This window comes from Streptomyces sp. NPDC029014 (assembly GCF_055564695.1).
On the sequence record NZ_JBVHVT010000012.1, the window covers coordinates 1 to 110494 of the forward strand.

General features: G+C 74.3%; 100 protein-coding genes, 2 tRNA genes, 1 pseudogene and 1 riboswitch. Of the genes and pseudogenes, 35 read left to right on the forward strand and 68 right to left on the reverse strand.

Annotated elements, in window-relative coordinates:
• Positions 1-158: 158 nt before the first annotated feature.
• The gene (locus tag ACZ4VL_RS08810) at positions 159-3776 is read right to left on the reverse strand and encodes a S8 family serine peptidase (RefSeq protein ID WP_468197450.1); all 3618 of its coding nucleotides are present in this window, start codon (positions 3774-3776) and stop codon (positions 159-161) included.
• Between the two features lie 212 nt (positions 3777-3988).
• On the opposite strand from ACZ4VL_RS08810, the gene ACZ4VL_RS08815 reads away from it, so the two are divergent.
• The 3 genes from ACZ4VL_RS08815 to ACZ4VL_RS08825 all read left to right on the forward strand — a co-directional run bounded on the left by ACZ4VL_RS08815 (position 3989) and on the right by ACZ4VL_RS08825 (position 8060).
• Entirely contained in the window at positions 3989-5572 is a 1584-nt protein-coding gene (locus ACZ4VL_RS08815) for an MFS transporter (protein ID WP_468197451.1), read from the forward strand.
• 108 nt (positions 5573-5680) lie between these two features.
• Positions 5681-6307: a DUF6629 family protein gene (locus ACZ4VL_RS08820; protein WP_468197452.1), complete on the forward strand. Its 627-nt coding sequence runs from the start codon at positions 5681-5683 to the stop codon at positions 6305-6307.
• A 91-nt stretch (positions 6308-6398) separates the two neighbouring features.
• Positions 6399-8060, forward strand: a complete 1662-nt coding sequence (locus ACZ4VL_RS08825) for a GMC oxidoreductase (protein WP_468197455.1) — start codon at positions 6399-6401, stop codon at positions 8058-8060.
• Positions 8061-8137: 77 nt separating this feature from the next.
• Here ACZ4VL_RS08825 and ACZ4VL_RS08830 read toward each other — a convergent pair whose 3' ends face one another.
• The 5 genes from ACZ4VL_RS08830 to ACZ4VL_RS08850 form a co-directional block, all read right to left on the reverse strand.
• Positions 8138-8617 carry a carboxymuconolactone decarboxylase family protein gene (locus tag ACZ4VL_RS08830; RefSeq protein ID WP_468197706.1) on the reverse strand — a complete coding sequence of 160 codons (480 nt, stop codon included), beginning with the start codon at positions 8615-8617 and terminating at the stop codon, positions 8138-8140.
• 5 nt (positions 8618-8622) lie between these two features.
• Positions 8623-9705, reverse strand: a complete 1083-nt coding sequence (locus ACZ4VL_RS08835) for an NAD(P)H-dependent amine dehydrogenase family protein (RefSeq protein WP_468197457.1) — start codon at positions 9703-9705, stop codon at positions 8623-8625.
• A gap of 70 nt (positions 9706-9775) precedes the next feature.
• On the reverse strand, positions 9776-9898 hold the full coding sequence (locus ACZ4VL_RS08840) for a DUF6126 family protein (RefSeq protein ID WP_468197460.1): 123 nt from the start codon (positions 9896-9898) through the stop codon (positions 9776-9778).
• 17 nt (positions 9899-9915) lie between these two features.
• Complete coding sequence (locus ACZ4VL_RS08845; protein WP_468197463.1) at positions 9916-10626, reverse strand: helix-turn-helix domain-containing protein; 711 nt, start codon at positions 10624-10626, stop codon at positions 9916-9918.
• 75 nt (positions 10627-10701) lie between these two features.
• The gene (locus tag ACZ4VL_RS08850; RefSeq protein ID WP_468197464.1) at positions 10702-12240 is read right to left on the reverse strand and encodes an ATP-dependent DNA ligase; all 1539 of its coding nucleotides are present in this window, start codon (positions 12238-12240) and stop codon (positions 10702-10704) included.
• 394 nt (positions 12241-12634) lie between these two features.
• On the opposite strand from ACZ4VL_RS08850, the gene ACZ4VL_RS08855 reads away from it, so the two are divergent.
• The gene (locus ACZ4VL_RS08855; protein ID WP_468197466.1) at positions 12635-15415 is read left to right on the forward strand and encodes an alpha/beta fold hydrolase; all 2781 of its coding nucleotides are present in this window, start codon (positions 12635-12637) and stop codon (positions 15413-15415) included.
• Positions 15412-16314 (forward strand): ABC transporter permease, encoded by a 903-nt coding sequence (locus ACZ4VL_RS08860; RefSeq protein WP_468197468.1) that lies wholly within the window; start codon positions 15412-15414, stop codon positions 16312-16314. The genes ACZ4VL_RS08855 and ACZ4VL_RS08860 overlap by 4 nt, the downstream gene beginning before the upstream one ends.
• A gap of 64 nt (positions 16315-16378) precedes the next feature.
• Here ACZ4VL_RS08860 and ACZ4VL_RS08865 read toward each other — a convergent pair whose 3' ends face one another.
• Positions 16379-17335 carry an aldo/keto reductase gene (locus ACZ4VL_RS08865; RefSeq protein ID WP_468197471.1) on the reverse strand — a complete coding sequence of 319 codons (957 nt, stop codon included), beginning with the start codon at positions 17333-17335 and terminating at the stop codon, positions 16379-16381.
• Positions 17336-17527: 192 nt separating this feature from the next.
• Here ACZ4VL_RS08865 and ACZ4VL_RS08870 point away from each other — a divergent pair, with 192 nt between their 5' ends.
• Both ACZ4VL_RS08870 and ACZ4VL_RS08875 read left to right on the forward strand, forming a co-directional pair.
• On the forward strand, positions 17528-19153 hold the full coding sequence (locus ACZ4VL_RS08870) for a N,N-dimethylformamidase beta subunit family domain-containing protein (protein WP_468197473.1): 1626 nt from the start codon (positions 17528-17530) through the stop codon (positions 19151-19153).
• A 138-nt stretch (positions 19154-19291) separates the two neighbouring features.
• A complete protein-coding gene (locus tag ACZ4VL_RS08875; RefSeq protein WP_468197475.1) occupies positions 19292-19690 on the forward strand; it encodes a VOC family protein in 399 nt (132 codons plus the stop codon).
• 83 nt (positions 19691-19773) lie between these two features.
• On the opposite strand, the gene ACZ4VL_RS08880 is transcribed toward ACZ4VL_RS08875, so the two are convergent.
• The 6 genes from ACZ4VL_RS08880 to ACZ4VL_RS08905 form a co-directional block, all read right to left on the reverse strand.
• The gene (locus ACZ4VL_RS08880) at positions 19774-20586 is read right to left on the reverse strand and encodes an ABC transporter ATP-binding protein (protein WP_468197477.1); all 813 of its coding nucleotides are present in this window, start codon (positions 20584-20586) and stop codon (positions 19774-19776) included.
• Positions 20583-21671 carry a FecCD family ABC transporter permease gene (locus ACZ4VL_RS08885; protein WP_468197480.1) on the reverse strand — a complete coding sequence of 363 codons (1089 nt, stop codon included), beginning with the start codon at positions 21669-21671 and terminating at the stop codon, positions 20583-20585. The genes ACZ4VL_RS08880 and ACZ4VL_RS08885 overlap by 4 nt, the downstream gene beginning before the upstream one ends.
• Positions 21668-22660, reverse strand: a complete 993-nt coding sequence (locus tag ACZ4VL_RS08890) for an ABC transporter substrate-binding protein (RefSeq protein ID WP_468197482.1) — start codon at positions 22658-22660, stop codon at positions 21668-21670. Before ACZ4VL_RS08890 ends, ACZ4VL_RS08885 begins: the two co-directional genes overlap by 4 nt.
• Before the next feature lie 36 nt (positions 22661-22696).
• A riboswitch (cobalamin riboswitch) is annotated at positions 22697-22833 on the reverse strand.
• A gap of 83 nt (positions 22834-22916) precedes the next feature.
• Positions 22917-22993, reverse strand: a tRNA-Trp gene (locus tag ACZ4VL_RS08895).
• A 46-nt stretch (positions 22994-23039) separates the two neighbouring features.
• Positions 23040-24029 carry a PfkB family carbohydrate kinase gene (locus ACZ4VL_RS08900; RefSeq protein ID WP_468197484.1) on the reverse strand — a complete coding sequence of 330 codons (990 nt, stop codon included), beginning with the start codon at positions 24027-24029 and terminating at the stop codon, positions 23040-23042.
• Positions 24030-24129: 100 nt separating this feature from the next.
• Positions 24130-24792, reverse strand: coding sequence for a bifunctional 4-hydroxy-2-oxoglutarate aldolase/2-dehydro-3-deoxy-phosphogluconate aldolase (locus ACZ4VL_RS08905; RefSeq protein ID WP_468197486.1), 663 nt, complete (start codon positions 24790-24792; stop codon positions 24130-24132).
• Positions 24793-25033: 241 nt separating this feature from the next.
• Between ACZ4VL_RS08905 and ACZ4VL_RS08910 the strand changes: the two genes are divergently transcribed.
• Positions 25034-26884 (forward strand): sigma-70 family RNA polymerase sigma factor, encoded by a 1851-nt coding sequence (locus tag ACZ4VL_RS08910; RefSeq protein ID WP_468197489.1) that lies wholly within the window; start codon positions 25034-25036, stop codon positions 26882-26884.
• Positions 26885-27008: 124 nt separating this feature from the next.
• Positions 27009-29516, forward strand: coding sequence for a helicase associated domain-containing protein (locus ACZ4VL_RS08915; RefSeq protein ID WP_468197491.1), 2508 nt, complete (start codon positions 27009-27011; stop codon positions 29514-29516).
• A 44-nt stretch (positions 29517-29560) separates the two neighbouring features.
• On the opposite strand, the gene ACZ4VL_RS08920 is transcribed toward ACZ4VL_RS08915, so the two are convergent.
• Complete coding sequence (locus ACZ4VL_RS08920) at positions 29561-30145, reverse strand: TetR/AcrR family transcriptional regulator (RefSeq protein WP_468197494.1); 585 nt, start codon at positions 30143-30145, stop codon at positions 29561-29563.
• A 70-nt stretch (positions 30146-30215) separates the two neighbouring features.
• On the opposite strand from ACZ4VL_RS08920, the gene ACZ4VL_RS08925 reads away from it, so the two are divergent.
• Positions 30216-30755: a DUF3995 domain-containing protein gene (locus ACZ4VL_RS08925; RefSeq protein WP_468197497.1), complete on the forward strand. Its 540-nt coding sequence runs from the start codon at positions 30216-30218 to the stop codon at positions 30753-30755.
• Positions 30756-30778: 23 nt separating this feature from the next.
• Here ACZ4VL_RS08925 and ACZ4VL_RS08930 read toward each other — a convergent pair whose 3' ends face one another.
• The gene (locus tag ACZ4VL_RS08930) at positions 30779-32173 is read right to left on the reverse strand and encodes a glutamate decarboxylase (protein WP_468197499.1); all 1395 of its coding nucleotides are present in this window, start codon (positions 32171-32173) and stop codon (positions 30779-30781) included.
• Positions 32174-32430: 257 nt separating this feature from the next.
• Between ACZ4VL_RS08930 and melC1 the strand changes: the two genes are divergently transcribed.
• Together melC1 and melC2 are read left to right on the forward strand one after the other, a co-directional pair.
• Positions 32431-32838 (forward strand): apotyrosinase chaperone MelC1, encoded by a 408-nt coding sequence (melC1, locus tag ACZ4VL_RS08935; RefSeq protein WP_468197502.1) that lies wholly within the window; start codon positions 32431-32433, stop codon positions 32836-32838.
• On the forward strand, positions 32835-33686 hold the full coding sequence (gene melC2 / locus ACZ4VL_RS08940; protein WP_468197504.1) for a tyrosinase MelC2: 852 nt from the start codon (positions 32835-32837) through the stop codon (positions 33684-33686). Before melC1 ends, melC2 begins: the two co-directional genes overlap by 4 nt.
• Here the strand turns inward: melC2 and ACZ4VL_RS08945 are convergent.
• Positions 33638-34363 (reverse strand): response regulator, encoded by a 726-nt coding sequence (locus ACZ4VL_RS08945; protein ID WP_468197506.1) that lies wholly within the window; start codon positions 34361-34363, stop codon positions 33638-33640. The two genes, melC2 and ACZ4VL_RS08945, sit on opposite strands and share 49 nt — an antisense overlap.
• On the reverse strand, positions 34360-35979 hold the full coding sequence (locus ACZ4VL_RS08950) for a sensor histidine kinase (protein WP_468197509.1): 1620 nt from the start codon (positions 35977-35979) through the stop codon (positions 34360-34362). Before ACZ4VL_RS08950 ends, ACZ4VL_RS08945 begins: the two co-directional genes overlap by 4 nt.
• 68 nt (positions 35980-36047) lie before the next feature.
• On the opposite strand from ACZ4VL_RS08950, the gene ACZ4VL_RS08955 reads away from it, so the two are divergent.
• A complete protein-coding gene (locus ACZ4VL_RS08955; protein ID WP_468197511.1) occupies positions 36048-37442 on the forward strand; it encodes a cation:dicarboxylate symporter family transporter in 1395 nt (464 codons plus the stop codon).
• A gap of 228 nt (positions 37443-37670) precedes the next feature.
• Positions 37671-39467 (forward strand): S8 family peptidase, encoded by a 1797-nt coding sequence (locus ACZ4VL_RS08960; protein ID WP_468197514.1) that lies wholly within the window; start codon positions 37671-37673, stop codon positions 39465-39467.
• Positions 39468-39589: 122 nt separating this feature from the next.
• Here the strand turns inward: ACZ4VL_RS08960 and ACZ4VL_RS08965 are convergent, their stop codons facing one another.
• Both ACZ4VL_RS08965 and ACZ4VL_RS08970 read right to left on the reverse strand, forming a co-directional pair.
• Positions 39590-40282 (reverse strand): (2Fe-2S)-binding protein, encoded by a 693-nt coding sequence (locus tag ACZ4VL_RS08965; RefSeq protein ID WP_468197515.1) that lies wholly within the window; start codon positions 40280-40282, stop codon positions 39590-39592.
• Positions 40283-40295: 13 nt separating this feature from the next.
• Positions 40296-41591, reverse strand: coding sequence for an MFS transporter (locus ACZ4VL_RS08970; protein WP_468197516.1), 1296 nt, complete (start codon positions 41589-41591; stop codon positions 40296-40298).
• Between the two features lie 441 nt (positions 41592-42032).
• On the opposite strand from ACZ4VL_RS08970, the gene ACZ4VL_RS08975 reads away from it, so the two are divergent.
• The gene (locus ACZ4VL_RS08975; protein ID WP_361085594.1) at positions 42033-42719 is read left to right on the forward strand and encodes a GNAT family N-acetyltransferase; all 687 of its coding nucleotides are present in this window, start codon (positions 42033-42035) and stop codon (positions 42717-42719) included.
• Between the two features lie 342 nt (positions 42720-43061).
• Positions 43062-44285: an alpha/beta hydrolase gene (locus ACZ4VL_RS08980; RefSeq protein ID WP_468197518.1), complete on the forward strand. Its 1224-nt coding sequence runs from the start codon at positions 43062-43064 to the stop codon at positions 44283-44285.
• On the opposite strand, the gene ACZ4VL_RS08985 is transcribed toward ACZ4VL_RS08980, so the two are convergent.
• Complete coding sequence (locus ACZ4VL_RS08985; RefSeq protein WP_468197520.1) at positions 44263-45741, reverse strand: carboxylesterase/lipase family protein; 1479 nt, start codon at positions 45739-45741, stop codon at positions 44263-44265. The two genes, ACZ4VL_RS08980 and ACZ4VL_RS08985, sit on opposite strands and share 23 nt — an antisense overlap.
• Before the next feature lie 139 nt (positions 45742-45880).
• Between ACZ4VL_RS08985 and ACZ4VL_RS08990 the strand changes: the two genes are divergently transcribed.
• A complete protein-coding gene (locus ACZ4VL_RS08990) occupies positions 45881-46273 on the forward strand; it encodes a hypothetical protein (RefSeq protein WP_468197523.1) in 393 nt (130 codons plus the stop codon).
• A gap of 79 nt (positions 46274-46352) precedes the next feature.
• Positions 46353-46634 (forward strand): chaplin, encoded by a 282-nt coding sequence (locus tag ACZ4VL_RS08995; protein ID WP_468197525.1) that lies wholly within the window; start codon positions 46353-46355, stop codon positions 46632-46634.
• Between the two features lie 132 nt (positions 46635-46766).
• On the opposite strand, the gene ACZ4VL_RS09000 is transcribed toward ACZ4VL_RS08995, so the two are convergent.
• From ACZ4VL_RS09000 to ACZ4VL_RS09040, 9 genes are all read right to left on the reverse strand, one after another.
• Entirely contained in the window at positions 46767-47630 is an 864-nt protein-coding gene (locus ACZ4VL_RS09000) for a tyrosinase family protein (RefSeq protein ID WP_468197527.1), read from the reverse strand.
• A gap of 25 nt (positions 47631-47655) precedes the next feature.
• Positions 47656-48027 carry a tyrosinase family oxidase copper chaperone gene (locus tag ACZ4VL_RS09005; RefSeq protein WP_468197530.1) on the reverse strand — a complete coding sequence of 124 codons (372 nt, stop codon included), beginning with the start codon at positions 48025-48027 and terminating at the stop codon, positions 47656-47658.
• Between the two features lie 91 nt (positions 48028-48118).
• Positions 48119-49249 (reverse strand): acyl-CoA dehydrogenase family protein, encoded by a 1131-nt coding sequence (locus ACZ4VL_RS09010; RefSeq protein ID WP_468197531.1) that lies wholly within the window; start codon positions 49247-49249, stop codon positions 48119-48121.
• The gene (locus ACZ4VL_RS09015) at positions 49246-50433 is read right to left on the reverse strand and encodes an acyl-CoA dehydrogenase family protein (protein ID WP_468197533.1); all 1188 of its coding nucleotides are present in this window, start codon (positions 50431-50433) and stop codon (positions 49246-49248) included. The genes ACZ4VL_RS09010 and ACZ4VL_RS09015 overlap by 4 nt, the downstream gene beginning before the upstream one ends.
• Entirely contained in the window at positions 50430-51407 is a 978-nt protein-coding gene (locus tag ACZ4VL_RS09020) for an NADPH:quinone oxidoreductase family protein (RefSeq protein WP_468197535.1), read from the reverse strand. The genes ACZ4VL_RS09015 and ACZ4VL_RS09020 overlap by 4 nt, the downstream gene beginning before the upstream one ends.
• A 106-nt stretch (positions 51408-51513) precedes the next feature.
• Entirely contained in the window at positions 51514-52275 is a 762-nt protein-coding gene (locus tag ACZ4VL_RS09025; RefSeq protein WP_468197537.1) for a PIG-L deacetylase family protein, read from the reverse strand.
• Between the two features lie 49 nt (positions 52276-52324).
• Positions 52325-53641, reverse strand: a complete 1317-nt coding sequence (locus ACZ4VL_RS09030; protein ID WP_468197540.1) for an alpha/beta fold hydrolase — start codon at positions 53639-53641, stop codon at positions 52325-52327.
• 194 nt (positions 53642-53835) lie between these two features.
• Positions 53836-54921: an S-(hydroxymethyl)mycothiol dehydrogenase gene (locus ACZ4VL_RS09035; protein ID WP_468197542.1), complete on the reverse strand. Its 1086-nt coding sequence runs from the start codon at positions 54919-54921 to the stop codon at positions 53836-53838.
• A gap of 32 nt (positions 54922-54953) precedes the next feature.
• Positions 54954-55994 carry a LysR substrate-binding domain-containing protein gene (locus ACZ4VL_RS09040; RefSeq protein ID WP_468197545.1) on the reverse strand — a complete coding sequence of 347 codons (1041 nt, stop codon included), beginning with the start codon at positions 55992-55994 and terminating at the stop codon, positions 54954-54956.
• Positions 55995-56065: 71 nt separating this feature from the next.
• Here ACZ4VL_RS09040 and ACZ4VL_RS09045 point away from each other — a divergent pair, with 71 nt between their 5' ends.
• A complete protein-coding gene (locus ACZ4VL_RS09045) occupies positions 56066-56986 on the forward strand; it encodes a dihydrodipicolinate synthase family protein (protein ID WP_468197548.1) in 921 nt (306 codons plus the stop codon).
• Positions 56987-57416: 430 nt separating this feature from the next.
• Positions 57417-58175 (forward strand): transglycosylase SLT domain-containing protein, encoded by a 759-nt coding sequence (locus ACZ4VL_RS09050; RefSeq protein ID WP_468197550.1) that lies wholly within the window; start codon positions 57417-57419, stop codon positions 58173-58175.
• Here the strand turns inward: ACZ4VL_RS09050 and ACZ4VL_RS09055 are convergent.
• From ACZ4VL_RS09055 to ACZ4VL_RS09090, 8 genes are all read right to left on the reverse strand, one after another.
• Positions 58159-59097, reverse strand: a complete 939-nt coding sequence (locus tag ACZ4VL_RS09055; RefSeq protein ID WP_468197552.1) for a squalene/phytoene synthase family protein — start codon at positions 59095-59097, stop codon at positions 58159-58161. The genes ACZ4VL_RS09050 and ACZ4VL_RS09055 overlap by 17 nt on opposite strands.
• 67 nt (positions 59098-59164) lie before the next feature.
• On the reverse strand, positions 59165-60904 hold the full coding sequence (locus ACZ4VL_RS09060; RefSeq protein WP_468197554.1) for a serine/threonine-protein kinase: 1740 nt from the start codon (positions 60902-60904) through the stop codon (positions 59165-59167).
• A gap of 27 nt (positions 60905-60931) precedes the next feature.
• Positions 60932-62602, reverse strand: coding sequence for a peptide-N4-asparagine amidase (locus ACZ4VL_RS09065; RefSeq protein ID WP_468197557.1), 1671 nt, complete (start codon positions 62600-62602; stop codon positions 60932-60934).
• A gap of 132 nt (positions 62603-62734) precedes the next feature.
• The gene (locus ACZ4VL_RS09070; RefSeq protein WP_468197559.1) at positions 62735-63043 is read right to left on the reverse strand and encodes a hypothetical protein; all 309 of its coding nucleotides are present in this window, start codon (positions 63041-63043) and stop codon (positions 62735-62737) included.
• A gap of 74 nt (positions 63044-63117) precedes the next feature.
• Complete coding sequence (locus ACZ4VL_RS09075) at positions 63118-63384, reverse strand: GlsB/YeaQ/YmgE family stress response membrane protein (RefSeq protein ID WP_385804441.1); 267 nt, start codon at positions 63382-63384, stop codon at positions 63118-63120.
• A gap of 71 nt (positions 63385-63455) precedes the next feature.
• Positions 63456-63848 (reverse strand): hypothetical protein, encoded by a 393-nt coding sequence (locus ACZ4VL_RS09080; protein WP_468197563.1) that lies wholly within the window; start codon positions 63846-63848, stop codon positions 63456-63458.
• 4 nt (positions 63849-63852) lie between these two features.
• Positions 63853-64728, reverse strand: coding sequence for a hypothetical protein (locus ACZ4VL_RS09085; protein WP_468197565.1), 876 nt, complete (start codon positions 64726-64728; stop codon positions 63853-63855).
• On the reverse strand, positions 64725-65597 hold the full coding sequence (locus tag ACZ4VL_RS09090; RefSeq protein WP_468197568.1) for a phosphatase PAP2 family protein: 873 nt from the start codon (positions 65595-65597) through the stop codon (positions 64725-64727). Before ACZ4VL_RS09090 ends, ACZ4VL_RS09085 begins: the two co-directional genes overlap by 4 nt.
• Positions 65598-65810: 213 nt before the next feature.
• Here ACZ4VL_RS09090 and ACZ4VL_RS09095 point away from each other — a divergent pair, with 213 nt between their 5' ends.
• The gene (locus ACZ4VL_RS09095) at positions 65811-66473 is read left to right on the forward strand and encodes a TetR/AcrR family transcriptional regulator (RefSeq protein ID WP_468197571.1); all 663 of its coding nucleotides are present in this window, start codon (positions 65811-65813) and stop codon (positions 66471-66473) included.
• 190 nt (positions 66474-66663) lie between these two features.
• Here the strand turns inward: ACZ4VL_RS09095 and ACZ4VL_RS09100 are convergent, their stop codons facing one another.
• The 6 genes from ACZ4VL_RS09100 to ACZ4VL_RS09125 form a co-directional block, all read right to left on the reverse strand.
• Positions 66664-67206: a TerD family protein gene (locus tag ACZ4VL_RS09100; RefSeq protein ID WP_468197573.1), complete on the reverse strand. Its 543-nt coding sequence runs from the start codon at positions 67204-67206 to the stop codon at positions 66664-66666.
• Between the two features lie 142 nt (positions 67207-67348).
• Positions 67349-68545: a vWA domain-containing protein gene (locus tag ACZ4VL_RS09105; protein WP_468197576.1), complete on the reverse strand. Its 1197-nt coding sequence runs from the start codon at positions 68543-68545 to the stop codon at positions 67349-67351.
• 5 nt (positions 68546-68550) lie between these two features.
• On the reverse strand, positions 68551-69741 hold the full coding sequence (locus ACZ4VL_RS09110; protein WP_468197578.1) for an AAA family ATPase: 1191 nt from the start codon (positions 69739-69741) through the stop codon (positions 68551-68553).
• Positions 69738-71573, reverse strand: coding sequence for an ankyrin repeat domain-containing protein (locus ACZ4VL_RS09115; protein ID WP_468197579.1), 1836 nt, complete (start codon positions 71571-71573; stop codon positions 69738-69740). The genes ACZ4VL_RS09110 and ACZ4VL_RS09115 overlap by 4 nt, the downstream gene beginning before the upstream one ends.
• Positions 71570-72709, reverse strand: coding sequence for a leucine-rich repeat domain-containing protein (locus ACZ4VL_RS09120; RefSeq protein ID WP_468197582.1), 1140 nt, complete (start codon positions 72707-72709; stop codon positions 71570-71572). Before ACZ4VL_RS09120 ends, ACZ4VL_RS09115 begins: the two co-directional genes overlap by 4 nt.
• Positions 72710-72768: 59 nt before the next feature.
• A tRNA-Arg gene (locus ACZ4VL_RS09125) sits at positions 72769-72841 on the reverse strand.
• A 440-nt stretch (positions 72842-73281) separates the two neighbouring features.
• Here ACZ4VL_RS09125 and ACZ4VL_RS09130 point away from each other — a divergent pair.
• Positions 73282-74097: a glutamate ABC transporter substrate-binding protein gene (locus tag ACZ4VL_RS09130; protein ID WP_468197584.1), complete on the forward strand. Its 816-nt coding sequence runs from the start codon at positions 73282-73284 to the stop codon at positions 74095-74097.
• Here ACZ4VL_RS09130 and ACZ4VL_RS09135 read toward each other — a convergent pair.
• Both ACZ4VL_RS09135 and ACZ4VL_RS09140 read right to left on the reverse strand, forming a co-directional pair.
• Positions 74081-75043: an SMP-30/gluconolactonase/LRE family protein gene (locus ACZ4VL_RS09135; protein ID WP_468197587.1), complete on the reverse strand. Its 963-nt coding sequence runs from the start codon at positions 75041-75043 to the stop codon at positions 74081-74083. The two genes, ACZ4VL_RS09130 and ACZ4VL_RS09135, sit on opposite strands and share 17 nt — an antisense overlap.
• Before the next feature lie 149 nt (positions 75044-75192).
• The gene (locus ACZ4VL_RS09140; protein WP_468197589.1) at positions 75193-75759 is read right to left on the reverse strand and encodes a DJ-1/PfpI family protein; all 567 of its coding nucleotides are present in this window, start codon (positions 75757-75759) and stop codon (positions 75193-75195) included.
• A 265-nt stretch (positions 75760-76024) separates the two neighbouring features.
• Here ACZ4VL_RS09140 and ACZ4VL_RS09145 point away from each other — a divergent pair, with 265 nt between their 5' ends.
• Together ACZ4VL_RS09145 and ACZ4VL_RS09150 are read left to right on the forward strand one after the other, a co-directional pair.
• Positions 76025-76861 (forward strand): endonuclease I family protein, encoded by an 837-nt coding sequence (locus ACZ4VL_RS09145; RefSeq protein ID WP_468197591.1) that lies wholly within the window; start codon positions 76025-76027, stop codon positions 76859-76861.
• Between the two features lie 86 nt (positions 76862-76947).
• Positions 76948-77256: a DUF3040 domain-containing protein gene (locus tag ACZ4VL_RS09150; protein ID WP_468197593.1), complete on the forward strand. Its 309-nt coding sequence runs from the start codon at positions 76948-76950 to the stop codon at positions 77254-77256.
• Between the two features lie 99 nt (positions 77257-77355).
• On the opposite strand, the pseudogene ACZ4VL_RS09155 reads toward ACZ4VL_RS09150, so the two are convergent.
• Positions 77356-77616: pseudogene (locus ACZ4VL_RS09155) on the reverse strand (cytochrome P450); the annotation flags it as partial.
• A gap of 561 nt (positions 77617-78177) precedes the next feature.
• On the opposite strand from ACZ4VL_RS09155, the gene ACZ4VL_RS09160 reads away from it, so the two are divergent.
• Both ACZ4VL_RS09160 and ACZ4VL_RS09165 read left to right on the forward strand, forming a co-directional pair.
• Positions 78178-78909, forward strand: a complete 732-nt coding sequence (locus ACZ4VL_RS09160) for an FUSC family protein (RefSeq protein ID WP_468197595.1) — start codon at positions 78178-78180, stop codon at positions 78907-78909.
• On the forward strand, positions 78906-79307 hold the full coding sequence (locus tag ACZ4VL_RS09165; RefSeq protein ID WP_468197598.1) for a hypothetical protein: 402 nt from the start codon (positions 78906-78908) through the stop codon (positions 79305-79307). The genes ACZ4VL_RS09160 and ACZ4VL_RS09165 overlap by 4 nt, the downstream gene beginning before the upstream one ends.
• Here the strand turns inward: ACZ4VL_RS09165 and ACZ4VL_RS09170 are convergent.
• The 3 genes from ACZ4VL_RS09170 to ACZ4VL_RS09180 form a co-directional block, all read right to left on the reverse strand.
• Complete coding sequence (locus ACZ4VL_RS09170) at positions 79267-80898, reverse strand: beta-N-acetylhexosaminidase (RefSeq protein ID WP_468197601.1); 1632 nt, start codon at positions 80896-80898, stop codon at positions 79267-79269. The two genes, ACZ4VL_RS09165 and ACZ4VL_RS09170, sit on opposite strands and share 41 nt — an antisense overlap.
• Positions 80899-80974: 76 nt before the next feature.
• Entirely contained in the window at positions 80975-81457 is a 483-nt protein-coding gene (locus tag ACZ4VL_RS09175; protein ID WP_468197603.1) for a GlcG/HbpS family heme-binding protein, read from the reverse strand.
• Positions 81458-81606: 149 nt separating this feature from the next.
• On the reverse strand, positions 81607-82839 hold the full coding sequence (locus ACZ4VL_RS09180) for an MFS transporter (RefSeq protein WP_468197605.1): 1233 nt from the start codon (positions 82837-82839) through the stop codon (positions 81607-81609).
• A gap of 232 nt (positions 82840-83071) precedes the next feature.
• Here ACZ4VL_RS09180 and ACZ4VL_RS09185 point away from each other — a divergent pair, with 232 nt between their 5' ends.
• Together ACZ4VL_RS09185 and ACZ4VL_RS09190 are read left to right on the forward strand one after the other, a co-directional pair.
• Positions 83072-83551 carry a MarR family winged helix-turn-helix transcriptional regulator gene (locus tag ACZ4VL_RS09185; RefSeq protein WP_468197607.1) on the forward strand — a complete coding sequence of 160 codons (480 nt, stop codon included), beginning with the start codon at positions 83072-83074 and terminating at the stop codon, positions 83549-83551.
• A 7-nt stretch (positions 83552-83558) separates the two neighbouring features.
• Positions 83559-84263 carry a ribonuclease H family protein gene (locus ACZ4VL_RS09190; protein ID WP_468197609.1) on the forward strand — a complete coding sequence of 235 codons (705 nt, stop codon included), beginning with the start codon at positions 83559-83561 and terminating at the stop codon, positions 84261-84263.
• Here the strand turns inward: ACZ4VL_RS09190 and ACZ4VL_RS09195 are convergent.
• The 6 genes from ACZ4VL_RS09195 to ACZ4VL_RS09220 form a co-directional block, all read right to left on the reverse strand.
• On the reverse strand, positions 84260-84841 hold the full coding sequence (locus tag ACZ4VL_RS09195) for a hypothetical protein (RefSeq protein ID WP_468197611.1): 582 nt from the start codon (positions 84839-84841) through the stop codon (positions 84260-84262). The two genes, ACZ4VL_RS09190 and ACZ4VL_RS09195, sit on opposite strands and share 4 nt — an antisense overlap.
• Positions 84838-85578 carry an RNA polymerase sigma factor gene (locus tag ACZ4VL_RS09200; RefSeq protein WP_468197614.1) on the reverse strand — a complete coding sequence of 247 codons (741 nt, stop codon included), beginning with the start codon at positions 85576-85578 and terminating at the stop codon, positions 84838-84840. Before ACZ4VL_RS09200 ends, ACZ4VL_RS09195 begins: the two co-directional genes overlap by 4 nt.
• An 8-nt stretch (positions 85579-85586) precedes the next feature.
• On the reverse strand, positions 85587-86057 hold the full coding sequence (locus tag ACZ4VL_RS09205) for an LAETG motif-containing sortase-dependent surface protein (RefSeq protein WP_468197616.1): 471 nt from the start codon (positions 86055-86057) through the stop codon (positions 85587-85589).
• 185 nt (positions 86058-86242) lie between these two features.
• Positions 86243-87829: a glycosyltransferase family 2 protein gene (locus ACZ4VL_RS09210; protein ID WP_468197618.1), complete on the reverse strand. Its 1587-nt coding sequence runs from the start codon at positions 87827-87829 to the stop codon at positions 86243-86245.
• Between the two features lie 69 nt (positions 87830-87898).
• Complete coding sequence (locus ACZ4VL_RS09215; protein WP_468197620.1) at positions 87899-88273, reverse strand: YbjQ family protein; 375 nt, start codon at positions 88271-88273, stop codon at positions 87899-87901.
• Positions 88213-88911: a response regulator gene (locus tag ACZ4VL_RS09220; protein ID WP_468197623.1), complete on the reverse strand. Its 699-nt coding sequence runs from the start codon at positions 88909-88911 to the stop codon at positions 88213-88215. The genes ACZ4VL_RS09215 and ACZ4VL_RS09220 overlap by 61 nt, the downstream gene beginning before the upstream one ends.
• A gap of 505 nt (positions 88912-89416) precedes the next feature.
• Between ACZ4VL_RS09220 and ACZ4VL_RS09225 the strand changes: the two genes are divergently transcribed.
• Positions 89417-90175 carry an SH3 domain-containing protein gene (locus ACZ4VL_RS09225; protein ID WP_468197625.1) on the forward strand — a complete coding sequence of 253 codons (759 nt, stop codon included), beginning with the start codon at positions 89417-89419 and terminating at the stop codon, positions 90173-90175.
• A 14-nt stretch (positions 90176-90189) separates the two neighbouring features.
• On the opposite strand, the gene ACZ4VL_RS09230 is transcribed toward ACZ4VL_RS09225, so the two are convergent.
• From ACZ4VL_RS09230 to ACZ4VL_RS09245, 4 genes are all read right to left on the reverse strand, one after another.
• On the reverse strand, positions 90190-90549 hold the full coding sequence (locus ACZ4VL_RS09230) for an NYN domain-containing protein (RefSeq protein ID WP_468197626.1): 360 nt from the start codon (positions 90547-90549) through the stop codon (positions 90190-90192).
• Between the two features lie 29 nt (positions 90550-90578).
• Entirely contained in the window at positions 90579-91520 is a 942-nt protein-coding gene (locus tag ACZ4VL_RS09235; RefSeq protein WP_468197629.1) for a phosphatase domain-containing protein, read from the reverse strand.
• A gap of 3 nt (positions 91521-91523) precedes the next feature.
• Positions 91524-92738, reverse strand: a complete 1215-nt coding sequence (locus ACZ4VL_RS09240) for an RNA ligase (RefSeq protein WP_468197631.1) — start codon at positions 92736-92738, stop codon at positions 91524-91526.
• A gap of 107 nt (positions 92739-92845) precedes the next feature.
• Positions 92846-93280, reverse strand: coding sequence for a VOC family protein (locus ACZ4VL_RS09245; RefSeq protein WP_468197633.1), 435 nt, complete (start codon positions 93278-93280; stop codon positions 92846-92848).
• Here ACZ4VL_RS09245 and ACZ4VL_RS09250 point away from each other — a divergent pair.
• Positions 93279-94028 (forward strand): YoaK family protein, encoded by a 750-nt coding sequence (locus ACZ4VL_RS09250; protein ID WP_468197635.1) that lies wholly within the window; start codon positions 93279-93281, stop codon positions 94026-94028. The genes ACZ4VL_RS09245 and ACZ4VL_RS09250 overlap by 2 nt on opposite strands.
• 8 nt (positions 94029-94036) lie before the next feature.
• Here the strand turns inward: ACZ4VL_RS09250 and ACZ4VL_RS09255 are convergent, their stop codons facing one another.
• Both ACZ4VL_RS09255 and ACZ4VL_RS09260 read right to left on the reverse strand, forming a co-directional pair.
• Positions 94037-94984 (reverse strand): SLAC1 family transporter, encoded by a 948-nt coding sequence (locus ACZ4VL_RS09255; protein ID WP_468197637.1) that lies wholly within the window; start codon positions 94982-94984, stop codon positions 94037-94039.
• Between the two features lie 14 nt (positions 94985-94998).
• Positions 94999-95745, reverse strand: coding sequence for a VOC family protein (locus ACZ4VL_RS09260; protein ID WP_404239228.1), 747 nt, complete (start codon positions 95743-95745; stop codon positions 94999-95001).
• A 311-nt stretch (positions 95746-96056) separates the two neighbouring features.
• Between ACZ4VL_RS09260 and qcrB the strand changes: the two genes are divergently transcribed.
• Positions 96057-97733: a cytochrome bc1 complex cytochrome b subunit gene (qcrB, locus tag ACZ4VL_RS09265; RefSeq protein ID WP_468197639.1), complete on the forward strand. Its 1677-nt coding sequence runs from the start codon at positions 96057-96059 to the stop codon at positions 97731-97733.
• 40 nt (positions 97734-97773) lie between these two features.
• Here the strand turns inward: qcrB and ctaF are convergent, their stop codons facing one another.
• From ctaF to ACZ4VL_RS09285, 4 genes are all read right to left on the reverse strand, one after another.
• Positions 97774-98163 (reverse strand): aa3-type cytochrome oxidase subunit IV, encoded by a 390-nt coding sequence (ctaF, locus tag ACZ4VL_RS09270; protein WP_468197642.1) that lies wholly within the window; start codon positions 98161-98163, stop codon positions 97774-97776.
• Positions 98153-99850: an aa3-type cytochrome oxidase subunit I gene (ctaD, locus tag ACZ4VL_RS09275; RefSeq protein ID WP_468197644.1), complete on the reverse strand. Its 1698-nt coding sequence runs from the start codon at positions 99848-99850 to the stop codon at positions 98153-98155. Before ctaD ends, ctaF begins: the two co-directional genes overlap by 11 nt.
• A gap of 140 nt (positions 99851-99990) precedes the next feature.
• A complete protein-coding gene (locus tag ACZ4VL_RS09280) occupies positions 99991-101088 on the reverse strand; it encodes a carboxylate-amine ligase (RefSeq protein ID WP_468197646.1) in 1098 nt (365 codons plus the stop codon).
• Positions 101066-101704, reverse strand: coding sequence for a type 1 glutamine amidotransferase domain-containing protein (locus ACZ4VL_RS09285; protein WP_468197649.1), 639 nt, complete (start codon positions 101702-101704; stop codon positions 101066-101068). Before ACZ4VL_RS09285 ends, ACZ4VL_RS09280 begins: the two co-directional genes overlap by 23 nt.
• A gap of 247 nt (positions 101705-101951) precedes the next feature.
• On the opposite strand from ACZ4VL_RS09285, the gene ACZ4VL_RS09290 reads away from it, so the two are divergent.
• Positions 101952-103187, forward strand: a complete 1236-nt coding sequence (locus ACZ4VL_RS09290) for an AI-2E family transporter (protein ID WP_468197651.1) — start codon at positions 101952-101954, stop codon at positions 103185-103187.
• A 122-nt stretch (positions 103188-103309) separates the two neighbouring features.
• Entirely contained in the window at positions 103310-104131 is an 822-nt protein-coding gene (locus tag ACZ4VL_RS09295) for a SigB/SigF/SigG family RNA polymerase sigma factor (protein ID WP_468197654.1), read from the forward strand.
• A 74-nt stretch (positions 104132-104205) separates the two neighbouring features.
• Here ACZ4VL_RS09295 and ACZ4VL_RS09300 read toward each other — a convergent pair whose 3' ends face one another.
• Positions 104206-104748: an ATP-binding protein gene (locus ACZ4VL_RS09300; protein ID WP_468197656.1), complete on the reverse strand. Its 543-nt coding sequence runs from the start codon at positions 104746-104748 to the stop codon at positions 104206-104208.
• An 88-nt stretch (positions 104749-104836) separates the two neighbouring features.
• Entirely contained in the window at positions 104837-106264 is a 1428-nt protein-coding gene (locus ACZ4VL_RS09305) for an MFS transporter (protein WP_468197658.1), read from the reverse strand.
• Positions 106265-106443: 179 nt separating this feature from the next.
• Here ACZ4VL_RS09305 and ACZ4VL_RS09310 point away from each other — a divergent pair, with 179 nt between their 5' ends.
• Positions 106444-106845 (forward strand): DnaJ family domain-containing protein, encoded by a 402-nt coding sequence (locus ACZ4VL_RS09310; protein ID WP_468197661.1) that lies wholly within the window; start codon positions 106444-106446, stop codon positions 106843-106845.
• Positions 106846-106977: 132 nt separating this feature from the next.
• Entirely contained in the window at positions 106978-109638 is a 2661-nt protein-coding gene (locus ACZ4VL_RS09315; protein ID WP_468197663.1) for a SpoIIE family protein phosphatase, read from the forward strand.
• Between the two features lie 60 nt (positions 109639-109698).
• Here ACZ4VL_RS09315 and ACZ4VL_RS09320 read toward each other — a convergent pair whose 3' ends face one another.
• Complete coding sequence (locus ACZ4VL_RS09320; RefSeq protein WP_468197664.1) at positions 109699-110391, reverse strand: TetR/AcrR family transcriptional regulator; 693 nt, start codon at positions 110389-110391, stop codon at positions 109699-109701.
• Positions 110392-110494: the final 103 nt, after the last annotated feature.

Genomic DNA, 110494 nt, shown 5'->3' on the forward strand with positions numbered 1-110494 from the left:
GAGGGGTGTGTGTGTACCCACAGGGGATACCTGTGGTCACCCCCTCCCTGCGACAGGATAGGGGGCCCCCCCAAGACCACCCGATTCCCCGGCGGGGGGGGGGGGGGGGGCCCCCCCCCCCCCCCCCGCCCCCGGTCGGCCGGCGGAGTCGGGCTCCCCTACCTGGCCGGCGGGTTGCCCGGCCGGCTGACCGGCTGGTTCCGGTCGGGCCGGTCCGTCACCCGCAGCGTGTTCAGCAGCGGCTTGCCGAATCCGGTGTGCGTGACGAAGCGGAGGTCGAGGACCCCGTCCGTGACCGTGACCGTGTAGGTGCGGGTCAGGGCCGTGTAGCTGCCCGCCTCCAGGGCGACGTCCAGGGACGGCAGGACCTGCGTGCCCTCGGCGAGGACGTCGAAGACCCGCTTGTTCGGCTTGGTGGACGACAGCTCCGCGAAGCCGAGTTCCACCGTGTACGTGCCGTTCGGGACGTTGTCGAAGCGGTACTCGTACATGCCCTCGCGGGCGCTGCGGAAGAGCTGCTGCTCGTCCGTCCCGGCGATGCCGCGGCCGGTGGACCGCACCGAGCTGCTGCCCTGGTAGCCGTACGAGCCGGGGCTGTACTTGCGGTCCGGGGCCCAGCTGTCGCCCAGGGTGTCCGTCACCGCGCGGTCGGAGCCGGCGTCCAGGGCGACCTGGTAGCGCGGCACGACCACCTTGACCGGGACGGTGAGCACCGGGGTGCGGCCGCTCACCGAGCCGATCCGCAGGTCGGCGGTGAGGACCGAGCCGGCGGCCAGGCCGGTGGTGTCGACGGCCAGGGTGACGGTGGCCTTGCCCCCGACCGGCAGGTTCGCCGTGTCGGCGGTGGCCGTCAGCCAGGGCGCGTCCTCGGCCACGGTGACGGCGGTGTCGATGCCGCCGGTGTTGGTGAGGCCGAGGGTGCGGGTGCGCTTGCGGTCGGCGGTGAGGACGACCTCCACCGACGGCTGGGAGGCGGTGACCCGGCCCGTGGCCAGGGACGGGCTGAGCGGGGTGACGTCGCCCGGCTGGACGTTCAGCGCCTCGGTGAGGCCCCGGTACGACTCGGCGAGGACCGTGACGGTGCTCCGGCCGGCCCGGGCCTGGAGGGCGTAGCTGCCGTCGGCCGCGGTGGTCGCCGCGACGGCGTCGCTGCCGGTGCCGACGGTGACGGTCGCGCCCGCGACACCGCCGCCGTCGTTGCCGTCGAGCACGCGGCCCGCGACGACACCGGTCTTGGTGGTGCGGAAGGAGACGGTCATGCCGTCACTGATGACGGGGGTGTTGAAGGAGTACTTGAAGGCGTCCGTGCCGGTCGCGTTCTCCACGCCGACGGTGGCGGTGGAGCCGCCCTTGATGCCGGAGCCGCCGGTCCCCTTGTAGGTGTAGGTGACGCTGCCGTCCTCGCCGACCGCCGCCGCGAACGAGAACTTGTCGGCCTGCGCGGACCAGTGGGCCACGTCCCGCCACTCGATCACGTACTGCCGGTGCGGGGCGGTGCCGGTGACGGCGGTGAAGACGCCCGAGCCGCTGCCGGCCGGGCCGACGACGAGGTCGTCCCAGAAGGGGTAGAGCGCGGCGTTGGGCGTGGCCGTGCTCGGGAGGTCGCCGTTGATGTCGCCGGTGTGGGCGCCGCCGAAGCTGACCGTGCCGTTGGTGCCGATCCACGCCTGCCCGTACGTCTTGCCGTACAGCGGGAGCGGGAACGGCAGGTCGACGCGCTCGGTGGTGTTGTCTCCGGTCAGCGCGAGCTGCCGGGTGCCGGCCTGGTAGGGGCGGCCGCCCGGGATGGAGCAGGCGTAGCCGTAGCCGTCGGTGCGCTCGGGGAGGGCGACGGCGACGGTGGTGTCGCCCGCGACGACCGCCTGCGCGCTGCCGCCGGTGACGCAGCGGGAGGCGTGGGCGGCTCGGATCTCGTAGGTGCCGTGCGGCAGGGTGACCTCGAAGCGGCCCTGGTCGTCGGCGGTCGCGGTGACGGGGGTGTCGGCGACCGTGACGACGGCGCCCGCGGCGGGCCCGGTCGGCGCCGTGACGGTGCCGGTGACCTTGCCGGAGGGGGCCTGCGTGAGGGCGAAGTCGCCGGTGGCGGTGGTGTTCTCGGTGACCGTCGCGGTGGCGGTCTCCTGGCCGTAGCCGAACTTGGCCGCCGTCAGGGTGTACGAGCCCACCGACAGGGAGCGGAAGGAGTAGCTGCCGTCGGCGCCGGTGGTCGCCGTACGGGCGATCGGGCCGGTGGCGGTGACCTTGACGCCGGCGAGCGCGGTGCCGCCGGAGCGGACGGTGCCGCTCAGCGCGCCGGTCGCCCCGCGCGGGGCGTTGGTGACCGCGGCGAGCGCGTCCAGCTTGCCCTCGCCGAAGACGTTGTTGTTGGCGGCGGTGCCACCGCACTGGCCGTTGTCGGTGTCCTGGGCGGAGGCGCCGAGGAGCGCCTCGGTCTGCGCGATGTCGCCCTGCAGGGCGGGGGCGGCGGACCAGAGCAGGGCGACGGTGGCCGCGGTGTGCGGGGAGGCCATCGAGGTGCCGGAGAAGGCCTCGTAGCCGCCGCCGGGGACCGAGGAGCGCACGTTCACGCCGGGCGCGGCGATGTTCGGCTTGACGATGCCGCCGGGGCCCGCTCCGCGCGAGGAGAACGCGGCGATGGTGCCGTTGATGTCGAAGGCGCCGGAGCTGTAGGAGCTGGCGTAGTCGCCGGGGGAGCCGCTCGTGGAGCAGTTGGGGCCGGCGTTGCCGTTGGAGAAGGCGGGGAAGATGCCGGCGGCCCGCCAGGCGTCGACGATCTGGCGGTACCAGTCGTCGTGCGCGGCGCTGCCCCAGGAGTTGTTGACGACGTGCGGGGCGAGGTCGGGGCGCGGGTTCTGCCCGTTCAGGTCGGTCGGGGCGACGATCCACTGGCCGGCGGCGAGGAGGGAGGCCTCGGAGCAGGAGTTGGTCTCGCAGCCCTTCGCGGCGATCCAGCGGGCGCCGGGCGCCACGCCGATCCGGTTGGTGCCGTCGTCGCCGACCATGGTGCCCATGGTGTGGGTGCCGTGGTCGTTGTTGTCACAGGGGGCTGCGGTGGGGCAGACGCCGGCGGGGTCGAACCAGTTGTAGTTGTGGTCGTAGGTCCCGTCGGCGTTCCGGCCGCGGTACTGGGCGGCCACGGCCGGGTGGGTGTGGTCGACGCCGCTGTCGATGTTGGCGACGACGATGCCCTCGCCGCGCACGCCGAACTGGTCCCACACCTGCGGGGCCTTGATCCGGTCGATGTTCCACTCGACGGCGTCGGCCGCCGTCTTCTCCCGCTTGCCGTCGGCGGGGACGGGCAGGGTGACCTTGTCGTCGGCGTCGATGCGGGAGACCTCGGAGCGCTGGGCGAGGGTTGCGGCGAGCTTCTGGGTGCCGACGACGCGGACCGCGTTGACGATCCAGTACGAGGTGTAGTCGGCCTGGGCGCCGTCCAGGGCCTTGATCAGCCCGGCCTGGGAGCGCGCGGCGTGCTCGCGCTTGGTCTTGAGGACCGACTCCGCCTTGGCCGCCCGGGTGGTCTGGCGCTGCGCGGCGCTCAGGTCGGCGGCGCTGTCGAGGTACACCCAGAAGGCGGCTTTGCCCGAGTCGTCGAGCTGGGCGCGGAGCTTGGGCTCGATCTTGCGCTCGGCCGCGCTCGGGGTGGGGCCGGGCTCGGGTGCGGCGGCTGCGGCGCCCGCGCCGAGGGGCAGCAGCAGGACTGCGGTGAGGGCGGCGAGCGCCGCGCGTAAGGGGTGCCGGGATCGACGGGATCGTCGTGTGTCGCGTTGGGCCACGTGTGTCTCCTCGTACGCCGTGTGCAGGTCGTGCGGATAGGACGTGCGTGACGTGCGCGGCAATGGTGAAGGACCAGTCATGCTCACTACAAGACCGCCTAACGAGCCGCAGCCCCCGGCCGGGCCGCCCGGATCGGGCGCGCGTCCGGGGGCGGGGATCGGGGTAGGGCCTCCGGGTGGCCCTCCCGCGGTGGGAGAGCGAGGCTGAGGGCATGACCGGTCCAGCAGCTCGTGAGCCGGCGCCGGACGGCGGGCGGAAGGAGCCCGCCGGCCGCCCCGACGCGGCCCCCGGTACCGGGCCGGGGAGGGCGCCCGAAGGCGCGGGCGGGCCCGCAGTGGCGCTCGACACCGCTCGGGGCCGGTGGATCGTGCTGGTCACGGTGCTCGGCTCGACGATGGCCATGCTCGACTCCACCGTCGTGAACGTCGCCCTGCCCAGCATCGGCCGGGACTTCGGCGCCGACCTGGCCGTCCTCCAGTGGATCGTGAACGCGTACCTGCTGACCCTGGCCGGGCTGATCCTGGTCGGCGGGGCCCTCGGCGACCGCTTCGGGCGGCGCCGGATCTTCGTGGTCGGCGTGGCGTGGTTCGCCACCGCGTCCCTGCTGTGCGGTATCGCCCCCGACGAAGGGGTCCTGATCGCGGCGCGCGCCCTGCAGGGGGTGGGCGGTGCCCTGCTGACCCCGGGATCCCTGGCCCTGATCCAGGGTTCGATCGCGAGCGCGGACCGTGCCCGGGCCGTCGGCCTGTGGTCGGGCTTCGGCGGCGTGGGCGCGGCCGTGGGCCCGTTCCTGGGCGGCTGGCTGGTCGACGGGCCCGGCTGGCGCTGGGTCTTCCTGCTGAACGTGCCCCTGGCCGCGGTGTGCGTACCGGTGGCCCTGCGGCACGTTCCCGAATCACGGGACCCGACGACGCGCGGACGGTTCGACGTGCTCGGCGCGGTACTGGGCGCGGCGGGCCTCGGCCTGGTGACGTACGCGCTGATCGAGGCGCGCTCCGGGTCGCCCGCGGTGATCGCGTCGGCGGTCGTCGGGGTGCTGCTGGCGGTCGCGTTCGTGTACGTGGAGCGGCGGCGGGCCGAGCCGATGATGCCGCCGGACATCTTCGCGTCCCGGCAGTTCACCGCGGTCAACCTGGTCACGCTGTGCGTGTACGCGGCCTTCGGCGGCTTCTTCTTCCTGATCGTGCTCCAGCTCCAGGTGGTCTCCGGCTACTCGGCGCTGGCTGCCGGCGCCGCGCTGCTGCCGACGACCGCGCTGATGCTGCTGCTGTCGTCCCGGGCGGGGGCGCTCGGTGAGCGGATCGGGCCGCGGATCCCGCTGACGGTGGGGCCGCTGCTGTGCGCGGCCGGCATGCTGCTGATGCTGCGGGTGGGGCCGGGGGCCTCCTACGTGCAGGACGTGCTGCCCGGGATGGTCGTGCTGGGCATGGGCATGGTGACGCTGGTGGCGCCGCTGACCGCGACCGTGCTGGCTTCGGTGGACCCGGGCCGGGCGGGCCTCGCCAGCGGCATCAACAACGCCGCGGCGCGGGTGGCCGGCCTGCTGGCCGTGGCGGCGCTCCCGCTGCTGGCCGGCATGGGGCCGGACGCGTACCTCTCCGCGGCCCTCTTCGACAGCGCGTTCGGTCGGGCCATGGTGTGGTGCGCCGGGGCACTGGCCGTCGGCGCGGCCCTGGCCTGGGCGACCGTACGCACGCCCCGGCCGGGGGCGTGCCACCCGCAGTGCCACACCCACTGCGCCCTGACCTCTCCCCCGCTGGAGACGCCGGAGCAGCCCCACCGCTCACCTGACTGAAGTCCCAGCCAGCAACCCCGCGCCCTGACCGGAACTGCGGTCAGGACGCCGCTCGCCCCCGGAGACGGAGCGCATGACCCAGCCGGAGCAGCAACCGGAGCACAGGCTTTGTGCTGGGGCGCCACCGCCGACCTGACGGCCGGTACGGCCGTCGCCGCCGTCGGCGTCGTGTGCCTGGCACGCGTCCGCCGGGCCCGCGACCTGCCCGTCGCCGCGCTGCCGCTGCTGCTCGGCGCCCACCAGCTGGTCGAGGCCGTCGTCTGGCGCGCGGGCGGCGGGTCCGGGCCGGCCACCACCGCCTGGACGGTGATCGCGATGCCCCTGCTCGCGGTGTGGGTGCCGTTCGGCGTCCTGCTCTCGGCCACGCCTGCGGCCCCCCGCCGCCTGTTCTGGCCGGCGGCGGCCGGGCTCGCCACCGCCGCAGTGCTCTCGTACGGCGTCACGAGCCACCCGCCGACGGCCGCGGTCCACGGTCGCGCCCTTGCGTACGGCGTGAATGTTCCGTGGACACCGCTCGTCCTCGCCGGCTACCTCTTCGCCACGCTCGGTGCCCTCCTGCTCGCCGCGGACCGCCGGCTGCGGCTCCTCGGCCGGGTGCTGGCGGCCGGAGCCCTGGCCTGCTCAGCGCTGTGGAGGCTGGAATTCGCCTCCACCTGGTGCGCCTTCGCCGCGATCGCCTCCCTGCTCGTCCTGGGGTGGGTGCGGCGCCGGGAGCCGCCGCCACGGACGGCGTGAGCGGCCGAAAGTTTCCCCTTCACGGGTAGTGACTTCACAACCCCGCGGCAGTAGAACTCGTTCCCATTCCTTCGAGAGTGAGGAACATCACATGAGTGACAGAACCCTGGCCGGAAACGATCCCAAAGGATTCTCGCGGCGCGGATTCATCGCAGGAACAGGTTCCATTCTTGGGGCCGTCGCCCTCGCCGGGCACACCCAGCCCGCCCAGGCCCGCACCCGGTCCGCCGCCCCGGCCGCGGCCGCCGCCGGGCCCATCGAGTCCGGGGCCCGCGTACCGGTCCTGGTCGTCGGCACGGGGTACGGGGGCTCCGTCGCCGCCCTGCGCCTCGCCGAGGCGGGCGTCGACGTCCACATGGTCGAGATGGGCATGGCCTGGGACACGCCCGGGCCCGACGGGAAGGTGTTCTGCAACACCACCAGCCCCGACCACCGCGCCTACTGGCTGCGGACACGGACGAAGCAGCCCCTGAGCAACTTCCTCGGATTCCCCCTCGACAAGGACGTCCCCCGCTACACCGGGATCCTGGACGCCGAGGAGATGGGCGGCATCACCGTCTACCAGGGCCGCGGGGTCGGCGGCGGCTCACTGGTCAACGGGGGCATGGCCGTCACCCCGAGACGGGCGCACTTCCCCGCCATCCTGCCGTCCGTCGACGCCGACGAGATGTACGCCTCCTACTACCCGCGCGCCAACGCCGGGCTCGGTGTCGGCCTGGTCGACCCGGCCTGGTTCGACACGGTGGACTGCTACCAGTTCGCCCGCGTCGGCCGCAAGCACGCCCAGCGCTCCGGGTTCCCCTTCGTCTTCGTCCCGGACGTCTACGACTGGGACTACATGAAGCAGGAGGCCGCCGGGACGGTCCCGAAGTCGGCGGTGGCCGGCGAGATCCTCTACGGCAACAACCACGGCAAGAAGTCCCTCCAGCAGACCTACCTGGCCCGAGCCCGGGCCACCGGCCGGGTCGCCATCTCCGCCCTCCACAAGGTCGTCTCGGTCGCCCCGGCGCCCGGCGGCGGCTACACCGTCACCATCGAGCAGATCGACACCACGGGCACCACCACCGCCACCAAGACCGTGACGGCGGACCGGGTCTTCTTCGCGGCCGGCAGCGTCGGCACCAGCAAACTGCTCGTCCGGATGAAGGCCACCGGCGCCCTCCCCGGCCTGAACGGCGAGATCGGCAAGGGCTGGGGTGACAACGGCAACGTCATGTGCGGGCGCGCCAACCACCTCTGGGACCCCACCGGCAAGGTCCAGGCCTCCATCCCCTGCGGCGGCATCGACAACTGGGACGCCGGCGGCGCCTTCGCGGAGATCGCACCGCTGCCGACCGGCATCGAGACGTACGCCTCCTTCTACCTGTCGATCACCCGCAACCCGCACCGCGCCGAGTTCACGTACGACGCGGCCTCGGGCCGGGTCGGACTGAACTGGCAGACCGCCTGGAAGCAGCCGTCCATCGACATGGCCCGCACCATCTTCGACCGGATCAACGCTCGGGAGGGGACGATCTACCGCAGCGACCTGTTCGGCCTGAACAAGGTCTGGGGCGACCACCTCACCTACCACCCGCTCGGCGGCGCCGTCCTGGACAAGGCCACCGACAACCACGGCCGCCTGCACGGCCACCCGGGCCTGTACGTGATCGACGGCGCGCTGATCCCCGGCAACACCAGCGTGAACCCGTTCGTCACCATCACGGCCCTCGCCGAACGCAACATCGAGAAGATCATCGCCACCGACCTGTAGCGCAGCCCGACTGCGCGGACAAGACCGGGGCCGCCCGATGCGCCGGCCGGCCCCGGAGCCTGGGGGGCCCCCGCCCCTCAGTGGCCCGGCAGGACGCACACGCTGTCGAGGCCGAGGACGTGGTTGAGCCGGCCGAAGGCCAGCCAGGACCCGATGCTCATGGTCAGCTCCACGATCTCCAGCTGGCTGTAGTGCGCGGTCATCCGCTCCCAGAACGCCTCGTCGAGGTGGTGGTGGTCCAGGGTGTACCGCTCGGCGTACTCCGCCGCGAGCCGGGTCCGCCCGTCGAAGCGGTCCGTGGTGCGCCACTCGGTGACCGCGTCGGCGAACTCCTCCTCGACCTTCTCCCCGTCGCGCTCGGTGCGCCAGTCCAGGCAGAAGCCGCACCCGTTGATCTGTGCGACGCGCAGCCGTGCGGCCTCGAACTCGCGCAGCCCCAGGGTGGTGTGGGCGTACACCGACAGCGAGAAGTTCGCGGCGGCCGGCCCGATCCCGGGGACCATGTCGCCCCACACGTACTCGATCGGGTGCTGCCCTTCGGGGACGTCGATCCTCATGGCGGTCATGGCCGTTTCCTTCCGAGTCTGCCGACGGCGGGGCGCAGCGGGATGTCCAGGGCGTCGTAGAGGCCCGGTTCGGCGTCCACCAGCCAGTCGATGGCGCCGACCAGGCGGCCGACGGCGGTCGCGTTGCCGCCGGCCGAGCGGTTCTCGCCCTCGTCGGTGGCCTCGACGGTGACCTCGATGCGGGGGCGGCCCTCGATCACCACGCGGTGGGCGCCGTCGCCGCCGTCGGGCGGCACCGGCCAGTCGGGGGCGCAGGAGGGGTGGATGCGGGTGACGTGTTCGATGACGAGGCGGGGTTCGCCGTCGACGATGCCCTGCACCTCGAAGCGGATCGCGCCCTGGGTGCCGGCCTCGAAGACGCCCATGGTCCGGGTGGTGACGGTGGCTTCGAGGGGGCGGCGGTCCACCGTCTCGCGGATCTCGTCGAGTTCGACGCCGAGGGCGCGGGCCATCATGCGGATCTGGCCGCCCCACACCATGGTCGGGACGGACGGCAGGAGCATCATCGGCTGGTGGTCCATGGGCCGGCCCATGCCGACGAGGTCGCGTACGGAGTCGGGCTGGTCGTAGGTGGAGTAGTCGAAGACCTCCTGGCAGCGGATGCCGTCGATGGCGGTTCCCAGGCCGCTGACCAGGAGCGGGAGCACGTCGTTGCCCCAGCCGGGGTCGACGCCGGAGGCGAACAGCGAGCCGCCGCCCGCCGCGATGGCGGCCGCCACCGGGTCACGGAACTCCGGCGGGGCGCTGCGGTGGTCGTAGAGCGGGTAGAGGGCGGGGCTGACGACGACCGCCCCGGCCCGGATCGCCCGGGTGATGTCGGCGAGGGCGCCGTCGGGGCGGACGTCGCCGGTGGCCGCGTAGACGACGGCCCGGGGCCGGGTCGCGAGCACGGCCTCGGCGTCGTCGGTGGCGATCACCCCGGTGTCGTGGTCTAGGCCGGCGAGCCGGCCCGCGTCGCGGCCGACCTTGTCGGGATGGTGGACGATGACGGCGGCCAGTTGCAGCGCCGGATGGGCTTCCACGGCACGGATGGCCAGACGGCCGACGTTGCCGGTGCCCCAGACAACCGTGGGAATCATGCGCGGAGGGTAGCGGCAGGATCCCGAGGTTCCCAGAGCCGCGCGGGGAAATCTCCGCGGGCCGCCGCTCCTACTGGTTCTGGCCGCCGAGGAGGAAGAGGAGGTAGACGAAGAAGGCGAAGAGGTGGCCGACGAACAGGTAGGCGACCAGCCGGATCAGCAGTCCGCGCGGGAACTTCATCTGCATGTTCATGGGGTGCTCCTCGGATTTCAGGGGTGGGTGGTCGGGCGGCCGCCGCTGCCGGCGCCCGGGCCGGCGCCGCGGACGGTGCTGCTGCCTCCGAGGCACAGGCCGGCGAGGCTGCTCTGCAACAGCGTGTGGACGAACAGCAGGTCGGCTCCGGAGCCGGTGGCCGCGGCGATCCGGTGCGGGGTGAGCGAGTCGAAGTGGGCGCTGTCGCCGGCTTCCAGCAGGTACTCGGTCTCGCCCAGGTGGAGCCGCAGCCGTCCCTTGAGGACGTACAGCCACTCCTCGCCGGGATGGACGCGGACCAGCTCGCCCGGGCTGCGCTCGCCGTACGGGACGTGCACGCGCAGCGCCTGCATGCCGCGGCCCGAGCCGCCGGCCTGCCAGTACGTCCAGCCGTCGGCCTCGCGGGCCCCCGGACCGCCCGCGCGTACGATGGGATCGGCCGCGGCGGGGGTCTCGCCGAGCAGCTCGGAGACCGTCGTACCGTAGGTGCGGGCGAGCCCGAGCAGCAGCGGCAACGAGGGCTGGCGCCGCCCGGTCTCCAGGCGGGAGAGGTGGGCGGGCGAGAGCCGGGCCCGCGCGGCGGCGGCCTCCAGCGTCAGTCCGGCGCGCCGGCGCAGCTCGCGCAGCTGCGGGGCCACGGCGGGCAGCTCGTCGGCTTCGGTGCCGGGGTCGGTGTCGGTGTCGGCGGAACCGTCGGGACCGGCCGGACCGGGAGGACCAGGTGTCATGCCTCGATTGAGCCAGAACCTTGCCTGAGTGGCAATCCGCCTTACCTCTGAGGCAAAACCGCCGCGCGGGCCGGGCTACGAACCGGTCTGCGGCCGGCCGAGCACCGTCTCCACCGTGTCCGCCTCGTCCGCGCTCTTGTCCGGCCGGTGCCGCAGCACCCGCGCGAAGCGCAGCGCCACCCCGGCCGGGTAGCGCGGGGAGCGCTGCAGGCCGTCGTACGCGATCTCGACGACCAGCTCCGGCCGGACCCGCACGGTGTACCCGTCGTCCTCCACCGCCAGTTCCTGCAGGCGGCCGGTCTGCCAGCGCAGCATCTCGTCGGTCAGCCCCTTGAAGGTCTTGCCCAGCATGGCGTACGAGCCGCCGCCGGCCCGCGCGCCCAGGTGCAGGTTCGACAGCATCCCCGTGCGCCGGCCGTGGCCCCATTCGGCGGCGAGCACGACGAGGTCCAGGGTGTGCACGGGTTTGACCTTGAGCCAGTACCTGCCGCGCCGGCCGGCGGCGTACACGGAGTCGAGGGACTTGGCCATGACCCCCTCGTGGCCGCGGCGCAGGGTCTCGGCCCAGAACTCCTCGGCCTCCTCCGCCTGGGCCGCCGGGTCCTCGACGACGAGCCGGCGGACCCGGGCGTCCTCCGGTACGAGCGCGGCGAGGACGGCGTACCGCTCGCGGACCGGCAGGTCTAGGAGGACGTCGTCGCCGGCGGCGAGCACGTCGAAGAAGCACGGGGCGACGGGCAGGGTCCTGCGGGCCGTCTCGACGTCGATCCGGGACCCGACGCGGCTCGCGACGTCCTGGAAGGGCACCGGGCGGCCGTCCGGGCCCAGACCGATGACCTCGCCGTCCAGGATGAACCGCTCCCCCGCACAGTCCCGCGCCGCCCGCACCACCTCCGGCAGCCGGTCGGTGATCTCGTCGAGGGAGCGCGTGTAGACGTGGACGGCGTCGCCGTCACGGTGCACCTGCACCCGGATCCCGTCGAGCTTCTCCTCCACCGCGCAGGGCCCCAGCGCGGCCAGCGCCTCGGCCACCGACCCGGCGGTGTTCGCCAGCATCGGCTGCACGGGCTGCCCGACGCGGAGGGTGACCTCGCGGAGCACGGCCGGACCCCCGGCGAGGACCGCCGCGCCCACCCGGGGCAGGGAGCCGTCCAGCATCACGGCCCGGCGCAGCTCGGCTGCCGGCACCCCGGCGGCCGCGGCCACGCCCTCCAGGGCCACCGCGTCCAGGGCGCCCTGGCGGACCTCGCCGGACAGCAGGCTGCGCAGGAACCGCTGCTCGGGCTCGGTGGCGGCGGCGAACAGGGCGTCGACGAGCCGGTTGCGCGCGGCCTGGGAACCGGGGCCGGCCAGGGCGGCGAGCTCGGTCACCGCCGCGTCGACCGCGGCAACGCCGAGGGTGGGCCGGTCGGCGGGTGCGACGGGCCGGCCGAGGGTGCGCCAGCCCAGGCCGGGCCGGCCCTGCGGGAGCCGCCCGGAGAGGTACGAGATGACCAGGGCGGCCTCGTCCGCGGGCACGGCCGCGAACACCTCCGCGAGCAGGGAGGTCTTACGGGACCGGGCGGAGGTCCCGGCGACCTCCCGGGACACCCGCGCGACCTCGGCGAGCAACATGCGGCCATCCTCCCGCCCCCCGGCCCACACCGCAGGCCGGGCGTCGGAAGATCCAGCCCTCCGGGGAAGATCCAGCCCGGGCAAAATCCAGCCCCTCCGGCATTGGAGGAGCGGGGTCCGGGGCGGAGCCCCGGAAGCTCGGGCAGCGGCGGCCGGGGTCGCGATCCCCGGTTTCGGGAACGGGCGGGGCGGGGGAAGACGGCCAGCGGGGCGCACCCCGCAGCCGGAGCACGCGGCGGGACGGCGGGCCGAACCCGCGGCGGGACGGCGGGCCGAACCCGCGGGCGTACCGCAGCCGCGGTACGCCCGCGGCCGCCCGGGTAGTCCTCAAGGAGGTCGGCGGCTCCGCCCAGGGGCGCTCAGCCGGCCCCGGTACGCCGTCTAGGGTGCCCGTATGACGCTCCGACCACCGAAGCCCCCGCTGCCCCGGCGCGGCCGAAACCGCCTGCTCGCGGGCGCGGCCGCGCTCGCCGTCGTCGCGGGCGCCGGGACCTGGACGGCCGCCGCTTCGGGCGGGGAGCCGCCCGTACGCCGCGAGGACCGGGTGCTGCAGTCGGCGGACATCGGCATCGACACCTCGTACTTCACCGCTCCGGGCCCGCAGAAGCGTCCCGCCGTGCTGCTGGGCCACGGCTTCGGCGGCAGCAAGGACGACGTCCGTGCGCAGGCGGAGCGGCTGGCGCGGGACGGGTACGCGGTGCTCACCTGGTCGGCCCGCGGCTTCGGCCGCTCGGGCGGACAGATCGGCCTGAACGACCCCGAGTACGAGGTCAAGGACGTCTCCCGACTGCTCGACTGGCTCGCGGCGCGGCCCGAGGTGCAGCTCGACGCCGCCGGGGACCCGCGGGTCGGCGTCGCCGGGGCCTCGTACGGCGGGGCGGTCGCGCTGCTCGCCGCCGGGTACGACCACCGGGTGGACGCGATCGCCCCGCAGATCACGTACTGGAACCTCGCGGACTCCCTCTTCCCGCAGGGCGTGTTCAAGAAGCTGTGGGCGGGGCTGTTCTTCACCACCGGTTCGGCGGGCGGCGTGCAGCCGGGCCGTCCGACGGAGCCGTCCGCGGCTGCCGCCGCGGCGGGAGCTTCGGCGTGCGGCCGGTTCCGGCCCGAGCTGTGCGCCATGTACGAGCGGGTCGCGGCGGCCGGGAAGCCCGACGCCGAGGCCCGCGCGCTGCTGGAGCGGCGCAGTCCCTCGGCGGTCGCGGACCGGATCAGGGTTCCGGCGCTGATCGTGCAGGGCCAGGACGACTCCCTCTTCCCGCTGGACCAGGCCGACGCCATGGCCCGGGCCATCGCCGCGAACGGCGCGCCCGTGGCCGTCGACTGGGCGGCCGGCGGGCACGACGGCGGGATGCGCGAGGCGGGCCGCGTCGAGGCCCGGGTGACGGCCTGGTTCGACCGCCATCTCAAGGGCGGGACGGGCACGGACACCGGACCGGCGTTCCGCGTATCGCGCTCCGGGGGCATCGACTCCACCGACGGCACGGTGCGGTTGCGCGGCGCGAGCGGCGAGGCCTACCCCGGGCTGACCGCGGGCCGCCGGGAGTTCGCCCTGAGGGGCGGCGGAGGGGGCGGCCGGGAGCAGACCTTCGCCAACCCGGCGGGCGGCACGCCGGCCGCGATGTCCTCCGTCCCGGGGATCGGCGGGCAGTTGGCCGCCTTCGGGGCCGGGCTGGCCGGGCTGTCGATGGATTTCCCCGGGCAGCACGCCCGGTTCGACTCGGAGCCGCTCTCCGAGGAGGTGCGGATCACCGGCACGCCGACGGTCGCGCTGACCGTGCGGTCGACGGCCGCCGACGGATCGGCCGTCCTGTTCGGCAAGGTGTACGACGTGGGGCCGGACGGGCGGCAGCAGGTGCTGCCGCACCAGCTGGTCGCCCCGCTGCGGGTGGAGGACGCGCAGCAGGGCCGGACCGTGGAGCTGCGGCTGCCCGCCGTCGACCATGCCGTGCAGGCCGGGCACCGGCTGCGGCTCGTCGTGGCGGCCACCGACCTCGGCTACGCCTCCCCGACGGCCCCGGCCTCCTACACGGTCGCGGTGCAGGGCCCGCTGGCGGTGCCCGTCGCCGACGGGGTGCGCACGGCCGCGGCGGTGCTGCCCGCCTGGACCTGGGGCCTGCCGCTGGGCGCGGTGCTGCTGGCGGCGGCACTGCTGGGGATCCGCCGCCCCGGCCGGACCGGGGCCGCGGCAGGTCCGCAGGGCCGGTCGCGGCCCGGCGGCCCGGGGGCCGCGGCGCTCCCCACCCCCGGGCCGGGCGACGACGTCCCCCTGGACATCAGGGGGCTGACGAAGCGGTACGCGAAGGGGCAGGACCGGTACGCGGTGCGGGACCTGTCATTCCGGGTGGAGCGGGGCCAGGTGCTGGGCCTGCTCGGGCCGAACGGCGCCGGGAAGACCACCACGCTGCGGATGCTGATGGGACTGATCACCCCGGACGCCGGGGAGATCCGGGTGTTCGGGCACCCGGTGCGGCCCGGCGCCCCGGTGCTGTCGCGGGTCGGGGCCTTCGTCGAGGGGGCCGGGTTCCTGCCGCACCTGTCGGGGCGGGCCAATCTGGAGCTGTACTGGCGGGCCACCGGGCGGCCGGCCGGGGACGCGCACATGGCGGAGGCCCTGGAGATCGCCGGGCTCGGCGACGCGCTGGAGCGCGCGGTGCGCACGTATTCGCAGGGCATGCGGCAGCGGCTCGCCATCGCCCAGGCCATGCTCGGGCTGCCCGACCTGCTGATCCTCGACGAGCCGACGAACGGCCTGGACCCGCCGCAGATCCGGGAGATGCGCGACGTGATGGTCCGGTACGCCGCGGCCGGCCGCACGGTGATCGTCTCCAGCCATCTGCTGTCGGAGGTGGAGCAGTCCTGCACGCACCTGGTGGTCATGGACCGCGGGCAGCTGGTGCAGGCGGGCGGGGTCGCCGAGATCACCGGCCGCGGGGACACCCTGCTGGTGGCGGTCGACGGGCCGGTGGACGAGGGGACCGTCGCGAAGGTGGCGGCCCTGGAGGGCGTGGAGTCCGCCGAGCCGTACGAGGAGGGGCTGCTCGTACGACTCGGCGGTGCGACGGCCGCGGAACTGGTCGCCGAACTGGTGCGGCTGGAGGTGCCGGTGAGCGGCGTGGGCCCGCACCGGCGGCTGGAGGACGCTTTCCTGACCCTGATCGGAGGAACACCGTGAGCGGCGCGAGCGGTCTGAGCGGTGTGAAGAGCGCGGGGGCCACCGCGGCGGAAGGGGCTCCCGGCTACCGGCCGGGCCGTACCCTGCCGCTGCGCGTGGAGGCCCTGCGGCAGTGGCGCCGGCGCCGGACGCTGGTCATGGGCGGGGTGCTCGCCGCGCTGCCCTTCGTGATGATCGTCGCGTTCGCGGTGGGCGGCGGGCGGGACGGCGGCGGGGGCCGGGACGGCCGGATCACGTTCATCGACACGGCGACGGCCTCGGGCGCGAACTTCGCGGCCACCTGCCTGTTCGTGTCTGCCGGTTTCCTGCTGGTGGTGCCGGTGGCCCTGTTCTGCGGGGACGCGGTGGCGTCGGAGGCGAACTGGTCGTCGCTGCGCTACCTGCTGGCCTCGCCGGTGCCCCGGGCGCGGCTGCTGTGGAGCAAGCTGGTGGTGGCGCTGGGCTTCAGCCTGGCGGCGATCGTGCTGCTGCCGGCGGTGGCGCTGGCGGCGGGTACGGTCGCGTACGGACGGGGGCCGCTGAAGCTGCCGGCGGGCGGGGTGCTGGAGGCCGGGGACGCGCTGCCGCGGCTCGCGCTGGTGGTGGCGTACGTCTTCGTGTCCCAGCTGGTCACGGCCGGTCTGGCGTTCTGGCTGTCGACGCGGACGGACGCGCCGCTGGGCGCGGTGGGCGGGGCGGTCGGCCTGACGATCGTCGGCAACGTGCTGGACGCGGTGACGGCGTTGGGGTCCTGGCGCGAGTTCCTGCCCGCGCACTGGCAGTTCGCGTGGGCGGACGCCCTCCAGCCGCACCTGGAGTGGGCGGGCATGGTGAAGGGGACGGCCGTCTCGGTGTCCTGCGCGATCGTCCTGGTCGCGCTCGCGTTCCGGGGCTTCGCCCGAAAGGACATCGTGTCCTGAACCGTCCGCCCGCAGGAGCCGTGGCCGGCCCGGGACCCGTTCGGGGTCCCGGGCCGGCTGCGTCTCACACCGCGCGCCCGGGGGTTCCGGCGACCGCGTCGATCTCGGCGAGGAGCTCCGGCTCCAGCGGGCGGTCGGCGACGGCGGCGTTGGCGCGGACCTGCTCGGCCGAGGTGGCGCCCGCGATGACGGAGGCGCAGCCGGGCTGGGCGGACAGCCAGCCGATGGCGAGTTCGAGGATGCTGCGGCCGTGCCGGTCGGCGATGGCGGCCAACGCCTCGACGGTGTCGAGCCGCGCCTCGGTCAGGTAGGCGTCGCGCCCCTCCAGCCGGGATCCGGCCGGTACGGGCGCGCCCCGCCGGATCTTGCCGGTGAGCAGGCCGTTGGCGAGGGGGAAGTACGGGAGGACGCCGAGGCCGTAGTGCCGGGCGGCCGGGACGAGTTCCGCCTCGGCCGAGCGCTGCAGCAGCGACCACTCGTTCTGCGCCGATACGAACGGCACCGCGCCCGTTTCGCGTGCGACGTGGGCGGCTTCGGCGAGCTGCCAGCCGCTGAGGTTGGAGTGCCCGATGTAGCGGATCTTGCCCTCGGTGACGAGCTCGGTGAGCGCGGCCAGGGTCTCGGCGACGGGGGTGGCCGGGTCGGGGCTATGCAGCTGGTACAGGTCGATGTGGGCGGTGCCCAGGCGGCGCAGGGACTCCTCGACGGCGCGCCGGATGTAGGCGCGGCTGCCGCGGGAGCCGGCAGCGGGCCCGTAGCCCATGTCCACGCCGTCGTAGCCGAACTTGGTGGCGAGGACGACCTGGTCGCGGCGGCCCTTGAGGGCCTCGCCGAGGTGGGACTCGGACCCTCCGCGGTCGCCGTAGATGTCGGCGGTGTCGAGGAGGGTGATCCCGGCGTCGAGGGCCGCGTCCACGACGGACCGGGTGGCCCGGGCGTCGAGCCGGCCGCCGAAGTTGTTGCAGCCGAGGCCGACGGCGGAGACCAGGAGTCCTGAACTGCCCAGGGGCAGGTAGCGCATGAGGGTTCCTCCACCCTTGTCGTTCATGATCGTTGGGCGAACGGCCAGTCTAGGCACGGGAGGACGGGTGGCGGCGGGGACGCGGTCGGACACGGCGCCGAGGACGCGGTCGCGTGGCGTCGGGGTCGTTCGACGCCCGGGGAGGACACTCCGGTGACGGGCGGCTCCGGGCGGTGGCATAGCGTGCCCCGCATGCATCAGGATCATATGACCGGACACGGCGAGGGGGCCGCCCGGCGGCGCTTCCTCACCCTCGCGACGGGGGCGGCCACCGCGGCCGGCCTCGGGGCCGTGGCCGGCTGCGGGACCGGCGACGCCGACGGGGCGAAGGCCCCCGGAGCCGGCGGGGGGCCGGCCGCGGACGGACCGGCGGTGCCGGGCGGCGGGACGGCCGCCGCACCGGGCGGCGGCTTCGACGTCAAGGCCGAGAACGCCAGGCCCGGCAACGCCGACTGGCACGTGGCCAAGGCCGGGCCGGCCCGCGCCATCGAGGGCTTCGCCGACAAGGTGAGCGTGCTGCCCGGCGAGCCGTTCGGCCTGCACGTGTCGACCACCGCACCCCGGTTCACCGTCTCCGCCTACCGGATGGGCTGGTACGGCGGCGCCCGGGCCCGCCTGGTGTGGCGCTCCGAGGCCCTGCCCGGGGTGCGGCAGCCGGAGCACACCGTGGATCCGGCGACCCGGACGGTCCGCGCCCGGTGGCCCCGTACGACCACCGTCGACACCAAGGGCTGGCCCGAGGGCTGCTACCTGCTGCGGCTCGACGCGCAGGGCGGCGAGGGCCAGCGCTTCGTGCCGGTCACGGTGCGGTCGGCGGCCGCCGCCGGGCGTACGGTCGTCGTCAACGCGGTGGCGACCTGGCAGGCGTACAACCGGTGGGGCGGCTACAGCAGCTACGACGGCCCGAGCGGCGGGTTCGCCTCCCGCTCCCTGGCCGTGACCTTCGACCGGCCGTACGACTACGACGACGGCGCCGGCCTGTTCCTCGTGTACGAGGCCCCGCTGCTCGCCCTGGCCGAGCGGCTCGGCATCCCGCTGGCCTACGCGACGACCAGTGACGTGGCGCGCGAGAAGCGGCTGCTGAACGGGGCGGCGGCGGTGCTGTCCCTCGGGCACGACGAGTACTGGTCGCCGGAGCAGCGCGCCCACTTCACCGCCGCCCGCGACGCGGGCACCAACCTCGCCTTCCTGGGCGCGAACTGCTGCTTCCGGCGGATCCGGCTGGAGCCCTCCGAACTGGGGCCCGAGCGCACCGTCGTCTGCTACAAGTCCTCCTACGACCGGGACCCCGGACACGAGCGGGGCCACCCGGCGACCACCGACTTCCGTTCGGCGCCGGGCGCCGACCCGGAGAGCTCGCTCCTCGGCGTGATCTACGACGGCTACCCGGTGGACGCCCCGTACGTGGTGACCAACCCGGGGCACTGGCTCTTCGAGGGCACCGGCGCCAAGGCGGGCGACCGCTTCGCCCACCTGGTGGGCGTGGAGTACGACAAGGTCAACACCGGCTTCCCGACGCCCCGGCCGATCGAGATCCTGGCGCACTCCCCGGTGGTGTGCGAAGGCCGGCCCAGCCACCAGGACACCGCGTACTACACGGTCCCGAGCGGCGCGGGCGTCTTCGCCACCGGAACCATGCGCTGGGTGGAGGCCCTGGACGCGACCGGCGACGGCAGCAGCGGCGCCGACCACGGCCTGGACGCGAGGGCGGGCGCCCTGACCACCCGCGTGACGGAGAACCTGCTCCGCGCCTTCGCGGCGGGCCCGGCGGGCCGCACGCACCCGGCCCGGGACAACGTGAAGGAGGTGTACGGGTAGGGGGCGTGGGCGCCCCGCCCGATCGGTGGACTCCCCCCGGAACGGACGTCTAGGATCGTGATCACGGCATCGCGTGTCGGTCACCGACCGGGTGAGGCATGGAGGTGCCCGTGATGTGCCTTGCGGAGGCATTCACACATGTCAGTCATGCTGAACCACACGATCGTCCGTTCCCGGGACAACCGGGAGTCCGCCGCCTTCCTCGCCGACCTCCTCGGCCTTGAGGTCGGCGAGGAATGGGGACCGTTCGTCCCCGTCGAAACCGCCAACGGCGTCACCCTGGACTTCGCGACCGTCCCGGCGGAGTCCATCACCGTCCAGCACTACGCCTTCCTGGTCTCCGAAGCGGAGTTCGACGTCTCGTACGAGAAGATCCGGGCGGCCGGGATCCAGTACTGGGCCGACCCCCAGCAGAAGCACCCGGGCGAGATCAACCACAACGACGGCGGCCGCGGGGTCTACTTCCTGGACCCGTCCGGCCACGCCCTGGAGCTGATCACCCGCCCCTACGGCTATCAGGAGACCGCGGCCGGGTAGGCGCTGCGCCGGCCGTGCTCCCCCGCCGGGCGGAGCACGGCCTCGTCCTGCCGGTCCCGGTGCGGTCCCGCTGCCGGTCCCGGTCAGCGGGCCGCCGGCTGCGCGTCCAGGGGAAGGTAGACGATGTTCGGGACGCCCGTGGCCGGGTGGACGCCGATCCGGGTCCGTACCCCGTACACCTCGGCCAGCAGCTCCTCCGTCAGGACCTCGGACGGGGGGCCCGAGGCGGCCAGTCGGCCGGCCGACAGGACGTACAGGCGGTCGCAGGAGGCGGCGGCCAGGTTCAGGTCGTGGAGGACGAGGACGGCGGTGGCGGGCAGGGCGCGCACCAGGGCCAGGAGCTCCAGCTGGTAGCGGACGTCGAGGTGGTTCGTCGGCTCGTCCAGGGCGAGCAGGCCGGGGTCCTGGGCCAGGGCGCGGGCCACGAGGGCGCGCTGGCGTTCGCCGCCGGACAGTTCGTCGAAGGGGCGGTCCGCGAACGCGGCGACGCCCACGGTCTCCAGGGCCTCGGCGACGCGCCGGGCGTCGTCCGGGCCGTCCTGCTCCCAGAACCGCTTGTGCGGGCTGCGCCCCATGGCGACGACCTCGCGGACGGTCAGTCCGAGCAGGCCGGTCGCGTCCTGCGGGACGACCGCGGTGCGCCGGGCCCGGTGTTTGACGCCGAGCGCCGCCGCGTCCGCGCCGTCCAGCAGGACACGGCCGGTGGTGGGCCGCAGGGTGCCGTACACGCAGCGCAACAGCGTGGTCTTGCCGCTGCCGTTGGGGCCGACCACGCCGACCGTCTCGCCGGGCCGGGCGGTGAGGTCCACTCCGTGGAGCAGGGTGTGTCCGCCGGTGGTGTACCCCACGCCGTCGACGGTGAGGTCCAGCGGGTGCGCGCGCCCGCCCGCGGTCATGCCGGCACCCCCTCGGTGCGCGTGGAACGCCTCAGCATCCACAGGAAGAACGGTCCGCCGACCAGGGCGGTGACCACGCCGACCGGTATCTCCTCGGGCGCCGCCGCCGTACGCGCGATCAGGTCGGCCAGGAGCAGGAACACCGCCCCGCCGAGGGCGGCGACCGGCAGCAGGGCCCGGTGCGCGGCCCCGACGACCATCCGGGCGGCGTGCGGCACCATCAGCCCGACGAAGCCGATCGCCCCGCTGTACGCCACGAGCACCCCGACGACGAGGGAGACGAGGACGAAGACGGCGGCGCGGAAGCGGCCCGCGTCCAGCCCGAGGGTGTGCGCACCCTCCTCCCCCGCCAGCAGCAGGTCCAACGGCCGGGCGAGGGCTATCAACAGGGCGGTGCCGGCGGCCAGCACCGCCGCGGGCAGGGCCAGTTCGTCCGGGCGGGCGCCGCCGAGGCCGCCCAGGGTCCAGAAGAGGACGGACCGCACCTGGTCGGGGCGGGCGGCGAGGACGAGCACCAGGCTGGTGAGCGCGGACAGGACGTACTGGACGGCGACGCCGGCGAGGACCAGCCGCCCGGTCGTCATGCTCCCGCCGCGCCGGGCCATCGCGTACACGGCGACGAGCGCGCACATCGACCCGGCGAACGCGGCCGCGGGCACCCCGGCCCCGCCCGCGATTCCGGCGAGGCCCGCGAGACTCCCCGCGCCCGCGGTGCCGGCTCCCGCCCCGAGGACGATGACGAGGACCGCGCCGGCCGAAGCACCCGAGGAGGCACCCAGCAGGAACGGGTCGGCGAGCTGGTTGCGGACGAGGGCCTGCAGGACGGTGCCGGCCACCGCGAGGCCGCCACCGACGACGGCGCCGAGGAGCACCCGCGGCATCCGCACGTCCCACACGATGGAGCCGAACGCCCCGCCGCCCGGACCGGGTCCGCGGAGCACCAGGTCGAGCACCTGCCCGGGGGCGATCCGGACCGGCCCCAGGGCCAACCCCGCCACGGCCGACGCGAGGAGCGCGGCGGCCAGGACGAACAGGACCACGGCGACGGGCGGGCGGCGGCCAGGACCCGTACGGGGGCGGGTCACGGGGCGTCGGGGTGGAGCTGGCGACCCAGGGACTCGACGGCGTCGGCGACGCGCACGCCGAGGACGGCCGAGGACAGCGGCAGCACGGCGAACCGCCGGTTCTTGACCGCGGGAACCTCCGCGAGCGCCGGATCGTTCAACAGGCGCTGCTTCTTCGCCTCGACGGTGGTGCCGCCGTAGTCGTAGATGAGGACGACCTCGGGCCTCCGCTCGATGACCTTCTCCCACGACACGTCGCCGAAGGTGTCCCCCAGGTCGGCGAAGGTGTTCGTCCCGCCGGCCAAGGAGACGATCTCGTTGCCGATGCCGTGGCCGCCCGAGGTGAAGGCACTGTCCTGGCCGGAGTCGTAGACGAAGACGGAGGGCCGGCCCCTGTCCTTGACCCGGGCCGTGACGGCGTCGATGCGGCGCTGCTCCTCGGCAATGAGCCGTTCGCCCCGCTCGGGCACCCCGAAGGTCCGGGCGACCTCGGTGATCTCGGTCTTCAGCTGGTCCAGGCCGACCGGGCCGTCGGTGCAGTACTCCACGCTGAGCCGGGTGTCGATGCCCGCCCCGGCGAGCGCCGCGCGGTCGCGGCCCTGCGCCTTGTCGAAGGCGCTGGAGTAACCGCCGTACACGAAGTCCGGGTTGGCGCCGAGGAGCACCTCCTTGGACGGGTACTCCTTCGCCAGCACCTTGATGCGGTCGTAGGCGGGCTCGTAGGCGGGGAGCACCGCGTCGTCCAGGTAGGCGGTCCCGGCCATCCGGTCCTGCAGGCCGAGCGCGAGCAGCAGCTCGGTGGCGTGCTGGTTCATGGTGACGGCCCGCTGCGGCGGGGCCTGGTAGGTGCTGGTGACACCGCAGTTGACGGTGGTGTACGGGAACCCGGGCGCGGCGGCCTTCCCCGGGGCGGCGCCCTGACCGGCCCCGCTCGACCCGCCACAGGCGGCGAGCGGTACCAGCAGGGTGATCGGGGCGAGTGCACGCAGCAGGGCGCGGGAACGCGGCATGGCGAAGCCTCTCCGGGGGATCCTCGTCCCCTGGTCGACGTGAAGAGGCGGTGCGTCAGTATCTGGCTTCCGGCCCGCGGGAGGCGGGCCGGTCACAGTGGCGGGACCGCACCGGATTCGCACCGGTTTCCTGTCCTGCACCGCCGAGTTGGTCCACACCAGTCTGCCAGACGCCACGGAACGCGCGGTGACATGACGAAGGCCCAGGTCCGCCAACCCGGACCTGGGCCTTCACACGTGAACCACCGGTTCACCGTGGCAGGGGCGACAGGATTCGAACCTGCGACATTCGGTTTTGGAGACCGACGCTCTGACCAGCTGAGCTACACCCCTTCGATGAGGACAACCATGCCATGTCGCGGCGAGAAGATCCACTCGATTAAGGGTGCGTGTCCCCCGGGGCGCGGCGCCGGCGGTGGGTGGCGGCCAGGGCCGCGGTCTGGGCGAACGTGGGGACGCGGCCGGTGCCGCCCCGCCCGGAGACCGACAGGGACGCGGCGGCGATGCCGTGGGCCACGGCGTCGGCGAGGCTGTCGCCGAGGGCGAGCCGGGCGGTGACGGTGCCGGTGAAGCAGTCCCCGGCTCCGGTGGCGTCGACCGGAGCCGGGTTGACGGGCACGGAGTGGTACTCGGCCCGCGTCCCGTCGTCCAGGAGCAGCCGGTCCGCCCCCGCGGTGACCGCGACCGTACGGGCGCCCAGCGCGCGGTAACGGGCTGCGGCGGCGCCGGGGTCGGCGGTGCCCACGAGGGCGAGCGCGTCGTCGGGGCAGGAGGTCTTCAGCAGTCCGGTCAGCGGGGCGACCCGCGCCAGCAGTTGCCGGGCCGCGGCCCGGCCGGTCAGCCGGGGCCGGAAGTTGGGGTCGTACGAGACGTGCCCGCCTGCCCGGTGCACGGTCTCGGCGGCGGCCACCACCGCCTCGCCGCTGCCGGCCGACAGGGCACCGGTGATCCCGCTGGTGATGAGGGCCCCGGCTCCGGTCAGCACGTTCCGCCAGGCTTCCACGTGTCCGGGCGAGAGGGTGGATCCGGCGCTGTGCGTACGCCAGTAGACGAACTCGCGGGCGCCTGTGGTGTCGGCAGCGAGGAGGTAGGCCCCGTTGGGCCGCGGGGCCCGGTGGACGTGGGCGGTGTCCACGCCGAGTTCGGCGACCCGGCGCAGCAGCGGAACGCTGAGCTCGTCATCGCCGACGACGGTGAGGAGGGCGGTCCGGGCTCCCGCCGCCGCGGCGGCCGCGGCGGCGTTCAGGGCGTCGCCGGAGTAGGAGATCCGGGCCGGGCTGCCGTCGGCGGCCGCCCGCAGGGCGGTGTCGGCGTGGATCTCGACCAGGACCTCGCCGAGGACCACCACGTCGTACCGGGGGTCTGCCACGGCCCCCTCGTCCCCGGCTGCGTCCAGGGTGCCGGCCAACCCCTCGCCCGGGCCGCCGCCCGCATCCACCGCGCCACCGTCCGCGTACCCGCCCGGCATCTCAGCGGCCCGTCCCCTCGCAGGCGGCGCAGCACGGGCCCGCCAGCTCCGCGAAGACGGCGGCCAGTTCCGCGGGATCGTCCGGCAGGCCGCTGCCGATGCCGACGGCCGCGGCCCCGGCGTCGAGCCAGTCCCGGACCTCGGCGGGCCGGATGCCGCCGGTCGGGAGCAGGACGGCCGCGGGGAGCACGGCAGCCAGGGAGCGGATGAAGCCGGGGCCGCCGAGGTGCGCCGGGAACACCTTGGCGGCGCCCGCGTACCGCACCGCGGCGGCGATCTCGCCGGGGGTGAAGCCGCCCTCGACGAACACCGCCCCGCGCCGGGCAGCGGTGTCCCGGACTTCGGGGGCCGGGTACGGGGAGACCAGGAAGGCGGCGCCGGCGTCCAGGGCGGCTTCCGCCTGCCCGGCGGCGGTGACCGTGCCGACCCCGATCATCGCGGGGCGGCCGTGCGCGTCGGCGAGCGGCGCGACCCGGGCGACGGCCCGCGCCCAACCGGGGGTCGTGGTGGTCAGTTCGACCACCCGGCAGCCGGCGGCCAGTAGGGCTTCGGTCCGGCGGACGGCGTCGTCCACGCCCGGAGTGCGCAGCACCGGCAGCAGTCGCTGGGCGGCGAGGGCTGCGTAAGGATGGCAGGACACGAGGCGACCCCCCGGTCGTTCCACGCGACGGAACTCCTTGCGCAGACCCTATCGGGCCCGCCCTGGCCTGTCGCCGGGTTCCGCAGAAGCCGGGGACCCGACGGGGCCGCCCCGCGCCCCGCTGCCCGGCCACTGCCGCCCCTCGACCCGCCCACCCGAAACCGGTTTTCGAAATCTTCCTCCGAATAACTGTTATCCGGCCGCTGCTCGACGGTCTCCCTGGTATCGGGCATCATCGACCGCCGGTACGGACAGGGAACCTCATATGACTACACAGCACACGGCAGAGCTGGTCGCGGCCGCCCGCGCGGGCGATCCCCGCGCGCAGGACGAGCTGGTCGGCGCCTACCTACCGCTCGTCTACAACGTCGTCGGGCGTGCCCTGAACGGGTCAGTCGACGTGGACGACGTCGTGCAGGACACGATGCTGCGCGCGCTCGACGGTCTGGGCACCCTCCGCGCCGACGACAGCTTCCGGTCCTGGCTGGTGGCCATTGCGATGAACCGCGTACGGGCGTACTGGCAGGCCCGGCGTACCGCGCCCGGGGAGAGCGGCCTGGAGGCCGCCTGGGAACTCGCCGACCCCGGCGCCGACTTCGTGGACCTGACCGTCGTACGGCTGCAGTTGGAGGGGCAGCGGCGCGAGACGGCGCGGGCCACCCGCTGGCTGGAGCCCGACGACCGGGCGCTGCTGTCGTTGTGGTGGCTGGAGTGTGCGGGCGAGCTGACCCGGGCCGAGGTGGCCACGGCGCTGGAGCTGTCCCCGCAGCACACGGCGGTGCGGGTGCAGCGGATGAAGGCCCAGCTGGAGTCGGCGCGGGTGGTGGAGCGGGCCCTGGACGCGCAGCCCCCGTGCGAGATGCTGCAGGCGGTGACGGCCGGCTGGGACGGGCACCCGTCCACGCTGTGGCGCAAGCGAATAGCCCGGCACGCGCGGGAGTGCATGCGGTGCGCGGGGCTGTGGGGCGGGCTGCTCCCGGCGGAGGGCCTGCTGGCGGGCCTGGCGCTGGTGCCGGTCTCGCTGGCCCTGCTGGACGGCGTACGGTCGGCGGCCGCCGCGACGGGCGGCTTCGCCCCCGCGGGCGCGGCCCACCCGATCCACCCGGGCGGCTCCGCCCACCCGGGTGACTATGCGGGCGCCCACCCGGGCGGCTCCGGCCATCCGGGGGATGCCCTTCACACGGGCGGCGACGGCGGTACCGGGCTCGGCGGCTCCGGCCTCGGCCACCCGGGCTCCGGCGGTACGGGTTCCGGCGGCGCGGGATTCGGCGGTACGGAGCTGGCCGACGCGGCCACGCAGTTGGTCCCCACCGTTTCCGCGCAGGGCGGCCTCCCGCACACGGAACCGGACCCGGACGCGGCCGTGACGGGCGGCCGCAGTCTGCTGCGCAGGCGCAGGCGCAGCCGCCGCCGGGCGGTCGGCGGTGCGGTGCTCGCCGCGTGCGTCGCGGGCGGCGGGCTCGCCTACCTCGGCGGCTTCCCCGGCTCGGGCGGCGAGGACGGCCGGGACACCGCCGCCCCGGTGAACGCGCTCTCGGCTCCGGAGTCGGCGGCCGCCACGGCGTCGGGGGCGGCCTCGCCGTCCGCTTCCGCCTCCGCCCCGGCCTCCGCGTCCCCCTCCTGGTCGGCGTCCGCCTCGCCGAGCCCCTCCGCCGACGGCGCCGGCCCGAGCCCGAAGCCGACCCCGTCCAAGACGGCGCCCCGCACCTCGGACCCGATCCCGGGGCCCGCACCCCAGGGGCCCGTGGGCCAGGTGGTGGCCCTGGTCAACGCCGAGCGGGCGAAGGCCGGCTGCGGCCCGCTCAGGGACGACGCGCAGCTGCGGTCGGCCGCTCAGGCGCACTCCGACGACATGGCGGGCCGGAACTTCTTCGCGCACACCAGCCCCGACGGCAGCGATCCGGGCGACCGGACGACGGCTGCCGGGTACCGCTGGTCCACGTACGGGGAGAACATAGCCAAGGGCCAGCAGACGCCCGAGTCGGTGATGGACTCCTGGATGAACAGCGCCGGCCACCGGGCGAACATACTGAACTGCTCGTTCAAGGACATAGGCGTGGGAATGCACCAGGGTTCCGGCGGCCCCTGGTGGACGCAGAACTTCGGCGCCCGGTGACGCCGCGCCGCCCCCGCCGCCTTCCCCGCGGCTGCTTCAGCTTCGCGGCAGGATAGGACCTGGAGCGGAACGAGCAGATCAGCGGGCACTTGACGAGCAGCTCGCAGGAAGACGGGGAGGCGTGGTGGCACGTACCGCGCGGCAGGAGCTGCGTCCGCACCAGCGCGAGGCGGTCGACGCCGTCGTGCGGGCGCTGGCGCTGCCCGCCGGGGGGAGGCTGCCCGAGGCCGGGCTGCGCACCCAGGTCATCATGGCGACCGGCTCCGGCAAGTCGCTGGTCGCCGTGCGCGCGGCCGAGGAGTTGGGGGCCGCGCGGGTGCTGGTGCTCGTCCCCTCCCTCGACCTGCTCGTGCAGACGGTCGCCGCCTGGCGGGCGGGCGGCCGCACCGGCCGGGCCTTCGCGGTGTGCTCCTTGCGCGCCGAGGAGGCGGGCGTGCCCGCCACCACGGATCCGGCCGAACTGGCCCGCTGGGGCCGCGGCCCGGCCGACCGGGTCGACCGGGTGACGGTGTTCGCCACGTACGCCTCGCTGGGTCTCGGCACGATCGAGAGCGCGCACGCAGCCGGGCTGCCCTGCTGGGACCTGGTGGTGGTCGACGAGGCGCACCGCACGTCCGGGCGGATCGGCAAGCCGTGGGCCGTCGTCCACGACAACACCCGCATCCCCGCCCTTCGACGGCTCTACATGACGGCCACGCCCCGGGTCTGGCAGGACGGCGAGGAGCCCGGGGCGTCCGGACCGGAGGGCTCCGCCGAAGAGGCCGCAGGCGCCGGCGTCCGGGGCCGCGGCGCACTCGTCGCGTCGATGGAGGACGACCCGGACGGCCCCTTCGGCGCCCGCTGCCACACCCTGACCCTGGCCGACGCCATCGACCGGGGGATCTGCGCCCCGTACCGGGTGGTGTGCGTCGACGTCAGCGATCCCGCGTTCCAGGCGGCGGTGCTGCTGGGCGCCGACGGCCGCTCGGACGAGGTGCGCGGGGTCCGCCTCGCGGCCCTCCAGGCGGCCCTGCTGAAGGCCGCCGCCGACCAGGGCTTCGGGCGGACCCTCGTCTTCCACCACCTCACGCGCGAGGCCGAGGCGTTCGCGGCCGGGCTGCCGGCGGTCGCGGAGCGAATGCACACGGCGGCAGCGGCCGGCGGTGGGAACCGGGCGGACACCGGGCCCGCGTACCCGCGCTCGGTCTGGGCGGACTGGCTGTGCGGCCAGCACCCGGCCGTGCACCGGCGGCGCGTCCTGGCCGAGTTCGCCTCCCACGGGGTCGCCGACAAGGCCTTCCTCGGCAGTGTCCGGGTGCTCGGCGAGGGCGTGGACACCAAGGAGTGCGACTCCGTCTTCTGGGCGGACGTACGCGGTTCCATGCCCGACCTGGTCCAGGCGGTCGGACGGGCACTGCGCATCCGGCCCGGCGAGGGCAAGGTCGCGTCCCTGGTGGTGCCGGTGCTGCTGGGCCCGGGCGAGACTCCCGAGTCGATGCTGACCTCACGGGCATACGGGGACCTCGCACGGCTGCTGGAGGCACTGCGGGCCCACGACACGCGGCTCGTGGAGGCCCTGGCCCAGCAGCAGGCGCCGAGCCGGCCGGGCCGCGCGGCGATGGAGTCCGTACCGGGGTCCGGGCTGCGCGTCGGCGCGCAGGCGCTGCTGAGCTTCTCCACGCCCCGGGACCCGGCGCTGCTGGCGGCGTTCATCCGGCTGCGGGTGCTGCGCCCGGAGCACGAGCACTGGCGGCGCGGGGTGGAGGCCGCCCGGATCTACGCCGCGGAGACCGGGGACCTCAAGGTGCCGTTCGCCTTCCGGGTGCCCGAGCAGCCGCAGCCGGGCGCCGGGGCCTGGCCGCCCGGACTGGCCCGGTTCCCGCTCGGCCAGTGGATCGCGGACGCGCGCCGGAACCACCGCCGCGGCACCCTCGGCCGGGAGCGGGCCGCACAGCTCGACGAGCTCGGCATGGTGTGGAGCCACTTCGACGTGGCGTTCGAGGAGGGGCTCGCCGCCGCCCGCGGCTGGGCGGCGGAGCACGGCCACCTGCTGCCGCCCGCGGACGCCACCTGGCGGGGCGCGCCGGTCGGGATCTGGGTGAAGAACCAGCGGGCCGCGGCCCGCCGCGAGGGCCCGGGCTCGCTGTCGGAGGAGCGTCGGGAGGCCCTGGAGGCCGTCGACGCGTCCTGGTGCCCGGCCTGGGAGGTGTCCTGGCAGCGGGCGTTCCACCTGACCCGGGTCCATCTGGACGCGGGCGGCCGCCTCCCGCTCGGCCCCGGCGAGGTGCTCGTCCAGGGCGAGGACCTGGGCCGCTGGGTCCGCGCCCAGCGGCTCGGGTGGGAGGGGTTGGGCTGGGCCCAGCGCTGGCTGCTGGAGCACACGCTGGGCGTGACCGCGGCGGGCGCGGCCGAACGCCCCCGACCGCGGCGCAGCCAGGCCGAGAAGTGGGCGGACCACCTGGACGCGGCCCGGCAGTTCCACGCCCGGGAGCAGCACCTGCGGGTGCCCCGCGCGCACGTGGAGCGGGTCGGCGGGCAGGAGGTGCGCCTGGGCTCCTGGATCGCCAACCAGCGCTCCCGTGCGGCCGCCCTCGCCCCGGAGCGCGTCGCCGCCCTGGACGCGCTGGGCATGCGCTGGTCGGCCTCCGGCTGATCCACAGGCCCGCTGCCCCACCGGCCCACCGGCCTGCAGGCGCATCAACCCCGGGGAATGCCCGCCGTGATCATCTCGACCAGGTGCTCCAGGGCCTCCGCCGCGCCCTCCCCGTCGGCCACCGTCTCCGGGGCCGTGTGGGGCACGGCCCGGCGCAGCTCGATCCAGCCGAGGTAGGCGGCGTACGCGGCCACCGCGCGCTGCCGGGCGCTGCGGGGCGGCAGCCCGAGGTCGGCGAAAAGGGCGGCGAGGTAGTCCAGCCGGGTACGGGTGACCCGCTGGAGGACCTCGGCGACGGCCGGGTGGTCGACCTGGGCGACGATGGCCGGTTCCAGGCCGGCGATCTCCTCGCTCCCGAGGGCGACGGCGAACAGCGCCCTGACCCGTTCCAGCGGGTCCGGCTGCGCCTCGACCTCCTCGATGACCTCGCCGGTGGCCAGCCGTTCCCATGCTTCGAGCGCGGCGACGAGCAGTGCCTCGCGGTTCTTGAAGTGCCAGTAGAAGCTGCCGCGGCTGACGGCCAGCTCCTTCGCGAGCACGTCCACCGCCACCGCGGCGACGCCTCCCCGGGCGAGCGCGGCGAGCGCCGCCATCGTCCAGTCGTCCCGGGTGACCTTGCCCTTCGCCATGATCCGTACGCTACTGTACGGATCATCCATACAGCACTGTATGGAACGCCTTTCGGGGAAGGGGACCGACATGCCCGCCGATCAGAACGCGCGCACGGAAACCGGTGTCAGGGCGGCTGCGGGGGTTGCCGCCACGTGCCTGTTCGCCGCGGGCGCGCTGCACGCGCTGTGGACCGTCGACCCGTGGCCCCTGGGATCGGCGGCCGAGTTCGCCGAGACGGTCGTGGGGGTGTCCGAGGACCGGCTGCCCCCCGCTCCGCTGACCCTGGCCGTGGCCGCGGTCCTGGGCGCGGCCGGGTACCTCGTCCTCAGCAACGGCAGGATCGCCCGGACCGTCGGGCCGGAGCGGCTCAACCGGGCCGGGCTGTGGACGCTCGCCGGGGTGCTGGCCGCCCGCGGGGCGGGCGGCCTCGTCGCCTCCGGGTTGGGCCCGGGCTCCGCACCCGAGGTCTACCGGCACTGGGACCTGGCCCTGTACTCGCCGCTCTGCCTGACGCTGGCCGGCCTGACCGGCTTCGTCGCCCGCCGCACCGCCGCCCGCGGGACCCCCGGGACCCGCCGGGACCGGAGCCGGGGCGGGGCCCGGCCCCGGAGCGGCGCGGCACGCTGACGCCCGGCCCGCCGGCCGGCCGCTCAGTGGTGGAAGCCCGAGCGGGGCTGGACCGGCGACTGGGGCGGGGGTGCGGCCTTGAGGTGCTCGACGGCGCGGCGCAGGTCCTCGACGAGCAGGGCGACCTGGTCCCGGGTCACCCCGTGGCGGATCAGGACGCGCTGGATGACGGTGTCGTCGCGGTTCGCGGGCAGCGGGTACGAGGGCACCTGCCAGCCCCGCATCCGCAGCCGGTCGGACATGTCGTAGAGGGTGAAGCCCGCCGACGCGGGATCGGTGAGCCGGTAGGACACGGCGGGCAGCGCGCCCTGGCCGTCGTAGAGCAGGGTGAACGGGCCCATCGCCTCGATCTCGCCCGCGAGGTAGGCGGCGGTGTCGGCGCACACCTGGTGGACCCGCCGGTAGCCGCCGCGGCCGAGCCGCAGGAACAGGTAGTACTGGGCGATGACCTCGCCGCCGGGGCGGGAGAAGTTGAGGGCGAAGGTCGGCATGTCGCCGCCCAGGTAGTCCACGTCGAAGACGAGCTCGGGCGGCAGCAGGTCCGCGGTGCGCCACACGATCCAGCCGACGCCGAGCGGCGCCAGCCCGTACTTGTGCCCGGACGTGTTGATGGAGGCGACGCGCGGCAGCCGGAAGTCCCAGACGACGTCGGGGTGGAGGAACGGGGCGACGAACCCGCCGCTGGCCCCGTCCACGTGGATCGGCACGTCCCAGCCGGACTCGCGCTGGATCCGGTCGAGTTCGGCGGCCATCTCGGCGACGGGCTCGTAGGTGCAGGTGTAGGTGACGCCGAGGATGGCGACCACGCCGATGGTGTTCTCGTCCACGTACTCGGCGAGCTGGTGCGCCTGCAGGCCGGTCGCGCCCTCCTCCACCGGGACCTGGCGCAGCTCCACGTCGAAGTAGCGGGCGAACTTCTCCCAGCAGACCTGCACCGGCCCGCACACCAGGTTGGGCCGGTCCGTGGACTTGCCCTCGGCCTTCCGGCGGGTGCGCCAACGCCATTTGAGGGCGAGTCCGCCGAGCATGGCGGCCTCGCTGGAGCCCGTCGTGGAGCAGCCGGTGCCGGGGCCCGCCCCCGCCGGGGAGTTCCACAGGTCGGCCAGGATGTTGACGCAGCGGGCCTCGATCTCCGCGGTCTGCGGGTACTCGTCCTTGTCGATCATGTTCTTGTCGAGGCACTCGTTCATCAGCTTGTGCACGCCGTCGTCGGACCAGGTGGTGCAGAAGGTCGCGAAGTTCTGGGCGGCGTTGCCGTCGAGGAGCAGCTCGTTGTGGAGGAGTTGGTAGACCACCTCGGAGGGCGAATGGTCTTCGGGCATGCGGTACTTGGGGAGGACCTGGCCGCTCAGGACGGACGTGAACACATCCGCTTCGGTGTCGGCGTCGCCGGCGTCCTTCGTCTCATGAAGAGCCATGTTCGGACTATAGGGGACATAACCCCCATATCTCTGCCTCGAGTTCCAGCCGTCTCCGCGATGTGACCCCGCACATACCCGGTCGGCCGCAGCAGAAGAAATTACTGTCCAGTAAGATGATTTCCGATGATCTTCCCGTTCCGGGCGTTCGAACCGACCGGGACGGGAAGATCGACCAACTTGTTCTATTGGCAACTTATCCATTCATGTCCGGATAGCTGTCAACTCTCTGTGACGGCCTGATAACTCTTCGGGCCATGAACAAGATCACCCGCCGGCAGGCCTTGGGCACCACCGCCGGCGCACTCACCGCTCTCGGCATAGCCGGCGCCACCGCGCACGCAGCCGTCACCGACTCCCGTACCACGCAACCCGTGGGCGCGGTCGACGAGGTGTACCAGGGCCGCCGCATCCAGATCAGCCCCGCCGGAGGCGGCCACCACGGCGGCCACGGCGACCATGGCGGCGGCCACTCCGCCGGACTGCCCACGGTCCTCATAGACGGCCGCGAGCTCCACGTGATGCGCAACGCCGACGGCACCTGGATCAGCGTGGTCAACCACTACGAGACCTTCACCGATCCCCGCACGCTCGCCCGCGCCGCCGTGCGCGAGCTGCAGGGCGCCGTCCTCGCCCCGTTCGCGCCCATGGGAGGCCCGGCATGACCGTCCGCAAGAACCAGGCCTCCCTCACCGCTGAGGAGAAGCGCGCCTTCACCAACGCGCTGATCGAGCTCAAGCGCACCGGCGCCTACGACCGGTTCGTCACCACGCACAACGGCTTCATCATGAGCGACACCGACTCCGGCGACCGGGTCGGCCACCGCTCCCCGTCCTTCCTGCCGTGGCACCGCCGCTTCCTGATCGAGTTCGAGACCGAACTGCAGAAGGTGGACCCGAAGGTCGCCCTGCCGTACTGGGACTGGACCACGGACCGCACCTCCCGCGCCTCGATCTGGTCCGCCGACTTCATGGGCGGCACCGGCCGGGCCCGTGACGGCCAGGTCATGGACGGCCCGTTCGCGTACGCGGCCGGGAAGTTCCCGATCAACGTACGGGTGGACGGGCGCGCGTACCTGCGGCGCTCGCTCGGCTCCGGCGTGGCCGAACTGCCGACCAAGGCCGAGGTCGACGCGGTCCTGAACATGCCGGTCTACGACATGGCCCCGTGGAACAGTTCCTCGAACGGCTTCCGCAACAACCTGGAGGGCTGGCGCGGCGCCAACCTGCACAACCGGGTCCACGTGTGGGTCGGCGGGCAGATGGCCACCGGCGTCTCCCCCAACGACCCGGTGTTCTGGATGCACCACGCCTACATCGACAAGCTGTGGGCCGAGTGGCAGGCCCGCCACCCGCAGTCGCCCTACCTGCCCGCCGCCGGCACGGCGAACGTGGTGGACCTGAACGACACCATGCGGCCGTGGAACGACGTCACCCCGGCCGACATGCTCGACCACCGCAAGTTCTACACCTTCGACACCGAGCCGGCCGCGGCCGCCGCCAGCCAGCGGTAGTGCAGCTCGGGGCGGCCCACCTGGCCGTACCGGGGGGTGCGGTCCGCACGCCCGGTGTCCACCAGGTGCTCCAGGTAGCGGCGGGCGGTGATCCGCGAGATCCCGGCCGCCTCCGCCGCCCCGGCCGCGGTCAGCCCCTCGGGTGAGGACCGCAGCAGCGCGGCGACCCGGTCCAGGGTCGGCGCGCTGAGCCCCTTCGGGAGCTCGGCGGGGAGCGGGGTGCGCAGGGCCGCCAGCGCCCGGTCCACGTCGTCCTGTCCCGCCGCCTCCCCCGCCGTGGCGCGGAACTCGGCGTAGCGCAGCAGCCGTTCGCGCAACGTCGGGAAGGCGAAGGGCTTCAGTACGTACTGGACCACCCCGAGCGAGACGCTCTCGCGGACCACGGCCAGGTCCCGCGCCGAGGTCACCACGATCACGTCGACCGGATGCCCGGCGGCCCGCAGCCCGCGCGCGAAGCGCAGCCCGTGGCCGTCGGGCAGGCCCAGATCGAGCAGCAGCAGGTCGACCCCGGTGCGTTCCAGCACCCGGGTGGCCTCCGCCAGCGAGTGGACGGCGCCGACCACGCTGAAGCCGGGCACCCGGCCCACGTACAGCGCGTGCGCGTCGGCGACGACGGGATCGTCCTCGACCACCAGCACGCGCACCGCGGGCCCCCGGCCCGCACCCGTCCCGGTCATGCCGGCACCCCTTTCCCGATGGGCAGTCGTACGGTGAACTCGGCTCCCCCGCCCGGGACTTCGGCGGCGTCCGCACTGCCGCCGTGCCGCACGGCCACCTGCCGGACGAGCGCGAGGCCGAGCCCACGCCCCTCCCCCTTTCCCGACCAGCCCCGCCGGAACACCTCGGCCGCGGCCCCCTCGGGCAGCCCGGGGCCGTTGTCGGCCACGCGGATCAGCAGCCCGTCCTCCTCGGGACGCACCGTGACCTCGATCCGGGCCCCGGGGACGCCCGTCAGCGCGTCCACGGCGTTGTCGAGGAGGTTGCCGAGGACGGTGACCAGGTCGCGGGCAGGGAGCGCCTGGACCCCCGGGGCGCCGCGGCCGGATCCGACCGCGCGGCTGTCCCGCGTCACGACCAGCTCGACCCCGCGCTCGTGCGCCTGGGCGGCCTTGCCGAGCAGTAGCGCCACCAGCACGGGCTCGCCGACGGCGGTGACCACCTCGTCGGTGAGGGCCTGGGCCAGCTGGAGTTCGGCGGTGGCGAAGTCCACCGCCTCGTCCGCGCGGCCCAGTTCGATGAGCGAGACCACGGTGTGCAGCCGGTTGGCCGCCTCGTGGGCCTGCGACCGCAGCGCCTGGGTGAACCCGCGCTCGTGGTCCAGCTCCCCGGTGAGGGACTGCAGTTCGGTGTGGTCGCGCAGGGTGACCACGGTGCCGCGGCGGCCGCCGCCCGCGACGGGCGCGCTGTTGAGGACCAGCACCCGCTCCGCGGTCAGGTGCACCTCGTCCACCCGGGGCCGGTCGGCGAGCAGCGCCCCGGTCAGCGGCGGCGGCAGGCCGAGGTCGGCGATCGAGCTGCCGCGCACGTCGCCGTGCAGGCCCAGCAGTTCGCGGCCGGCGTCGTTGATCAGGGTGATCCGGCGCTGCCCGTCGAGCATCAGCAGCCCCTCGCGGACGGCGTGCAGAACCGCCTGGTGGTAGTCGTAGACGCGGCTCAGCTCGGTCGCGTTCATGCCGTGGGTGTGGCGGCGCAGCCGGGCGTTGACGACGTAGGTGCCCACCGCGCCGAGGGCGAGGGCCCCGGCCGCGACCCAGACGACGGCGGACAGCTGCGCCGCGAGCCGGGCGCTGATCACGCGGACGGTGATGCCGGCGCTGACCATGCCGACGACCCGGCCGTCGTCCAGGATCGGGGTGACCACGCGCATGGACGGGCCGAGGGTGCCGGTGTAGGTCTCGCTGAAGGTCTCGCCGCGCAGGGCGGGCGCGGTGTTGCCGAGGAAGGGCTCGCCGATGCGGCGCGGGTCGGGGTGGGTCCAGCGCCGCCCGTCCGGGGCCATGATCGTCACGAAGTCCACCTCCGAGTCGACGCGGACGCGCTCGGCGTAGGGCTGGAGGCGGGCCGTCGGATCGCCGCCGTGCGCGGCCCCGCGCGCGGCGTCGAGGACGGCGGGCGAGTCGGCGACGGCGCGGGCCACGGCCCCGGCCTGGCGCCGGGCGGCGTCCTCGGCCTGCCCGCGGGCGGTGGCGTACGCGAAGACGGCGCAGCCGGCGACGACCACGGCGACGAGCAGCACCTGCATGGCGAAGAGCTGGCCGGCGAGGCTGCGCGGCGGACGGGGGAGGCGGAGCATGGCGCTCAGTGTGCACCGCGGCGAGAACTCAATGAACGCAACGGTGACCGGGCTCACAGTACTGGGCGATGGTCTGGCGGGACGATTTTCACCACCAGGAGGCGAACGTGGCCGCCAGACGCGACAAGACCCACTACCTGTACATCGCGGTGATCACCGCGGTGCTGCTCGGCATCACCCTCGGCTTCGCCGCTCCCGGCGTGGCCGTGGAGCTCAAACCGCTCGGTACCGGCTTCGTGAACCTGATCAAGATGATGATCTCGCCGGTGATCTTCTGCACGATCGTGCTGGGCATCGGGTCGGTCCGCAAGGCGGCGAAGGTGGGCGCCGTGGGCGGTCTCGCCCTCGGCTACTTCATGATCATGTCCACGGTGGCGCTGGCCATCGGCCTGCTGGTCGGGAACCTGCTGGAGCCGGGCAGCGGCCTGCACCTGACGGAGGCGGCGAAGCACGCGGGCGAGGCCCAGGCCAAGGCGGGCGGGGCGCAGAGCACGCCGGAGTTCCTGCTCGGGATCATCCCGACCACGCTGGTGTCCGCCTTCACCGGCGGCCAGGTGCTGCAGACCCTGCTGGTGGCGCTGCTGTGCGGGTTCGCGCTGCAGGCCATGGGTCCGGCGGGCGAGCCGGTGCTGCGCGGGATCGGGCACGTGCAGAAGCTGGTGTTCCGGGTGCTCGCGATGATCATGTGGGCGGCGCCGGTGGGTGCGTTCGGCGCGATCGCCGCGGTGGTCGGGGCGACGGGGATCGACGCACTGAAGTCGCTGGCCGTCATCATGATCGGCTTCTACACGACCTGTCTGCTGTTCGTGTTCGTCGTGCTCGGCGCCCTGCTGCGGGTGTGCACCGGGATCAACGTCCTCGCGCTGCTGCGGTACCTGGGCCGGGAGTTCCTGCTGATCCTGTCCACCTCCTCGTCCGAATCGGCCCTTCCGCGGTTGATCGCGAAGATGGAGCACCTGGGCGTCTCCAAGCCGGTGGTCGGCATCACCGTACCGACGGGCTACTCCTTCAACCTGGACGGGACCGCGATCTACCTGACGATGTCCTCGCTGTTCGTCGCGGAGGCCATGGGCAAGCCGCTCGCCCTGGGCGAGCAGGTCTCGCTGCTGCTGTTCATGATCATCGCGTCGAAGGGCGCCGCCGGGGTGACCGGTGCGGGACTGGCCACCCTGGCCGGCGGACTCCAGACGCACCGGCCGGAGCTGGTCGAGGGCGTCGGACTGATCGTGGGCATCGACCGGTTCATGAGCGAGGCCCGCGCGCTGACGAACTTCGCGGGCAACGCGGTGGCCACGGTGCTCATCGGCAGCTGGACCAAGGAGTTCGACCGCGAGCGGGCCACCGAAGTCCTCGCGGGTCGTCTGGAGTTCGACGAGACCACGCTGGTCGACGACGGTCACGGTACGGAACCCCCCTCCGTACCCGGCCAGTCGGCCGCCGCCAAGGACGGGGTGCCGGCGTAGCCGGTCCCGGCCACAGGGTCGGCCGGGCAGGGACCGCCCCCGCGGCACCCGGCCCGGCCGGCCTGCGGTTCTACCGATTCCACCGATCGTTTTCAGCCATTCGAGCTTCAATTCGGCTGCGCTAAAAGGTACTTCCCCCGAGGGGCACGCGTCTGACATCTTGCGTCCACCACTCGTTTCGTACGGCCCGGTAACTGCCATCCGCGCACCGGGTCATCGGAGGACGCATTGATACCCCACATATCCAGCCGACCCCGACGTACCCTCGTTCTGGCCGCGTCGCTCGGCGCGGCCCTGGCCTTCGGGGCCCCGGCGGCGTTCGCCGGCACCCCCGTGGTGCCGTCCGCCCCCGCCAAGGCCCCGGCCAAGGCTCCGGCTGCGGCGTCGGCTTCCCAGAGTGCGACCTGGGCCGCCGGCACCCGCGCCTACCTCGTGATCACCGCCCCCGGTGACAACTCGGCCGTGCGTTCGGCCATCACCGCCAACGGCGGCACCGTCTTCTCGACGTTCGACGCCATCGGCGTGATCGTCGCCCACTCCTCCTCCGCCGACTTCGCGACCGCCCTGCGCGGCGTCAGCGGCGTGCAGCAGGTGGGCGCGACCCGCACCTCGGACGTCCCGGCCGACGCCTACAACCCGGCGCTGCCCGCCAACCCGTCGCAGTCGACGACCCCGGCCGGCGAGCCCGTCCGCGCCGACATGAGCCAGATCAAGGCCGACCAGGCCTGGGCCGTGACCACCGGCTCGTCCGCGGTCAAGGTCGGCATCCTCGACACCGGTGTGGACGACCAGCACCAGGACCTGGCCCCGAACTTCAACGCCGCCGACTCGGTCTCCTGCGCCTACGGCAAGCCCGACACCCGCGCCGGCGCCTGGCGGGACGTCGGCGAACACGGCACGCACGTGGCCGGTACGGTGGCGGCCGCCAAGAACGGCAAGGGCGTCGTCGGCGTGGCCCCGGGCGTGAAGATCTCCTCGGTCCGCATCGCCGAGCCGAACACCTCGCTCTTCTTCGCCGAGAACACCATCTGCGGCTTCGTGTGGGCCGGCGACCACGGCTTCAAGGTCACCAACAACAGCTACTACACGGACCCGTGGCAGTTCAACTGCCCGGACAACGCCGACCAGGCCGCCATCATCGAGGGCGTCCGGCGCGCCCAGGCGTACGCCGAGGGCAAGGGTTCGCTCCAGGTCGCCGCGGCGGGCAACGAGAACTACGACCTCGCCAACAAGACGACGGACAGCGCCAGCCCGAACGACTCCACGCCGGTCACCCGCACCATCACCAACGCCTGCATGGACATCCCGACCGAGCTGCCGGGCGTGGTGACGGTCGCCGCCAACGGCGACGGCGTCACGAAGGCCTCCTTCTCCAACTTCGGCCGCGGCATCATCGACGTCTCCGCCCCGGGCAGCAACGTCTACTCCACCGTCCCCGGCGGCAAGTACAGCACCATGAGCGGCACCTCGATGGCCTCCCCGCACGTGACGGGCGTCGCCGCGCTGATCGCCAGCACCAACCCGGGCATCACCCCGGCGCAGATCCGCGAGAAGCTGGCCACCCAGGCCAACGACATCGCCTGCCCGGCGGACGGCCGCTGCACCGGCACCACCGCCAACAACGGGTTCTTCGGCGAGGGCCAGGTCGACGCCCTGAAGGCCGTCGGCAGCACGCCGCCGCCCGGCAAGTACTTCGAGAACCTCGGTGACTTCGCCATCGGCGACAACACCACCGTGGAGAGCCCGATCACCGTCAGCGGCGTCACCGGCAACGCGCCGGCCACCCTCAAGGTGGGCGTGAAGATCGTGCACACCTACATCGGCGACCTGAAGGTGGACCTCATCGCCCCGGACGGCTCCGTGTACACGCTGCACAACCGCGCCGGTGGCGGCACCGACAACATCAACCAGGTCTACACGCTCAACGCCTCCTCCGAGGTGGCGAACGGCACGTGGAAGCTCCGGGTGAACGACAACGCGGGCGGCGACACCGGCCGGATCGACGCCTGGAACCTCACCTTCTGAGGCAGGACGACCCGCGCGTGACCCCACGCACGGCTGCACGAACGCACGTACGCAGGCCATCGGGAGCGGCGATCCGCCCCGGTGGCCTGCGCCGTTCCCGCTCCACCCCGCCCCGCCCGCGCCTACCGGGACCGGGGCCTGGTCCGCAGCACGCAGTCCCCGCACAGACCACCACCGGGCACCTTGTAGTACAGGCAGCAGCTGCGCCGTACGAAGGCCACCCCGAGCCCTTCTTCGTGGAGGAAGGTGCCGGTCCCGCCGAGCGGCCCGTCCTCGGCCAGCAGGCCGGCCGCCAGGCCGACCGCCGCGCCGCCCGGCACCCGGTCGAGGAGCACCCGCAGCGCGCCCACCAGCCCGGAGGCGGCGTTGCCGCGCAGCACCTGCGGCGACACCCCGTACCGCTCCCGCAGTCCCGCCCCGAGGGGTTCCAGGTTGCCGAGGACGGTCGCCCCGAGCTCCGCCGCCGGCCGGCCCCCCTCGCCGGGCGCGGGCAGCCACAGCTCCAGCGATCCGGCGGCGGGCAGCCGCCACCACACCCGGTCGGGCGCCAGGTCCGGCACCCGCCCGCCCAGCGCGGCGCAGCCGAGGCCCAGGGACCACAGCCGCGAGGCGATCCCGAACTGCGCGGTCGACGCCGCCACCCGGCCGGGGCCGCTGCCGATCCGCCGGCCCACCTCGGCCACGTACGGCCCGAGGTGGTCCCCGTACAGCGCGGTGAGGGGCCGGAAGCCGGCGCCGGGCGGCTCGGGTCCGTACGGGACGGCGAAGAACGGCCCCACGGCCGCCAGGCGGCGCAGTACGTCGTCCATGTCCATGGCGAAGATGATCTCAGGCGGCGGACGCGTCGCCGACGGCGCCCGCCCCGGCCCCCTGCGGCGCCGACTCCCCCGCCGCCGCGCCGCCGCGGGTCGGCCCGGTCCCCGGCCGGCCGGCCCGCGCCCGGCGGACCGCCGGACCCATGGCGTACGAGGCGGCCATCAGCACGGCGCCGAGCAGCAGCCAGCCGGGGATCCCCCACAGCAGGAGCAGGGAGGTGAGCACGGTGGGGCCGAGGGTCCGGGCGATCGGCACGCCGGTTCCGAAGAACCCCTGGTACTGGCCGATCCGCTCGGCGGGGGCCAGCGAGAAGCCGATCTGCCAGGACCCGGCGGACTGCCGCATCTCCCCGTCCGCCTGGAGCACCGCGCCCGCGACGAGCAGCGCCGCGGCCGCCCAGCCGGCCCCGGGCAGCGCCGAGAGCGCGAACACCGCGCAGGAGGCGGCCATGACCAGACCGGACACCCGCACCGCCCGGCTCGCCGCGTCCAGGTCGGTCACCGGCCGGGCCGTCCGGACCTGGAACAGCATCACGGCCACCGTGTTGAGCACGAACAGCGCCGAGACGAGCCAGCCGGGGGCGCTGGTGCGCTCCACGATCCACAGCGGGATCGCCAGGCTGAGCAGCGGCATCCGCAGCAGCAGCACCGCGTTCAGCAGGGTCACCAGGGCGTAGGGCCGGTCCCGGAGCACCTCCAGCCGCGGTTCCCCCGCCACCGGCCCCGGCGCGTGCGCCACCCGGGGCAGGCGGAGCAGGAAGCCGGCGCAGACGAGGAAGGTCACGGCGTCGAGGGCGAGCGCCGCCAGGAAGGCCCGCTCGGTGCCGGCGCCGAGGGCGAGGCCGCCCAGAGCGGCGCCCAGGGCGAGGCCGGCGTTGAGCACGGCCTGGAGGTGGGCCAGGACGCCCGTCCGCTGCTCGGCGGGGACGACTCCGGCGAGCAGGGCCTGGCGGGCTGCGGCGAGCCCGCACTGGGCGGTGGCGTAGCAGGTGACGGCGGCCAGGAAGGCCCCGTACGAGCGGACGACGAGGAACGAGGCGACGCAGGCGGCGGTGGCCAGGGCGAGCAGCACGGAGGTGCCGCGGGGGCCGCGCCGGTCGGCGAGCGCCCCGAGCGGGACGCCGGCGACCGAGCCGACGGCCCAGGCGAGGGTGAGGCCGAGGCCGATCCGGGCGGGCGAGAGGCCGACCACGCGGGTGAAGTAGAGGGCCGAACAGACGTAGTAGGCGCCGTCGCCGACCGAGTTGGCCAGTTGGGCTGCGGCGAGCCGGCGGGGGGCTCCGGGCGCGGGGAGTATCCGTGTCGTCACCCGTTCATTCCATCAGTGGAGTGGCCCGTGAGAGTGGTCCAATCGACCCACCTTCCAGCGGGCCACTTCGGCGCCGGCGGAGGTCCGTCGGACCGCTGCCGCCACCCCCGGCGGGATGTCCGGCAACATCCGGTTGACGGCCGCCCGCGGGGGCGCGCCGGGCGGGTGTTCGGCGGCAACCCGGCCCGCGGACATCTTCGCAGGTCAGAGGTGATAAAAACGGTGTTCGGCGATCTCCGGGGCGGCCGTCCGGGGGGCCGTCGAAAAACATGGCCGCGCCGTTGCCATTTTGGGGGTTCATGCGAGCCCGTTATCGGGCTACATTGAGCCACTCGCGTTCACCTGACATCGCGTTGCCTTTCACCCACGTTTTGCGCGGGGGGTGACGTCAGGAGCGCAGACTGTACAACCACCCCACCGCCCAGAAGGACCGAAGGCTCCGTGCCCGTACCCGTACTCCTCGCCGGCCGCACCGTGCGGCTGGAGCCCCTCGCCCCGCACCACGCCGAGGCCTTGGCCATGGCCGGGGCCGAGGATCGTACGACCTACGCCTTCACCCCCGTCCCCCACGGGGTCCAGGCGTCCCACGAGTACATCGAACGCGCCCTCGCCGATCAGGCGGCGGGCCGGTCGCTCCCGTTCGCCGTGGTGAGAGCCGCGGACGGCCTGGTTGTCGGTTCCACCCGGTTCCTGGAGCTGGACTACTGGCAGGGGCCGTTGGTGTGGCCCGCCGTCCCCGGGGTCCCTTTCGGTGATCCGCTGACGGCGATCCCCGATGCCGCCGAGATCGGGAACACCTGGCTGTCCCCGAGCGCCCAGGGCACCGGGATCAACACGGAGGCGAAGCTGCTCATGCTGCGCCATGCCTTCGAGACCTGGGGGGTGCGGCGGATCTCGCTGCGCGCCGACGCCCGCAACGTCCGCTCGCGGGCCGCGATGGAGCGCCTCGGGTTCACCCCCGAGGGGGTGCGCCGGGCCCATTCGCGGGGGCTGGACGGGGTCGTGCGCAGCACCGCCTTCTACTCGATCCTCGACGAGGAGTGGCCGACCGTGCGGTCGATCATCGAGCTGAAGATGTCGGCCCGGGCTCCGCGCAAGCGCCGGCGCAAGACGCTCGTCCCGGCGTAACGGTCCTGCACCGGGCCCTGCGCCCGGTCCCGCACCTGGTCCTGCGGCCCCCGTCCCGACGTCCGCCCGGCATCCGCCGGGCGGGGTCCGGGGCGGGGGCCGTCGGCGCCCCGCGACAGAAGCGGAATGAGGAGCATCATTTGTCGGGGGTCGTGCGGCCCCCGCGGGGGCCCGGCCGGGGCGGGCGCGGAGCTCCGTCGGTCCGTCAGGTGTTCGGCAACGTGCGGCCCCAGAGCAACCCAAGAGCTGGAAAAAAGCGGAACCGGGGAACACGTAGGCTCATCCTTCGAACGGAAGAGACCACCCCCCGATGGGGCAGCACCAGCCGGAGAGCAACCGCACATGTCGTACTCACCCGACGGACAGCACCAGCCGTACCGGTCGGAAGGGCAGTACCGTCAGCAGCCCTACGGCACCTCGTACGCACAGCCGTACGAACCCCAGCAGCAGCACCAGCCCCCGTACGGGCCCCCGCAGCCGCACTACGAGGAGCAGGAGCCCGAGGACGTACGGCGTCCGCGGCGCGGCCGCCGCTGGCTGATCGCGGTCGTCTCCTTCCTCGCCCTCGCCGGTATAGCCGCCGGCGTGATGTGGCACTTCGAGATACCCCCCTTCACCGACAAGGGCAAGGAGGTCTCCTTCGGGAAGCCGGCCGCGGGCGCCAAGGGCGGGGCCGAGCCGAAGCAGAACCCGAACGCCAAGGCGCTCATGCCGACCGGCCCGGCGGCCGAGTTCAAGAACTCGATGACCCTGAACGACGGCACCCACGTCGCCGTCACCACGCTGGACGGCAAGAAGTCCGGCTTCAAGGGCAAGGTCTGGGTGTGGGCGCCCAAGGAGTACAACGACCCGAAGTTCGCCAAGAGCGGCTTCCCGGTCCTGATCGCCCTGCCGGGCGGCGCCGGCTACCCCAACAACTACTGGATGGGCACCGACCTGGGCCTCCAGACCAGCATCAGCAAGTGGTACGCCGAGGGCAAGAGCAAGCCGTTCCTGCTGGCCATGCCCGTGCTCAACCCGTCCGGCGACGAGAAGGGCATCTACTGGGACGGCTCCGACATCCCCGGCCAGCCCAAGATGGGCACCTGGCTCACGGAGGACGTGCCGGACCTGATGAAGGCGAACTTCCGCACCATCAAGTCGCGTGACGGCTGGGCCTTCATGGGCTCCTCCACCGGCGGCTTCGCGAGCCTGAAGGCCGTGCTCAAGCACCCGGACAAGTTCAAGGCCGCCATCTGCTCCGGCCCCGACGTCGTGCCGGACTCCCCGCTGTGGAAGGGCCACGAGAAGGAGAAGGCCGAGAACGACCCGGGGACGCTCGCGAAGGCCCTCATCGACAAGAAGGGCCCGGAGGTCTACCTCGCCTTCCAGGTCGGCGACAACGAGAACAACAAGAAGACCCTGCCCGACGCGCAGAAGTGGATCGCGACCTACGGCAAGGGACCCGTCCACACCAGCATGAGGGTCATCCCGGGCGGCCAGCACAACGCCAAGACCTACGTGCCCAGCATGGGCGAGGGCCCGATCCAGTTCATCAGCAAGGTCATGGAAGGCCCGGTGGAGTAACCGCCGGTACGGGCTCCTCCGCCCGCGAATGCTCCGGCCCGCCGAACACCATCGGCGGGCCGTCGCCGTTCCAGGGAGCCCAGCCCGGGTCGCCGGATACGGCGAAGCGCACCCACGCCGCGTGCATCCGGTCGGCCAGCTCCTGCGGGGCGCCCGGCCCGGCCAGGCGCTCCCCCTCGGGCACGCCAAGGGTGTCGAAGACGAAGCCCAGCTCCAGGGCGTGGCAGGCGCCCAGCCCCGGGATGCCGGACGGCCAGGCGAACTCGTACAGGAAGCTCGGCGCCGCCGCCGGGTCCGCGGCCCGCGCGCCGGCGAGCCGGCGCAGCGGGTCCCGCAGCAGCCGGTCCGTGAGCAGCTGGCCGACGATCTCGGCCGGGCTCGCCCCGGGCAGCGTCTCCCGCAGGGCCTGGACCGCGGCGCGGTCCTTGCCGCTGCGTGCCCGGGCCAGGGCGACGGCGAGCGGCCCGAGCCGGTCGAGCAGGCGCATGGCTCCGGTGGGGGCGAGCCAGAGCCGGTACTCCTCGCTGGTCCAGCCGAGCAGCAGCGGTACGCCGGCGGCCCGGACGGCGGCCTCCCGCAGGGGGTCGCCGGGCAGCGTCGCCGGGTCGGTGACCAGTCCGAAGGCGGGCCCGGCGGCCAGGGGGCCTGAGCGGCGCGAGGCGGCGCCCTGGGCGGCGAGCAGGTCCGCCGGCGGGAGCGCACCGAAGGCCTCGGCCGTGGCGGGCACCTTCAGCAGGGCGGCCATCCGCCGGACCATGGCCCGGACCCGCTCGCGCGGCAGCGCCTCGGGAGCGCCGCTCTGCAGGGCGGCCTGCGCGAACAGCCCGGCGGCCCGCGGGGCCGCGAGCAGCGCGCCGGCGCTGATCGCACCGGCGGACTCGCCGAACACCGTGACGCGGGCGGGGTCCCCGCCGAAGGCCTCGATGTTCTCCTGCACCCAGACGAGGGCGGCGATCTGGTCGAGCAGGCCCCGGTTGGCGGGGGCGTCGGGGAACAGCCCGTACCCGAGGACGCCCAGCCGGTAGTTGGCCGAGACGAGGACCACCCCGTCGCGGGCGAAGGCGGAGCCGTCGTAGACGGGGACGGCCGAGGAGCCGCGGGTGAGCGCGCCGCCGTGCAGCCAGACCATGACGGGCAGTCGGGCGGCGGGGTCCGGGTCCGGGGTCCACACGTTGAGGTTGAGGCAGTCGTCGCCGGGGATGTCCGGGTCGGCGAGCAGAACGGCGAACCGCGGCGGGTAGGGCACCTTGGGGGCGGTGGGACCGTACGCCCCGGCGTCGCGGACGCCGTCCCAGCCGGTCGGGGGCTCGGGGGCGGCGAACTGCAGGGGTCCGACGGGCGGGGCGGCGTACGGCACGCCGCGGAAGACGGCGATCCCGCCGGGGCCGGTCCGCCCCTCGACCACGCCGCACCGGGTCCTGGCCCGGGGCCGGCCGCCGACGCCCGCTGTGCTCATCGCGTCCTCCGAGGAACCATTGCGTCCGGCACGTCCGGCACGGTCTCCCAGTGTGCCGTCAAAAGGCCGCGCACGTTCGCACAGGCGCCCCACGGGTGACGGGGCGTGCCCCGCCCGGGCCGGCCCGGGTTGGACCGGCATGTCATCCCTGCACATCCCCCGTACCGTCCGTACCGTCCGTACCGTCCGTACCGGCCGTCCCCGCCGGATCCGCCCGCTCGCCCTGGCCGGCGCGGTGCCCCTGCTCCTGCTCGCGGCCGTCGGGACCGCCCGGGCGGGCTCCGGCGACTTCCAGTACGTGAACGAGCGCGACCGGATCGACCGGGTGAGCACGCCGGAGGGTTGCCAGGAGGCCCGGGGCGGCGGCGCCCGCGGGGTGGTCAACGACACGCCCGCCACCGCGACGCTCTGGTCGGGGCCGGGCTGCACGGGCCGGGCGGTCGCGGTGCTCCGGCCCGGTGCAGGCGGCCAGATCACCCCGCGGTTCGCGTCCGTCCGGTTCGAGATCACCACGAAGGCCCAGCGGCCGTGACCCCCGGGCCCCCGCCGCGTTGTACGCCATGTCACATGCCGCAGATCCTTGCGGCGCCCACCTCAGGAGGAGATTCTCGATGTCGCGTATCGCGAAGGCAGTCGCCGTCACCGCTGCCGCCGGTAGCGCCCTGGCCGCCGGTGCGGGTCTGGCCGTCGCCGACGCCGGAGCGCACGGTGCGGCGATCGGCTCGCCCGGTGTCCTGTCGGGCAACGTCGTCCAGGTCCCGGTGCACGTCCCGGTCAACGTCTGCGGCAACTCCGTGAACGTGATCGGCCTGCTGAACCCCACGTTCGGCAACACCTGCATCAACGCCTCGGGCGGCGCCGAGCACCACACCGAGGGCAGCTACGGCGACTGACCGCCGTCCCCGCCCGGCCGCGGCCGTTGACGACGAGGGCCCCCGCCGTGCGGCGGGGGCCTTTCCGTACGCCGTGCGCGTCCCAGGCCGTGCGCGTCCCGGGCCGAAGGCCGCCGGGGCCGGTGAGCGGGCTCACTCGTAGCGGTACAGGCCCCGGTGGCCGAGCATCTCGCGCGGGGTGACGTTCCACGGCGGCATCGGCTCGTCCAGGGAGATCACCCGGCCGCGCTGGAGGTCGCCGAGCTCCAGGGGGGCGGCGGGCAGGTAGCCGGAGTCGGGGTGCTGCTGCTGCCAGCGGTCCCAGAGCAGGTCGACGAAGGCGTGGTGCAGCCAGAACGCCGGGTCGTTGGGGGCCGCCCCGCCGGTCATGTGGCCGCCGATCCACTGGTGGACCTTGTTGTGGTTGCGCCAGCGCTCGCTCTTCGGGGCGGCCCAGCCCTCCAGCTTGTTGCGGAACCCGCCGTCGCGCGCCGTGGAGTTCCACGGCGGGGTGTCGTACACCGGGTCGTCGAGCGCCCATTGGAGCTCGGACCGGGTGGGCAGCGTGACGGGGTTCTGCGGCCGGCCCAGGTTGCGGGTGAGGAAGCGGGCCTCGGAGGCGCCGACCGTGATCTCCCAGTTGCCCTGTCGGTGGGCGAACGGACCGGTCAGCACCTGGCGGTCGCCGTCCCGGCCGGTGCCGCCGAGGAAGTCCTCGGCCCACAGGGAGGAGGCCGGGCTGCTGTCGCTGGTCCAGTCCCAGTACGGGACGGTCACCCCCGGGTCGACCTCCTGGAGCAGCCGCTCGAACTCCAGCAGGTAGCGCCGGTGCCAGGGGAAGAACGACGGGGACATGTGGCCCACCCGCAGCTTGGTGTCCCGGTCGGCCACGAAGTACCGGTCGTGCGTGCGCACCAGGTCGTCGTAGGCGCCGGTCCGTTTGAGCTGCAGGACGGCCGCCGTGAACCGCCTCTTCTGGGCGCTGGTCAGGTCACGCTGGTTGTGCCGGGTGTACACCGCGGAGCTCCTTGCGATCCGTGCGTCAGCCGTGCTGCGGGGCGGCGAGGGCCAGCTGCGTGGTGCCGAGCTCGTCCACGGCGGCGCGGGCGACCTCCAGCGGGGTCGCGAAGGACTGGAAGTGGTTGACCCCGCTGAGGTAGCTGCCGTCGGCGCGCCGCATCACGTGCAGCGGCCGGCCGTCGATGCTGACCCCGGCCTCGGTCACCGCGATGTGCCGGCCGCGGTACGTCTCCGTCTCCTCGGCCAGCGGGGCCGGGGTGAGGGTCTGCCGGGGCCGGCGGGCACGCAGGACGGGGGCCAGGGTCGCGGCGGTGCCGGCGAGCACCGCCGCTGTGAAGGCCGTGCGCAGGACAGCGCGGCGGGTCGGTCGTGCCCAGGCGGATGCGGTGTGCATACGTTCTCTCCCTCGCTCGGTGGTTCGCGCTACGGGGTCTAACGCGGCGCGGCGGGCGAGGTCACCTGGGCGGCCCGGATGACCGGCGGTCTCAGGGCGCGGGCAGTTCGGTGAAGTCCGCGACCAGGCCGTGGTGATGGCCGGCCGTGCCGAGGGCCAGCGCGTCGGCCTTGGCCCGCTTGAGATAGAGGTGGGCCGGGTGCTCCCAGGTCATGCCGATGCCGCCGTGCAGCTGTACGCACTCCTCGGCCGCCCGTACCGCGACCCCGGAGCAGTGGGCCTGGGCGACGGCCACCGTGAGCGGCGCGTCCGGGGAGGCGGTGGCGAGGGCGTCGGCGGCCGCCCGGGCCGCGGCGCGCGCCGAGGCGACGTCCAGCCAGAGCCGGGCCAGTCGGTGCTTGAGGGCCTGGAAGGAGCCGAGGGGCCGGTTGAACTGGTGGCGGGTCCTCAGATGGGCCACGGTCTGCGCCAGGCACCATTCGGCGATGCCGACCTGCTCCGAGGCGAGCAGCCCCGCCCCCGACAGCAGGGCTCCGGCCACGGCCGCGCGGGCCGTCCCCGGGTCGGCGAGCCGGGTGCCGGGCGCCCGGTCCAGGACGACGTGGGCCGGCGGCCGGGTCAGGTCCAGCGGAACCAGCGGCGCGAGCGAGACGGCGGCCGCCTCGACCGCGTACAACCCGGTGTCCGCGAGGACCAGCAGCACGTCGGCGGCGGCCGCGTCCGCCACCGTCGTGGCCCGCCCGGTCAGCAGGCCGCCCCCGGTGTCGTGCACGGGCGCCGGCAGCGGCGCCCCCGGAGCCAGGGTCAGCGGCAGCGCAGGTACGCAGATCCGCCGTCCGGCGGCCAGGTCCCGCAGCAGCGGCAGCGCATCGTCCGGGTCGCAGCCGAGCAGGATCTCGGTCGCGAGCACCGCGCTGGTCAGGTACGGGGCCGGGGCCACGGCGCGGCCGAGTTCCTCCAGGACGACGGCGGCCTCGCGGTGGCCCGCGCCCTGGCCGCCGAGCTTCTCGGGGACGAGCAGCCCGGCCGTGCCGATCTCCGCGGCGAGGGTGTGCCACAGGGCGGGGTCGTGGGGCCGGCCGGTCTCGATGCGGGCGAGCAGGTCGGCGGGGGCGCAGCGGTCGGCGAGCAGGGCGCGTACGGCGGCGCGCAGGGCCTCCTCGGTGTCGGAGTAGAGCAGGTCGAGCTCGGCCGCGGGGGCCGTCGGGGGGAAGGTCGTCATCGGGAGAGGTCCTTCCAGGGGATGTCCTTGTCGTCGCGCGGCTCGGCGGGCAGCCCGAGGACGCGTTCGGCGATGATGTTCAGCAGGATCTCGCTGGTGCCGCCCTCGATGCTGTTGCCCTTGGCGCGCAGGTAGCGGTAGCCGGCGTCGCGGCCGGTGAAGTCGACGGTCTCGGGCCGGCGCATCGTCCAGTCCTCGTACACCAGGCCGTCCTCGCCGAGGAGTTCCACCTCCAAGCCGCTGATCTCCTGGTTGAGCCGGGCGAAGGTGTGCTTCATGCCGGAACCCTCGGGGCCGGGCTGCCCGGCAGCCAGCTGCTGGCGCAGCCGCTCGGCGGTGAGCCGGGCGACCTCCGCCTCGACCCACAGCTGCAGCAGGCGCTGGTGCAGGGCGGGGGTGCGCAGGCCGGGCCGTTCCCGCCAGGCGGCGGCGACAGGGGCGATCATGCCGCCCTCGCGGGGGATCCGCATGCCGCCGATGGAGACCCGCTCGTTCATCAGGGTGGTGCGGGCGACCTCCCAGCCCTGGCCGACGGCGCCGAGCCGGTGGGAGTCGGGGATGCGGACGCCGGTGAGGAACACCTCGTTGAACTCGGCCTCGCCGGTGATCTGGCGCAGCGGGCGGACCTCGACGCCGGGGGCGTGCATGTCGCACAGGAAGTAGGTGGTGCCCCGGTGCTTGGGCAGGGCCGGGTCGGTGCGGGCGATCAGGATGGCCCAGCGGGCGGTGTGGGCGCTGGAGGTCCACACCTTCTGGCCGTCCACCACCCACTCCCCCGCGGCCTCGTCGAGGACGGCCCGGGTACCGAGGGCGGCGAGGTCGGAGCCGGCGCCGGGCTCGCTGAAGAGCTGGCACCAGACCTCCTCGCCCACCCACAGCGGGCGCAGGAAGCGCTGCTTCTGCTCCTCGGTGCCGTACGCCAGGATCGTCGGGGCGGCCATGCCGAGGCCGATGCCGATGCGCCGCGGGTCGTTGTCGGGGGCTCCGGCCGCACCGAGCGCCGCGTCCACGGCGGCCTGGAGGGTACGGGGCGCACCGAGCCCGCCGAGCCCCTCGGGGTAGTGGACCCAGGCGAGGCCGGCGTCGAAGCGGGCCCGCAGGAAGGCGGTGCGGTCGGTGCTGGAGGGAGGGTGCGCGGCGAGCAGCTCCCGGACCCGCCCGGCCAGTTCCTCGGCGGTGGTCACCGGCGGGGACCTCCGTCCGTGCCCGGTACGACGACCAGCCGGCCGGTGGTGGTGCCGTCGGCGAGGCGCTGTACGGCGTCGGCGGCCCCGGCGAGCGGGACCCGTTCGCTGATCAGCGGGGTGACGGCGCCCTCAGCGGCGAGCCGGGTGAGTTCGGTGTGGCAGGCGAGGACCGCGGCCGGGTCCTTGGCGGCGTACAGCCCCCAGTGCAGTCCGAGGATGGAGTAATTCTTGACCAGCGCGTGGTTCAGGGCGGGGGCGGGGACGGTGCCGCCGGCGAAGCCGACGACGACGATGCGGCCCTCGAAGGCCACGCACTTGGCGGAGGCGGCGTAGGCGTCGCCGCCGACGGGGTCGTAGACGACGTCGGCGCCGCGGCCGCCGGTGAACTCCTTCACCCGGGCGACGACGTCCTCGGCGGTGCGGTCGACGACGAGGTCGCAGCCGAGCCGCTCGGCGGTGCGGGCCTTGGCCCCGCCGCCGACGACGCCGATGACGGTGGCTCCGGCGGCCTTGCCGAGCTGCACGGCGGCGCTGCCGACCCCGCCGGCGGCGGCGTGCACCAGCAGGGTCTCGCCCGGCTGGAGGCGTGCCCGGCGGTGCAGGCCGAACCAGCCGGTCTGGTAGCCGATGTGCAGGGCGGCGGCCTCGGCGTCGTCGAGGCTCTCCGGGGCGGGCAGCAGGGCCCGGGCGGGGGCGGTGACGTACTCGGCGAAGCCGCCGTGCGGCAGGCTGGGGTTGGCGATGACGCGGCGGCCGTCCTCGGTCTCGCCGCACACCTCGACGCCGGGGGTGAAGGGCAGCGGCGGGCGGATCTGGTACTGGCCGCGGACGAGGAGGGCGTCGGGGAAGTTGACGTTCGCGGCGAGGACCCGCAGCCGCACCTCTCCCTCGCCGGGCACGGGTTCCGGAACCTCTTCGAGGCGCATGGCCTCGCGGGGTTCGCCGGTGGTGTGAACTCGCCATGCCTGCATCCGGGGCCTCCAGCCGCCGTCGGGGAACCACGCTCCGCGCGCATACTAAGCGGTCGCTTGCCGTCTTGGGAACGGGGTGACGGGGGCTGGGGCCCGGGAGGGCGGATCAGCGCGAGAACAGTTCGAACGTCACGGCCGGGCGGCCCCCGAAGCGGGCGGCGGCCCGCTCGGCGAACCCGGTCAGGAAGTTCCGGCAGTACTCGTGCGGGTCCTGGTCGGTGAGGACCTCTATGTACGTCTTGTGTTCCATCAGCGACTGGATGGAGCGCTCCAGTCCGGCGGTGGCGTCCGCCGCGTGGGTCGGGGTCGGGGAGCCCGCGACGGCGATCCAGCGCACGCCGTTCCACGGTTCGAGACCCTGCTCGGCCAGCAGCTCGGGGAAGATCCACCGGTTGCCGGCGTCGGCGGCCGCGTCCAGCGTGGCCCGGCCGACGGCCTTGTGGTCGGGGGTGTTCCAGAACCCGCCGTACTGGGTGCCCCAGCTGTCGCGGTGGTTGAGGGTGATGAGCAGTTCGGGCTTGTGCCGCCGGATCGCGGCCGCGATGTCCCGGCGCAGGTCGAGGCCGTACTCGAGGACGCCGTCGGCGTGGTCGAGGAACTCCACGGTGGAGACCCCGACGACGGCCGCGCTGGCCCGCTGCTCGGCCTCGCGCAGCGGGGCGCACTCCTCCGGCGGGATGGTGTCGATGCCGGCCTCGCCGCGGGTGGCCAGCAGGTAGATCACCTCGCGTCCGCCGTCCGTCCAGTCGGCGATCGCCGCGGCGCCGCCGTACTCCAGGTCGTCGGGGTGGGCGACCACCGCGAGGGCGCGCTGCCAGTCGGTGGGCATGGGCTCGAGCTGCGCGGGCTGTTCCTGATGTTCGGTCATGTCTCGCACAATAGGCGAGACATGACCGTCAGGGGCTGCTGATCCGGGCCTACGCCTCGTCGCGGACGAGGGCCAGCAGCCGGTCCAGGACGCGGGTGCCGCTCGCGCGGATGCCGTCGTGCTCGTACTCGTCCGTCACCCAGGTCCGCAGGCCCCGTACGGCCCAGGCGGTGCACAGGGAGTGCGCGGTGTCGACGTACATGTCGTCGTGGTATACCGCGGCGGCCGTCGGGACCTCGTTGGCGGCGAGCCGGGCCGGGTCGTACAGGGGTTCCCAGCCGGTCCGGGCGGCCAGGAGCTCGGCGGTCTCCCGCAGCGGCGCGAGGGCGGGGTCGACGGTGAAGTGCCAGGGGTGGACGGTCTCGCCGGTGAACAGCACCGGGTCGTCGCCCGCGAGGGCCTTCCCCGCGTCGAAGCCGGCGGCGGCCCGGCCGGCGCGGACCCGCTCCGCGGCCCAGGCGGTGGGCACGGCCGGGTCCTGAGCGTAGATGGACTCGTGGAGCAACGCGTACAGGGGGTGGCCGGCGAAGGAGAGGTGGCCGCGCACCGCCTCCAGGAAGGCGTCGGAGAGGACCGGGCCGGCGGCGGACGGGACGAAGGCCTCCTCCAGCAGGTAGTGCAGTTGGTGGCTGCCGTCCCCGGCCCCGAGCAGGATCCCGAGGGACTGGAAGGCCTCGACGGTCAGCAGGTATCCGCCGGGCAGCTCGGCGGGACGCTCCGCGAGGTGGGCGGCGATCCGTCGGACGCGCTCGACGTCCATCGGGTAACGGGCGTAGTGGGCCAGGTTCTTGCGTTCGATGCGGGGGTAGGCGGCCTCGTACACCTCGTCGGCGGTCGCGTCGAGGGACGGCAGGCCCCCGGCGACGAGGGCGGCGGCCAGCCCCTCGGGGGCGGTGGACAGGTAGCGGGTGGTGCAGAAGCCGCCGAAGCTCTGGCCGAGGACGGTCCAGGGGGCGCCGCCGGTCAGGGCGGGGCGGATGGCCTCGGCGTCGCGCACGATGGAGTCGGCGCGGAACCGGGACAGGTACCGGGCCTGCTGTTCGGGGGTGCCGCGCAGGGGCAGGGTCTGCCGGTTCAGCGGGGTGGAGCGCCCGGTGCCGCGCTGGTCGAGGAGGAGCACCCGGTACTCGGTCAGGGCCCGCTCCAGCCAGGCCTGCCGGCCGGTGAAGCGGCGGGCGCCGAAGCCGGGACCGCCTTCGAGGTAGAGCAGCCAGGGCAGGGCCTCGGGGTCCTTGCCGCCGGCGCTGACCTCGCGCGCGTACAGCTCGATGTGCTCGCCGTCGGGGCGGTCGTGGTCGAGGGGCACGGAGAAGCGGTGGTCGGTCAGGACGACACCGGGCTGGCGGTAGCGGTGCTCGACGGTCACGGACGGCCCCTGGGTGTACGGCTCCCCGGCCGGATCGCGGCCCCGGGTGCGTCGGATGTGGCGGTGCGGCCGAGTGTAGTGCGGGCCGGGGGCCGCGGGCGGGGAGCCGGGGGCCGCCCCGGGCAGCACCGGGGCGGCGGTCGGGGCAGCACTGGGGCGGCGGTCGGGGCGGCCCCCCGCCGGGCGGAACGGGGCTAGAGGGCGACGACCGAGCGGAGGACCTCGCCGCGCTCCATCCGGGCGAAGGCGTCCTCGATCCCGTCGAGCGGGATGGTCTCGGAGACGAAGGCGTCGAGGTCGAGGCGACCCTGCAGGTAGAGGTCGACCAGCAGCGGGAAGTCACGCTCGGGCAGGCAGTCCCCGTACCAGGAGGACTTCAGGGCGCCGCCGCGGCCGAAGACGTCCAGCAGGGGGAGTTCGAGCTTCATCTCCGGGGTGGGGACGCCGACCAGGACCACCGTGCCCGCCAGGTCCCGGGCGTAGAAGGCCTGGCGGTAGGTCTCGGGGCGGCCGACCGCCTCGATGACGACGTCCGCGCCGTTCCCGCCGGTGAGCTCCTGGATCGCCTTGACCACGTCCTCGGTGCGGCCGTTCACGGTGTGGGTGGCGCCGAGTCCGCGGGCCCACTCCAGCTTCCGGTCGTCGAGGTCGACGGCGATGATGCGGGCCGCTCCCGCCAGCCGGGCACCGGCCACGGCCGCGTTGCCCACTCCCCCGCAGCCGATGACGGCGACGGAGTCGCCCCGCCCGACGCCGCCGGTGTTCAGGGCGGCGCCGAGGCCCGCCATGACGCCGCAGCCGAGGAGGCCGGCCGCGGCCGGCGAGGCGGCCGGGTCGACCTTGGTGCACTGGCCGGCGGCGACCAGGGTCTTCTCGGCGAACGCGCCGATGCCCAGCGCCGGGGACAGCGGGGTGCCGTCCTCCAGCGTCATGGGCTGGGTGGCGTTGTGCGTGGCGAAGCAGTACCAGGGGCGGCCGCGCTTGCAGGCCCGGCAGGTGCCGCACACCGCACGCCAGTTGAGGACGACGAAGTCGCCGGGCGCGACCGAGGTGACGTCGGGGCCGACCGCCTCCACGATGCCGGCGGCCTCGTGGCCGAGGAGGAAGGGGAACTCGTCGTTGATGCCGCCCTCGCGGTAGTGCAGGTCGGTGTGGCAGACCCCGCAGGCCTGGACCCGGACCAGCGCCTCGCCCGGGCCGGGGTCCGGCACGAGGATCGTCGTCGTCTCCACCGGTGCGCCCTTGCTCCGTGCGATGACCCCGCGTACGCGATGCGTCACGTCATACCCCGCTCTGTTCGGATCTGTCTGGATCAACGAACGTACACGGACGGGGCGGGGTGCGGGAGTTGTGTCACACCCGGCGTTTCCGCGGTGGCGAGTTCCGGCGGTACGGCCGCGCGCAGTGCCGCCCCGAAGGCGGCCACGGCCGGATGGGCGGCGGCTCCGCTGCGGAACGCCACCCGGGTGCGCCGCTCCATGAGCAGCCGGGTGAGGACCACGGCCTCGGCGCCGTGCTCCGGGATGCCGAGCTGCGGTACGACGGCGACGCCCTGGCCCGCCGCGACGAGGGCGAGCACGGTGGCGAACTCGTCCACCTGGTGGCGCACCCGCGGGGTGAACCCGGCGGCCTGGCAGGCCCGTACGGTCATGGCGTGGCAGAGGGTGCCCGGGGTGGCGGTGATCCAGGGGGAACCGGCGTGGGCCCGCAGGACGGAGCCCTGGTCGGGGGCGGGACCGGGCGCGGCGGGCTCGGCTGCGGGTACGGGGGTGACCGCGGGCGCGGCCGGGGGTACGGGCACGGGCGTGGTTACGGGTGTGGCCGTGGGTGCGGCCAGGTACATCGCCTCGCGGTAGAGGGGTTCGGCGTCGAGGCCGGGCTCCGGCGGCGCGGGGACGAAGTCGTACTCGTGGACCAGGGCCACGTCCAGGTCACCGGCGCGCAGGGCGTGCGCCACGGCCGCCGGGTCGGTCTCGGACACCATCGGTTCCAGTCCCGGATGGCGCCGGGCGAGGGCGACCAGGGCGGCCGGGACGATGGCTCTGGTGGCGGTGGGGAAGGCCCCGATGCGCAGGGCGCCGGCCAGGCCGCTGCGCGCCTCGGCGAGGTCGGCCGCGGCCTCTTCCAGCCGCTCCAGCACGGCCTCGGCGTGCCGGACCAGGTTCTGGCCGGCCGGGGTGAGGCGGACGCTGCGGCCGGTGCGTTCGAGCAGCGGCAGACCGGCTTCGCGTTCGAGGACGGCGAGTTGCTGGGACACCGCCGAAGGGCTGAAGGCGAGGGCCTCTGCCACGGCGGCGATCGTGCCGCGGCGGGCGAGTTCGCGCAGCAGGCGCAGGCGTCGTACGTCGAGCATCGGCTCAGCTTACGGTACGGGTAAGAAACGCGAACTGGATTCGACGGTCGGGGTGTTCGAGGATCGTCGGCATGGCACAGGACATCTCCCTTCACGGGATTCACGTACCGCTGATCACCCCCTTCACGCGCACCGGGGACGTCGCCGCCGAAGCGCTGGAGGCACTCGCCCACGAGGTGCTCGACGAGGGGGCCACCGGTCTCGCCGCCCTCGGGACCACCGCCGAGACCGCCGCGCTGGACGGGGCCGAGCGCGAGCTCGTCACCGACGTCTGCGCCCGGGTCTGCCGGGAGCGGGGGGCGGTGCTGACCGTGGGCGCCGGGGCGAGCGGCACCCGGGCCGCCGAGGCCGCGCTTCGCCGGCTCGCGCACCGGCCGGAGGTGCGGGCCGCGCTGGTGACCGTACCGTCGTTCGTGCGGCCCGGGGCGGAGGGGGTGGTGGCGCACTTCGCGCGGCTGGCGGAGGTCAGCCCCGTACCGCTGGTCGTCTACCACATCCCGTACCGGACCGGGCAGCCGCTGGACGCGGCGGCGCTGCGGCGGCTCGGCGAGCTGCCGGGGGTGGCCGGCGTGAAGTACGCGGCCGGCGGCATCGACCAGGACACGGTCGCGCTGCTCGGTGACCTGCCGGACTCCTTCGCCGTGCTGGCGGGCGACGACCTGTACCTGTCGCCGCTGCTGGCGCTGGGTGCGGCGGGCGGGATCCTCGCCTCGGCGCACCTGGCGACGGGGCGGTACGCGGAGCTGGCGGCGGCCTGGCGGGCCGGTGACGTGCCGCGGGCCCGGGCACTGGGCCACGCCCTGGCCGCACTGTCCGCCGCCGCGTTCCGCGAGCCCAATCCGGCGGTGATCAAGGGCGTGCTCCACGCCCGGGGCCGGATCCCGACCCCGGACGTGCGGCTGCCGCTGTTGCCGGCGAGTGCGGGGGCGGTGTCGGAGGCGCTGGAGCGACTGGACGAGTTGGAACGTCCGGATTTCAGCCGGATCGGGTAGATCGGTCGGCGCGTCCGTCGCGGACCCGGGCGCTCCACGGAATGCCCCGAACCGCGGCGGGCGCGCCGGAATGCGCCCGTCATGGGCGGTTGGAAAAGAACGGCCCGGATGCCCGAATCGGGTACACAGAGGGGCCACTTGTCCGTTTTGCGCTTCGCGCCCGAAACCCGTGATATGGGTCACGCGTACGGCTGCAACATCATTTATCCGGAAGGCGCTTTTCCCTTTTATGCAAAGGAATTCCGGCATTTCCCGAAGCATCCACCAAGGTCATTTCCCGGGCTCGCGCGGGCCATTCGATCACCGGGGTGATTTCGTGTCTTGTTCCGTTCCCGCGGACTCGCTTACGGTCACGTCGTTCCCGGCGGGCAGCTGCCGAACCCGGCCGCCGCCAGGGCTCCCCCCGCATCCGCACGTGAGGAATTCCGCCATGCCCGGACACGGCAAGCACCGCCGCCCCAAGCAGCGTCCGATCACCCGCAAGCTGGCCTTCGCGGGCACCGGCGGCGCGGCCCTGGCCCTCCCGCTGATCGGCGCGACCACGGCCGGTGCGGCCGTCGCCCAGCCGGCCGTCTCCCCGGCCCTCGCCGCGGCGGCCCTGCCCGCGGCGGCTCCTGCCGCGGCGCCCGCCAAGGCTTCCGCAGCCGCACCCACGACCTACTCCGTGGCCGCGGGCGACACCCTCTCGAAGATCGCCGCCCAGCACGCGGTGAGCGGCGGCTGGCCCGCCCTGTACGAGGCCAACCGCAGCGTCATCGGCAGCAACCCGTCGGTCATCCGCCCCGGCCTCAAGCTGAGCCTGGGCACCGCGGCGAAGGCGGCCGTGGCCAAGGCGAAGGCCGCGGTCAAGACGAAGGCCGTCTCCTACCCGAACAACCTCGACGGGTGGATCCGGGAGTCCCTGGCCATCATGGCCAAGCACGGAATCCCCGGCACCTACAACGGAATCCACCGCAATGTGATGCGCGAGTCCTCGGGCAACCCGCTGGCCATCAACAACTGGGATTCCAACGCCGCGGCCGGCATTCCCTCCAAGGGCCTGCTCCAGGTCATCGACCCCACCTTCCGGGCCTACCACGTGCCCGGCACCTCGACGGACTCGTACGACCCGGTCGCGAACATCACGGCCGCCTGCAACTACGCGGCCGCCCGCTACGGCTCCATCGACAACGTCAACGGCGCCTACTGACCGGACCGGTCCGGGCGGCCGCCGCCCGGGACGCGCGGGCGCGGACCAGGGTGCGCAGGGGGGCCACCAGGCCGTAGCCGACGTCGCGGCGCAGGGCGGCCGCGCCGGCCCGCTCCACCGCCGCCAGCTGGTGTCCCATCAGCTCGGTCATCGTGGCGACCACCGGGCGCAGCCCCGGCTCCACCAGGCCGAGGATGCCGTCGGTCGCGTCGAGGGCGGCCCGGGCACGCCGTGTCGCCGCGTCGAGGAGGGCGCGGACGGCCGGGGTGTCCCGGGCCCCTTCCAGGTCGGCCCGGGTCACGGAGTGCTCGGCGAGGAGGGCGCGCGGCAGGCAGAGCCGGCCGTCGGCGAGGTCCCCGGCGAGGTCGGCGAGGAAGTCGACGCGCTGGGCGGCGTCCACGAACCGTCGCCAGGCGGCCGCCTGTTCCTCGCCGGGCCCGCCCTCGTACTGCAACCCGGTGAAGGCCATCAGCCCCGGCCAGGCGTAGGCGTCGAGGTAGGCCTGGAAGTCCTCCTCGGTGTCGAAGCCGTCGAATCCGGCCTCGGCGGTGGCCGCGCCGTCCAGGAACCGGGTGATCCAGTGCGCGGGCAGCCCGCGCGTGGCCGTCGCGTGCGCGTAGGCGCGCAGCAGGGGGTCAGGGCTGCCGCCGGTCCGCAGGGCCGTGTCGACGCCCTCGGCCAGTGCGGCCAGGCCGTCGCGGCGCTGCTGGGGGGTGCCGGTCTCGGCCACGTCGTCGACCAGGTTCATGAAGCCGACACCGGCCGTCATCCACGGCACCAGCTCGGGCGCGGCGAGCAGGCGCAGCGTCAGGTACGGGGCCGGTTCCCGGCGCAGGACCCGGCGGGCGACGTGGGTGAAGTCGTCGCGCAGCCGGGCGTCGCGTATGCCGGCCGCCGTGAGGGTCGTGCGCCAGGTGGGCATGGTCGTGCTCCTCGAACCGTGTCGGACCGTACGCACGCACGTGCGGCGTGCGTACGGGTACACGATCTCAAAGGCGGTAGACCTTCTTCACCTTGCCCTGGGTGTCGGCGTGGATGTAGCCGCCCTGCCCGTACTCGTCGCTGAGGTAGGGCCGCATGGAGGGGCTGGCGTCGAAGAGCCAGGGCTCGACGATGACGTAGCGCGAGGTCGGGTTGGCGACGCCCAGCTCCTGCTTCGCCGTGTCGAGCAGACCGGGCAGTGCGTCCCAGTTGACCCCGCTCATGTCGATCGGGGGCTCGTCCGGCTTGACGGTGCCGCCGGGGCCGCTGCGCTTGGCCTCGCCGTCGCGGTAGTCCCAGCGGTCGTAGGTCTTGGCACCGGGGGCGGTGGGGATCGACGCGATGACGTACTCCTCGTAGACCGTCATCTCCACGAAGGTGGTCGTGCCCGTCTTCTGCTTGAGCGCCTCGATCGCGGTGCGGACGTTGGCCGGGGTGAGCAGGCTCCCCTTCGGCGCGGCGGGGCCGCCCTTGGCGCTGGGCGCGGCCGACTTGGCGCCGCCGGTCGCCGCCGGCGTGGCGGGCGAGGAGGCGCTGGGGCCGCCGGAACCGCTGCCGCCCTTGCCGGCGTTCTCGTCCTTGCCGTCGGGGAGCCCGTTGACGAGGGCGATCGCGCCGCCGGCCAGGGCGACCGCGAGGAGGCCGCCGATCAGCGCCGGGCGGCGCCGCGGGGCGTGCGGGGGCACCGGGACGGGCGCGGTGCCCGCGTACGGGTTCCCGCCGCCGGGGGTGAACGGCGGGGCCGCGTACGGCCCCGCGGGGGCGGTCCCGCTGCCGGTCCCGCCGGGCATCCCGCCGGGCGTCGGGGCCGTGGTGGGCTGCGGGGCGGAGAGCTGGGTGCTCGGCGGGCCGTACTGGCCGACGCCCCCCGCGGGCGTCTGCGGGGAGGACGGGGCCCCGAGAGCGGCGCTCGCGTCCCGGAGCAGTTGTTCCAGCCGGGCCGCGTCGGGCCGGACGGCCAGGTCCCGTACGAGCAACTGCTCCAGTACGGGGCCCAACGGGCCGGACCGCACCGGGGCCGGGACCGGGTCCTCCAGCACGGCGACGACGGTGGCCAGGCTGGTGGCGCGGCGCATCGGGTGCGTGCCCTCCGCCGCCACGTACAGCAGCATGCCGAGCGACCACAGGTCGGAGGCCGGGAGCCCCTCCTCGCCGCGTGCCCGCTCGGGCGCGATGTACTCCGGCGAGCCGATGAGCACACCAGTGGAGGTGAGGGCGGTCGAGCCGTGCAGGGCCGCGATGCCGAAGTCGGTGAGCACGGCCGCGCCGTCGGCCCGCAGCAGCACGTTGGCCGGCTTCACGTCGCGGTGCAGCACCCCCTCGGCGTGCGCGGCCCGCAGGGCGGACAGTACGTCGAGGCCGATCCGGATCACGTCGGCGACCGGTATCGGCCCCGACTCCAGCCGGTCGTGCAGGGAGCCGCCCTTGACCAGCTCCATCACGATCCAGGGGTGTCCGTCCGTGCCGGCCGGGGGCTCGACGATGTGGTGGATGGTCACCACGTTCGGGTGCGCGAGGCGGGCCAGGGCCCGGGCCTCGCGCACCGCACGCTCCCGCAACTGGACCGTGAGGCCGGGCGTGGCCTCGGCCGTCGCCGGGTCCGGCGGGCGCACCTCCTTCAGGGCGACATCGCGGTGCAGGGCGATGTCGCGGGCGCGCCACACCGTGCCCATGCCACCGGCGCCGAGCGGCGCCACCAGTTCGAATCGGCCATCGACCAGCTGTCTGCCGGCCTCACTTCTGTCCATGGCGGGACATCGTAGGCGGCCCCGCCGTCAACAGCGTCGCCGGTCCTCCGTCAGCGCGCCCTGCGCGGTGGCGACCGTGCGGTCGTAACATCCGCCCGGCGCTCCGGCCCCGTACAGCCGGTAGCGCTCGGTGCTGCTGCCGACCGCGTGCCGTTGCTCGCGCGGCACGTTCGCGGTGTAGCTCGCATCGCCCGTGTACGTGTCGTCGAGGCGGGTGCGGTCCACGGTCCGGCCGCCGCGCAGGGTCGTGGTCTCGGCCCGGTCGCCGAGGGTGATGACGGTGCGCAGCCGGTCCCCGGCGCCGAGGGTGGTCTCGCCGTCCATCGTGTACGTGCGTGCGGTGCGGGTGGTGGCGGGCCCCCGGGTGACGCTCTCCTCGTCGGTCCAGGTGCCCGTCAGGGCGTCCTGTCCCTCGCCGTCCGTCCAGCGGTGCGCGGAGGTGTTGCGGACGGTGCGGGTGACGGTGGTGGTGACCCGGCCGTGGGAGGTGTCGAGCCGCCCGGAGACGGTCAGGCGGTGCCCGCCCTCGGTGTCGAGGCGGTGCGGGGTGCCGGCCGTACCGGGGGTCCAGCGGCTGGAGTTGGCCGGTTCGCCCTCCTCGTGCCGGGTCAGGGAGCCGGTGACGACGGCCCGGCCCTCGTCCTGCCACAGCAGCAGGTTCGCCGGGGTGCTCCAGCCGGTCTGCCCGGCCGGGACGCCGGCGACGGACACCTCGATGCGGTGCTCGCGGCCGTCGTTGAGGAGCGCGGCGAACGGCGTCAGGTCGTAGACGACCGGCCGCACGTCGAAGGCGCGCGGCGCGGGGAGCACGTACCACAGGAAGGGGTTGGACCAGCCGCCGGTCCACACGTTCGGGAAGGGCGCGGCGATGCCGGCGAGCCGGCCGTCGACGGAGATGCGGACCTCGCGGGAAGGACCCTCGGGGGCCTTGCAGGAGTACGGGGCGGCGTCCGGGGTGGTCATGTACCAGTACTCCTCGCAGCCGCCGCCGGAGCCGGTGGCGTACACCTCGGCGAGGATCCGCTCGGTGTTGCGCGGGGTGGTGACGGCGGGGCTCGTCAGCGGGAGGACCCGGTCGGGGGTGTCGGGGGCCGCGGCGTGCCGGTCGGCGGCGTAGAAGGTGAGGGTGGCCTTGACGTCGATGACGCCGGTGTAGGTGTCGTTGACGACGTTGCCGATCAGCATCTCGACGGGCTGGGGCCGGCTGAGGGTGTCGCGGTAGTGGGTGACGTCCTTCTCGACGGACCAGCTGATGCCGTCGGGCGAGGGCTCGGGGGTCGAGGTGCGCAGGATCTCGACGCCGCCGACGGAGAGGTGGCCGAGGCGGTCGTACTGGCGGCCCTTCACCTTGCCGTCGAGGCGGAGGACGACCCTGGCCCAGGGTCCGGTGCCGCAGCCGGCGGGCGGGGCGTAGGTGCCGGTGTAGGGGGTGAAGTCGCGGAACTGTGCCTCGGCGAGGGTCGTTTCGCAGGACCGGGTGGTGGGGCGTCCGATCGGCGGGGCCGCGGTGAGCGGGTCGTGCCAGTCGGTGCCGAACTCGGCGGGCGGCTCGTCCGCGGTGGCGGCGGGCCGCTCGTCGGCGGTGGCGGCCTGCGGGGCGGGCGGGGGTCCTGCGGCGTGGGCGGGGCCCGCGGCGGCCAGGGTGGCCGCGGCGAGCGCGAGCGCGCCGAGCAGGCCGGTGATCCGGTGTCGTGTCATGGCCCCGCAGTGAAGCCCGCCCGCGCCGTCCGCCGCCAGGCCCGCCGCCCGGGCCGTGGCCGGATCGCGCCGCCCCCGTCGCAGGGCGGACCGGCGTGTCCGGCGTCGCCGGGGCGGGGGCGGCCCGGGGTGCTACGCGGGGTGCTCGCGGCCGATCGCGTGCAGGACGTCCGCGAGCCACACCAGGTGGTGGCCGAGGGCGCGGTCCGGGGCGGCGAGCAGGTTCTGCAGGTGCTGCAAGGACTCCGACAGCTGCCCGATCGTCAGCTCGTCCGGCTCCTCGGTGAAGTCGAAGAGGCGGTCGGGCGGGACCGCCCAGAAGTGGTCGTGCTGCACGGGCACGGCGCCGTCGGCTGCGGCGGTCCGTTCGATGTGGCGCAGCAGTACGTCGAAGGACGCGCGAAGGTCGGCGAGGGGGACGTGCAGGGGCTGTCCGGTCATGGACGCCATCATGCGCCGTCAGCGGCGGTCCGGCGTGGCGGCGGCCCGGCCGTGGCGGCGGTCGGGCCGCCCGGTCAGTCGCGGGAGTTGCCGAAGAGAATCCGGTAGCCGATGAGCAGCACGAGCGAGCCGGCGATCGCGGAGCCCCAGGTGGCGGGGTCGTAGAACTCGTTGGCGATCGGCTTGTCGAGGAACTTCGCGGAGAGCCAGCCGCCGATGAAGGCGCCGACGATGCCGATGAGCGTGGTGCCGATCAGGCCCCCGGGGTCGCGGCCCGGCAGCAGGAGCTTGGCGATGGCGCCGGCGAGCAGCCCCAGGACGATCCAGCTGACGATCCCCATGCCGTGTTCACTCCGCTCTGCGTGTGTGGTCGCTCTCGGGGAGGAGGACGCACGGAGTGCAGAAACGGTTCTCAGCCCCGCCGGGTCCGCACCCGGGCGGCCGCCGCGACGACCACCGCGGCGGCCGCGGCCGCCGCGAGGCCCCCGGCGGTGCGGCGGCAGCGCACGGCCGTGCCGTGCGAGCCGGCGGCGAGCAGCGACCGGTTCGCGTCGTAGGACAGCACCGACCGGTGGGACAGGGCGCTGAACAGGGAGCCGGAGCTCAGCCAGGAGCCCGTGGAGCCGACGGACAGCGCGGAGCCGATCGAGCCGACCGACAGGACGCTGCCGACGGAGCCGACGGAGAGCACCGAGCCCACCGAACCGATCGACAACACCGAGTCCTTGGACCAGAGGGAGAGGAACGATCCGTCAGCAGCCGCGCCCGCACCCGCACCCGTGCCCGTGCCCGTCCTGTGCGTCATGCGGTCATGCTGCCACACGGCCGGCCGCCCGTGGGCTCCCGGCGGGCTCCGCAGGCCCGCCGCCGGGGGCCGTTCGGGTCAGCAGCAGCACCCCGCGGGCCGCCGCCAGCGCGCCCGCGACCGCGAGCAGCAGGCCGACGGGGCCGCCCTGGAGGCGTTCGCCGAGCAGGATCATGCCGATGGCGGCCGCGGCGAGCGGATTGGCCAGGTTGACCACGGCGAGGGGCGCGCCGAGGCCGCCCCGGTAGGCCCGCTGGGACAGGAGCATCCCGCCGACCGCGAAGACGGCGACGAGTCCCGCCACGGCGAGGACGCGCCCGCTGAGGAGGGAGCCGCCGCGGCCGCCGGCCACGGCCACCGTCTGCGTCAGCGCGGAGGCGACGGCGGAGGCGAGCCCGGAGGCGGTCGCGTGCCGCAGCCCCGAGCGCACGTCCCGGCGTACGGTCAGCAGGCCGATGGCGGCGACGGTGGCACCCGACACGGCGAGCGCCTCGGCCAGCGTGAGGGTGTCGTCCGGGGCCGGCCCGGAGGCCGGGAGCAGCAGCAGGCCGAGCCCGAGGACGGTGGCCACGGTGCCGCGCCACTCGGTGGCGGCAACCCGGCGGCCGGCTCCGCGGGCGCCCATGGGGACGGCGGCCACGAGGGTGAGCGCCCCGAGCGGCTGGACGAGGGTGAGCGGCCCGTAGCGCAGGGCGGCGGCGTGCAGCAGTGCGGCGGCGGTGTTCAGGCCGGCCGACCACCACCAGGCGCCGTTGCCGAGCAGGGCGCGGGCGCTGCGGGCGACGGCGGCGCGGGCCAGCCGCTCCTGTGCGACGGCGGCGGCCGCGTAGGCCGCGGCGGAGGCGAGGCAGAGGGCGACGGCGAGGGCGGTGGCGTTCATCGGCCGGCTCCGGCGGGCTCTGCGGCGCCTGCGGCGCGCCGGGCCCGCGGCAGGTGCGGTACGGCGGTGTGCGGGTGGGCCGGTGCCTCCCGGGACGGGGGCGAGGGGTGCTGCGGGCGCGGTACGACCAGCAGCGCGGCGCCGAGCAGCACGCCCGCGACGATCGCGTCGAGCCAGTAGTGGTTGGCCGTGCCGACGATGACGAGCAGGGTCAGCAGTGGGTGCAGCAGCCACAGCAGGCGCCACGGCGAGCGTGTCCGGCCGGCGGTGATCATGCCGAGGGCCAGCATCAGCGCCCACCCGAAGTGCAGCGAGGGCATGGCGGCGAACTGGTTGGCGAGGGTGTCGGCGGCGGGCGAGGCCCGGTAGACGGAGGGCCCGTACGCCTGCGCGGTGTCCACGAGGTGGGCGGCGGCGAGCATCCGCGGCGGGGCCAGCGGGAAGGCCAGGTGCAGGGCGAGGGCGGCGCCGGTCAGCACGGTGAGGACGCGCCGGGCCCAGCGGTAGTGGCCGGGTCTGCGCAGGTACAGCCAGCCGAGGAAGAGCACCGTGGCCGGGAAGTGGACGGCCGCGTAGTAGGTGTTCGCGGCGTGGACCAGGGCCTCCCCGGTGCCGGCGCCGGGGCTCCCGGTGCCGTGGAGGAGCAGCCGCTGAATCGTTCCTTCACCCGGGAGGTGCAAGGCCCGCTCCGCGTCCCAGACCCGGGCGGCGTTGCGGAGGGCCTCGCCCGCGCGGTCGGTCGCGAGCAGGCGGCCCGCCTTGTAGACGGCGAAGAGGCCGGCGACGAGCAGGAGCTCGCGCAGGAGGCGGCGGCCGGCGGTTCCCGGGCCGGCGCCCACCGGCTCCGCGGGTGTGGTGTGGGAGGTCATCCCCCGGTCTCGCTTCCTGTCCTCGGGTGCCGCCCGAGCGCGGCTGGGTCCGCCACCGGAGGCCGGCTGGTCGGGACCGGCCTTCGATGTCGAGACGCCAGTGTATCGATACATTCGCGTATCGATACGGTGGTGTACCGATACGCGAGCGTTCCTCTACACTTCGGGGAGGGACACCATCCGCCGCGGAGCCCCCGAGGAGAGCCGCACCCCATGACGTCGACGCAGCAGCCCACCGGGCGCCGCTCCAAGATCACCCCCGAGCGGGTGCAGGAGTTCTACGACGCCGTCCTGGACGAGCTGCGCGAGCACGGCTACGAGGCCCTGACCATGGAAGGCGTCGCCGCCCGGGCCTGCTGCGGCAAGTCGACGCTCTACCGGCAGTGGAAGACCAAGCCCCAACTGGTCGCGGCGGCCCTGCGCGCGCACCGGCAGGGCACGGTGGCCGAGGTCGACACCGGCTCGCTCGCCGGCGACCTGCGCGAGGCGGCCCGGATCGCCGCCGGCACGTCGGGGCGCGACACCCGGCTCACCCAGGCCCTCGGGCACGCGGTGCTCAGCGACGAGAAGCTGCAGACGGCCCTGCGCGAGGCGCTGGTCGAGCCGGAGCTGGTCGCGTTCGCGGCGATGGTGGCGCGGGCCGTGGAGCGCGGGGAGATCGTCCCGGACCATCCGGCCGTGGAGTTCCTGCCGGCACAGCTCATGGGCGTGCTGCGGATCCGGCCGGTGCTGGAGGGGCGGTACGCGGACGCCGACTACCTGGTGCGGTTCGTCGACGCGGCCCTGCTGCCCGCCCTCGGCCTGACCGCCGACGCGCCGCCCGGCGCCGCCGGCCCGCGGCAGGCGCCCGTACCGGGCCCGGCTGCGGCCCCCTGAACCGGTGGGCCCCCGTCACCGATGACCTGACGGAGGGCCCGCCCCGCGCTGCCTCGTGGGGACGGCGGCAGCGCGCCGGCCGGACCGGGCGGCGGCCACCCGCGCGAGGGGTGGCGGCCGCCCGGTCCGCACGGCCGGCACCCTTCACCCCTGCCCGGTCATGGGCCGCTGCGCTGTCGCCGCTGCCCGATCAGGGCCGTTCGGCGCCCATGGCCCGGACGAACTCCTCCGCATCGGCGTCGAAGCCGTGCACGGCGGTGTCCAGCAGCCAGCCGCTCGCGCCGTCGCGGGTGAACCGCGCGACCGTGGCCGCGGTGGCGTGCGGGACGGAGCCGAAGTCGGTCACCGCGAGGTCGGTGTGGCCCTCCCGGATCCGGACGCCCGTCCCCCCTATGGCGGCGAACGTCTTGCGGTGGCCGCCGCGCGGCCCGGCGTCCTGGATCAGCACGCCCACCACGACCCGCACCGACTCCGGCCGCATCCGGTCCAGTTCGAGCACCATCACCTCGTCGTAGCCGAAGCCCTGGCCGGTGCGGCTGTCGCGGTTGAGGCTGATCGTGCCGTCCGGCGAACGGCTGCCGAAGTGCACGACCTGGACGGGCTGCCCGTACGGGTCGGCGGCGCCGTAGACCGCCGCCACGATGTCCAGGTCGTGCGGGGGCGTGCCCGAGGGGCTCGGGTCCCACCGCAGCGCGACCTCGACCTTCGCCAGGCTCTTGCGTGCTCCGCTCACGGGACCGCTCACCGAACTCCCCCTCCGCTTCTCGGGCGTTGCCCGGTCATGCTGTCATGCGGGGGCGGCTCCGGCGCGGGCGACCGCACGTTCCCGGCCAGGCGGGCTCCGGGGTGCGCGGCCCCGAACCGGTGGCCCTCCCCTACGTCCCGGGGACGACCCGTACGGTCTCCACCCAGTCCGGGGGCTGCGGGGCCCCTTCCCCGATCAGAGCGGCGATCAGCCGGCAGGCCGAGGGCTCGTCGGGCCATGGCGTGAAACCGTCGGTCAGCACGACGACGATGTTCGGCCGGTCCGGCACCGCCAGCGCGGCTCCGATCCCGACCCGCATGTCGGTGCCGCCGCCGCCGGCCAGCGCCACCTGGTCGACACTGGTGACCCGGGCGACGGCCTGCACGTCCGCGTCGCAGGACAGCACCGCGACCCGGTTGCCGTGCACCCCCACCTCCCGCAGCACGCCCGTCACCTCGGCGAGCGCGGCGGCCAGGTCGTCCTCCCCCATCGACCCCGAGGTGTCGATGACGATCGCGACCCGCGGCAACGGCCGGCGCAGGCTCGGCAGCACCACCCGGCCGCCGAGGGCGGGCGTGCGGCGCGAGGGCCGCCGGTAGGTGTAGTCGACGGCCCCGGCCGCCCATGCGGCGGCCTCCCGTACCGCCCCGGTCAGCGCGCGCCGCCAGTCGACGGTGGGCTCCAACACCTGTGTCGCCCAGCGCTCCCAGCCGGCCGGGAGCGTGCCCCGGCTGCGCTGGTGGGCGCGCATGGCCTGGGCGGTCTGACGGCGCAGCGCCTCCGCCTCGACCGGGCTGATCCGGGCGGCGCCGGCGGCCTCGCCGAGCTCCCAGGGGCCCGGCACGCCGTGGGCTCCCGAGCCGCAGTCGACGCGGTGCCGCGGGGTGTGGGGGATCGACGGCAGGTAGGCCTCGAACATGCCGCCGGTCGGCAGGCCGAACAGCCGGGGCTCCATCCGCCCTTCGGGCAGCGCCAGCCCGTCGGCGAGGAGGTCGTCGTTGATCTCGCAGTCCTCGGCGATGTTGATCCGCACCTGGTCGCCCTGGTCGGCGGCCGGGAGCCGCTCGGCCCGGCCGTGGTGGTCGCGCAGCAGGTGGGCGACCTCGTGGATCCACACGCCGGCCAGTTCCGCCACGGGGGTCGCGTCCACGAAGGCCGGCGAGACGTAGCAGCGCCAGTGCCGGTCCACGCCCATGGTCGGGACGGCCGCCGAGGGCACCACCGTCAGCGCGTACAGGGCCGAGGCCAGGTAGGGCCGGTGCTCCGCCGCCCGGTAGCGGGCGGCGAGCAGCTTGGCCTGGTCCAGGCGGGGGTGCGCCGGATCCACGGCCGTCAGCCGCCGCCGGGCAGCGCGCCGGAGAGCTGGAGCAGTTCGACGAACGCGTCGATGCCGGAGGGCACCGGCCAGTCCAGGTCGCGCATCGCGGCGAGGTCGGCGGCGGCCCGCGCGGCCACGTCCGGCACGCCCGCGTCCACCGCCTTGGCCAGCACCGTCCAACCGGCCTCCCAGCGCGGGCGGGTGAGCTCGCCCTGGACGGCCGCGACCACGGCGATCAGGAAGGCCAGCTGCCGGTCGCCGCGTTCGGGCAGGGCGAAGGCGTCCGGATCGGCCAGCACCCGGTCCGGGTCGGGCAGGTCCAGGTTCTCCAGGTACGACAGCAGCTCGATGCCGGCGGCCTCACCGACGGCACCGGTGAGCGCGGTGGCCAGGGCCTCCCGGCCGGCGCCGGCCGCATACCCGGTGGCCAGCAGCCGCAGCGCCATCTCCCAGGTGCGGGGGGAGGGCCAGGCGCGGCCGCGGCCCTCGGCCTCGTTCGGCATGTGGTGGACGAGGCCCGGCCGGGCGGTCAGGAAGCCGGAGACCACGCCGCGGGCCCGGGCGACGGCGCCGGAGACCCGCGCCGGGTCCACGGCCGGGAGGGCGACCTCGGGCCAGGTGCCGGCCATGCCGCGGGCCACGGTGCGCGGGCTGTGGGTCCAGTCGAGGTGGACGAACCGGTTGGCCAGCGGCGGGCTGAGGTGCCAGCCGTCGGCGGCGCTGGAAGGCGGGTTGGCCGCGGCCACGATCCGCACCGACTCGGGCAGGACGAGGCTGCCGACCCGGCGTTCGAGGACCACGCGCAGCAGGGCCGCCTGCACGGCGGGCGGGGCGGAGGACAGCTCGTCGAAGAAGAGCAGGCCGTGCCCGGTGCGGGCGAGGCGTACCGCCCAGTCCGGCGGGGCCATCGGCACACCGGTGGTGGCGGGGTCGTCCCCGACGATGGGCAGGCCGGCGAAGTCGGAGGGTTCGTGGACGCTGGCGATGACCGTCTCCAGCCCGATGCCGAGGGCGTCGGCGAGCTGCTGCATGCCGGCGGACTTGCCGATGCCCGGCTCACCCCACAGCAGGACCGGCTGGTTGGCCGTCACGGCCAGGGCGAGCGCCTCCAGTTGGGGGTTGGTGGCGGGCTCGGTGCGGGTGGTGCGCAGCCGGGCGCCGAGGGCGTCGGCGGCCGCGAGGGGGCCGGGCGGCGGGGTGCTCATGCGTCCTCGTCCTCGTGGTCGTCGGCCTCGTCGACCTCGTCTTCCTCTTCCTCGTCCTCGTCGGCCTCGCGCTCGTCCATGTACTCGTCGAACCACTCGGAGCCGATGCCGGGGAACTCCTCCTCCACGCGACTGCGCAGGAAGGCGAGGTCGGTGCGCTTGTAGCGGCGGACCACCTGGGCCAGCGACAGGTCCATGTCGTCGACGACGTCGATCCGGGCGCCGGCTTCGAGCAGTGCCCGCACCAGCGCGGCCGAGCCGCCGAACTGGACGGCCACCTGGAGCGGGGTGAGGCCCTGGCGGGACTGGGCCTCCAGGTCCAGGCCCGCCGCCCGCAGCCGCGGCAGCAGCTCCGTGTGGTCCAGCAGGTGGAGCACGTGCAGCAGCGTGTACCCGCGGCGGTCGCGGACCCGGGGGTCCGTACCGGCGTCCAACAGCGCGAGGACACCCGCGGTGTCGCCGTGCTGGGCGCGCAGGAACAGGTCGCGCCGCTCGTCCCGCAGGGCACGCGGCAGCCGTCCCTCGCCGGTCGTCCAGTCGTGCTGCACGGCGAAGCAGCCGGCGACGGCGCCGCCGAACGCCCGCATGGCGCGCTCGCGCTGCTGCTCCTCGGCGGTGTGCGCCAGCAGGTCCAGCGCACCGCCCTGGGAGCGCACCTCGTGCCAGACGCCGCGGCAGCGCACGCGTACGGTGCCGGGGGCGCCCGGGGCGGGCGGGCCGTCGGCGGGGCCCGCCCCCGGGAAGAGGGCGGCGCTCACCAGCGGGTGGAGTTCCCGGGGGGTGATCCGGCCGGTGCGGACGAGTTCGAGGTCGGGCAGCCGCTGCCAGGCCTGGCGGGGCAGCCGGACGGTCTGCGTGGGGGTGTCCGAGCGGTTGCCGCGGGCGGCCGACACGCGCAGGCCGGCGGTCCCGGACGGCTCCAGCACCAGGGTGCCGCGCCAGTCCGCGTGGACCCGGAACCGCCCGCCCTCGCCGGCGGCCGCCAGGCGGCGCACCTCCGCCTCCAGGCGGGTGAGGTCGACGCCGTCGGTGTCCATCAGGGCCTGCGGGTTCAGCGGGCGACCGTACGACCCGGAGTCCTCGGGCACGGTGAGGTCCCGTTCGAGGCCCGCGGCCGCGTAGGCCCCCTCGAAGTCGCCGCGGGTCTGGAGCAGGGCGATCCACTCGGCGCGGGCGGCCGGGTCGGCGTGGCCCGGGTCGGCGGCCGGCAGCTCGTCCGGGCCCAGCGGCGTGCCGTCGGCGCGGAAGAACGGCAGCCGGTCCGCGCCCGCGGTGTGGCGCTCGCGCAGTTCGGCGGTGTGCCGGGCGTCCCAGAGCGGCCGGGCCGCGATCCAGTTCTCGGGCGTGAAGCTCGTGACGGAGTACGGGACGTGGTTCTCCTCCACCGGTTCGACGGGGGCGCAGTGCAGCCGCAGCCGCTGCGGGCCGTCGATCATCGGGCCGGTGGTGGCGGACAGCACCGGGGCTCCGGCGCCGGACCCGTAGCGGGCGAGCAGCACGCGGACCTCGGGCAGGAGCGTGGTGCGTCCGCCCAGGACCCGCGGCAGGTGCCAGCGCACCAGGTCCGGGGCGAGGTTGCGCAGGTCGTCCTCGACGGCCTCGGCGACCGACGGGCCGTAGGCGGCGGCGAGACCGGCCAGGTCGAAGGTGACGTCGACGGCGGCGGCCGCGCAGGCGGCGCGCCAGTCGCCTGCGAGCCGGTGCCCGGTCGCGCGCTCGATCATCCGGCCGGGCACGGCGTAGTGGCGGATCCGCCGCCAGGCCGGGCCGTCCTCCGGGAGGAAGCCGCCGGGCAGCCGGTCGGTGCCGGGGTGGTCGGTGCGCGCGTTCATCGGTACACGCTCGTGATGGCTCCGAGGTCGGGGTGGGCGCACCGGGCGGGGCGCAGCCTGCCGGCGAAGGAGCGCTTGACCTTGCGGGGCAGGCCGGGGCCGAGGCCCACGTACTCCAGGGGCGAGCCGTCGGGGACGGCGGCCAGCAGGCTCTTGGCGCCGCGTCCGGTGAGTCCGGTGTGGCGCAGCTCCAGGCGGCGCAGCGGGCTGCCGGGCAGGGCTGCGGCGAGCGCGTACGCCCCCTCGTCGCCGGTGGTGTTGCCGGTGGAGCCGAGGCTGCGCTCGGACAGGGCCCGGCCGAGGTCGAGGGCTTCGATGCCGCCGAGGGCGTCGGCGAGGGCCCGGGCGCCGGCGGGGCCGATGCCGTTGCCGCCGAGGCCGAGGCGGACCGGGCGGGCGGGCTCGGCGGCCGCGGCGGCGGCCAGGACCGCGGTGCCCTCGTCACCGAGGTGGTTGGCGGGGAGGTACAGCTCGCGGACGCCGGCGTCGCGGATGAGGGCGGCGAGGAGCGGGGCGTCGTCGGCGGTGAGGCCGTTGCCGCCGAGGAAGAGGCGTTCGAGCGGGGTCTCGCGGGTGCGCAGGGCGTCGAGGAGGAGGCGTACGCCGTCGCTGCCGATGCCGGTGTTGACCAGGTCGAGGGTGCGCAGGGTGCGGTTGCGGCGGAGCAGGGCGGCGAGGGTGGCGGCTCCGTCGGCCAGGACCGGGTTGCGCTTGAGCCAGAGGGCCCTGACGGAGGTGTCGTCGGCGAGGGCGTCCGCGAGCGCGGCGACGCCGTCCGGGCCGATCCGGTTGCAGCCGAGGTAGAGGGTGTGCAGGCCGTGGCCGTCCCCGAGGGCGCCGGCGAGGGTACGGGCGCCCTCGTCGCCGATGGAGTTGGTGCCGAGCAGGAGGTGCCGGGCGTGCGGGGAGCGGGCGGCGACGGCTGCGACGCGGGCCGCTCCGGCCGGGCCGAGGCCCTGCTTGCACAGGTCGACGCGACCGTCGGCGCGCAGGGTGCCGAGGGTGAAGGTCTCGTCGGCCGCGACCTCCTCGGCCGCGGCGAGCCGTGCGAGCAGCGGGTCGAGACCGGCCGGGTCGGCGAGCGGCAGGTCGGGGTGCTCGATCGCGGGGCACCGTACGGGTATCGACCGTGTCATCACCACTCCACCGGTTCCTTCGCCGGTGTCCGGCGTCCACTGCGGCATGAAAGAAGACGCAAGACCGGTCGGATTCGAACCGACGTCCTCCAGCTCGATGCTTGGGCGCGACGACCTCTGCGCTACGGCCTTGCTGCGGAGATCATAGCGGCTTTTCAGCCAAAGTCGATCACCAGTTTGAATCCGTGCCCTCGTCACATTTCCGGCGGGTTTGATCCGGCCCGATGCGGGTGAGGGTGTCCCCGGGGGCCGGGGCGCGTACCTCGCCCCGGAAGACGCCATGTCCGGATAGGTCGGATATGCGCACTTTCGCCATCAAGAGGGGAATTTCCCTGAATTGCCCCGCTCGTGGCGCCCGCTATTCCCTCTTCATCCCGTTCGAAACCGAAATCGCCGCAGAAAACGCCGGTCGAGCCGGATCGTTACCTCAAGTTTCCCTCAATTGCAGTGACACCACGGCGGCGGGATTCCTAGCTTCCTCGTACACGCGTCTTGACGCTTTTCAGTTCCCGCGGTTCCACGCGTTCCGGCGATCCCGCTCCGCGTCCGCGCCCTAGGAAAGAGTGCACAACATGAGGGTTCCCAAGGCTGGTGCGATGGCCGTGGTGGTCGGCCTCGCCCTGACCGCCACCGGATGCGGCGGCGACGAAGGCCCCAAGGGGACCCTGTCGGTCGGCATCAAGTTCGACCAGCCCGGTGTGGGCCTGCGCGAGCCCGGCGGTACCTTCTCCGGCTTCGACGTGGACGTCGCCACCTACATCGCCAAGGAGCTCGGCTACAAGCCCGAGCAGATCGAGTTCAAGAAGGTCGACAGCTCCGACCGCGAGCTGCTGCTGCAGTACAACGAGGTCAAGTTCGTCGCCGCGAGCTATTCGATCAGCGACAAGCGCAAGGAGAAGGTCGACTTCGCCGGCCCGTACTTCACGGCCCACCAGGACCTCCTCGTCCGCGCCGACGACAACTCCATCACCAAGGCCGAGGACCTCAACAACAAGAGGCTCTGCTCCGTGTCCGGCTCCACCTCGGCGTCGAACATCAAGGAGAAGCTGGCGCCCAAGGCGAGCCTGCTGGAGCTCGGCGGCTACTCGGAGTGCGTCGTCGCCCTCCAGGACGGCTCGGCCGACGCCATGACCACCGACAACTCCATCCTCGCCGGTTACGCCGCCCAGAAGGCCAACACGGGCAAGTTCAAGCTCGTCGGCCTGAGCCTGAGCAACGAGAGCTACGGCATCGGCGTGAAGAAGGGCAACAAGGAGCTCGTCGACAAGATCAACGCCGCCCTGAAGAAGATGGTCGCGGACGGCGCCTGGGACGCGGCCGTGAAGAAGAACTTCGGTTCGGCCAACTACCGCAACGAGCCCGCTCCGCAGATCACAACGGGCAGCTGACGACGCTCGACGCGGTGGCGGGGTCCGACCAGTCGGAGTCGAAGGCGGCATTGACCACCCACAGGCGCCCGCCGTGCACCGCCGCCGTCGTCGGCTCGTCGAAACGCGGGTCGGTGATCCGCTTCACGAAGCGGGCCCGCCGGCCGTCCGCGCCGACTGCGAAGACGTCGACCGCGTAGTCCCAGTTGCGGACCACGTACAGGGTGCGCCCGTGGACCGCGAGGCCGTCACCGTTGCCCACGGACCCGCCGTCGAGCGGGACCCGGGCCGCGGCGCCGGTCCGCGAATCGACGCGGAACAACGCCTGCGCGGTGTCGTTGACGACGAGCAGGGCCCGGCCGTCCGGGGTCCGCTCGATCCCGTTGGCGCCCCAGTGGGCGCCGTCGGGCGGGGTGGGCACCCATGCGCCGCCGAGCGCCACGGCGCGCGGGGCGGCGGCCGGGTCGCGGCCGTCGGGCAGCAAGTACAGGACGTCGTTGAAGGAGTCGGTGAACCAGGCTCCGCCGCAGCCGACCACGACGTCGTTGACGAAGGTGGTGCCGCCGGCCGCCTGGTGGGTGGCGAGGACCCGGCCGTCCCCGGCGTGGACCACGCGTATCTGCCCGCTGGAGCCGCCCGCCACGAGCAGCCGGCCCCGCCCGTCGAGCTTCATCCCGACCGACATGGGGCCCTGCCCCCGGGTGATGATCCGGCCGGCCCCGGTGGCGAGGTCGGCCCGGTAGATCGAGCCGTCGATCAGGGAGCCGGTGTAGAGGAGTCCGCCGGACGAGACCGCGATGCCCTCCGGCTGGAAGCCCGCCGGGGTGGCGAGGGCGTCGGGGCGCGAGACCGGGGGCCGTCCGGTCCCGCGGGCCTCGGCCGACGGGGCGAGCGGCCCCGCGACGGCCGCGCCCGCCAGTGCTGCGGCCGCGCCGATGAACCTGCGCCGGGCCAGGGGTCCAGTCACGGTGGGTCCTTTCGACCGCCGCGCGGACAGCGGTGGTGGAGACGGCTTCGGTCGGGCCCTCCCACCTCAGCACACCACCGCCGCCGCGTCAGTCCCCGGCCGGGACCTTCACAAGGGAATGAGGAACGTCCCCTTCGCCACCGGAGGAATCAGGCCACCGGGGCCTCGACGGCGAGGACCTTGAGGAACTCGCGCATCCACGCCGGGTGGTCGGGCCAGGCGCGGGCCGAGACCAGCTTGTCGTCGACGACGGCCTCGGCGTCCTCGAAGTCGGCGCCGGCGGCCTTCATGTCCAGCTGGAGCGCCGGGTACGCGGTCACCCGGCGGCCGGCCAGCGAGCCGGTCGCCGCCGTGATCAGCGGGCCGTGGCAGATCTGTGCGATCGGCTTGCCGGAGGCGGCGAAGGCGCCCAGGATCCGCTGCACGTCCTCGTTGTTGCGCAGGTACTCCGGCGCCCGGCCGCCCGGGACGACGACGGCCGCGTACTGCCCGGGGTCCACGTCGGCGAAGGCCACGTCAGCGGGCCAGGTGTAGCCGGGCTTCTCGGTGTAGGTGTCGAAGCCGTCCTCGAAGTCGTGCACCACGAACCGCAGTTGCTTGACGGCGGGGGCCGCGATGTGGACCTCGTACCCCTCCTCGCGCAGCCGCTGGTACGGGTAGAGGACCTCCAGCGACTCCGCCGCGTCGCCGGTCACGATGAGGATCTTCACTGTCATGGGCTGCTCCCGGTAAGGGTGTTCACGCCGTCGTGGTCTCGCTTGCGCCCGGTCGCCGCCGGGCCCCGGCCACCCTGCCCGCGCCGGGACCTCCTGCCAAGGGGCCCTCACCCGATCGGGGGAACCCGGTCCGCAAGGAATGGCCGGGTTCCCGACACGTGCGCTTCACCTGTACGGCACATGACAATGTGACCCTCGCTCCGCCACCCGACACCCCGCCGACTGCACCGGCGGGGACGGTGCATCGGAGAGGAACCCCCACGTCATGACCATCTCCCGGAGAACCGGCTGGGCCGTCGGCCTCGCCGTCGCGACCCTGGTCGCCGTACCGGCCGCCGCCACGGCGGGTACGGCTCCCCAGGCCGCTGCCCCCGTACAGCCCGCGACCGCGCAGCCCGCGACCGCGGCGGCCGCCGCCGTGGACGCGTACTACGCCCCCGCCGAGGGCCAGACCGGGGCGGCGCTGAAGACCGCGCTCCACGACATCATCAAGAACCAGTCCAAGATCAGCTACGACGCCGTGTGGAACGCCCTGAAGGTCACCGACCAGGACCCGGCGAACCCGAACAACGTCATCCTCGTCTACTCGGGCCGCTCCCAGTCCAAGTCGACCAACGGCGGCGGCGCCAACGACTGGAACCGCGAGCACGTCTGGGCCAAGAGCCACGGCGACTTCGGCACCGCCACCGGCCCCGGCACGGACCTGCACCATCTGCGCCCCGAGGACGTCACGGTCAACAGCACCCGTGGCAACAAGGACTTCGACCGCGGCGGCAGCCCGGTCGCCGAGGCCCCGGGCAGCTACACCGACGCCGACTCCTTCGAACCGCGCAACGCGGTCAAGGGCGACGTCGCGCGGATGCTGCTGTACATGGCGGTCCGCTACGACGGCGGCGACGGCTTCCCGAACCTGGAGGTGAACGACCGCGTGGGCAACGGGAGCGCCCCGGCGATCGGCCGGATCAGCGTGCTCAAGGAATGGAACAGGATCGACCCGCCGGACGCCTTCGAGCAGCGCCGCAACCAGGTCATCTACGACTCCTACCAGCACAACCGGAACCCGTTCATCGACCACCCGGAGTGGGTCGACTCCATCTGGTGACCCAGGATTGCCCCCCTCGCGGACCGGGTATCCGCAGGTCAGCGGCTGCATTACGCACCCTGCGGCGGCAGCCGACGGAGGTCGTCATGGACGATGCCGGACTCTCCGACCGCGAGCGGCGCGCCCTCTCCGCGTTCGAGGCGGAGCTGCGGCATGACCGCTCGCTCGACCGGATCCTGCGCTTCGGCCGGCTGCGCCACCGCGCCATGGCGGCGGGTGCGCTCGGCCTGGTGGCGGTGGGCCTGCTGATCGCGGCCTCGGTCACCGTGTCCCTGCCGCTGATCTGGGGCTTCGCGGCCGCCTGGACCCTGACGGTGGCGATGGCGCTGCCGCTGCTGGCGCAGTGGCTGCGCCACCGCTGGCAGGTCCGCGACCATACGAGCCGGGCGGGCTGACGCCGGTCGGGATGAGGCTCGCCCGCCCGAGTGCAGGCCCCGCCCGGTAGACGGGCGGGGCCTGCAAGGGCTTCTCCTGCTGTCGCCTCCGCTGTCGTGTCAGCCGCTGCCCTGTTCGACGTTCGGATGGATCGGACCGCGGAGAAGGAGAACAGGGCTGCGCCGGTACGGCGGCGGATCCTCGACCAGCCCGGGCCGGTCGAGGCGGCGTACCAGTTCGGTCAGGGAGATCCGGGTACCCAGCCGGGCCAGCGGACCGCCGAAGCACAGGTGGATGCCGCTGCCGAATCCGAGGTGCTGGTTGTCGGGCCGGTCGGGGTCGGGGAAGCGGTTCGGGTCGCGACTGCCCGAGGCGAGCATTTGGTGACGTACGCGGGGGTGGGCGGGCCCCGGGCGAGGGGACTCGCCAACGGCCTCCAGCTCTTCTAAATCCTCCCGTGTTTCCCGCCGTACTACCCCTCGGCGCTGGGAGCGCGCGTGAGCGGGCTGGTGATCGGGGTGGTTCTGACGGCGGCGGAGATGTGGCTGCTGCCGGACCCCGCGCCGGGGCGGTACGCGGACCGGCTGGTGACAGCGGCTTCGCTGGCGGCCGGGACGTTGCGGACGCTCGCGACGCAGCAGCGCCCGCCCCACGCGCACGAAAGGCCGGAGCGACTGCTGGAGGCGTCGCAGGAACTGCGGCTGGACCGGGTGCCGAACGAGGAGCGACCCACCTCTGTCGGTGCGGGACCGCGCGCTGTGCCAGGGAGCCGACTTCATGCGTCACCTGCTCGCCCAGACCTGGCAATTGGCTCAGGATGCGCGCGACGGGCCCGTCCCCGGTGACGCTGCGTCGTCCCGCCTGCTGCGTGCGTCGGCCACCGTCTGTCACGGCGTTGCCCGGGGGCTGTCCGGCCAGGGCCCCGCACCCACCATCGCTCCATGTGCTGCCGCGGCAGCGGACTTCGAAGCACGCCGCGGTCGGTGTACTTGCAGAACGCGGTCCGCATCGCACTCGCTCTCGCAGCCGCCCGGCTGCTCGTGGGCGCACTCGACCTGTCCCACGGCTCGTGGGCGTTGCTGGCCACGCTGGCCGTCATGCGCACCACTGCCGCGGACACCCGGACGGCGCTGCGACCGGCATTGCTGGGCGTCCTCGCGGGAGGGGCTGTCGCGGCCCTCGTGCTGTACTTCGTGGGCGGCCGTGTGGCTGTGTACGCGGTCGTGACGCCGCCCCTGCTGTTCCTGTCCTTCACGGCGGGGCCCCTGCTCGGCGCCAGCTGGGGTCAGGCGTTCTCGACCTCCAGGCGTCCGCCGTCTTCGCCCAGCTCCAACCCACCGGCCCAGGGCTGGCGGCGGTCCGGATCGAGGACATCGTCACCGGCCTCCTCACCGGCGCGTTCATCGGGCTGCTGGCCTGGCCCTACGGTGGCACCAGGGAACTGCGGCGGGCCTGCTCGCAGCTGCTGGACCAGGGGACCCGTGCCGTCACCGAGATCACCGACACGATCACCGGGGCCGGAACGGCCTGCGACGCCCTGCCCCGCACCCGTCTCGCTCAGCAGATCGCCGAGACCTGTTACGCGCAGTAAGCCGCCGAGGGCGCCGACCCGGGCCCCGCACGTTCCTCGGAAACCGACTGGCAGGCGATCGCGATCGCGGGCAGCCGGGTGACCATCACGGGGCAGACGCTGGTCAAGGCGGGCCCGCCGGGGGCGCTGGCCGCCTGGCCGCTCAGCGCGGGGCACCTGCGCGACGCGGCCCACCGTCTACGGCTGACCGCGCTGCCCGTGGTGGAGGACCTGCGCTCCGGGACGAGGCGTGGCCCACCCGCCGAGCTGCCCGTGCAGGGCGCTCCCGCGGACCACGTGGTCATCGCCGACGTGTGCGCCGCCTCCGGGGGCCGTGCGCCTGATCCGCTGCTGTACTGCGCCGTGGACGCCGCCATCTGGCTGGCCGGTCTCCGGCGGGCGGTCATGGCGATCCGTGCGGACCGGAAGGCCCTCGCCGACCGGCCGCCTCCGAGCGGGACTAGGAACCGGCGGGTCGGACCCGGTCGACGAGGGCCTTGAACCCCGTCCACGGTTGCTGCGGGGGCCGGGCGTCCCAGACCTTCTGGGACAGCGCGGCCAGCGGCAGCCGGATCCCCTCCGCCACCTGTGCCTGGGTCTGGGCCCCGGGGAGGTCGCTCCACACGGCGAGCCGCCCGCCCAGGACCTGCGGTGCGTACCGGGCGGGCACGGGGGTGGTCCCCCGCAGGACCAGCGGGGTCCACTCCTCGTAGATCCGCCGGCCGGTGGGGTAGGTGAACTGGTTCGGCTGGCCCAGCACGTAGTAGAGGTACTCGTCGTTGAGGTTGACGAGCCTGCGGCCCTCGTCGAGGTACGAGACCGGCGGCCGTACCCCGTTCTCGCGGCCGGTCCAGTACTCGACCTGGATGTCCTGCGCGGGCCGCACCACGCCGCCGGCGAACATCCCGTCGTTCCACGCCTTGGGGACCCGGCCCGCAGGGCGCACCACGCCCGCCCGGTCGTTCAGCCAGCCGGTGGCCAGGTCGCGCACCTTCGCCGAGGGCCCGTACCGCTGTCGTGCCGCCTGCGCGAGCTGCGGGAAGGAGGCCTCCGGGTTGCGGTAGACCAGCGCCTGGTACTCGTCCGCGCCCAGGTGCCAGGTGGCGCTCGGGAACAGCGGGAGGTACTCGCGGACCAGTTCGTCGACGAGCCGGGCCGCGGCCGGATCGGAGATGTCCACGGCGCCCTTGACGGCCCGGCCCTGCACGTCGCGCAGTTGCAGGTCGGGGTGGGCGCGCAGCACTGCGCCGAGGTGGCCCGGGGAGTCGATCTCGGGGACGACGGCGATGTGCAGGCGGGCGGCGAGCTCGTTGATCCTCCGCACCTCGGCCTTGGTCAGGTGGGGGGTGGAGACGATCTCGGGGTGGGTGTCGGACTGGATCCGGAACGCCTGGTCGTCGGAGAAGTGCAGGCCGAGCTGGTTGAGCTTGAAGTCGGCCATCTCGCGCAGCCGGGCCTCGATCCACTCCGCGGTGTAGTTCTTGCGGGCGATGTCGAGGTTCAGGCCGCGCTGTGGTGTGGCAGGGGCGTCGCGCACGGTGCCCTCGGGGGCCGAACCGGCCGCCCTGACGGCCTGTTTGAGGGTCCGGGTGCCGTAGAAGACGCCGGCCTGGTCGGGGCCGGTGATGCGGGCGCGGCCGTCCTTCACGGTGAGGGTGTACGACTCGGGGGGCCCGGATCCCGGGGCGGCGAGGGCGAGTTCGACGTCTCCCGGGCGGGCGGCGGCCGACTCGGTGAAGCCGAGCCGGAGTTCCCCGGCGAGCAGCCTGCCCTCGTCGGCGAGGGCCGCGCGGTTCGCGGCGGGTACGACGACCCGTGCGCCCGGGGCGGGCTTCCATCCGGGGCCGCGGGCGGGGGTGTGCTCGCGGACGGCCGGGACGGTGCGGGGAGCGGAGGACAGCGGGTGGGACGGCGTCGGCGAGGGGTCGGTCACGGCGGCCGCCGGGCCGGTGCCGGGGGCCTGTCCGGTCGGGCCGGTGGGGGCGCCCGCGCTGCGGCCGTCGCGGGGGGCGGCGGTGCAGGCGGGGACGGCGAGGGCGACCAGCGCGGCGGCGGTGGCCGTCGCGAGGGCGTGGGCTGTCCTGTGTCGCATGGCTCGTCTCATGGTGCACCCGTGTCCCCCGTACCAACGTGGCACGGGGGACACGGGTGCGCGAGTCGGACCGGGCTCAGGCGGCCGGTGCCCCGGCCCCGTCGCGGGCGGCGATCTCGGTGAGGGCGGCGAGCTCGTCGAGGGCGGCGACGGCGAAGCCGTGGTCCTGCGCGGGAGCCGCGCCACCCACGCCGACGGCGCCGATGATCCGGCCCGCGCGGTGGACGGGCAGCCCGCCGGCGATGAACAGCAGCGGCCGGTCGAGGGCGGTGGGCAGGGTGTGGAACGGCCCGTCGGGGCGGACGGCGTCGGCCAGGTCGGCGGTGGCGGCGTCCAGTTGCAGGGCGGTGTAGGCCTTGCGGGTGCTGGTCTCGCCGGAGATCAGCACGGCGCGGTCGTCGCGGCGGAAGGCGAGCAGGTGGCCGCCCGCGTCGAGGACGGTGACGCTGACGGCGGCGCCCGCAGCCTCGGCGGCGGCCCGGGCGGCCGCGACGAGGAGTTCGGCGTCGTCGCTGGTCAGCGGGACGACGGCGGTGCGGGGGCGGGTGGTGGTGGACATGGCGGGTTCTCCCGGGGGTGGTGCGGTGGTCGGGTGACGGTGCGGGGGTGCGACGACGTGCCGCGGATCGGTGAAGCGGTGACCGGCGGGCCGGTGGATCGGTGGGCCGTGGACCCGGGCGCTGGACCGGGGCGCCGTGGACCCGTGGATCAGCGGCGCGCGGCGGCCGCGGCCGGCTCCCCGGCCGCCACGGCCGCCCCGGCCGAGGAGGTCGCGGCGATGCGGCCCGGGCGGGAGGCCGTACGCCGCTCCAGCGCACCGGAGACGAGGGCGAGGACCAGGGCGGAGCCGGCCAGCGCGGCGCCGATCCAGTTCGGGGCGGTCCAGCCGAACCCGGCGGCGATGACGAGTCCGCCCAGCCAGGCGGCGAGCGCGTTGCCGAGGTTGAAGGCGCCGATGTTGACGGCGGAGGCCAGCGTGGGCGCGCCGGCGGCCTGGTCGAGGACCCGCTTCTGCAGGGGCGGCACGGTGGCGAAGCCGAGGGCGCCGATGAGGACGACGGTGACGGCCGCGCCGGCCTTGGAGTGGGCGGTGAGCGTGAAGAGGGCGAGGACGAGGGCGAGGGCGCCCAGGGAGACGTACAGCATCGGCATCAGGGCGCGGTCGGCGAACCGGCCGCCGAGGAGGTTGCCGCCGACCATGCCGAGGCCGAAGAGGACGAGGAGCCAGGTGACGGAGGTGTCGGCGAAGCCGGCGACCTCGGTCATCATCGGCGTGATGTAGGTGATGGCGGCGAAGACCCCGCCGAAGCCGAGGACGGTCATGGCCATCGCGAGCAGCACCTGGACGTTCCGGAAGGCGGCCAGCTCGTGGCGGATCCGGACGCCCTCGGGCCGGGGCAGGTCCGGGACCAGGCGGGCGATGCCGAGCAGGCCGAGTACGCCGAGCGCCGCGACGATCAGGAAGGTCGTGCGCCAGCCGAGGGTCTGGCCGACGAGGGTGCCGAGGGGGACGCCGACGACGTTGGCCACGGTCAGGCCGGTGAACATCATCGCGATGGCGCCGGCCTTCTTCTCGGGGGCGACGAGCTCCGCGGCGACGACCGAGCCGATGCCGAAGAAGGCCCCGTGGGCGAGGGAGGCGACGACGCGCCCGGCCAGCATGGCGCCGAAGACCGGGGCGAGCGCGGAGAGCACGTTGCCGGCCACGAACAGGACCATGAGCAGCATCAGCATGCGCTTGCGGGGGATCCGCGTGCCCAGGACGGTCATCAGCGGGGCCCCGAGGACGACGCCGAGGGCGTATCCGGTGACGAGGAAGCCCGCGGTGGGGATGGAGACGCCGTAGTCGGCGGCGACCTCGGGGAGCAGGCCCATGATCACGAACTCGGTGGTGCCGATCCCGAAGGCCCCGATGGCCAGGGCGAGCAGTGCGAGAGGCATGAGGGAGGTGCCCTTCAGGGGTGGGGGTGGTACGGGCGCGGTGGCATCACGGAAAGCCCGAAGACGAAGCCCGAAGCCGAAGCACTGGAACAATGCGACCGCCGATTGCCTGCGTCCACATTAATTGCAGACGCGGGATATTTGCAAACGCGGGCTATTTCACCCGTCGCCTATCCTGGAGGCACTCGGGTACGGGGAACGGCCCGGCCCGGGGATCTGCAAGGAGGAGCCCATGACGGCCACGGACAGTGCGCTGACCGCCCTCGCCCAGGGCTGGTGCGCCCTCTCCCTGCTGCACGGGCGGATCGAGGCGCACATCGAGCGGGCCCTGCAGGCGCAGCACGGGCTGAGCGTCCGCGAGTACTCGCTGCTCGACGTCCTCAGCCGCCAGCACAACGGCCCGGGCGGCCACCTGCGCATGAACCAGGTCGCCGACGCGGTGGTCCTCAGCCAGAGCGCCACCACCCGGCTGGTGAGCCGGCTGGAGGACCGCGGGCTGCTGAACCGCTACCTCTGCGACACCGACCGGCGCGGCATCTACACCGATGTGAGCGGGGCCGGCCTGGCCCTGCTGGCCGCGGCCCGGCCGACCAACGACACCGCGCTGCGCGAGGCCCTGGCCGAGGCCAGGCTCAAGCCCGAGCTCGCCCCGCTGGTCGACGCCGTGGAGAACATCCGGCCCGGCACGGGCACCCCCGCGGTTGGGGCATGATCGAAGGATGTCTGAACGGATCATTGCCGCCTGCGACGGGGCGGCGAAGGGCAATCCCGGGCCGGCCGGATGGGCGTGGGTCATCGCCGACGCCGAGGGCCACCCGGAACGCTGGGAGGCCGGCCCGCTGGGCCGGGCCACCAACAACGTGGGCGAGCTGACCGCCCTGCAGCGGCTGTTGGAGGCGCTCGAACCGGGGACCGCCGTAGAGGTACGGATGGACTCGCAGTACGCGATGAAGGCCGTCACCCAGTGGCTCCCCGCCTGGAAGCGCAACGGGTGGAAGACCGCGGCGGGCAAGCCGGTGGCCAACCGGGAGCTCGTCGAACGCATCGACGAGCTCCTCGGGGAGCGGGACGTGGAGTTCCGCTACGTCCCCGCGCACCGCACCGACGGCGACCGGCTGAACGCCATCGCCGACCAGGCCGCCAGCGACGCCGCCGTCTCCCAGGAGGCCGCCGGCACCGCGCTCGGCAGCACCGACCTGCCCGTGCCCCACCCCGGCCGCGCCACCCCCGCCCGACGGCCCTCCGGCAGCCCGGCGAATAAGGCGGCCGCAGGCCGCGGCCGGGCCTCCGTCAAGGCGAAGTTCCCCGGCAGCTGCCCCTGCGGTAAGCCCTACGCCTCCGGCGAGACCATCGCCAAGGTCGGCGCCCGCTGGGGACACCTCGCCTGCGCCACCGCCTCCGGCCCGGCCGGAACCGCCGACTAGAGCGGTCTGCTCGCGCTCGGGGTGGGGCTGCGCTGCGGCGAGGACTGCACCGGGGTGCCCGTGGGCGGCGGCGCGCCCGTGGACCGCGACGGGTTCGGGGTCGGCGACGTCGACCGCGTCCCCGTCGGGCCCGGCGACATGCCGGGCGACGGCGTCGAATGGGGCCCCGACCCCGTGGGCGGGGACGACGGCACCGCCGAGGGTCCGGGGCTGCCGGACGACGGGCCCGGCCCCGGGGCGGGGGAACCCGGGTCGGGTGGTGAGGCCGGCGGCAGCGGGCGGGCGGGCGGCGCATCGGGGGCCAGGACGGCGTACCCGACCGCGGCCGCGGCCGCCGCGGCCAGTCCTGCCAGCGGCACCGCCCAGCGCCGCGACCGCAGCCACACCACGGCGACCGGCCGGCGGGAGTGCGGCCCCGGCGGGGCGGCGGGGCGCAGCTCGCGGACGGTGACCGAGGCCGCGCGGGCGTCGAGGGCGGCCCGCAGCCTGCGCTCGACCGGGCGGTCGACGGGCGGCCCGCCGAAGTGCCTGCCCGGGGGTCTGCCCGCGCCCCCGCCGGGGCGCTCGCCGTACGTCATATGCGTCCCTCCAGAATCCGTTCCAGCGCGTCCAGGGCGCGGCTCGCGTTCGACTTCACCGCACCCCGGCTGATCCCGAGGGTGGCGGCTATCTCCGCCTCGCTCAGTTCGGCCCAGTAGCGCAGCACCAGCACCTGCCGGCGGCGCGGGGTCAGCCGGGCGAGCGCGGCGAGGACCTCGCGGTGGGCCTCGTCGAGGACCACGTGCTCCTCCGCGGACGGCAGGTCCTGCGCCGCGGGCGGGGTCCAGGCGCGGGCCGTGCGCCGGCGGCGCAGGACGGACCGGGCGGTGTTGACCACGGCCGTGCGCAGGTAGCCCAGGGCGTTGTCGACCTCGGCGATCTGCTCTCCGTGGCGGCGGTACAGGGCCGTGAAGGCGTCCTGCACCACGTCCTCGGCGGTGGCCAGGTCGTCGACGAGCAGGACGGCCAGGCGGACCATCGGCAGCCGGTGGGCGTGGTACAGCTCGGAGACCGTCGGCCGCGGCGGATCGCCGTCGCCGCTCCGGGTGCCGTCGTACGCGGACCCGCCGCCGTGCGCGTACGAGGGCCCGGACGCGGGCCCGGGCCCGGCTCCGTACGGGGGTGCGGCGGCCTGCGGCGGGACAGCGGCCGGGAACGGAGCGGCCGGGGCGGGCCGCTCGCGGCGCAGCGCCCACGCCCGCAGGCCCCGCCACGCCCGGCCGAAGCCGGGCGCGAGGGGCCGTGCGAGGGGTACCGGTGGTGCGAGGTGGAGCACGGAGGTCCTCAGCCGTTGGTGCGGCGCCGAACGGCGTACAGGGTCCCGCCACCGGCGGCCAGGAGCACCGCGGCCCCGGCTCCCAGGGCGACGTTGGTCGAGGAGGATCCGGTCTGCGCGAGTTCGCCGTCGGCGGGCGAGGGCGACGCGGACGGTGTCCGGCCCGGCTGGCTCGGCGCCGCGCTCGGGGCGGCACTGGGCACGGCCGTCGGGGGGACGCTGACCGACGGGGTCGGCCGGCCGCCCGGGGCGGTGGTCGGCGGCGCGCTCGGCATGGCGCTCGGGGCCGCGCTGGGCACGGCGCTCGGCGGCACGCTCCGCGTCGCGGTGGGCGCGGGCGACGGCGTGGCCGAGGCCGCGTGCACGGTGGACGCCGTCCCGGCGAGGGCGGCCGCGGCCCCGGCGGCCACGAGGGCGGCGGCGGCCGCCCGGCGCAGCGACGGGCGGGCGGGCACGGAAACGCGCTTGGGGTTGGTCACGGTGGTTCTCCACGGTCGGGTCGGGGACGCGGGATGACGCCCTTCACCCCCGCACGACGCGCGACCCCCGGGGAGGTTGCCGCCGTGTGCAGAAAAGTTTCTGCGGATGTCGGACCGAGTGGCCGCGTCGGACCGAGTGGCCGCGTCGGACCCGGTGGCCGCGCGGGGTAGGGCCGCGCCCGCCGTCATCCCGCCGACTGCGGGATCCGGCGGACGACCTCGAAGCTGAGGTTTCCGTACGCGGTGAAGAAGGGCGCGGCCGCGAGCTCGGTGACCCCGCCCGCCTCGCGGGCCAGGACCTTGGCCCGGCGGGCCGTCCGGTCCAGGTCCGGCGCGTGCCGGCGGCCCAGCCGGACCGTGCGCGCCACCCCGTCCGCGCGCACCTTCAGGAAGCAGTCCCACAGGCCCGGCGGCAGCGGCTCTCCCCCGGCCACCGTCGCCAGGTCGAACTCCGCCAGGAACCCGGCCATGTCCAGCCCCGGCTCGCGCTCGGCGAGTTCGGGGGCCGGACACGGGGCGGCGGGCACCGCGTACTCGTGTCCCGTGTCCCGCTCGCGCAGGACGAGTTCGCTGTCCATGCGGTCCGTGCCGAGGCTCTGGATCCAGCCGTGCCCGGTCAGCCGGACCCGGCGGCCCTGCCAGGTCATCGAGGCCAGCTGGTGCTGGGTCTTGAGCTGCCCGGTCACGTCGAAGAGCACGTCGGGCAGGCCCGCGACCGGATCCCGGAAGAGGGGGTAGCAGCGGTACACGCGGCCGTTCTCGACGACCTCCCGGGGCGCCGGCTCCTTCGCCGGGTCGTACTCCATCAGCTGCTCGAAGGCGGGGAGGGGGCCGCAGGCGAAGGCGTACAGCCTGATCCAGTCGATCCGGGCGAGCTCCCCGCCCATGTCGGGGGTCCAGTACGTCTCGACCAGCGTCCGCGCCCGCCCGTAGACCTCGGCCGTGTACGCGGGGTCGCCGTGGCGGGCGTTGACGGCCGGCCGCAGGGCCGTGCGCAGCAGGCTGCGGAAATGGCGGCCGAGCATCCGGCGCCGCCCCAGCGGGTCCCGGACGCGGTCGGCGACCAGCGCCATGACGCGTTCGATGTGGGCGACGGTGTCGTGCGCGGTGCGGGGGCGCGAGGTGAGGTTGCCGCCGTCGTCGCGGCGGCGCAGGTAGTAGCAGTCGTAGTCGCCGACCACGGATATCTTTCCGGCGGCCAGGAAGACGGAGGTGACGAAGATCTGGTCCTCGCCGTACCAGAGGTCCTCCGGGTAGCGCAGCCGTGCGTCCTCGATGGTCGAACGGCGCATCAGCTTGGCCGAGTGCAAGGAGCGGTAGACCTCCGAGGTGTAGAGGTCGGCCTCCGGGGCGTGCTTGTGGGCCTTCTCGGAGACGGACCGGCCGAGGCCGACCTGCTTGGCGAGAACGACGTCGCTGCCTTGGGCGTCGGCCATGGCGAGCAGCCGCTGGAGGGCCTCGGGGCCCAGCATGTCGTCGGCGTCGACGAAGAAGACGTACCGCCCGCGGGCCAGGTCCAGGGCCCGGTTGCGCGGTGCGCCGGGGCCGCCGGAGTTCGGCTGGTGCAGCACGCGGATCTGCGGGTGGCGTGCCGCGAAGTGGTCGAGTTCGGCGCCGCTGCCGTCCGTCGATCCGTCGTCGACCGCGATGACCTCCAGGCGGTCGGGCCCAAAACCCTGCGCCATGACCGATTCGAGGCATTCGGTCAGGTAGGGCATCGCGTTGTAGACGGCGATGATCACGGAAACGTCGGGCACGAACTGGTGGTACATGCCCTGAGCATAGGGTTCACCGGGCACGGCTCCCGCAGCCGGGACCCGGCCGCGGCGGCGGGGCCGGGGTCAGGAGCCGGCGGGGACGAGGACGACGGCGGTACCGTAGGCACACACCTCGGTGCCCACGTCGGCGGCCTCGGTCACGTCGAACCGCATCATGAGCACGGCGTTCGCGCCGCGGGCCTTGGCCGCCTCGATGAGCCGTTCCATGGCCTGGTTGCGGGTCTCCACCAGGGTCTTGGTCAGGCCCTTCAGCTCGCCGCCGATCATCGACTTCAGGCCGGCGCCGATCTGGCTGCCCAGGTGGCGGGAGCGGACGGTGAGGCCGAAGACCTCCCCGACCACCTGCTCCACCCGGTATCCGGGGGCGTCGTTGGTCGTCACGACCAGGACTCCGGTCTGCTGGGCCCCGGGGCCGCCGGTGTAGTCGTCGATACCCATGGCACCCACTGTGGCGGCGGGCCCGCGGCCCCGCATCCGCAGCGCGGCCCGTCGGGTGGCGGATCGGGGGGCGGGCCGGATGGCCGGCCGGGGCGGGGCGGGGTCAGGTCAGCCGGGCGACCAGGCCGGACTCGTGGGCCGGTACACGGCCTGGACCCGGCGGAGAGTCCGGGCTCGCTCAGGCAGCGGGTGGACGTGGGTCTTGACGGTGGCGGCGCCGAGGACGAGGCGTGCGGCGATGCCGGGACGGGACAGGCCCGCGCCGAACGCCTCGCGCTCGCGCGGGGTCGGGGAGTCCGGGCTGGGTACGGGGCGGCCCGGGCAGCGTACGCGTCGACGATCCCGCGCAGGGCCCGCAGGACGTACTCGCCGGAGTCGAAGGGGGTCAGGACCGGCCCCTTGGGGGCGGGCGGGGGCGCCTCGGCGAGGATCCGGGCGGTGGCCGCGATGCCGTCGGTGTCGCCGGGCATCCGGATGTCCATCAGGACGACGTCGAGCCGGGTCGCGGCGACGACCCGAACGGCCTCCTCGCCGTCCTGGGCCGCGCCGACGAGTTCGATGCCCGGGGCGGCGTTCAGCAGCGCGGCCAGCCCGGACCGGATCAGGAGCCGGTCGTCGACGACGAGCACGCGCGGCATGTCCGTTCCTCCCCGCGACCGCCCCCGGAAGCGGGTCCTGCCGTGGCGGCGGGGTGGATCGGGTCGCGCCGGGGCAGGCCGATCAAGCCCGGCGCGCCGGTCCCGCAACGGTGACCGGCACACGGCTGCCGGTACGGCCTGTTCCGCTGCTCGCCCGCCTGACTACGCCCCCGGTCGTACGCGGGGGCCGTCCTGGGGCGGAGGCGGGATTCACCCTGCGGACGGGTGAGCGGGACGGCTCCGTCCGCGTACATTCGCCGTGCCGGCGGTGTCCGGTGCCGGCCCCGGTCTCCGGGCCGCGCGGCGAGGCCGTGCCCGTACGGGGGCGGGCACGGCCCCACGTACACCAGAGCGATGCACGTTGGGCATTTCGGGCGAGATGACGGTGCGTCATCCGCCCGGCCGCGATGCGCCCTCGTCATAGTCGTCCTGGCGACCGCCCGGTCGCCGCACCGGACCGCGGCGCATCGCGGCCGGGCGGATGCCTTCGCAGAGGAGCCTGCCCATGCTGAAGCCCACCAGGGCCGTCATCGCTCTCGCCGCCGGAAGCCTGGTGCTCGGCCTGGGCGGCCTGGGCGGCGCGGCCGCCGCCGCGGACGGCGGGAACGGGTCGTCCCGCGACCTCCGCTTCGTCGAACCGGACCGCGGGTCGTCGGGGAAGTACGAGGGCCGGCACTACACCGTCGGCGAGGTCGTCTCCCGCGGCTCGCTGAAGGTCAGGAGCCTGCCGACGACCGACTCCCGCTCCGTCGGCGAGGTCAGGTCGGGCCACAAGGTCGCGATCCTGTGCAAGGTGAAGGGCCAGAAGGTCGACGGCAACGACATCTGGTACCGCCTCCTGGTGAAGGAGCACGAGGACTCCCACAAGGACGACAAGGACGGCAAGAGGAAGGACGAGAAGGAAGGCAAGAAGAAGGACGGCAAGAAGAAGGACGGGAAGGAGAAGGGCGGGAAGGACGAGGAGCGGCAGGACGAGCGCGAGGACCAGCGCGACGAGCAGGATGCGCAGGAGGAGCAGGACCAGCGCGACGAGCAGGATGCGCAGGAGGAGCAGGACCAGCGCGAGGAGGACGCCGCCGAGGACGCCGACGAGCAGACCGCCGAAGAGGCCGAGGGCGACGTCGAGGACGGGCTCGAGGAGGACTCAGACGAAGAGGCCGGCCTGTCCGCCAAGCGGGCGAACAGCGGCAAGGAGAGCAGCAAGAAGGCCTGGGTCTCCGCCCGCTACGTGAAGAACCTGGACCGCGTCGGCTCCTGCGACTGACCCGGACCGCCCGGTCAGTGCTCCGGGCGTACGGTACGCGGCCCCACGCACTGCGCTCCGTACGCCCGGACCCGGGCCCGCAGTTCCCGGTCCGCCGTGACCACGGTGCAGTCGCGCCCGCTGTCCGCGAAGGACGCCACCAGCTCCACGATCCTGTCGTCGCCGCTGCCGGGCGCCGGGTCCACCCGTACTCCGGGCACGGACTCGACGCCCCGGGCGGCGCCCTCCACGACGAGGACCACTTCCTCGCCGGCCACCGGGTCCCGCCGCGCCAGCCGGTCGCGCAGCCGCTCGGCCGCGCCCCGCCGGTCCCGCCACCAGCCGTCCGGGACGGATCCGACGACGTTGGCCCCGTCCACGATCAGCACGCTCACGGTCCCAGTATGGGTGGCCGGCCTCAGCACTAGAAGTCGCCGTAGTTGACCTGCCAGGTGGGCAGGCCCATCCGGCGCCAGACCGCCACGACCCGGTCCCGGTCGTCGAGCGACACCCGCACCGCGTACCGGTGCCGCACGTGCGCGTCGAACAGCTCGGCCTTCACGATGTCGTCGCGGCGGGTGTCCCCGGCCGGGCGCATCCACAGCTCGTCGTACGGCACCTGGTGGCGGGCGAGCCACTCCTCGGTCTGCGGCCGGTGCTCCTCACCGCGCCCGGACAACAGCACGACGGTGTCGCCGGCGGCGTGCCGGAAGGCGTTCAGTGCGTGGCGGACCGGCTCGTTCAGCGCGTCGATCCCGCAGCGCGAGAAGTCGTACGGGTTGCGGGCACCGGTCAGCGCGAGGGTGCCGTCGATGTCGCACATCACTGCCGCGGGCAGCGCCGGGTCGGCCACGTACGGCTGCACGACCGGCTCGTCGTTCAGCCAGTCCGCGGTGAGCCGCCACCCGCCCTTGCGCGCCTTGGCGTGCTTGTCGGCGAGGATCCGGATGACCTCCTCGCCGACCGGGCGCTCGCGCCCGGCGTCCCGGCGCAGGCATTCCTCCACCGGGACGTGGGTGAAGTCGTGCACCACGAACGAGGCCCGGCCGGCGACCGCGGCCTTGAGCCGCTTGGGGATGTGCGAGGTCAGGTGCGTGTTGTCGACGACGACGTCGAAGCCGTCCTCGACGGCGGCGCTGACCGCCGCGTCCTGGACGGCCAGGACGGTCTGCTCGTGCCGGTACGAGCGGCCCCGCTCGGGTTCCGGCACGTCGAGCATGGTGCGCAGGTCGTCGAGGTTGACGCGGCGCATCCGGCCCGCGGCCTCGGCCTGCAGGGCGCGCGCGGCGGTGGTCTTCCCCGAGGCCGGCAGCCCCGTCATGACGTGGACGACGGGCCGTACGGGCTCTTCGGGTCGTGCGGACACTGGTCAGTTCTCCTCATCGGTCGTGAACGGGTCGGACGCCTGCGGCCGCACGTGGCGCCACACGACGAGCCCGGTCGGACGGTTGTCCAGACGCAGGAACAGGGCCGCGCGGATCCCGGTGTCGGGCAGCGCCTTCACGGCGCGCGCGAACGCACCCCGGTCGGAGGCGAGGTGTGCAAGCTGCGCGAAGGCCTCGTCGATGGCCCGCTCGCGCCGCGCGGCCTCGTCCTCCAGGCGGGCGATGACCCCGCGCACCCAGGTGTCGAACTCGTCCGGCACCTGCTCCAGCAGCGCGTCGAGCGGCTTGCCGCCCCAGGCGTCCACCTCGGCGAGGGTGCAGCCCAGGCCCTGCGCGACCTGCTTGGCGGGCAGGCCGGCGAACCGCTGGACGCCGTGGCTGCGCCAGATGTCCCGCTCCGTGACACCGGTCAGTACCTTGTGCAGGCGCACGTATTCGGCCAGCTTGGCCTTCGCGCGCACGCCGGAGGCGAAGCGCAGCACGAACCCCTCGGCGTCGGTGCCGGTGGCGGCGCGGCCCCCGGGCAGGGTGCTCGCCCCGGTCAGCGCGACGAGCTCGTCGATCGGCGTGGCGGGCCACAGGGTGACGACCGATCCGATGCCCTCCCAGTGGCCGGCTGCCTCGGCGAGCGGCACCTCGGTGCCGTCGGGGCCGAAGGCGGCGAGGAGCACCAGGTCGCGGCGGTCGCCGTAGTCGACGACGATACGGTTCTGCGGGTACAGGATCTCGGCGAGGTAGGTCGTGCCGGGCACGAGGGCCGAGGTGTCCCGGCCGTCGAGGCGGCGCTGCGCCCAGACCGCCTGCGTGCTGATGAACGACCCCTTGGACGCGACGCGCCAGGCGCCCGCGTAGTGGAAGACCACCGCGAGGCTGCCGTCGACCTTCTCGTACACCTCGAACGGCTCGTCGGGCAGGGCCGGGGCGTAGGGCTGTCCGGACTCGTGCTCGCCGACGTTGAAGAACTTCGGCAGCGGCAGGGCGACGACGGCACCGGTGGTGTCGTCGGCGACGAGTCCGCGGCAGCGGACGGTCACCTGGTTCCAGACCCGCTCGTACTGCGCCGTCCTGGTGTACGTGTAGATGGACAGCGGCAGTTCGGGGTGCGGCTTGCGGCTGACGTGTCCGGCGTCGATGGCTGCCGCCAGCTCCTGCCGCGGCATCAGGTCGTCCAGAGTCAGGTAGGCCTGGCTGTGGCCCATGGGGTCCCTCCCGTTTTCGAGATGTCTCATTCTCGACTGTGGGAGGGAGTGCCCGGTACCGAATTACCGCTGGTCGCAGGGGTGCGGCCGGCCCGGCCATGGCGGGGTCACGTGGACACGCAGAGTTCGTTGCCCTCCGGGTCGGCCAGGGTGGTCCAGGCGAACGGGCCCTGGCGGGCGTCGTGCAGGAAGGTGGCGCCGCGGTCGATCAGGCGCTCGACGACCGCCTTGGGGTCGTCGTTCCCGGTGCGGACGTCGAGGTGGACGCGGTTCTTCACGGTCTTGGGCTCGGGGACGTACTGGAAGAGGACCCGGGGCGCACGGTCGGTGCCCTCGGGGTGGCGGATGGCGGTGCCCGCCTTCCAGACGAGCCTGCCGCGGTGGGTGGTGGTGTCGTCCTCGCAGGCGTGCCCCGCTGCGACGGTCCGGCGGATGAATTCCTCGTCCGTCGGCTCGACTTCCCAGCCGAGGGATTCCGCCCACCAGTCCGCGAGGGAGTGCGGGTCGGTGCTGTCGATGGTCACCTGGAACGTGTAGGCCATGGATCCGACCCTACCGAGGGGCACTGACAACGCCGTGGAACGGATGCTGCGGGCGCTGGGCGGGTGGCTGTTCCCGCCGCGGGAGGGCGGCGGGGGCGGTGCGCACGGGGTGCTGCCGCCGCTGCTGATCGGGCTGACGTTCGTGAGCGGGCTGGTCGACGCGGTGAGCTTCATCGGCCTCGACCAGGTGTTCGTGGCGAACATGACCGGCAACGTGGTCCTGCTCGGCTTCGCGCTGGCGGGCGACCGGGAGTTCTCGGCCGCCGCCTCCCTGCTGGCGCTCGCCGCCTTCACCGCCGGGGCGGCGGCGGCCGGCCGGACCCGCCGCGACCACCCGGCCGGACGGCTGTTCGGGCCGCTGGTGGCGGCGCAGGCCGTGCTGGTGGCGGGCGCGCTCGCGGTGTCCGCGGCCGGCGCGGGTCGGCTGCCCGCGGTGGGGCTGCTCGCGTTCAGCATGGGCATGCAGAACGCCGTCGTGCACCGGCTGGCGGTACCCGATCTGACGACCACCGTCGTCACCCGGACGCTGACGGGACTGGCCGCGGACCGGCGGGGGCCGGCCGCGGTGCGGCGGCTGGTGTCGGTCGCGGCGCTGTTCTGCGGGGCGCTGGCCGGTGCCGTGCTGACGCTGGACCCCGGCCCGTGGGCCGCCCTGGCCCTGACGGCCGGTCTGCTCGTGTGGATCGCGGTGGCGGGCCGGGCCGCGGCCGCGCCGTCCGGCGGTCCGGTCACCGGGCGCGGCGGCTGACGCTCCGGTCACCGGGCGCGGCGGCTGACGGCGAAGGCGACGAAGGTCAGCAGCCAGGCGCCCACGGCGATCCACAGCAGCACCTCGCCCAGCCCGAACAGTACGCCGACGCCCGTCGGCCCGGCCGCCGACAAGCAGGCGGTGGCCGTCATGCCGAGCGGGAACACGGTCGCCCAGCGCCGGATGTCGTAGTGCGGCCGCCGGCTGCGCAGCTCGGCGGCCAGCAGCAGTACGTACCAGGCGAGGGCCAGCGCGAGGGTGACCAGCGTGGCCCAGCGCAGCGCGGTGTGCAGCGGGCCGGTCCAGGGCACCGCCGTGAGCTTCGACGCGGCGAGCGCCGAGATGGCCAGGGCGCCGCCCGCCACCCAGTGGTCGCCCGCCCCGCGCACCACCTCGCGCAGGTCGAACCGGGCGAGGGCGTCCCCGTAGAAGACCAGGCCGAGGCAGAAGGCGGCCAGCGCCGCCCAGGCGAGCCAGCCGCTGGGCACGGCGAGGGCCAGCGTGGCGGCCAGGACTGCGAGCCCCTGGGTGGCCACGCAGACCAGGAACACCGCGCCGGCCATCTGCCGCTTCCAGTGCCGTACGACGCCGACGGTCAGCCAGGGCCACAGGGCCGCGGCCAGCACCAGCAGTGCGGTCGCGGCGGTCTGCCGGCCCAGCATCGAGATCCGGGAGCCGAGCACGGCGGTGGCGGCGACCGCGGTCAGGGCCGCGGGACTGTAGGACGCGGCCCGGAACCGTGGCCGGTCGCAGACCAGCCGGCAGCCGAAGGCGAAGCCGAGGAGCAGCCACAGCAGCCCGGCGACGGCCAGCGCGGCCAGGGAGAGCACCTCCCGGCCGATCAGGTGCAGGCCGACGGAGAGGATGCCGGGGGCCATCACCGCGCCGCCCGCGGCCGGGGGGAGTTCCATGCACCACGCGAGGCCGGGCAGGGAGCGCAGTCGCTCCACTGGCACGCCGGCCACCCGCGTCAGCCGCCCTGGGCCCGGGCGGCCGTCAGGGTGAGCATGGCCCCCTCGGGGTCGCGGACGGTCACCCAGCGCTCGGTGGCGCTGGAGACGATCGTCGACAGGGTGGTCCCGCCGGCCGCGAGGGCCGCGTCGATGGCGTCGTCGAGGTCGGCGACGCCGAAGTAGACGTGCCAGCGGGGCCGTGACTCGGGGGCGTGCGTGGCGGAGTCGGGGCCGAGCCCGCCGTTCAGCCGGGCGACGGGCTCGCCGGCCTGGCGCAGCACGACCTGGTCGTCCTCGTACGAGACCTCGCAGCAGCCGGGCCGGCCGGTGGCCCACTCCAGGACCTCGCCGTAGAACAGCGCGGCCTCGAAGGCGTCGCGGGTGCGCAGTTCCAGCCAGGCCGGCGCCCGGCCTCGGCCGACCCGCCATTCGGAGGACACCCGGCCCTCCCAGATGCCGAAGACGGCGCCGTCCCGGTCGGCGGCGACGGCGCCGCGGCCGCCGCCGGCGAAGGTGACGGGGCCGACCGCGATCGTGCCGCTGCGCTCGCGGATCCGGTCCGTGGCCACGTCGGCGTCGTCGACGGCGAAGTAGGGCGTCCAGGTCGGCGCGACGGTCAGGTCCCCGGCCAGGGCCCCGATGCCGGCGACGGCCACCCCGTCGAGCTCGGCGATGGTGAACGCGTCGCTCAGGCGGGCGGGCCGGAACTTCCACCCGAGGACCGCGCCGTAGAACTCCTGCGCCCGCTGCAGATCGCGGGCCATCAGGCTCACCCAGCACGGGGCGCCGAAGACCTCTCTCGTAGAAATCTCCACGACGACTCACGCTCCGTCCTTGTCCCGCCCCATCCTCGCTTCAGGGGCGGTGGCCCGCACGTCGGGCGCGGTGGCACGGAGCCGCCCGGCCGCGCGCCCATCCGGTGGTGGTACCCCCATGATGCGCCCGGACCGGGAGCACCGTGTCTGAATTGATCCGCAATGACCCCTTTCTGTAGCGTTGCGGCTACTCCGGGCGGCCGCCCGGCCCTCCCTCCCCCTCCCTGCGACGGCGAGGGCTCCGACAGGAGGTGCACCGGGTGCCGGCGTCGACGCGGACGACAGGACGGAAGGCCAGGGCGGGGCGCGCGGTGGTGGGTGCGGCGGAGGCGCTCGACGCGCGGCTCCCGCTGGCGGAGCTCACCCGGTCGGCGCTGCGCAAGGCCTTCCCCGACCACTGGTCGTTCCTGCTGGGCGAGATCGCCCTGTACGCCTTCGTGGTGCTGCTGCTGACCGGCGTGTACCTGACCTTCTTCTTCGACCCGTCGATGGCCGAAGAGGTCTACCGGGGGTCCTACGAGCCGCTGCAGGGCGTGCCGATGTCCCGCGCGTACGCCTCCACCCTGCAGATCAGCTTCGACGTGCGGGGCGGACTGCTGGTCCGCCAGATGCACCACTGGGCCGCCATCGTGTTCGTCGCCGCGATCGGCGTGCACATGCTGCGCGTCTTCCTCACCGGCGCCTTCCGCCGGCCGCGCGAACTCAACTGGACGATCGGAGTCACGCTCTTCATGCTGGCGCTGCTGGAGGGGTTCGCCGGCTACTCGCTCCCCGACGACCTGCTGTCGGGCACCGGTCTGAGGATCGCCCAGGGGATCATGCTGTCGGTTCCGGTCGTCGGCACGTACCTGAGCATGCTGGTCTTCGGCGGCCAGTTCCCCGGCGACGACATCGTGCCGCGGCTGTACCCGCTGCACATCCTGCTCGTGCCGGGCCTGCTGGTGGCCCTGGTCACCGCGCATGTGCTGCTGGTCTTCGTGCTGAAGCACACGCAGTGGCCCGGCCGCGGCAGGACCGCCCGCAACGCCGTCGGCCTTCCCTTCTTCCCGAACTACGTGGCCAAGTCCGGCGGGCTGCTCCTGGCCGCGGCCGGCGTGCTCGCGGTCCTGGGCGGCGTCGCCCAGGTCAACCCGATCTGGGTGTACGGCCCCTACCGGCCGGACCTGGTCTCCACGGGTTCCCAACCGGACTGGTACATCGGGTTCCTGGAGGGGGCGCTGCGGCTGATGCCGGGCGTGGAGACCCGCGTCGCGGGCCACACCGTGAGCTGGAACCCGCTGGTCACCGCGGTGCTGATGCCGGGGCTGCTGTTCGCCGTGCTGTACGCGTACCCCTTCTTCGAGCGGTGGATCACGCCCGGGCCGGGCGAGCGGCACCTGTGCGACCGGCCGCGCGACCGGCCGGTGCGCACCGGGCTGGCGGCGGGGGCACTGTCCTGCTACGCCGTGCTGCTCGTCGCGGGCGGCCAGGACATCGCGGCGTTCGTCTTCGACGTGCCGGTCGCCGGGGTGACCTGGACGCTGCGGGCGGCGTTCTTCGCAGCGCCGGTGGTCGCGTTCTGGACGACGCGGCGGCTGTGCCTCGCGCTGCAGGCGCGGGAGGCCGCGGAGCTGGCCGGGGGCGCGGAGTCGGGACTGGTGGTGCAGGGGGTGGAGGGCGGTTTCCACCCGCAGCACCGACCGCTGTCGGCCGACGAGCGGTACGGGCTGCTCGTACGGGAACGACCGCGGCCCCTTCCGGCGGCGGGCCCCGAACGAGCGGCCGGTGCCGGGCGGCTGCGGCGACGGCTGCAGCACCCGGCGTGGCGGGCCCGGTTCGCGCTCTCCTCCTGGTACTACGCCGACCGGGTGCGCTACCCGGCGACCGCCGAGCAGCGCCGCCAGGTCGAGGACGTCCTGGCCGGACCGGACCGGCGGCCGCCCGCGGACGGGCACTGAGCCGGATCCCCCGGCCCGACCCCGGGCCCGTACCGTCCTGTCACTGCGGGTGGTCGAGGGTGCGGAAGGCGAAGCCGACCACGGCCGGCGCCAGGACGCCGAACCCGACCAGGCACAGCCACAGCCCCTGGACCACGCCCAGGCCGATCAGGGCGGTGCCCGCGGCCGCCGCGACCGGGAGGTAGGTGCGGCCCGGGAAGAACTCGCGCCGCCCGCCCGCTTCCTGCACCTCGGCGGCGCCCCGGTCCTCCGGCCGGCTGCCGCCGCGGAGGTGCTGCCGCCACAGGAACGCGGCGACCAGGGCCGTCATGAGGAACGACACGGCCAGGGCGGCGGTGCCCGCCGGCTCCCCCGAGAACCAGGCGTAGACGACCATGGTGGCCCCGAAGAACAGGGCGGTGCCGGTGAACAGCCAGGCCTCACCCTTCACGGGTCACCTCCGGGTGGTGCAGGTCGAAGGCCGGGGATTCGGAGCGGATCCGCGGCAGGGCGTGGAAGTTGTGCCGGGGCGGCGGGCAGCTGGTCGCCCATTCGAGTGACCTCCCCCAGCCCCAGGGGTCGTCGACGGTCACCCGCGCACCACGGGTCTGCGTCCGCCACACGTTGTAGAGGAACGGCAGGGTGGACAGCCCCAGCAGGAAGGCACCGATGGTGGAGACCGAGTTGAGGACCGTGAACCCGTCCCCGGCCAGGTAGTCGGCGTAACGGCGGGGCATGCCGGCCTCGCCGAGCCAGTGCTGGACGAGGAAGGTGGTCTGGAAGCCGGTGAAGAGGGTCCAGAAGTGGATCCGGCCGAGCCGCTCGTCCAGCATCCGGCCGGTGAGCTTGGGCCACCAGAAGTAGAAGCCGGCGAAGGTCGCGAAGACGATCGTGCCGAACAGGACGTAGTGCAGGTGGGCGACGACGAAGTAACTGTCCGTCAGGTGGAAGTCCAGCGGTGGGGAGGCCACGAGGACGCCCGTCAACCCGCCGAGGAGGAAGGTGACGAGGAAGCCCACCGACCACAGCATCGGGGTCTCGAAGGACAGCGAACCGCTCCACATGGTCCCGATCCAGTTGAAGAACTTCACCCCCGTCGGTACGGCGATCAGGAAGGAGAGGAGCGCGAAGAACGGCAGCAGCACCGCGCCCGTCGCGAACATGTGGTGCGCCCACACCGTGGCGGACAGCCCGGTGATGGCGATGGTGGCGCCGATGAGGGAGGCGTAGCCGAACATGGGCTTGCGACTGAAGACGGGCACGATCTCGCTGACCACCCCGAAGAACGGCAGGGCCACGATGTAGACCTCGGGGTGGCCGAAGAACCAGAAGAGGTGCTGCCACAGCAGGGCTCCCCCGTTGGCCGCGTCGAAGACGTGCGCGCCGAGTTTGCGGTCCGCTTCGAGGGCCAGCAGGGTGGCGGCCAGGACGGGGAAGGCCAGCAGCGCCAGGATCGACGTGAAGAGCACGTTCCAGGTGAAGATGGGCATGCGGAACAGGGTCATCCCGGGCGCGCGCAGGCAGACGATGGTGGTGATGAAGTTGACGGCGCCGAGGATGGTGCTCAGCCCGGACACCGCCAGCCCCATCACCCACAGGTCGGAGCCGGGGCCGGGTGCGTACACGGCTCCGTTGAGCGGGGCGTACGCGAACCAGCCGAAGGCGGCCGCCCCCTGCTCGGTGAGGAACCCGGACACCACCATCAGGCCGCCGAACAGGTACACCCAGTACGTGAACGCGTTCAGCCGGGGGAAGGCGACGTCGGGCGCGCCGATCTGCAGGGGCATCACCGCATTGGCGAAACCGGTGAAGGTGGGGGTGGCGAACAGCAGCATCATCACGGTGCCGTGCACGGTGAACAGCTCGTTGTACTGCTGGTTCGAGAAGACCTGGTTGCCGGGGCGGGCGAGTTCGGCCCGCATGAGCAGGGCCAGGACCCCGGCGAACAGGAAGAAGGCGAAGGCCGTCACGAGGTAGAGGTTGCCGATCACCTTGTGGTCGGTGGTCGACAGCCAGCGCAGCACCGCCGCGCCCTGCCCGACGCGCCGTTCGGTGCGCTGCCCGGCCTCCGCCGGCCGGGCGGACCACTCGGGTGCCGAGGGCGGTGGGCCGTGGGGTGAGGGGTCCACTGACGTCATCCGGCCTCCCGAGCCCTCGCCACCGCACCGCGGCCCGGCGGCCGCCGTACCGCTACCCCCTCTGCTACAGGCTGCGGGGGCGTTGCGGTGCGGCGGCGCGCCGCAATGTGGCCCGGTCGGACCGCCCTCGGGAGGCCGGGTCAGTCCGCGGCGTCCTTGGTGGTGATGAGGTCGGTCAGGGCCTGCATCCCGCCGTCGGTGAAGGCGCGGCGCTGCCGGTCCGCGGGGGTGCCCTGCTGGAGCAGCCGGTGCAGCAGCGCGCTGACCTCCCGCAGGTCGCCGGCCTCCTCCAGGGCGGGCGTGATGTGCTGGACCAGCATGTACAGCACGTCGCCGGCGCTCTGCCGGTGCCCGTGCGGGTCGAGGAGGGTGCTGCTGAGGCCGTAGCGGGCCGCGTGCCACAGGGAGGCCTGGAGCAGCTCGGGCGGGCAGAACGGTTGCGGGACGCCCGCCTTCTCCTCGTTGACCGCGGTGGTGATCAGGCCCCGGGCGATGCCGGCGAGCAGGACGGCGTCGTCGGCCTCCAGCTGCACGTCCAGGCACCGGATCTCGATCGTGGGGTAGCGCTCGGACAGCCGCGCCTGCCAGTACAGCTGGCCCCGGTCGGGGATCATCCCGGACTCCACGAGCGAGTCGATCCGCTGCTCGTAGTCGGCGAGCGAGTCGAAGTGCGGCGGCAGGCCGCTGACCGGCCAGCGGCCGAAGACGATGGTGCGCCAGCTCGCGAAGCCGGTGTCCCGGCCGTCCCACATGGGCGAGTTCGCGGACATCGCGAGCAGGGTCGGCAGCCAGACCCGCAGCCGGTTCATGGCGGCCACGCCGGTGTCCCGGTCCGGGATCGCGACGTGCACGTGCATCCCGTTGATCAGTTGCTCGTCGACCAGCCGGCCTGCCTCCTCGCGCATCTTCAGGTAGCGCGTCTCCCGGGTGACCGGCACCGGCACGCCGTCGCGGAGCGGCACCGTGGCCGTCTTGGCGACCACGCACCCCTCCGCTTCGGCGGCGGCCGCCACCGCGTGCCGCAGCCTCAGCAGGTGGCCGCCGATCTCCTCCAGGTCCGTGCAGACCGGAGTGGCCACTTCCACCTGTGCCTGGAGCAGCTCGTGCTGGACCTCGCCCTCGTCCGCCCAGGTCCCGATGCCCGCCCTGGCCCGTACCTCCTCGGCGCAGGCCACCGGGAGGTGGGTGACGGGGTCCAGCAGTACGTACTCTTCCTCAACCCCGACCGTGGTGGTCATGTCGCGCCGAACTCCTCGCCGAAGTAGCCGCTTCGAACCCGGTCCTGTCCCCCGCCTCGAACCTCGTGTCGAACTCCCTGTCGAACTCTCTGACGAGCGCCCCGCAGAAGGCGTCCAGGTCAGCCGGTTTTCGGCTGGTGACCAGGGTGGCGGGGGCGGCCCGGCAGACGTGGACCTCCTCGTCCACCCAGGTGCCGCCGGCATTGCGCACGTCGGTCGCCAGGCTCGGCCACGAGGTCAGCGTGCGGCCCCGTACGACGTCGGCCTCGACCAGCACCCAGGGCGCATGGCAGATCGCCGCGACCGGTCTGGCCGCGTCGAAGAAGCAACGGACGAACCGGACGGCACCCTCGTGCAGGCGCAGGGCGTCCGGATTGGCCAGGCCGCCCGGCAGGACGAGCGCGTCGAAGCCGTCCGCGGTCGCGGCCGGGTCGTCCCCGAGCACCTCGTCGACGTGGTGGCGGCCGGCCTTCTCCAGGTGCCGGAAGGCGCGGACCTCCCCCGACTCCGTGGAGACGAGCCGTGGGTCCCAGCCGGCGTCGAGCACGGCTTTCCACGGCTCGATGAGCTCGATCTCCTCCACGCCCGCGGGCGCGGTCAGAAAGGCGATGCGCACCAGGCTCACTTCCTTCGGTCCGGGGCCCGGACGGCCGGCGCCCCAGGTGGGTTCCGCGTCTGCCCGGTAGGACTCACCTCAAGCATGGCAGGGATGCCCGTGCGCGGAACTCCGGAATTCCGGGCATCCGGCGTCCGGCCGCCTCCTTCGGGCGAATGTCCGCAGGGACGCGTGCGCCGTCCGGCCGTGCGTGGCACCTCGTACGGGGACGGACCCTTCGCCACCGGCAGAGGCGGTACACGCGTAGATGAGCAGGCGATCCGCGGCGCGGCCGGACCGCCGCCCGGAGGGGCCGCGCGGGGACGGCCCGCGCTCCTCCATCCGGGTGACGGCCCGCCGCTCCCGCGCCCGGTACGGGACCGGGCCCCGGGGCGGGGCCGGTGCGCGCGGCCGCAGGCCGCCACCCGGGCAGGGCGCGGGTACGGGCAGGCACACGGGCCCGGGCGCGGTGTCCCCGCCGCTGCGGACGGCCGCGGCCTACGCCTGGCGGCTGCTGGTGGTCGGCGCGGCCGTGTACACGGTCTTCGTGGTGCTGGGCCGGTTCCACGAAGTGGCGGTGGCCGTCTTCCTCGGCCTGGTCGGGGCCGCGCTGCTGCGTCCGGCGGCGGACCTGCTGGACCGGTGGATGCCGCGCCCGCTGGCGGTGGCCTGCGCGGTCATCGGGAGCACGGTGCTCCTGATGGGCGTGCTCGCGGGCATCGGCGAGACGGTGGCCATGGAGTGGCAGTCCCTGGTCGGGGAGTTCCGGGTCGGCCTCGGCCGGCTCCAGACCTGGCTGGACCGGGCGCCGTTCGGGTTGGCCCCGGGAGCGCTGTCCGATCTGCGGGAGCGGATCGGCGAGTACCTCGCCAGCCACCGCACCTCGCTGCTCAGCACGGCGCTGGACAGCGCGGGCCGGCTGGCGCACGCGCTGACCATCGGGGCGCTGGGCCTGTTCTGCGCGGTGTTCTTCATCGCGTCGGGCGAGCGCCAGTGGAACTGGGTGTGCGACCAGCTCCCGCCGGGCGGGCGGGACCGGGCGCAGGTCGCGGGCCGGGCGGCGTGGCGGGCGTTCACCGGGTACACCCACGGGATCGTGCTCGTCGCCGCGACCAACGCCGTGCTCGTCGGGATCGCGCTGTACGCCCTGGGGGTCCCGCTGGCGGTGCCGCTGGCGCTGCTGGAGTTCTTCCTCGCGTTCATCCCGCTGATCGGGTCGCCGATCGCCCTCGCGGTCGCCGTGGTCGTCGCGCTGGCGGCCAAGGGACCGCTGATCGCCGCCCTCGTGGTCGCGCTGATCGTGCTGATCGGACAGCTCGAGGGGCACGTGCTGCACCCGATGGTGATGAGCTGGGCGGTGCGGCTGCACCCGCTCGTGGTCGCACTGTCGGTGGCCGCGGGGACCATCGCCGCGGGGCTGGTGGGCGCGGTGGTGGCCGTACCCCTGGTCTCGGTGCTGTGGGCGGTCCGGCTGGCCCTGCGGAACCGGGCCGGCGGGGGTTGATCCCGGCCCGATCGGGCGGGCTGCTTTCGCGGGGGTCCGCCGGGGGTATATCCCTCAGGAAAGCTCGCGAGACGGCCGGGTCGTACAGCAGTGCGGCGCGACCATCCGTCGGAGGAGCCGACATGCTGTATTCAGAGGTCACCGAAGGAATCCCGCAGGACACGCTGAGTGTGAGCACCGGCGAGGCCCGCGCCCTGTCGGAGACCCTATTCCGCAGACTGCGGGCCCTCGAGGAGGGCACGGCCGAGTACTCCTACGTGCGCAACACCCTCGTCGAACTCAACCTCAGCCTGGTCAAGTACGCCGCGCGCCGCTTCCGCGGGCGCAGCGAGCCCATGGAGGACATCGTCCAGGTCGGGACGATCGGTCTGATCAAGGCCATCAACAGGTTCGACCCGGAGCGGGGCGTGGAGTTCACCACGTTCGCCCTGCCGACCATCACCGGGGAGATGAAGAGGTTCTTCCGTGACACCAGCTGGGCCGTCCGGGTGCCCCGCAGGCTCCAGGAGCTGCGGATCGGCGCCGCCAAGGCGCACGACGCCCTGGAGCAGGACCTGGGCCGCGAGCCCACGGACGGGGAGGTCGCCGAGCACCTGCACGTCAGCGAGGAGGAGTTCGCAGAGGGGCAGAAGGCGGCGCACGCGTACTCGGCGCGCTCCCTGGACGCTCCGGCGCGCGAGGACGGCGACCGGCAGCCCGGATCCGACCGGCCCTCGCTCGGCGAGGAGGAGACGGCCTACGACCGCATCGAGTGCCTGGAGTCCCTCAAGCCGGTGCTGGCCACGCTGCCCCCGCGCGAGCGCACCCTGCTGTCCCTGCGCTTCGGGGACGAGCTGACCCAGTCCGAGATCGGCGAGCGGCTGGGTCTGTCCCAGATGCACGTATCGCGGCTCCTCAGCCGTACCCTGGCCACGCTGCGGGCGAGCCTGCTCGAGGACGACTGACCGCGCTCCGCCCGGCCGTGGCCGGGCCGGCCGGCCCCCTCCGCACCTGCACTTCGCCCCCCTGCGGTCGTCGCCTACTGCGGTCGCCACGGGTGCGGTGGGTGCGGTGACCGGACCTCTGCCCAGACCGTCTTGCCGGCCCCGCCCGGGCGGGGCTCCCAACCCCAGTCGCGGGCGAGCCGGTCCACCACCAGCAGGCCGTGCCCGCCGGGGAGGGTGGGGTCATCGGCCGTTCGGCGACGGGGGTGCTCGGGGCTCCCGTCGCCGACCTCCACCCGGAGCCGGTCGGAGGTGCGGCGCAGGACCAGTTCGCTGGGGCCGCCCGCGTGCACGCAGGCGTTGCTCACCAGTTCGGAGACCATCAACAGGACGTCCTCGACGGCCTCGGTGCGGTCCGGGTCGCCCTCGACGGCCTCGGTGCGGTCCGGGTCGCCGCGGTCCGGGTCGTCGCCGTCCGCGTCACCGCCGTGGTGCCCGTCCGCCCGGTCCGGGTCGTCGCCGGCCGGTCGGCCGATCCACTGCCAGGCGGTGAGGGCGTCCAGGGTGAACTGACGGCAGCGGGCCACGACGCCTCCCGTTCCGCCGCCGAGTGCCAGCCTGCGGATCTCCTCGCTCATGGCATGGTGCCTCGTTCCTCCTTTGCCGAGCGACCTGGCGAAATCCGCCTACCCGGCCGGGCCGGGAACATTCGCCGGGCGGCCTCGTTCAGCCTACGGGCGCGCCGCCCCCGCGCGCCGGGAGCCCCGGCCGGGCGGGCCCGGACGGTGCGGCCTGCCCGGTCCCTGCAGCCTGCTCGGGGCGCTCCGACCGCTCGGGGCGGACGACGTCCAGCCGGCGCAGGGCGGCCCCGCGCTGGACGAGGGACAGCCCCGCCACCGCCGCGCCCAGCGCGATCCAGCCGGCCGGTCCGGCCGCCATGACCGCGCCGGTCAGCAGCAGCGGGCCGGCGGCCTTCTGCACCGACGGGGAGATCCCGGCCACCCCCAGGTACGAGGCCCTGGCCTGCCGGGGCGCGAGCGACACCGCGAGTTCCCAGGAGCTCACCGAGCGCACCAGCTCCGCCGCGGTGACCAGCACCGCCGCGGCCAGCAGGGCGAGCGAGGCGGCCCAGGCGCCGTGGGCGGGGGTGAGGGCGAGGACGGCGCAGCAGGCGAACAGCAGGAGCCCGTACCAGGCGGCGGCGCGCGCGGCCGGGCGCGGCCCCTCGACCCGGGCGGACACGGTCAGCTGGAGGACGACGACGAGCACGGTGTTGATCGCGAGGAAGGCCGGTACGAGGGCGTGGGGTGCGTCGGTGCGGTGGACGAGCCAGAGCGGCAGCCCGACGTTGAGGATGGAGTCGTCGAGGTTGAGCGGGATGTCGAGCAGGACGAAGCGGAGGTAGCCGCGGTCCCGCCAGGGGCTCCGTCCGCCGCCCGCGTGCGCGGTCGCCCCGGGCGCGTGCTCCGCCGGCGCGCTCTCCGCGGCCGGGGCCGGCGCGGTCAGGCGACCGTGGCCGTGCGGCTCCCGGGTGCGCCCGACCAGCACCGCGGCCGCGAGGAACGACAGCGCGTTGCCGAGGATGAGGACCGCGTACGCCTCCCGGGTCCCCACGGCGAGGCCGACGGCTGCGATGCCGGCGCCGACGGCGTAGCCGGCGTTCGCCGCGCTGCGCGACAGGGCCTGGTAGGTGGCGCGCCGCTCGCCGGCGACCCGCGTCGCGAAGAGCATCTCCAGGGTCTTGGCGGCACGGTCGCCCAGCTGGGTGACGGCGACCACGAGCAGCAGCACGTCGAAGCGGGTGACCACGAGCAGGGCGCAGAGGGCGGCGAGGCGCACCAGGTGGCAGGCGATCAGCAGGGGGCGCAGCGGGAAGCGGTCGGCGAGGTGCCCGGCGAGCGGTGAGCCGGCGATGCCCGCGATCGCGCCGGCCCCGAGCAGGAGGCCCAGCTGTCCGGCGTCGAGTCCGACGACGAAGGTGAAGAACAGGACCGAGGCGGCGGCCCACACCCCGGTGCCGGTCCGGTCCAGCAGCTGGCCGAACAGCATGATCCGGGCGTCGCGGCCGCCGGGCGGCCGGCGCAACTGTGCGATCAGGCCGTTTCCGCCGCCCTCCGCCCCGCCGGTGTGCCGTTCCGCGCTCCGCCGCTTCATGCCGGGCCTCCGATTCCCCCGTGAAAATATCTCGATGTCGAGATATCTCGCGGTAGCCTGCCGGACATTAATCTCGACGTCAAGATACTTAGCGCGGCGCTACGCTGGCCCCACGGTCCGCAGCGGGCCGCAGGTCAGCCGGACTTGGGGCCACGGGCCCCGGAGTCGAGGGAGGAACCGTGACCGAGCGCAAGCCGCCGGGGGTCGGCTTCGAGTCCTGGGTGGACCGGCAGATCAGGGAGGCCGCCGAGCGCGGCGCCTTCGACCAGCTGGAGGGCCTGGGCAAACCGCTGGCCTCCGCCGACGCCCCGTACGACGAGATGTGGTGGGTCAAGGAGAAGCTGCACCGCGAGGGCTTCGCCGCCCTGCCGCCCTCCCTCGCCCTGCGCAAGGAGGCCGAGGACGCGCTGGAGGCGGTGCACTCGGCCCGCTCGGAGCGGCAGGTCCGCGCCGTGCTCGCGGAGATCAACGAGAAGATCCGCGCCGCACTGCGCAGGCCGCCGCCCGGACCGCCACTGCGCCTGGCCGTCTTCGACGTCGACGAGGTCCTCGCGGCCTGGCGCGCGGGACGCACCGGCTGACTCCGACCCGGGCGCGGCGGCCCCGAGGGGGCCGGCACCGACGGTGACCTTCCGGCACTCCCGGCCGACAGCCATAGACAGTGCTACAAATGGTCTCGTGGCCCGTCCTTGCAACCCGTGCCGGGGACGTCGGTGCGGTCACTGAGCCGGAAGCGCCCGCGGAGCGTCGCCAGACAGGTATTCGTCCTCCAGGTGGCGATCGTGGTGCTGCTCGCCGCCGGCTCGGTACTGGCCCTCGTCCTGCAGTCGCGCCACGACGTCGAGCGGGAAGCCCTCAGCCGGTCCGTGGCCGTCGCCGAGACCTTCGCGCGCTCCCCCGCGATCCGCGACGCACTGCAGACCTCGGACCCGTCCAAGTCCCTCCAGCCACTCGCGGAGCAGACGCGGAAGGCCGCCGGGGTCGACTTCATCGTCGCGATGGACACCAACGGCATCCGGTACTCCCATCCGCTGCCCGACCGCATCGGCAAACGCTTCGTCGGAACGATCGAGCCCTCGCTGAAGGGCCACGTGTACACCGAGAGCGTGAACGGCCCGCTGGGCAAGGAGATCCAGGCGGTGGTGCCCGTCTTCTCCGAGGGCGACAAGGGCAAGGTCGAGGCACTGGTGTCGGCGGGGCTCACCGTGGAGAACGTGACCGGCGTCGTCGACAAGCAGCTCCCCGTCATCCTCGGCACCAGCGCGGCCGGCCTGGCCCTCGGCACCGCCGGCGCCGCGCTGATCAGCCGGCGCCTGCGCCGCCAGACCCGCGGACTCGGCCCGCTCGAAATGACCCGGATGTACGAGCACCACGACGCCGTTCTGCACTCCGTGCGCGAAGGGGTGCTGATCACGGACGGCGGCGGACAACTGCTCCTCGCGAACGACGAGGCGAAACGACTCCTCGGCCTGCCGCCCGACGCCGACGGCCGGCACATCCGCGACCTCCCCGAACTCGACGGACACCTGGCCGACCTGCTGCTCTCCGGCCGGGAGGCCACCGACGAGGTGATCGAGGCCGGCGAACGGCTGCTGGTCATCAACCAGAGGTCGACCCGGCGCTCGGGCAGCCGGACCGAAGGCATGGCCGTCACCATCCGGGACTCCACCGAGATGCAGGTCCTCACCACCCGGGCCGAGGCCGCCCGCAGACGGCTGAGGCTGCTGTACGACGCAGGGGTCGGCGTCGGCACCACCCTCGACGTGGAACGGACCGCCCAGGAGCTCGCCGACGTCGCCGTGCCCCGCTTCGCGGACTTCGTCACCGTCGACCTCGCAGAACCGGTCCTGCTCGGCGACGAGCCCACCGCAGCCGCCGTCGACCTGCGCCGCACCGGCGTCAGCGGCATCCGCGACGACGTGCCCCTCTACCCCCGCGGCCGGTTGATCGACTTCCTGCCCTCCACCCCGCAGGCGCGCGGGCTCAGCAGCGGCAAGGCCGAGGTGATCGCCGACCTGAACGACGCCCCGGGCTGGCACGCACAGGACCCGCCGCGCGCCCGGGCCATCATCGACTACGGGGTCCACTCCCTGATCACGGCCCCGCTCAAGGCCCGCGGCGTCGTCCTCGGCGTGGTCAACTTCTGGCGCTGCGAGAAGCCGGAGCCGTTCGACGAGGAGGACCTCTCGCTCGCCGAGGAGCTCGTCGCCCGGGCCGGGGTCAGCATCGACAACGCCCGCCGCTACACCCGCGAGCACGCGCTCGCCGTCGCCCTCCAGCACAGCCTGCTGCCGCGCGACCTGCCCGAGCAGAACGCCGTGGAGGTCGCCCACTACTACCTGCCCGCGCAGTCCGGCGTGGGCGGCGACTGGTTCGACGTGATCCCGCTGCCCGGCGGCCGGGTCGCGCTCGTCGTCGGCGACGTCGTCGGCCACGGGCTGCACGCGGCCGCGGCCATGGGCCGGCTGCGCACCGCCGTGCTGAACTTCTCCTCCCTCGACCTGCCGCCCGACGAGCTGCTGGCCCGCCTCGACGACCTCGTGCAGTACACCGACCAGAACGGGGAGGGCGGCGGAGCCGAGGGCGGCCTGCTCGGCGCCACCTGCCTGTACGCCGTCTACGACGCGGTGGCCCAGCGGTGCACGGTGGCGCGCGCCGGCCACGTACCGCCGGCGGTGGTGTACCCGGACGGCCGCGTCGAGACGCCCGACCTGCCCGCCGGAGCACCCCTGGGGCTCGGCGGCTTCCCCTTCGAGGCGGCCGAGCTGGAGCTCGCCGAAGGCAGCCAGCTGGTGCTGTACACCGACGGGCTGATCGAGGACCGCGCCCGCGACATCGACGACGGGCTCGACCTGCTGCGCGCCGCCCTCGCCCACGCCAACCGCAAGCCGGAGGACACCGTCCAGGCGGTGCTCCAGGAACTGCTGCCGGTGCGCGCCCGTGACGACGTGGCCCTGCTGGTCGCCCGGACCTCGGTGCTGCCGGCCGACCGGATCGCCGAGTGGGAGGTGCCGTTCGAGCCGAGCGCGGTCGCGACGCTGCGCGCGGTCGCCGTGGAGAAGCTGGACGAGTGGGGGCTGTCGGAGCTGTCGTTCAGCACCGAGCTGGTGCTCAGCGAGCTCATCACCAACGCGATCCGGCACGGGGCGGAGCCGGTGCGCGTACGCCTCCTGCGCGACCGCATGCTGACCTGCGAGGTCTTCGACGGCAGCAGCAGCTCCCCGCGCCTGCACTACGCGACGACCACGGACGAGGGGGGCCGCGGGCTCTTCCTGGTGGCGCAGCTCAGCCGGCGGTGGGGAGCGCGGTACACGCCGGAGGGAAAGGTCATCTGGTCGGAGCAACAGCTGCCGGGCGACGGGGAGGACGACTGAACCTCCGGCGTGCTGCTCTTCCGCCGCCGGCCGCGCCGCGACCGGGGCCGTGTACCGCGGTCAGCTCGCGCCGTAGCGGGCGGCGATGCCGTCGAGGATGAGCTGGAGCCCTTCCTCGAACTGGGCGTCGTAGTCCTCGAAGAGGTGCGTTCCGGCGGCTGCGGCGAGCGGGTAGTCGGCGAGGCGCTCGCCGCGCTCGGCGACGTCGAAGCCCTCCCGCCGCTCGCCCGGGACGGGGTGGACGCCCTGCTCCTCCGTGACGAAGCCCAGGGTGTACACGAAGGTCGTCGCAAGGGCGCGGACGGCCTGCGGCAGGCCGAGGCCGGCGTCCTGCAGGGCCCGCAGGTGCGCCTCCACCTGCTCGCCGTGTCCGGAGCCGGTGAAACGGGAGCCGCTGAAGACGCGCGCGCCGTCGCGGTACGAGAGCAGCGTGCGCCGCAGGTGGCGGTTGCTGGCCAGCATCAGCGCGCGCCACGCGGGCCCGTCCGCCCCGGCCCCGTGCGGCTGCGGCAGCGCCGCCGGACCGGCGGTCATGCGCCGGTGCATCTCGGTGGCCATCTCGTCGATGAGCTCTTGTTTGTTCTTGAAGTGCCAGTAGAGCGCGGGCGCCTTCACGTCCAGTTCGGCGGCGATGGCCCGCAGCGTGAGCTTCTCCAGCCCCGTCTCGTTCAGCAGGCGCAGCGCGGCTTCGGCAACGGTCACACGGCTCAGCGGCGGGACGCGGGGCGGCGTGCGCTCGGGCTTGGGGGTCATCGCTGCCTCTCTCATCGGGGTTGACAGCTTAACAACGTTAAGGGCATCCTCGTGACATCAGCTCCTTAACGGCGTTAAGGAACGTGGGGACCGAGAGGTCTCG

Bases quoted from the DNA above. Each gene is read 5' to 3' on its own strand.
- ACZ4VL_RS08865 (WP_468197471.1), bottom strand. From the start codon at position 17,335: ATGCGCTACCTGCCCCTGGGCAGTTCAGGACTCCTGGTCTCCGCCGTC.
- ACZ4VL_RS09020 (WP_468197535.1), bottom strand. From the start codon at position 51,407: ATGCAGGCATGGCGAGTTCACACCACCGGCGAACCCCGCGAGGCCATG.
- ACZ4VL_RS08845 (WP_468197463.1), bottom strand. From the start codon at position 10,626: ATGACACCTGGTCCTCCCGGTCCGGCCGGTCCCGACGGTTCCGCCGAC.
- melC2 (WP_468197504.1), top strand. From the start codon at position 32,835: ATGACCGTCCGCAAGAACCAGGCCTCCCTCACCGCTGAGGAGAAGCGC.
- ACZ4VL_RS08980 (WP_468197518.1), top strand. From the start codon at position 43,062: ATGTCGTACTCACCCGACGGACAGCACCAGCCGTACCGGTCGGAAGGG.
- ACZ4VL_RS09070 (WP_468197559.1), bottom strand. From the start codon at position 63,043: ATGACCGGACAGCCCCTGCACGTCCCCCTCGCCGACCTTCGCGCGTCC.
- ACZ4VL_RS08830 (WP_468197706.1), bottom strand. From the start codon at position 8,617: ATGAGGATCGACGTCCCCGAAGGGCAGCACCCGATCGAGTACGTGTGG.
- ACZ4VL_RS09095 (WP_468197571.1), top strand. From the start codon at position 65,811: ATGACGTCGACGCAGCAGCCCACCGGGCGCCGCTCCAAGATCACCCCC.
- ACZ4VL_RS09065 (WP_468197557.1), bottom strand. From the start codon at position 62,602: ATGACACGACACCGGATCACCGGCCTGCTCGGCGCGCTCGCGCTCGCC.
- ACZ4VL_RS09240 (WP_468197631.1), bottom strand. From the start codon at position 92,738: ATGGGCCACAGCCAGGCCTACCTGACTCTGGACGACCTGATGCCGCGG.
- ACZ4VL_RS08825 (WP_468197455.1), top strand. From the start codon at position 6,399: ATGAGTGACAGAACCCTGGCCGGAAACGATCCCAAAGGATTCTCGCGG.
- ACZ4VL_RS08930 (WP_468197499.1), bottom strand. From the start codon at position 32,173: ATGGCTCTTCATGAGACGAAGGACGCCGGCGACGCCGACACCGAAGCG.
- ACZ4VL_RS08880 (WP_468197477.1), bottom strand. From the start codon at position 20,586: ATGACCGCGGGCGGGCGCGCGCACCCGCTGGACCTCACCGTCGACGGC.
- ACZ4VL_RS09190 (WP_468197609.1), top strand. From the start codon at position 83,559: ATGTCTGAACGGATCATTGCCGCCTGCGACGGGGCGGCGAAGGGCAAT.
- ACZ4VL_RS09295 (WP_468197654.1), top strand. From the start codon at position 103,310: ATGCTGTATTCAGAGGTCACCGAAGGAATCCCGCAGGACACGCTGAGT.
- ACZ4VL_RS08945 (WP_468197506.1), bottom strand. From the start codon at position 34,363: ATGACCGGGACGGGTGCGGGCCGGGGGCCCGCGGTGCGCGTGCTGGTG.
- ACZ4VL_RS09005 (WP_468197530.1), bottom strand. From the start codon at position 48,027: ATGCACACCGCATCCGCCTGGGCACGACCGACCCGCCGCGCTGTCCTG.
- ACZ4VL_RS09110 (WP_468197578.1), bottom strand. From the start codon at position 69,741: ATGAGCACCCCGCCGCCCGGCCCCCTCGCGGCCGCCGACGCCCTCGGC.
- melC1 (WP_468197502.1), top strand. From the start codon at position 32,431: ATGAACAAGATCACCCGCCGGCAGGCCTTGGGCACCACCGCCGGCGCA.
- ACZ4VL_RS09060 (WP_468197554.1), bottom strand. From the start codon at position 60,904: ATGGACAGAAGTGAGGCCGGCAGACAGCTGGTCGATGGCCGATTCGAA.
- ACZ4VL_RS08985 (WP_468197520.1), bottom strand. From the start codon at position 45,741: ATGAGCACAGCGGGCGTCGGCGGCCGGCCCCGGGCCAGGACCCGGTGC.
- ACZ4VL_RS08855 (WP_468197466.1), top strand. From the start codon at position 12,635: ATGACGCTCCGACCACCGAAGCCCCCGCTGCCCCGGCGCGGCCGAAAC.
- ACZ4VL_RS08870 (WP_468197473.1), top strand. From the start codon at position 17,528: ATGCATCAGGATCATATGACCGGACACGGCGAGGGGGCCGCCCGGCGG.
- ACZ4VL_RS08850 (WP_468197464.1), bottom strand. From the start codon at position 12,240: ATGTTGCTCGCCGAGGTCGCGCGGGTGTCCCGGGAGGTCGCCGGGACC.
- ACZ4VL_RS09245 (WP_468197633.1), bottom strand. From the start codon at position 93,280: ATGGCCTACACGTTCCAGGTGACCATCGACAGCACCGACCCGCACTCC.
- ACZ4VL_RS09180 (WP_468197605.1), bottom strand. From the start codon at position 82,839: ATGCCTCTCGCACTGCTCGCCCTGGCCATCGGGGCCTTCGGGATCGGC.
- ACZ4VL_RS09130 (WP_468197584.1), top strand. From the start codon at position 73,282: ATGAGGGTTCCCAAGGCTGGTGCGATGGCCGTGGTGGTCGGCCTCGCC.
- ACZ4VL_RS09160 (WP_468197595.1), top strand. From the start codon at position 78,178: ATGTGCTGCCGCGGCAGCGGACTTCGAAGCACGCCGCGGTCGGTGTAC.
- ACZ4VL_RS09215 (WP_468197620.1), bottom strand. From the start codon at position 88,273: ATGGGTATCGACGACTACACCGGCGGCCCCGGGGCCCAGCAGACCGGA.
- ACZ4VL_RS09080 (WP_468197563.1), bottom strand. From the start codon at position 63,848: ATGACGCACAGGACGGGCACGGGCACGGGTGCGGGTGCGGGCGCGGCT.
- ACZ4VL_RS09075 (WP_385804441.1), bottom strand. From the start codon at position 63,384: ATGGGGATCGTCAGCTGGATCGTCCTGGGGCTGCTCGCCGGCGCCATC.
- ACZ4VL_RS09280 (WP_468197646.1), bottom strand. From the start codon at position 101,088: ATGACCACCACGGTCGGGGTTGAGGAAGAGTACGTACTGCTGGACCCC.
- ACZ4VL_RS09010 (WP_468197531.1), bottom strand. From the start codon at position 49,249: ATGACGACCTTCCCCCCGACGGCCCCCGCGGCCGAGCTCGACCTGCTC.
- ACZ4VL_RS09260 (WP_404239228.1), bottom strand. From the start codon at position 95,745: ATGGCCCGCGATCTGCAGCGGGCGCAGGAGTTCTACGGCGCGGTCCTC.
- ACZ4VL_RS08815 (WP_468197451.1), top strand. From the start codon at position 3,989: ATGACCGGTCCAGCAGCTCGTGAGCCGGCGCCGGACGGCGGGCGGAAG.
- ctaD (WP_468197644.1), bottom strand. From the start codon at position 99,850: ATGACGTCAGTGGACCCCTCACCCCACGGCCCACCGCCCTCGGCACCC.
- ACZ4VL_RS08950 (WP_468197509.1), bottom strand. From the start codon at position 35,979: ATGCTCCGCCTCCCCCGTCCGCCGCGCAGCCTCGCCGGCCAGCTCTTC.
- ACZ4VL_RS08925 (WP_468197497.1), top strand. From the start codon at position 30,216: ATGCCCGCCGATCAGAACGCGCGCACGGAAACCGGTGTCAGGGCGGCT.
- ACZ4VL_RS08990 (WP_468197523.1), top strand. From the start codon at position 45,881: ATGTCATCCCTGCACATCCCCCGTACCGTCCGTACCGTCCGTACCGTC.
- ACZ4VL_RS09090 (WP_468197568.1), bottom strand. From the start codon at position 65,597: ATGACCTCCCACACCACACCCGCGGAGCCGGTGGGCGCCGGCCCGGGA.
- ACZ4VL_RS09220 (WP_468197623.1), bottom strand. From the start codon at position 88,911: ATGCCGCGCGTGCTCGTCGTCGACGACCGGCTCCTGATCCGGTCCGGG.
- ACZ4VL_RS08955 (WP_468197511.1), top strand. From the start codon at position 36,048: ATGGTCTGGCGGGACGATTTTCACCACCAGGAGGCGAACGTGGCCGCC.
- ACZ4VL_RS09050 (WP_468197550.1), top strand. From the start codon at position 57,417: ATGCCCGGACACGGCAAGCACCGCCGCCCCAAGCAGCGTCCGATCACC.
- ACZ4VL_RS09195 (WP_468197611.1), bottom strand. From the start codon at position 84,841: ATGACGTACGGCGAGCGCCCCGGCGGGGGCGCGGGCAGACCCCCGGGC.
- ACZ4VL_RS08890 (WP_468197482.1), bottom strand. From the start codon at position 22,660: ATGCCGCGTTCCCGCGCCCTGCTGCGTGCACTCGCCCCGATCACCCTG.
- ACZ4VL_RS09025 (WP_468197537.1), bottom strand. From the start codon at position 52,275: ATGACCGAACATCAGGAACAGCCCGCGCAGCTCGAGCCCATGCCCACC.
- ACZ4VL_RS09045 (WP_468197548.1), top strand. From the start codon at position 56,066: ATGGCACAGGACATCTCCCTTCACGGGATTCACGTACCGCTGATCACC.
- ACZ4VL_RS08910 (WP_468197489.1), top strand. From the start codon at position 25,034: ATGACTACACAGCACACGGCAGAGCTGGTCGCGGCCGCCCGCGCGGGC.
- ACZ4VL_RS09140 (WP_468197589.1), bottom strand. From the start codon at position 75,759: ATGACAGTGAAGATCCTCATCGTGACCGGCGACGCGGCGGAGTCGCTG.
- ACZ4VL_RS08965 (WP_468197515.1), bottom strand. From the start codon at position 40,282: ATGGACATGGACGACGTACTGCGCCGCCTGGCGGCCGTGGGGCCGTTC.
- ACZ4VL_RS08835 (WP_468197457.1), bottom strand. From the start codon at position 9,705: ATGATTCCCACGGTTGTCTGGGGCACCGGCAACGTCGGCCGTCTGGCC.
- ACZ4VL_RS08995 (WP_468197525.1), top strand. From the start codon at position 46,353: ATGTCGCGTATCGCGAAGGCAGTCGCCGTCACCGCTGCCGCCGGTAGC.
- ACZ4VL_RS09250 (WP_468197635.1), top strand. From the start codon at position 93,279: ATGGATCCGACCCTACCGAGGGGCACTGACAACGCCGTGGAACGGATG.
- ACZ4VL_RS08920 (WP_468197494.1), bottom strand. From the start codon at position 30,145: ATGGCGAAGGGCAAGGTCACCCGGGACGACTGGACGATGGCGGCGCTC.
- ACZ4VL_RS09300 (WP_468197656.1), bottom strand. From the start codon at position 104,748: ATGAGCGAGGAGATCCGCAGGCTGGCACTCGGCGGCGGAACGGGAGGC.
- ACZ4VL_RS09120 (WP_468197582.1), bottom strand. From the start codon at position 72,709: ATGACACGGTCGATACCCGTACGGTGCCCCGCGATCGAGCACCCCGAC.
- ACZ4VL_RS09225 (WP_468197625.1), top strand. From the start codon at position 89,417: ATGCTGAAGCCCACCAGGGCCGTCATCGCTCTCGCCGCCGGAAGCCTG.
- ACZ4VL_RS09185 (WP_468197607.1), top strand. From the start codon at position 83,072: ATGACGGCCACGGACAGTGCGCTGACCGCCCTCGCCCAGGGCTGGTGC.
- ACZ4VL_RS09040 (WP_468197545.1), bottom strand. From the start codon at position 55,994: ATGCTCGACGTACGACGCCTGCGCCTGCTGCGCGAACTCGCCCGCCGC.
- ACZ4VL_RS09210 (WP_468197618.1), bottom strand. From the start codon at position 87,829: ATGTACCACCAGTTCGTGCCCGACGTTTCCGTGATCATCGCCGTCTAC.
- ACZ4VL_RS09290 (WP_468197651.1), top strand. From the start codon at position 101,952: ATGAGCAGGCGATCCGCGGCGCGGCCGGACCGCCGCCCGGAGGGGCCG.
- ACZ4VL_RS09305 (WP_468197658.1), bottom strand. From the start codon at position 106,264: ATGAAGCGGCGGAGCGCGGAACGGCACACCGGCGGGGCGGAGGGCGGC.
- ACZ4VL_RS08875 (WP_468197475.1), top strand. From the start codon at position 19,292: ATGTCAGTCATGCTGAACCACACGATCGTCCGTTCCCGGGACAACCGG.
- ACZ4VL_RS09055 (WP_468197552.1), bottom strand. From the start codon at position 59,097: ATGCCCACCTGGCGCACGACCCTCACGGCGGCCGGCATACGCGACGCC.
- ACZ4VL_RS08840 (WP_468197460.1), bottom strand. From the start codon at position 9,898: ATGAACATGCAGATGAAGTTCCCGCGCGGACTGCTGATCCGGCTGGTC.
- ACZ4VL_RS09115 (WP_468197579.1), bottom strand. From the start codon at position 71,573: ATGAACGCGCGCACCGACCACCCCGGCACCGACCGGCTGCCCGGCGGC.
- ACZ4VL_RS09145 (WP_468197591.1), top strand. From the start codon at position 76,025: ATGACCATCTCCCGGAGAACCGGCTGGGCCGTCGGCCTCGCCGTCGCG.
- ACZ4VL_RS09320 (WP_468197664.1), bottom strand. From the start codon at position 110,391: ATGACCCCCAAGCCCGAGCGCACGCCGCCCCGCGTCCCGCCGCTGAGC.
- ACZ4VL_RS09175 (WP_468197603.1), bottom strand. From the start codon at position 81,457: ATGTCCACCACCACCCGCCCCCGCACCGCCGTCGTCCCGCTGACCAGC.
- ACZ4VL_RS09085 (WP_468197565.1), bottom strand. From the start codon at position 64,728: ATGAACGCCACCGCCCTCGCCGTCGCCCTCTGCCTCGCCTCCGCCGCG.
- ACZ4VL_RS09150 (WP_468197593.1), top strand. From the start codon at position 76,948: ATGGACGATGCCGGACTCTCCGACCGCGAGCGGCGCGCCCTCTCCGCG.
- ACZ4VL_RS09170 (WP_468197601.1), bottom strand. From the start codon at position 80,898: ATGCGACACAGGACAGCCCACGCCCTCGCGACGGCCACCGCCGCCGCG.